114 protein-coding genes (1 of these 114 cut by a window edge) are annotated in these 111487 nt (G+C 70.4%); 73 read left to right on the top strand and 41 right to left on the bottom strand.

Translation table 11 applies throughout. The annotated features are described in order from the left end of the window. Nucleotides 1–119, bottom strand: the 5' portion of a protein-coding gene (locus ACV530_RS17260) for a helix-turn-helix domain-containing protein (protein ID WP_494333374.1). It extends 730 nt beyond the left edge of the window; the window shows 119 of its 849 coding nt (coding positions 1–119); the start codon lies at nt 117–119; the stop codon falls past the left edge of the window. Between the two features lie 126 nt (nt 120–245). Here ACV530_RS17260 and ACV530_RS17255 point away from each other — a divergent pair, with 126 nt between their 5' ends. From ACV530_RS17255 to ACV530_RS17225, 7 genes are all read left to right on the top strand, one after another. Further along, nucleotides 246–578 (top strand): hypothetical protein, encoded by a 333-nt coding sequence (locus ACV530_RS17255; protein ID WP_494333373.1) that lies wholly within the window; start codon nt 246–248, stop codon nt 576–578. After that, nucleotides 578–844, top strand: coding sequence for a DUF6255 family natural product biosynthesis protein (locus ACV530_RS17250; protein WP_494333372.1), 267 nt, complete (start codon nt 578–580; stop codon nt 842–844). Before ACV530_RS17255 ends, ACV530_RS17250 begins: the two co-directional genes overlap by 1 nt. Nucleotides 845–971: 127 nt before the next feature. Next, complete coding sequence (locus tag ACV530_RS17245; protein WP_494333371.1) at nt 972–1274, top strand: hypothetical protein; 303 nt, start codon at nt 972–974, stop codon at nt 1272–1274. After that, nucleotides 1271–1648: a fic family toxin-antitoxin system, toxin component gene (locus ACV530_RS17240; protein ID WP_494333370.1), complete on the top strand. Its 378-nt coding sequence runs from the start codon at nt 1271–1273 to the stop codon at nt 1646–1648. The genes ACV530_RS17245 and ACV530_RS17240 overlap by 4 nt, the downstream gene beginning before the upstream one ends. Nucleotides 1649–1777: 129 nt before the next feature. Next, on the top strand, nt 1778–2521 hold the full coding sequence (locus tag ACV530_RS17235; RefSeq protein WP_494333369.1) for a hypothetical protein: 744 nt from the start codon (nt 1778–1780) through the stop codon (nt 2519–2521). Nucleotides 2522–2635: 114 nt separating this feature from the next. Further along, entirely contained in the window at nt 2636–4543 is a 1908-nt protein-coding gene (locus tag ACV530_RS17230) for a SpoIIE family protein phosphatase (protein WP_494333368.1), read from the top strand. A 5-nt stretch (nt 4544–4548) separates the two neighbouring features. Beyond that, nucleotides 4549–5604, top strand: a complete 1056-nt coding sequence (locus ACV530_RS17225) for a PP2C family protein-serine/threonine phosphatase (protein WP_494333474.1) — start codon at nt 4549–4551, stop codon at nt 5602–5604. Here ACV530_RS17225 and ACV530_RS17220 read toward each other — a convergent pair. The 3 genes from ACV530_RS17220 to ACV530_RS17210 are packed head-to-tail and all read right to left on the bottom strand — an operon-like array spanning nt 5592 to nt 7259. Continuing rightward, a complete protein-coding gene (locus ACV530_RS17220) occupies nt 5592–6320 on the bottom strand; it encodes an isocitrate lyase/PEP mutase family protein (protein WP_494333367.1) in 729 nt (242 codons plus the stop codon). The genes ACV530_RS17225 and ACV530_RS17220 overlap by 13 nt on opposite strands. Further along, the gene (locus ACV530_RS17215) at nt 6317–6757 is read right to left on the bottom strand and encodes a carboxymuconolactone decarboxylase family protein (protein WP_494333366.1); all 441 of its coding nucleotides are present in this window, start codon (nt 6755–6757) and stop codon (nt 6317–6319) included. The genes ACV530_RS17220 and ACV530_RS17215 overlap by 4 nt, the downstream gene beginning before the upstream one ends. Nucleotides 6758–6794: 37 nt before the next feature. Beyond that, on the bottom strand, nt 6795–7259 hold the full coding sequence (locus ACV530_RS17210; RefSeq protein ID WP_494333365.1) for a carboxymuconolactone decarboxylase family protein: 465 nt from the start codon (nt 7257–7259) through the stop codon (nt 6795–6797). Between the two features lie 47 nt (nt 7260–7306). Between ACV530_RS17210 and pdxR the strand changes: the two genes are divergently transcribed. The 3 genes from pdxR to ACV530_RS17195 all read left to right on the top strand — a co-directional run bounded on the left by pdxR (nt 7307) and on the right by ACV530_RS17195 (nt 11629). Then, nucleotides 7307–8758, top strand: coding sequence for a MocR-like pyridoxine biosynthesis transcription factor PdxR (gene pdxR / locus ACV530_RS17205; protein WP_494333364.1), 1452 nt, complete (start codon nt 7307–7309; stop codon nt 8756–8758). A 61-nt stretch (nt 8759–8819) separates the two neighbouring features. Further along, on the top strand, nt 8820–11120 hold the full coding sequence (locus ACV530_RS17200) for a molybdopterin cofactor-binding domain-containing protein (protein ID WP_494333473.1): 2301 nt from the start codon (nt 8820–8822) through the stop codon (nt 11118–11120). 32 nt (nt 11121–11152) lie between these two features. Continuing rightward, nucleotides 11153–11629: a (2Fe-2S)-binding protein gene (locus tag ACV530_RS17195; RefSeq protein WP_494333363.1), complete on the top strand. Its 477-nt coding sequence runs from the start codon at nt 11153–11155 to the stop codon at nt 11627–11629. On the opposite strand, the gene ACV530_RS17190 is transcribed toward ACV530_RS17195, so the two are convergent. Both ACV530_RS17190 and ACV530_RS17185 read right to left on the bottom strand, forming a co-directional pair. Continuing rightward, on the bottom strand, nt 11626–12459 hold the full coding sequence (locus tag ACV530_RS17190) for a hypothetical protein (RefSeq protein WP_494333472.1): 834 nt from the start codon (nt 12457–12459) through the stop codon (nt 11626–11628). The two genes, ACV530_RS17195 and ACV530_RS17190, sit on opposite strands and share 4 nt — an antisense overlap. Before the next feature lie 52 nt (nt 12460–12511). Further along, nucleotides 12512–13294, bottom strand: coding sequence for an SAM-dependent methyltransferase (locus ACV530_RS17185; protein ID WP_494333362.1), 783 nt, complete (start codon nt 13292–13294; stop codon nt 12512–12514). Nucleotides 13295–13411: 117 nt separating this feature from the next. Between ACV530_RS17185 and ACV530_RS17180 the strand changes: the two genes are divergently transcribed. After that, nucleotides 13412–14395: an Lrp/AsnC family transcriptional regulator gene (locus ACV530_RS17180; protein WP_494333361.1), complete on the top strand. Its 984-nt coding sequence runs from the start codon at nt 13412–13414 to the stop codon at nt 14393–14395. Here ACV530_RS17180 and rocD read toward each other — a convergent pair. Continuing rightward, nucleotides 14392–15606 (bottom strand): ornithine--oxo-acid transaminase, encoded by a 1215-nt coding sequence (rocD, locus tag ACV530_RS17175; protein WP_494333360.1) that lies wholly within the window; start codon nt 15604–15606, stop codon nt 14392–14394. The two genes, ACV530_RS17180 and rocD, sit on opposite strands and share 4 nt — an antisense overlap. 102 nt (nt 15607–15708) lie before the next feature. Between rocD and trpS the strand changes: the two genes are divergently transcribed. The 3 genes from trpS (at nt 15709) to ACV530_RS17160 (ending at nt 18360) form a co-directional block, all read left to right on the top strand. Next, a complete protein-coding gene (gene trpS, locus ACV530_RS17170) occupies nt 15709–16722 on the top strand; it encodes a tryptophan--tRNA ligase (protein ID WP_494333359.1) in 1014 nt (337 codons plus the stop codon). A gap of 109 nt (nt 16723–16831) precedes the next feature. Then, nucleotides 16832–17419: a 2'-5' RNA ligase family protein gene (locus ACV530_RS17165; RefSeq protein ID WP_494333358.1), complete on the top strand. Its 588-nt coding sequence runs from the start codon at nt 16832–16834 to the stop codon at nt 17417–17419. After that, nucleotides 17407–18360, top strand: coding sequence for a YihY/virulence factor BrkB family protein (locus ACV530_RS17160; RefSeq protein ID WP_494333357.1), 954 nt, complete (start codon nt 17407–17409; stop codon nt 18358–18360). The genes ACV530_RS17165 and ACV530_RS17160 overlap by 13 nt, the downstream gene beginning before the upstream one ends. Here ACV530_RS17160 and ACV530_RS17155 read toward each other — a convergent pair. Beyond that, nucleotides 18263–19567: a D-alanyl-D-alanine carboxypeptidase family protein gene (locus ACV530_RS17155; protein ID WP_494333356.1), complete on the bottom strand. Its 1305-nt coding sequence runs from the start codon at nt 19565–19567 to the stop codon at nt 18263–18265. The two genes, ACV530_RS17160 and ACV530_RS17155, sit on opposite strands and share 98 nt — an antisense overlap. Nucleotides 19568–19577: 10 nt before the next feature. On the opposite strand from ACV530_RS17155, the gene ACV530_RS17150 reads away from it, so the two are divergent. Beyond that, complete coding sequence (locus tag ACV530_RS17150; protein ID WP_494333355.1) at nt 19578–19859, top strand: SCO4848 family membrane protein; 282 nt, start codon at nt 19578–19580, stop codon at nt 19857–19859. Between the two features lie 126 nt (nt 19860–19985). Next, nucleotides 19986–21557 carry an ABC transporter substrate-binding protein gene (locus ACV530_RS17145; RefSeq protein WP_494333354.1) on the top strand — a complete coding sequence of 524 codons (1572 nt, stop codon included), beginning with the start codon at nt 19986–19988 and terminating at the stop codon, nt 21555–21557. A gap of 25 nt (nt 21558–21582) precedes the next feature. Here ACV530_RS17145 and ACV530_RS17140 read toward each other — a convergent pair whose 3' ends face one another. After that, nucleotides 21583–22167: a dihydrofolate reductase family protein gene (locus tag ACV530_RS17140; protein ID WP_494333353.1), complete on the bottom strand. Its 585-nt coding sequence runs from the start codon at nt 22165–22167 to the stop codon at nt 21583–21585. 91 nt (nt 22168–22258) lie between these two features. Here ACV530_RS17140 and ACV530_RS17135 point away from each other — a divergent pair, with 91 nt between their 5' ends. Beyond that, entirely contained in the window at nt 22259–22834 is a 576-nt protein-coding gene (locus ACV530_RS17135; protein WP_494333352.1) for a TetR/AcrR family transcriptional regulator, read from the top strand. A 30-nt stretch (nt 22835–22864) separates the two neighbouring features. Here the strand turns inward: ACV530_RS17135 and ACV530_RS17130 are convergent, their stop codons facing one another. Beyond that, nucleotides 22865–23851, bottom strand: a complete 987-nt coding sequence (locus ACV530_RS17130) for a helix-turn-helix transcriptional regulator (protein ID WP_494333351.1) — start codon at nt 23849–23851, stop codon at nt 22865–22867. A gap of 268 nt (nt 23852–24119) precedes the next feature. On the opposite strand from ACV530_RS17130, the gene ACV530_RS17125 reads away from it, so the two are divergent. The 10 genes from ACV530_RS17125 (at nt 24120) to ACV530_RS17080 (ending at nt 29555) form a co-directional block, all read left to right on the top strand. Continuing rightward, on the top strand, nt 24120–24281 hold the full coding sequence (locus ACV530_RS17125; protein ID WP_494333350.1) for a hypothetical protein: 162 nt from the start codon (nt 24120–24122) through the stop codon (nt 24279–24281). Nucleotides 24282–24295: 14 nt separating this feature from the next. Further along, nucleotides 24296–24574 carry a hypothetical protein gene (locus ACV530_RS17120; RefSeq protein WP_494333349.1) on the top strand — a complete coding sequence of 93 codons (279 nt, stop codon included), beginning with the start codon at nt 24296–24298 and terminating at the stop codon, nt 24572–24574. A gap of 33 nt (nt 24575–24607) precedes the next feature. Further along, complete coding sequence (locus tag ACV530_RS17115; protein WP_494333348.1) at nt 24608–24877, top strand: response regulator transcription factor; 270 nt, start codon at nt 24608–24610, stop codon at nt 24875–24877. A gap of 140 nt (nt 24878–25017) precedes the next feature. Continuing rightward, the gene (locus ACV530_RS17110) at nt 25018–25140 is read left to right on the top strand and encodes a hypothetical protein (RefSeq protein WP_494333347.1); all 123 of its coding nucleotides are present in this window, start codon (nt 25018–25020) and stop codon (nt 25138–25140) included. A 62-nt stretch (nt 25141–25202) separates the two neighbouring features. Further along, nucleotides 25203–25325, top strand: coding sequence for a hypothetical protein (locus tag ACV530_RS17105; protein WP_494333346.1), 123 nt, complete (start codon nt 25203–25205; stop codon nt 25323–25325). Nucleotides 25326–25395: 70 nt separating this feature from the next. Continuing rightward, a complete protein-coding gene (locus ACV530_RS17100; RefSeq protein WP_494333345.1) occupies nt 25396–25518 on the top strand; it encodes a hypothetical protein in 123 nt (40 codons plus the stop codon). 88 nt (nt 25519–25606) lie between these two features. Continuing rightward, nucleotides 25607–26911 carry a cytochrome P450 gene (locus ACV530_RS17095; protein ID WP_494333344.1) on the top strand — a complete coding sequence of 435 codons (1305 nt, stop codon included), beginning with the start codon at nt 25607–25609 and terminating at the stop codon, nt 26909–26911. Nucleotides 26912–26929: 18 nt separating this feature from the next. Next, nucleotides 26930–27721: a class I SAM-dependent methyltransferase gene (locus tag ACV530_RS17090; protein ID WP_494333343.1), complete on the top strand. Its 792-nt coding sequence runs from the start codon at nt 26930–26932 to the stop codon at nt 27719–27721. Beyond that, nucleotides 27721–28986, top strand: coding sequence for an MFS transporter (locus ACV530_RS17085; protein ID WP_494333342.1), 1266 nt, complete (start codon nt 27721–27723; stop codon nt 28984–28986). The genes ACV530_RS17090 and ACV530_RS17085 overlap by 1 nt, the downstream gene beginning before the upstream one ends. An 8-nt stretch (nt 28987–28994) precedes the next feature. Continuing rightward, nucleotides 28995–29555 (top strand): NUDIX hydrolase, encoded by a 561-nt coding sequence (locus tag ACV530_RS17080; RefSeq protein WP_494333341.1) that lies wholly within the window; start codon nt 28995–28997, stop codon nt 29553–29555. On the opposite strand, the gene ACV530_RS17075 is transcribed toward ACV530_RS17080, so the two are convergent. Beyond that, nucleotides 29545–30429, bottom strand: a complete 885-nt coding sequence (locus ACV530_RS17075; protein WP_494333340.1) for a sigma-70 family RNA polymerase sigma factor — start codon at nt 30427–30429, stop codon at nt 29545–29547. The genes ACV530_RS17080 and ACV530_RS17075 overlap by 11 nt on opposite strands. A 58-nt stretch (nt 30430–30487) precedes the next feature. Here ACV530_RS17075 and ACV530_RS17070 point away from each other — a divergent pair, with 58 nt between their 5' ends. The 5 genes from ACV530_RS17070 (at nt 30488) to ACV530_RS17050 (ending at nt 34847) form a co-directional block, all read left to right on the top strand. Then, complete coding sequence (locus ACV530_RS17070) at nt 30488–31600, top strand: alkene reductase (protein WP_494333339.1); 1113 nt, start codon at nt 30488–30490, stop codon at nt 31598–31600. Between the two features lie 68 nt (nt 31601–31668). Further along, nucleotides 31669–32019, top strand: a complete 351-nt coding sequence (locus tag ACV530_RS17065) for a hypothetical protein (RefSeq protein WP_494333338.1) — start codon at nt 31669–31671, stop codon at nt 32017–32019. A gap of 25 nt (nt 32020–32044) precedes the next feature. Beyond that, a complete protein-coding gene (locus ACV530_RS17060) occupies nt 32045–32404 on the top strand; it encodes a hypothetical protein (RefSeq protein WP_494333337.1) in 360 nt (119 codons plus the stop codon). Between the two features lie 656 nt (nt 32405–33060). Then, nucleotides 33061–33537 (top strand): nuclear transport factor 2 family protein, encoded by a 477-nt coding sequence (locus tag ACV530_RS17055; protein ID WP_494333336.1) that lies wholly within the window; start codon nt 33061–33063, stop codon nt 33535–33537. 359 nt (nt 33538–33896) lie between these two features. Then, nucleotides 33897–34847: a hypothetical protein gene (locus tag ACV530_RS17050; RefSeq protein WP_494333335.1), complete on the top strand. Its 951-nt coding sequence runs from the start codon at nt 33897–33899 to the stop codon at nt 34845–34847. Nucleotides 34848–34869: 22 nt separating this feature from the next. Here the strand turns inward: ACV530_RS17050 and ACV530_RS17045 are convergent, their stop codons facing one another. From ACV530_RS17045 to ACV530_RS17005, 9 genes are all read right to left on the bottom strand, one after another. Continuing rightward, nucleotides 34870–35442: a BLIP family protein gene (locus tag ACV530_RS17045; RefSeq protein WP_494333334.1), complete on the bottom strand. Its 573-nt coding sequence runs from the start codon at nt 35440–35442 to the stop codon at nt 34870–34872. Between the two features lie 84 nt (nt 35443–35526). Then, nucleotides 35527–36216 carry a hypothetical protein gene (locus ACV530_RS17040; protein WP_494333333.1) on the bottom strand — a complete coding sequence of 230 codons (690 nt, stop codon included), beginning with the start codon at nt 36214–36216 and terminating at the stop codon, nt 35527–35529. Further along, nucleotides 36200–36637 (bottom strand): hypothetical protein, encoded by a 438-nt coding sequence (locus ACV530_RS17035; RefSeq protein ID WP_494333332.1) that lies wholly within the window; start codon nt 36635–36637, stop codon nt 36200–36202. Before ACV530_RS17035 ends, ACV530_RS17040 begins: the two co-directional genes overlap by 17 nt. Nucleotides 36638–36689: 52 nt before the next feature. Next, nucleotides 36690–39098, bottom strand: a complete 2409-nt coding sequence (locus ACV530_RS17030) for a glycoside hydrolase domain-containing protein (RefSeq protein WP_494333331.1) — start codon at nt 39096–39098, stop codon at nt 36690–36692. A 204-nt stretch (nt 39099–39302) separates the two neighbouring features. Continuing rightward, nucleotides 39303–40280, bottom strand: coding sequence for a clavaminate synthase Cs1 (gene cs1 / locus ACV530_RS17025; protein WP_494333330.1), 978 nt, complete (start codon nt 40278–40280; stop codon nt 39303–39305). After that, complete coding sequence (speB, locus tag ACV530_RS17020) at nt 40281–41174, bottom strand: agmatinase (protein WP_494333471.1); 894 nt, start codon at nt 41172–41174, stop codon at nt 40281–40283. 53 nt (nt 41175–41227) lie between these two features. Next, a complete protein-coding gene (locus ACV530_RS17015; RefSeq protein ID WP_494333329.1) occupies nt 41228–42544 on the bottom strand; it encodes an ATP-grasp domain-containing protein in 1317 nt (438 codons plus the stop codon). Then, the gene (locus tag ACV530_RS17010; RefSeq protein ID WP_494333328.1) at nt 42541–44097 is read right to left on the bottom strand and encodes an asparagine synthase-related protein; all 1557 of its coding nucleotides are present in this window, start codon (nt 44095–44097) and stop codon (nt 42541–42543) included. The genes ACV530_RS17015 and ACV530_RS17010 overlap by 4 nt, the downstream gene beginning before the upstream one ends. A gap of 1 nt (nt 44098) precedes the next feature. Continuing rightward, the gene (locus ACV530_RS17005) at nt 44099–45841 is read right to left on the bottom strand and encodes a thiamine pyrophosphate-binding protein (protein WP_494333327.1); all 1743 of its coding nucleotides are present in this window, start codon (nt 45839–45841) and stop codon (nt 44099–44101) included. 138 nt (nt 45842–45979) lie between these two features. Here ACV530_RS17005 and ACV530_RS17000 point away from each other — a divergent pair, with 138 nt between their 5' ends. Genes ACV530_RS17000 through ACV530_RS16985 form a run of 4 tightly spaced genes read left to right on the top strand, consistent with a single transcriptional unit; the run spans nt 45980 to nt 50968 of the window. Continuing rightward, nucleotides 45980–47092: a GNAT family N-acetyltransferase gene (locus ACV530_RS17000; protein ID WP_494333326.1), complete on the top strand. Its 1113-nt coding sequence runs from the start codon at nt 45980–45982 to the stop codon at nt 47090–47092. Next, nucleotides 47092–48720 (top strand): ABC transporter substrate-binding protein, encoded by a 1629-nt coding sequence (locus tag ACV530_RS16995; protein WP_494333325.1) that lies wholly within the window; start codon nt 47092–47094, stop codon nt 48718–48720. Before ACV530_RS17000 ends, ACV530_RS16995 begins: the two co-directional genes overlap by 1 nt. Then, nucleotides 48717–49715, top strand: a complete 999-nt coding sequence (locus ACV530_RS16990) for a GNAT family N-acetyltransferase (RefSeq protein WP_494333324.1) — start codon at nt 48717–48719, stop codon at nt 49713–49715. The genes ACV530_RS16995 and ACV530_RS16990 overlap by 4 nt, the downstream gene beginning before the upstream one ends. Beyond that, nucleotides 49712–50968 carry an MFS transporter gene (locus ACV530_RS16985; protein ID WP_494333323.1) on the top strand — a complete coding sequence of 419 codons (1257 nt, stop codon included), beginning with the start codon at nt 49712–49714 and terminating at the stop codon, nt 50966–50968. The genes ACV530_RS16990 and ACV530_RS16985 overlap by 4 nt, the downstream gene beginning before the upstream one ends. Nucleotides 50969–50975: 7 nt before the next feature. Here the strand turns inward: ACV530_RS16985 and ACV530_RS16980 are convergent, their stop codons facing one another. Next, entirely contained in the window at nt 50976–52784 is a 1809-nt protein-coding gene (locus ACV530_RS16980) for a CocE/NonD family hydrolase (RefSeq protein ID WP_494333322.1), read from the bottom strand. A 67-nt stretch (nt 52785–52851) separates the two neighbouring features. Between ACV530_RS16980 and ACV530_RS16975 the strand changes: the two genes are divergently transcribed. The 4 genes from ACV530_RS16975 (at nt 52852) to ACV530_RS16960 (ending at nt 58585) form a co-directional block, all read left to right on the top strand. Next, a complete protein-coding gene (locus ACV530_RS16975; RefSeq protein ID WP_494333321.1) occupies nt 52852–54498 on the top strand; it encodes a penicillin-binding transpeptidase domain-containing protein in 1647 nt (548 codons plus the stop codon). Between the two features lie 9 nt (nt 54499–54507). Continuing rightward, nucleotides 54508–56130 carry an ABC transporter substrate-binding protein gene (locus ACV530_RS16970; RefSeq protein WP_494333320.1) on the top strand — a complete coding sequence of 541 codons (1623 nt, stop codon included), beginning with the start codon at nt 54508–54510 and terminating at the stop codon, nt 56128–56130. Between the two features lie 110 nt (nt 56131–56240). After that, nucleotides 56241–57011, top strand: coding sequence for an AfsR/SARP family transcriptional regulator (locus tag ACV530_RS16965; RefSeq protein WP_494333319.1), 771 nt, complete (start codon nt 56241–56243; stop codon nt 57009–57011). Nucleotides 57012–57109: 98 nt separating this feature from the next. After that, nucleotides 57110–58585 carry a peptidoglycan D,D-transpeptidase FtsI family protein gene (locus ACV530_RS16960; protein ID WP_494333318.1) on the top strand — a complete coding sequence of 492 codons (1476 nt, stop codon included), beginning with the start codon at nt 57110–57112 and terminating at the stop codon, nt 58583–58585. A gap of 6 nt (nt 58586–58591) precedes the next feature. Here ACV530_RS16960 and ACV530_RS16955 read toward each other — a convergent pair whose 3' ends face one another. Further along, nucleotides 58592–59218: a histidine phosphatase family protein gene (locus ACV530_RS16955; protein WP_494333317.1), complete on the bottom strand. Its 627-nt coding sequence runs from the start codon at nt 59216–59218 to the stop codon at nt 58592–58594. A gap of 50 nt (nt 59219–59268) precedes the next feature. On the opposite strand from ACV530_RS16955, the gene ACV530_RS16950 reads away from it, so the two are divergent. Continuing rightward, on the top strand, nt 59269–59850 hold the full coding sequence (locus ACV530_RS16950; protein WP_494333316.1) for a Uma2 family endonuclease: 582 nt from the start codon (nt 59269–59271) through the stop codon (nt 59848–59850). A 4-nt stretch (nt 59851–59854) separates the two neighbouring features. Here ACV530_RS16950 and ACV530_RS16945 read toward each other — a convergent pair whose 3' ends face one another. Then, entirely contained in the window at nt 59855–60505 is a 651-nt protein-coding gene (locus ACV530_RS16945) for a TetR family transcriptional regulator (RefSeq protein WP_494333315.1), read from the bottom strand. Between the two features lie 109 nt (nt 60506–60614). On the opposite strand from ACV530_RS16945, the gene ACV530_RS16940 reads away from it, so the two are divergent. Together ACV530_RS16940 and ACV530_RS16935 are read left to right on the top strand one after the other, a co-directional pair. After that, nucleotides 60615–61004 (top strand): VOC family protein, encoded by a 390-nt coding sequence (locus ACV530_RS16940; RefSeq protein WP_494333314.1) that lies wholly within the window; start codon nt 60615–60617, stop codon nt 61002–61004. Nucleotides 61005–61093: 89 nt separating this feature from the next. Then, nucleotides 61094–61858, top strand: coding sequence for a MerR family transcriptional regulator (locus ACV530_RS16935; protein WP_494333313.1), 765 nt, complete (start codon nt 61094–61096; stop codon nt 61856–61858). 63 nt (nt 61859–61921) lie between these two features. On the opposite strand, the gene ACV530_RS16930 is transcribed toward ACV530_RS16935, so the two are convergent. Then, nucleotides 61922–62821, bottom strand: a complete 900-nt coding sequence (locus ACV530_RS16930; RefSeq protein ID WP_494333312.1) for a YwqG family protein — start codon at nt 62819–62821, stop codon at nt 61922–61924. Nucleotides 62822–63282: 461 nt separating this feature from the next. On the opposite strand from ACV530_RS16930, the gene ACV530_RS16925 reads away from it, so the two are divergent. After that, nucleotides 63283–63414 (top strand): hypothetical protein, encoded by a 132-nt coding sequence (locus ACV530_RS16925; RefSeq protein WP_494333311.1) that lies wholly within the window; start codon nt 63283–63285, stop codon nt 63412–63414. A 24-nt stretch (nt 63415–63438) separates the two neighbouring features. Here the strand turns inward: ACV530_RS16925 and ACV530_RS16920 are convergent, their stop codons facing one another. Continuing rightward, entirely contained in the window at nt 63439–63645 is a 207-nt protein-coding gene (locus ACV530_RS16920; RefSeq protein ID WP_494333310.1) for a DUF397 domain-containing protein, read from the bottom strand. After that, nucleotides 63594–64409: a helix-turn-helix domain-containing protein gene (locus tag ACV530_RS16915; protein WP_494333309.1), complete on the bottom strand. Its 816-nt coding sequence runs from the start codon at nt 64407–64409 to the stop codon at nt 63594–63596. Before ACV530_RS16915 ends, ACV530_RS16920 begins: the two co-directional genes overlap by 52 nt. An 81-nt stretch (nt 64410–64490) precedes the next feature. Here ACV530_RS16915 and ACV530_RS16910 point away from each other — a divergent pair, with 81 nt between their 5' ends. Then, a complete protein-coding gene (locus ACV530_RS16910; protein ID WP_494333308.1) occupies nt 64491–64649 on the top strand; it encodes a hypothetical protein in 159 nt (52 codons plus the stop codon). Between the two features lie 155 nt (nt 64650–64804). Continuing rightward, nucleotides 64805–65725, top strand: a complete 921-nt coding sequence (locus tag ACV530_RS16905) for a hypothetical protein (protein ID WP_494333307.1) — start codon at nt 64805–64807, stop codon at nt 65723–65725. Here the strand turns inward: ACV530_RS16905 and ACV530_RS16900 are convergent. Beyond that, entirely contained in the window at nt 65673–66356 is a 684-nt protein-coding gene (locus ACV530_RS16900; RefSeq protein ID WP_494333306.1) for a YoaK family protein, read from the bottom strand. The two genes, ACV530_RS16905 and ACV530_RS16900, sit on opposite strands and share 53 nt — an antisense overlap. Before the next feature lie 432 nt (nt 66357–66788). Between ACV530_RS16900 and ACV530_RS16895 the strand changes: the two genes are divergently transcribed. The 3 genes from ACV530_RS16895 to ACV530_RS16885 are packed head-to-tail and all read left to right on the top strand — an operon-like array spanning nt 66789 to nt 69512. Then, complete coding sequence (locus ACV530_RS16895; protein WP_494333305.1) at nt 66789–67706, top strand: C1 family peptidase; 918 nt, start codon at nt 66789–66791, stop codon at nt 67704–67706. 60 nt (nt 67707–67766) lie between these two features. Then, a complete protein-coding gene (locus tag ACV530_RS16890) occupies nt 67767–68603 on the top strand; it encodes an alpha/beta fold hydrolase (RefSeq protein WP_494333304.1) in 837 nt (278 codons plus the stop codon). Nucleotides 68604–68618: 15 nt separating this feature from the next. Further along, nucleotides 68619–69512, top strand: coding sequence for a LysR family transcriptional regulator (locus ACV530_RS16885; protein WP_494333303.1), 894 nt, complete (start codon nt 68619–68621; stop codon nt 69510–69512). Here ACV530_RS16885 and ACV530_RS16880 read toward each other — a convergent pair. Continuing rightward, nucleotides 69478–70251, bottom strand: a complete 774-nt coding sequence (locus ACV530_RS16880) for an alpha/beta fold hydrolase (protein WP_494333302.1) — start codon at nt 70249–70251, stop codon at nt 69478–69480. The two genes, ACV530_RS16885 and ACV530_RS16880, sit on opposite strands and share 35 nt — an antisense overlap. Before the next feature lie 168 nt (nt 70252–70419). Here ACV530_RS16880 and ACV530_RS16875 point away from each other — a divergent pair, with 168 nt between their 5' ends. Then, nucleotides 70420–70815, top strand: coding sequence for a hypothetical protein (locus tag ACV530_RS16875; RefSeq protein WP_494333301.1), 396 nt, complete (start codon nt 70420–70422; stop codon nt 70813–70815). A gap of 86 nt (nt 70816–70901) precedes the next feature. Here the strand turns inward: ACV530_RS16875 and ACV530_RS16870 are convergent, their stop codons facing one another. From ACV530_RS16870 to sdhC, 4 genes are read right to left on the bottom strand one after another with little or no spacing between them, the layout of a single operon-like run. Beyond that, nucleotides 70902–71660, bottom strand: a complete 759-nt coding sequence (locus ACV530_RS16870) for a succinate dehydrogenase iron-sulfur subunit (protein ID WP_494333300.1) — start codon at nt 71658–71660, stop codon at nt 70902–70904. Then, the gene (gene sdhA / locus ACV530_RS16865) at nt 71660–73414 is read right to left on the bottom strand and encodes a succinate dehydrogenase flavoprotein subunit (RefSeq protein WP_494333299.1); all 1755 of its coding nucleotides are present in this window, start codon (nt 73412–73414) and stop codon (nt 71660–71662) included. Before sdhA ends, ACV530_RS16870 begins: the two co-directional genes overlap by 1 nt. Before the next feature lie 19 nt (nt 73415–73433). Next, nucleotides 73434–73904 carry a succinate dehydrogenase hydrophobic membrane anchor subunit gene (locus ACV530_RS16860; RefSeq protein ID WP_494333298.1) on the bottom strand — a complete coding sequence of 157 codons (471 nt, stop codon included), beginning with the start codon at nt 73902–73904 and terminating at the stop codon, nt 73434–73436. Nucleotides 73905–73910: 6 nt separating this feature from the next. Beyond that, on the bottom strand, nt 73911–74291 hold the full coding sequence (sdhC, locus tag ACV530_RS16855) for a succinate dehydrogenase, cytochrome b556 subunit (protein WP_494333297.1): 381 nt from the start codon (nt 74289–74291) through the stop codon (nt 73911–73913). A gap of 302 nt (nt 74292–74593) precedes the next feature. Between sdhC and ACV530_RS16850 the strand changes: the two genes are divergently transcribed. The 7 genes from ACV530_RS16850 (at nt 74594) to ACV530_RS16820 (ending at nt 83198) form a co-directional block, all read left to right on the top strand. Then, entirely contained in the window at nt 74594–76195 is a 1602-nt protein-coding gene (locus ACV530_RS16850; protein ID WP_494333296.1) for a beta-N-acetylhexosaminidase, read from the top strand. A 94-nt stretch (nt 76196–76289) separates the two neighbouring features. After that, complete coding sequence (locus tag ACV530_RS16845) at nt 76290–78350, top strand: glycosyltransferase (protein ID WP_494333295.1); 2061 nt, start codon at nt 76290–76292, stop codon at nt 78348–78350. A 193-nt stretch (nt 78351–78543) separates the two neighbouring features. After that, complete coding sequence (locus tag ACV530_RS16840; RefSeq protein WP_494333294.1) at nt 78544–79395, top strand: DUF4328 domain-containing protein; 852 nt, start codon at nt 78544–78546, stop codon at nt 79393–79395. 34 nt (nt 79396–79429) lie between these two features. Next, nucleotides 79430–80167, top strand: coding sequence for an RNA polymerase sigma factor (locus ACV530_RS16835; protein ID WP_494333293.1), 738 nt, complete (start codon nt 79430–79432; stop codon nt 80165–80167). After that, entirely contained in the window at nt 80167–81126 is a 960-nt protein-coding gene (locus ACV530_RS16830) for a hypothetical protein (protein ID WP_494333292.1), read from the top strand. The genes ACV530_RS16835 and ACV530_RS16830 overlap by 1 nt, the downstream gene beginning before the upstream one ends. A gap of 178 nt (nt 81127–81304) precedes the next feature. Further along, complete coding sequence (locus tag ACV530_RS16825) at nt 81305–82918, top strand: acyl-CoA mutase large subunit family protein (protein WP_494333291.1); 1614 nt, start codon at nt 81305–81307, stop codon at nt 82916–82918. Between the two features lie 61 nt (nt 82919–82979). Then, entirely contained in the window at nt 82980–83198 is a 219-nt protein-coding gene (locus tag ACV530_RS16820) for a hypothetical protein (protein ID WP_494333290.1), read from the top strand. 1 nt (nt 83199) lies between these two features. Here ACV530_RS16820 and ACV530_RS16815 read toward each other — a convergent pair whose 3' ends face one another. Together ACV530_RS16815 and ACV530_RS16810 are read right to left on the bottom strand one after the other, a co-directional pair. After that, the gene (locus ACV530_RS16815; RefSeq protein WP_494333289.1) at nt 83200–84675 is read right to left on the bottom strand and encodes an alpha/beta hydrolase; all 1476 of its coding nucleotides are present in this window, start codon (nt 84673–84675) and stop codon (nt 83200–83202) included. Between the two features lie 91 nt (nt 84676–84766). Continuing rightward, the gene (locus tag ACV530_RS16810) at nt 84767–85726 is read right to left on the bottom strand and encodes an isoaspartyl peptidase/L-asparaginase family protein (RefSeq protein ID WP_494333288.1); all 960 of its coding nucleotides are present in this window, start codon (nt 85724–85726) and stop codon (nt 84767–84769) included. A 139-nt stretch (nt 85727–85865) separates the two neighbouring features. Between ACV530_RS16810 and ACV530_RS16805 the strand changes: the two genes are divergently transcribed. Further along, on the top strand, nt 85866–87281 hold the full coding sequence (locus tag ACV530_RS16805) for an amidase (protein ID WP_494333470.1): 1416 nt from the start codon (nt 85866–85868) through the stop codon (nt 87279–87281). A 6-nt stretch (nt 87282–87287) separates the two neighbouring features. Here ACV530_RS16805 and ACV530_RS16800 read toward each other — a convergent pair whose 3' ends face one another. Then, nucleotides 87288–87989 carry a FadR/GntR family transcriptional regulator gene (locus ACV530_RS16800; RefSeq protein WP_494333287.1) on the bottom strand — a complete coding sequence of 234 codons (702 nt, stop codon included), beginning with the start codon at nt 87987–87989 and terminating at the stop codon, nt 87288–87290. 146 nt (nt 87990–88135) lie between these two features. Here ACV530_RS16800 and ACV530_RS16795 point away from each other — a divergent pair, with 146 nt between their 5' ends. Further along, the gene (locus ACV530_RS16795; protein WP_494333286.1) at nt 88136–88642 is read left to right on the top strand and encodes a gluconokinase; all 507 of its coding nucleotides are present in this window, start codon (nt 88136–88138) and stop codon (nt 88640–88642) included. 28 nt (nt 88643–88670) lie between these two features. Further along, nucleotides 88671–90068, top strand: a complete 1398-nt coding sequence (locus ACV530_RS16790) for a GntP family permease (protein ID WP_494333285.1) — start codon at nt 88671–88673, stop codon at nt 90066–90068. Between the two features lie 83 nt (nt 90069–90151). Here the strand turns inward: ACV530_RS16790 and ACV530_RS16785 are convergent, their stop codons facing one another. Continuing rightward, on the bottom strand, nt 90152–90589 hold the full coding sequence (locus ACV530_RS16785; protein ID WP_494333284.1) for a VOC family protein: 438 nt from the start codon (nt 90587–90589) through the stop codon (nt 90152–90154). Between the two features lie 164 nt (nt 90590–90753). Then, nucleotides 90754–91104: a hypothetical protein gene (locus ACV530_RS16780; RefSeq protein WP_494333283.1), complete on the bottom strand. Its 351-nt coding sequence runs from the start codon at nt 91102–91104 to the stop codon at nt 90754–90756. Nucleotides 91105–91385: 281 nt separating this feature from the next. Here ACV530_RS16780 and ACV530_RS16775 point away from each other — a divergent pair, with 281 nt between their 5' ends. After that, nucleotides 91386–92276 carry a DUF8189 domain-containing protein gene (locus ACV530_RS16775; RefSeq protein WP_494333282.1) on the top strand — a complete coding sequence of 297 codons (891 nt, stop codon included), beginning with the start codon at nt 91386–91388 and terminating at the stop codon, nt 92274–92276. A gap of 125 nt (nt 92277–92401) precedes the next feature. On the opposite strand, the gene ACV530_RS16770 is transcribed toward ACV530_RS16775, so the two are convergent. Then, nucleotides 92402–93850 carry an FAD-dependent monooxygenase gene (locus ACV530_RS16770; RefSeq protein WP_494333281.1) on the bottom strand — a complete coding sequence of 483 codons (1449 nt, stop codon included), beginning with the start codon at nt 93848–93850 and terminating at the stop codon, nt 92402–92404. 75 nt (nt 93851–93925) lie between these two features. Here ACV530_RS16770 and ACV530_RS16765 point away from each other — a divergent pair, with 75 nt between their 5' ends. Continuing rightward, nucleotides 93926–94570, top strand: a complete 645-nt coding sequence (locus tag ACV530_RS16765; RefSeq protein ID WP_494333280.1) for a TetR/AcrR family transcriptional regulator C-terminal domain-containing protein — start codon at nt 93926–93928, stop codon at nt 94568–94570. Here ACV530_RS16765 and ACV530_RS16760 read toward each other — a convergent pair. From ACV530_RS16760 to ACV530_RS16750, 3 genes are read right to left on the bottom strand one after another with little or no spacing between them, the layout of a single operon-like run. Further along, entirely contained in the window at nt 94556–95665 is a 1110-nt protein-coding gene (locus tag ACV530_RS16760) for an acyltransferase family protein (protein WP_494333279.1), read from the bottom strand. The two genes, ACV530_RS16765 and ACV530_RS16760, sit on opposite strands and share 15 nt — an antisense overlap. Before the next feature lie 4 nt (nt 95666–95669). After that, on the bottom strand, nt 95670–96998 hold the full coding sequence (locus tag ACV530_RS16755; protein ID WP_494333278.1) for a polysialyltransferase family glycosyltransferase: 1329 nt from the start codon (nt 96996–96998) through the stop codon (nt 95670–95672). Then, nucleotides 96995–97972, bottom strand: a complete 978-nt coding sequence (locus ACV530_RS16750; RefSeq protein WP_494333277.1) for a glycosyltransferase family 2 protein — start codon at nt 97970–97972, stop codon at nt 96995–96997. Before ACV530_RS16750 ends, ACV530_RS16755 begins: the two co-directional genes overlap by 4 nt. 181 nt (nt 97973–98153) lie before the next feature. Between ACV530_RS16750 and ACV530_RS16745 the strand changes: the two genes are divergently transcribed. The 11 genes from ACV530_RS16745 (at nt 98154) to ACV530_RS16695 (ending at nt 111220) form a co-directional block, all read left to right on the top strand. Continuing rightward, entirely contained in the window at nt 98154–99506 is a 1353-nt protein-coding gene (locus ACV530_RS16745) for a DUF6716 putative glycosyltransferase (protein WP_494333276.1), read from the top strand. Then, nucleotides 99503–100726, top strand: coding sequence for a cytidylyltransferase domain-containing protein (locus tag ACV530_RS16740; protein ID WP_494333275.1), 1224 nt, complete (start codon nt 99503–99505; stop codon nt 100724–100726). The genes ACV530_RS16745 and ACV530_RS16740 overlap by 4 nt, the downstream gene beginning before the upstream one ends. A gap of 41 nt (nt 100727–100767) precedes the next feature. After that, nucleotides 100768–101706 (top strand): N-acetylneuraminate synthase family protein, encoded by a 939-nt coding sequence (locus ACV530_RS16735; RefSeq protein WP_494333274.1) that lies wholly within the window; start codon nt 100768–100770, stop codon nt 101704–101706. Further along, complete coding sequence (locus tag ACV530_RS16730; RefSeq protein WP_494333273.1) at nt 101706–102893, top strand: hypothetical protein; 1188 nt, start codon at nt 101706–101708, stop codon at nt 102891–102893. The genes ACV530_RS16735 and ACV530_RS16730 overlap by 1 nt, the downstream gene beginning before the upstream one ends. Nucleotides 102894–103025: 132 nt before the next feature. Continuing rightward, nucleotides 103026–104285 (top strand): amidohydrolase, encoded by a 1260-nt coding sequence (locus ACV530_RS16725; protein WP_494333469.1) that lies wholly within the window; start codon nt 103026–103028, stop codon nt 104283–104285. A 121-nt stretch (nt 104286–104406) separates the two neighbouring features. After that, complete coding sequence (locus tag ACV530_RS16720; RefSeq protein WP_494333272.1) at nt 104407–105447, top strand: BMP family lipoprotein; 1041 nt, start codon at nt 104407–104409, stop codon at nt 105445–105447. Between the two features lie 89 nt (nt 105448–105536). After that, nucleotides 105537–107150, top strand: coding sequence for an ABC transporter ATP-binding protein (locus tag ACV530_RS16715; protein ID WP_494333271.1), 1614 nt, complete (start codon nt 105537–105539; stop codon nt 107148–107150). Beyond that, nucleotides 107147–108250, top strand: coding sequence for an ABC transporter permease (locus tag ACV530_RS16710; RefSeq protein WP_494333270.1), 1104 nt, complete (start codon nt 107147–107149; stop codon nt 108248–108250). Before ACV530_RS16715 ends, ACV530_RS16710 begins: the two co-directional genes overlap by 4 nt. Further along, complete coding sequence (locus tag ACV530_RS16705) at nt 108247–109533, top strand: ABC transporter permease (RefSeq protein ID WP_494333269.1); 1287 nt, start codon at nt 108247–108249, stop codon at nt 109531–109533. Before ACV530_RS16710 ends, ACV530_RS16705 begins: the two co-directional genes overlap by 4 nt. Beyond that, nucleotides 109530–109928 carry a cytidine deaminase gene (locus tag ACV530_RS16700; protein ID WP_494333268.1) on the top strand — a complete coding sequence of 133 codons (399 nt, stop codon included), beginning with the start codon at nt 109530–109532 and terminating at the stop codon, nt 109926–109928. Before ACV530_RS16705 ends, ACV530_RS16700 begins: the two co-directional genes overlap by 4 nt. 14 nt (nt 109929–109942) lie before the next feature. Continuing rightward, nucleotides 109943–111220, top strand: coding sequence for a thymidine phosphorylase (locus ACV530_RS16695; protein WP_494333267.1), 1278 nt, complete (start codon nt 109943–109945; stop codon nt 111218–111220). Nucleotides 111221–111487: the final 267 nt, after the last annotated feature.

Below are 111487 nucleotides of genomic sequence, written 5' to 3'. Positions count from 1 at the left end.
TTCGAGCCGCTCCAGTCGAGTGCTTCTCCGACAGCGTTGCACGTGAGTTTGTTGCCCTCGCGAAGCTTCCTGAGCTCGATGGCAAGGCGGCGCCTGCGGGCAGTTGGGGAACCTGACACCTCTGTCTCCTCCGTAACGACGGGCGTTCAGTTCACCGGACGGGCCGCATGAGTCCAATCACCCGATGGAGGGAATCGCGACGTGCACATTGCATCGCGGGACGCATGCGGTGCCATGCTCGCACCGTGACGTACCGAGCAGGCACCTACGTTGTGGACGTGCGCGAGAACCGCCTCGCGCAGGTCATAGGAAGCAGTGGCGACCGCGTCCAGGTGCGCAGGCCGGATGGGGGCCTGCAATGGGAAGTCCCGCCATCCGTACTGCGGTTGGCGACGCGTGAGGAGCGCGAGGCGGCCGGGTTGCGCCCCTATCAGACGGGGTGCGCCGAGTGTGCGGAACTTGACGCTGTGCGGCGTGTCGCGGTGGCGGGTGGTGACAGGGTGGAGGCGGGCAACGCGCGGGCTGCCGCGCACATGCACTGGATCGTGACGCACTCCGTGACGTCGAGGGGAAGTTGATGAATTCCGCGGGCCGAATCAAGGACAACTGTCAGCACCTGGACGGCTGGACGTCCGCCGATGGTGAGGAGCGCTGCAACACCTGCGGCACTCGGCGCTTCACGGGATACGGTGCGCTGCGCCCGCCGGAGCGGTCGGAGCCGTGGCGGCCGTCGAAGGAGGACGCCGAACGGGCGGACCGCGCGGCGGCGATCGTGATCACGCGGACGCTGCGTGGCGTCAGCCACTGGGGGCTGAGCGAGAAGGCGTTGTGGCTGGCGGTGTGAGCAACGCTGCGGCGAGTTACGGGCTTTAGCAGGTCCGTTCCTGTTGTCGGGAGGATTTCTGCCGCACGGCATCCGCAAGGGTGAATGTCCCCTGCTGATGAGCGGTACCGCTGGTACCGTCCGGCTCATGGCTGAGGCGAAACGTGGTTTGAATGTCCGCTTCGATGAGGACGAGCTTGAACGCTTGGCCGCCGCCGCGCATCGGAACGGCACAAGCATGCAAGCGCTGGCTCACGATGCGATCATGGCTAAGGTCGACGGGACCTTCGAGCATGCGCTGATGAACGCGCGGGCTTCGATCGAGCGACTGCTGCCGGTGATGGCTGAACGCGAGGCTGCTCAGCGACAGGACGTGATCGAGCAGGCAGACGAGAAGCCAATGGGCAGTCGTGAGCTGCGTCGGCTGCAGAGGCGGTCCGCAATCGCATGACCCAGCACATGGACGCTGCTCATCTCCTGAGGCTGGCCGAGCAGTTGCCTGGTGACCCGGAATGCCAGGATCTGGGAGTGCTTGATGCGGCTGTGTACCGGTCGCGCTCTGCCTACATGGGGCGTGAGGTATACGGCTCGGACTGGCTGAAGGCTGCTGCCCTCCTGGAGACGCTTGTACGGCTCAAGCCGCTCACCGATCACAATGCGCTGTTCGCATGGACTGCTGCCGAGGCGTTCCTCAGCGCCAATGGTCATCGTCTGGAGTGGAAACCGGACGACGCCGCGACTCTCGTTGCCGAATCCGAGTGCGGCATCGTCGACGTCGTGCGGGTCGCAGGGCGTCTCCGTGGGTGGACTGTCACGACCTCGTAGGGGTTCTCTTCAGGCAATGAGAAATTCCCTATACGTTACCCCCTTTACCTTTTCTTGGTTCGGGTTGCCTTGTCCTGCCCGCAGGCTGCTGTGTGCAACCAGAATTCCTGGAAGGGTTTGGTGACGCTCATGTCGAAACTCCTCATTGTCGGGCTGACCGCTGCCGCCGCTCTCGGGGCAGGCGCGCTGCCCGCATTCGCCGCCGACGATCCCACGGTCGATCAGCTGATGGCTGACTGCAAGAGTGGCGTCGGCAAGTGCACCTTCAACAATCCCCAAGTGGAAAAGGCCTACCTCGGTAATTTCCGCCAGGTGTCCGACACGCTCTACAACTGCAGCTCTTCGGATGCCACCCAGGGGAGAAGCTGGTCCGACCTCGTCGGATCGTCCACCAGCACGGAGGTCTCCATCACGGCCGGCGGGAAGCTCGAGGGGATCATCGACCTCAGCATGACCGTGAAGTACGGGCAGACCTTCAAGGCCGAGCACAGCGAGGGCGGCAACATGCAGATGACCGTCAAGCCGGGCGAGGTCGGCTGGATATCGCGGGCGCAGGTCATGCACGACATCAGCGGCCGCTGGCAGACGCACTACGACAACCCGCACTGGGGTCACTACTACTGGTACTGGGACGACACGATCACCGCTCCGGCGCCCAACGACACCGACGGCGTGAAGAACGCCGTGGTCGTCAAGACCCGCCCCATGACCGACGACGAGAAGAAGTCCTGCGGGACGCAGAACCAGAAGGTGTTCACCTCGCCCAAGAAGGTCGAGAACACGCCGCCGCAGGCGCCGAAGAACGGGAAGCATTCCGCGCCCCAGCCCGGTGACAACGGCACCCCCGGGGTGACCGACGACCGGAAGAAGTAGGGAAAGCAAGGGCGGTCCACCGGTCGGGGGAAAGGGGAATCCCCCTGGTCATCCTCCGGCCGGTGGCGCTTCACGGCACTGAGGGATTGGTAAGCCCGATATGGGGTGAGAGACATGGATGCCAATCCCGAAATCGAGAAGCTCGCATTCGACCAGCTGCCCATGGGAATCGCCGTCTACGACCGCGACATCCGCCTGGTGCGGGCCAATGCGGAGATATGCCGCCTCGGCGGCCTCGCCGAGGACGAGATGGTGGGACGCCGCCTCGACGAGGTCCAACCCGAGCCGGCGTTCAAGAAGTTCGCGGCCCTTGCCGAGGAGGTGCTGCGCACTGGCAGGCCGGCGCGCAGCGACGACTGCCTCGCCGCCCCCGGCACGGGCGAGAAGCGCGCCTGGGCGACGTTGATCTCGCCGTTGAAGGACGCCGCGGGGGCCGTACAGGGCGTGTCCGTCACCGTGCTGGACGTGACGGCGGAGTACCGGGCGCAGCGGGGACTCGCCCTGGTCAACGAGGTCAGTGCGCGGATCGGGGCCACGCTGGCGGTCCCGTGCATCGCGAAGGGCCTGGCGGACGTGGCCGCCGACGGATTCGCGGATTTCGCCGGTGTCGACCTGCTCGAGGACCGGTTCACGCTGCGCCGCGTCGCACAGTGCGGCGCGCCTGCCGATGGCGCGCCCGCGCCGGGCGAGGCGTACGCCTGTGAGGCGGCGTCACCGACGGCCCTGGCCCTGGACTCCGGCAGGCCGGTGCTGTGCGGGCAGGGTGACCGGTCGGTCATTGTGGTCCCGCTGCACACCGGGGGAGCGGTACTGGGCGCGGGTGTGTTCGTACGCGGCGCGGACACTGAGCCCTTCGACGAACAAGACCTGCTGCTGGCCGAGGAGTTGGCCGCGCGTACGGCCGTGTGCCTGGACAACGCCCGGCACTACGAGCACGAGCGCACCGTCGCGCTCACGCTCCAGCGGAGCCTGCTGCCCGGACATCTCCCGGGCCTGGTCGCGGTGGAGGTCGCCTCCCGTTATCTGCCGGCCAGCGCTCAGGCGGGGATCGGGGGCGCGTGGTACGACGTCGTACCCCTCTCCGGTGCTCGGGTGGCGCTGGTGATCGGCGACGTACGGGGCCATGGACTCCACGCGAGCGCCACCATGGGCCGCCTGCGGACCGTGGTGCGTACGCTCGCCGAGGTCGACCTGTCGCCCGACGAGCTCCTGACCCATCTCGACGACCTCGTCCTCAACCTCAACGAGGACCAGGACGACGAGATCAACGCGGGCTGCCTGTACGCCGTGTACGACCCGGTCACCCGGCGCGGTGTGTTCGCCCGCGCAGGCCACCCCGATGCCGTGATCGTCGCCCCCGACGGCACCGCCGAGTTCCTCGGGATCCCGGCCGGGCCGCCCCTGGGGATGGGCGCGGGACTGCCCTTCGAGAACAAGGAAGTCCGGCTCCCCGAAGGCAGCACCCTCGCCTTCTCGACCGAAGGCCTCGACGCCGAACGGCACTTGTTCCCTCCCCTTGCGGATTCCCGCCGTCCGCTGGAGGGGATCTGCGACGGCATCGTCGGCCGCCTCGCCCCGGACCAGCGCGCCGACGACATCGCGCTGCTCCTCGCCCGTCCCCGCACGCTCGCTGCCGAATGCGTCGCCGACTGGGAGGTGTCCCCCGACCCTGCCGGTGTCGCCGACACCCGCAAGGAGGCCATCCGGAAGCTCGGCGACTGGGGGCTCGAAGAGCTCACCTTCACCACGGAGTTGATCGTCAGCGAGCTCGTCACCAACGCGATCCGGCACGCGTGCCCGCCTATACGGCTGCGCCTGATCAAGGGGGACGTCCTGACCTGCGAGGTCTGTGACGGCAGCAGTACGTCACCCCGGATGCGCAAGGCCCGCGTCATCGATGAAGGAGGCCGTGGCCTGCTGCTGGTCGCGCAGCTCAGCGCACGCTGGGGCACGCGCTTCTCGTCGTCGTACGGCAAGACCATCTGGGCCGAACAGCCGCTTGGTACGGGGTGTTCGCGGTGACGGCCATGTACGCGATCCCGAACGTCGTCCGTCGGCCGGCCCTGCCCTGGCTGCTGTTGGTCACGATCGTTGTCGTCGACATCCTGCTGCCGGTCTGGGTCATCATCTCGCCCGCGCTGAGTGCCGTACCGGCACTCGCGGCGGCCGTCGGGCGCAGGGCCCGCTACCCCTTGCAGATGGGCGCGGTGACGCTGGCCGCCAGCTTCATCAACGCGTACCGCAACCACGACATCCTCGCCGGCACCCATCTGGCCACCCTGACCGCCACCGTGCTGACGACGGCGATCGGCTGGACCATGGTGCGGGCGCGTGAACGGCAGGAGGAGGAGCTGAACCAGGTCCGTACCACGGCCGACGTCGCCCAGCGGGTCCTCCTGCGCCCCGTTCCGCCCCGGGTGGGCCCGCTGCGGGCCGCCGTCGACTACACGGCGGCGACCGCGCACGCCCGTATCGGCGGGGACCTCTACGACGTGGCCCCGACCCGCTGGGGCGTCCGCGCGCTCATCGGCGACGTGCGGGGGAAGGGCCTCCCGGCGGTCACCACGGCGGCGGTGGTGCTGGGCGCGTTCCGCGAGGCGGCCCATGACGAGCGCTCCCTCGTCACCGTCGTCCGCCGCATCGCCGTCGCCCTCGGCCGCAACCCCACGGAGGATGACGAGGAGTTCGTCACCGTCGTGGTGGTATCGGTCTCGGGTCCGGTTGCCGAGATCGTCAACTGCGGGCATCCCGCGCCGCTCCTGCTGCGCCCCGGCCGTGGTCCGCTTCCCCTCGCGCCGCCGTATCCGGTTCCGCCGCTGGGCATCCTGGCACCGCGGCATGTCGACCCGCCGGTCCGGCAGTACCCGTTGCGACGAGGCGACGCGATGCTGCTCCACACCGACGGCATCACCGAAGCACGCGATGAGAAGGGGGAGTTCTACCCCCTCGCGGAGCGGCTTCCCGCCCTGGACGCCGACGACCCGGCGCTTCTGCTGCACCGGCTGCGCGTCGACGTCCGGGCCTACGCCGGGGGTTCGCTCGACGACGACGCCGCGGCGCTGCTCCTGCGCTACGAGCCCTGAGCCAGCTCTTCGGCGATCCGGGCGACCTCGGCCATCGCCCGCTTGTGCAGGCCGCCGCCGAAGGTGATCCGGGAGGCGCCGAGCGTGCCGAGTTCGCGGGGCGAGGGCCCGTCGGGCTTGGCGATGGCGTTCACCGGCAGGCCCGTCCCGGCGGCGACCTCCGCGAGGAGCTCCGGCGGGGCGAAGATCGGGTAGAGGCAGTCGGCGCCGGCCTCGGCGTAGAGGCGTCCGCGCCCGAGGGCCGCCTCGAGGCCCGTCTCGCCGTGCAGGAACGTGTCGATGCGGGCGTTGATGACGAGCGCGTCGCCCGCCGCGGCGCGTACGGCCGCGAGCCAATCGGCTTGCTCGCGCGGGTCCTTGAGCCGGTGCGTGACGCGGTCCGTGTCCTCGAGGTTGCAGCCGGCCGCGCCCGTCTCCAGGAGCCGCTCCACGAGTTCGCGGGGTGCGAGGCCGTAACCGTCCTCGATGTCGGCGGATACGGGGATGTCCACGGCTCCGGCGATGCGGGCGACGGCCGCGAACATCTCCTCCGGCGGCGCGGTGCCGTCCGCGTGGCCCAGTGACAGGGAGATGCCCATGCTGGGCGTGGCCAGGGCGGGGAAGCCGGCGTCGGCGAAGGCGCGGGCGCTGGCCGCGTCCCAGGGGCCGGGCAGGATGAGGGGGTCGCCGGGCTCACGGCCCTGGTGCAGGGACCGGAGGGTCGCCGCCGCGCTCATCGCTGGTAGCTCGGAGGCTGGCGGAACGCGACGTTGAAGCGGTTCCAGAAGTTGATGACGCCGATGAGGGAGACGAGTTGCGAGATCTCCCGCTCGGTGAAGTGCTTCGCGGCGCGGGCGTAGACCTCGTCGGGGACGAAGCCGTCGGTGAGGACGGTGACGGCCTCGGTGAGGGCGAGGGCGGCCTGTTCCTTCTCGGTGTAGTAGCCCTCGGCCTCCTCCCAGGCGTTGAGGAGGTTGATACGGGCCTCGGTCTCACCGTTCGCCCGGGCGTCCTTGATGTGCATGTCGATGCAGAACGCGCAGTGGTTGACCTGTGAGGCGCGGATGAGGACCAGTTCGACGAGGGTCGGGTCGAGGTCCTTCTTGGCGGCGCCGGTGGCCGCGTAGACGGCCTTGTAGACCTCGGGGTCTAGCTTGCCGGGGCGGGACGACATGTCGGTGGTTCTCCTTGTGCGAGGGGGCGCGGGGCGGTCAGACGCCGGGGGTCATGCGGGTGGTCACGCCGAACCGGTTCCAGGCGTTGATCGTCGTGATCACGGAGATCAGGTGGGCGAGTTCCTTCTCCTCGAAGACCGCCGCGGCGCGGGCGTAGACCTTGTCGGGGACGAAGCCGTCGGTGAGGACGGTGACGGCCTCGGTGAGGGCGAGGGCGGCCTGTTCCTTCTCGGTGTAGTAGCCCTCGGCCTCCTCCCAGGCGTTGAGGAGGTAGATGCGCTCCTCGGACTCACCGGCCTTGCGGGCGTCCTTGATGTGCATGTCGATGCAGAACGCGCAGTGGTTGATCTGCGAGGCGCGGATCTTGACGAGCTCGTAGATCGTGGGGTCGAGTCCCTGGCGGGCGGCCCGCTCCAGGGCGAACATCGCCTTGTAGACCTCGGGGGCGAGCTCGCTCATCTTGATCCGGGGGCTGTGCGCGTGGGGTGTGTTCGTCGTCATGCTTCCGACCCTACGGCGGGAGTGGTCCACGGGTATGGTCCACTTCCATGGAAGAAACGTGGGCCACTTCGCAGCCGGGTCAGGGGCTGGGTCAGGGCCAGGTCTCCGGTGCGGATCTGCATCTCGACCTGACCGGCCCGGGCGGGGTGCGGGCGGCGCTCATCCGGGCGCTGCGCGACGCCGTGCGGTCCGGGCGGCTGGCGCCGGGGGTGCGGCTGCCGTCGTCGCGGTCGCTCGCCGTCGACCTCGGGCTGGCCCGCAACACGGTCGCCGAGGCGTACGGGGAACTGGTCGCCGAGGGATGGCTCACCGCCCGGCAGGGCTCCGGGACGCGGGTGGCGCCCCGGCCGTCGCCCCGGCCGGGGGCGCGGCGGCCCCGGCACGTGCCGGCTGTCGCGGGGCCCGCGTACGACCTGCGCGCCGGTACGCCGGACGTGTCCGCCTTCCCGCGCGCCGCCTGGCTGTCCGCCGCGCGGCGCGCGCTGAGCGTCGCCCCGCATGCCGCCTTCGGGTACGGCGCCGGGCCCGGGCGCCCGGAGCTGCGGGCCGCGCTCGCGGACTACCTCGCGCGGGCGCGCGGGGTGCGGGCGAACCCGGAGCAGATCGTGCTCTGCGCGGGCTTCATGCAGGGTCTCGCCCTGCTGGGGCGTGTGCTGCGGAAGCGCGGCGTGAGTGCGATGGGGATCGAGCGGTACGGGCTGTGGTTCCACCACGACACGCTGGAGAGGGAGGGGCTGCGGCCGGTGCCGGTGGCCGTGGACGAACGCGGGGCGTGTGTGGAGGAGTTGGAGGGACACGAGGGGCTGCGGACTGCCCTGCTCACACCTGCCCACCAGTTCCCGACCGGGGTGCCGCTGCATCCGGACCGGCGTGCGGCCGTCGTGGACTGGGCGTCGCGCAGGGACGGGCTGATCCTCGAGGACGACTACGACGGCGAGTTCCGTTACGACCGGCAGCCGGTCGGCGCGTTGCAGGGGCTGTCACCGGAGCACGTCGTCTATTGCGGGACGGCGAGCAAGTCGCTTGTGCCGGGATTGCGGATGGGGTGGCTGGTACTGCCGGAGCACCTTGTGGATGAGGTGCTTGCGGTCAAGCGCACGGGGGAGTGGGGCAGCAGCGCGCTGGATCAGCTGACGCTCGCCGAGTTCATCACGTCCGGGGCATATGACCGGCATGTGCGGTCGATGCGGTTGCGGTACCGGCGCCGCCGCGATGCGCTGGTCGCGGCGCTGGCGGAGCGGGCGCCGCATATCGAGGTGACGGGGATCGCCGCCGGTCTGCACGTGGTGCTGCAACTGCCGCCGGGGAGCGAGCAGTCGACGGTGCAGGCCGCGGCATGGCAGGGGCTGGCGCTGGAGGGGCTGAGCCGGTTCCGGTACGGGGGCGGCGGGACGGAAGGCCCGGACGGTTTGATGGTGGCGTACGGGACGCCGACGGACAGTGGGTTCACGGGGGCGCTGGAGGCGTTGCTGCGGGTGCTTCCGCCGCCCGCCGCGTAGGTGCACGCGCGCTTTCGCTACCATCCGGTAAGTCGATCAACCGTGTGCCGTGAAAGGACAGATGATGGACGGGATCGGCCGCCGGAGGTTCCTCGGCTACATCCTGGCGGCGCCGACCCTGGCCGTCGCCGCTCAACTGGGCGAAGCCGCGGCCGGTACCACTCCGGCGGAGGCCGCGCCCGCCTCGCCGCTCCCCGAGCTGACCAAGTTATTCGACTTCAACGACCTGCTCACGGACGCGACGCTGCCCACAGCCGGCCTCATCACCATCCACGTACACGCCGACGGCACGGCCTCGTTCGCTCTGCCGCGCGCCGAGGTGGGCCAGGGCATCACCACCTCCACCGCGATGCTGATCGCCGAGGAACTGGACCTGCCGCTGGAGAAGATCCGCGTCACCCTCGCCGACGCACGCCCCGAACTGCTCTTCAACCAGCTCACCGGCGGCTCCAACACCACCATCTCCACGTACACCCCGGTCCGCGTCGCCGCCGCGATCGCCAGGAACCGCCTCCTGGAGGCCGCGGCCGCAGTGCTGGGCGCCGAGATGTCGACGCTGACCACCAAGGCGGGTGTGGTCACCGCCCCGAACGGCCGGACCGCGTCCTACGGTTCGCTCGCGGAGAAGGCCGCGAGCCTGAAGACCGTACGGGTCACCACCGAGCTCAAGCCGCGCTCCGCCTTCTCGGTCATCGGCACCGCGCGCAACCGGGTCGACGCGCTGGCGAGCGTGACGGGCCGCAAGCAGTTCGCCATGGACCTCCAGGTGCCGGGCGCGTACCCGGCCATGGTGTGCCGGCCGCCCACGATCAACGGCACGGTACGGTCCGTACGGAACCTCGCCGAGGTACGGGCGATGCCCGGCGTCACCGATGTCGTGGCCATCCGGACGGGCGTGGCCGTACGCGCACGGACCTTCGGCCAGTGCATCGACGCGGTACGCGCGCTCAAGGTGACCTGGGGCCCCGGGACGGAGGAGGGGGCGTCCGACGACACGGTCCTGCGTGAGCTGAAGGCGGCGGAAATCCCCCTGGCGGTACCGCGATTGGACCGCCTGGCCAAGACCGTCGAGGGCACCTTCACCTTCCACTTCGCCAGCAACAGCGCGCTGGAGCCCAACTGCGCGGTGGCCGACGTACGGCCGGACCGGGCCGAGATCTGGGCGTCCCTGAAGTCACCGATCGTCGCCAAGGAGACGATCGCGGCGAAGCTGGGCCTGTCGCCGGGCGCGGTCACGGTGCATGTCACCGAGGGCGGCGGCTCGTTCGGCCGCAAGCTGTTCTCCGACGCTGCGATCGAGGCCGCCGAGATCTCCCGGGCGATGGGCAAGCCGGTCAAGCTCATGTGGCACCGCACCGACGAGTTCCGCCAGGGCCGTACGCACCCGATGGCCACCTCGCGCGTACGGGCCACGTACGCGCTCGGCAGGGTGCTCACCTACGAACAGCGGCACACCTCCGTGTCCACCGACTTCGGCCACGGCCTCGGGGAGATCATCACCGCGGCGGCCGCCAAGCTGCCGGTCGGCGACCGTGCCTTCTCCGAGACCATCTTCACGCTCACCCAGGAGACGCCCTACGACCTCGGTCTCCACACCCAGTTCCTCAACGAGGTGGACAAGGGCTTCAACACCGGCAGCATGCGCAACATCTACTCGCCCAACGTCCGGTGCGCGCAGGAGCTCGTCCTCGACCGGCTCGCGGACGAGATGGGCAAGGACCGCCTCGCCTTCCGCCGGCAGATCATCAAGGACGACCGGGCCAGGGCCGTCCTGGACAAGGTCGCGGAAGTCGGCGAGTGGGGGCGGGAGTTGCCCGCCGGTGTGGCGCAGGGCATCGCCGTGCACCCCGAATACCACGGAGTCGTCGCCGTGCTCGCCGAGATCGACTGCCGCCCGCAGACCACCGGACGGCACATTCCCGACGCCTGTACCGGACCACGCGTCACCAGGGCCGTCTGCGCCGTCGACGTCGGCCTCGCCGTCAACCCGAAGGGCCTCGAGGCCCAGATGATGGGCGGCATCATGGACGGCATCGCCATCACGCTCACCTCGGGCCTGCACCTCAAGGACGGTGCGTTCCTGGAGGGCAGCTGGGACAACTACTTCTACACCCGCCAGTGGAACACCCCGCCCGAACTGAAGATCGTGGTCATGCCGCCGACCAGTGGAAAGCCGGGCGGCGCGGGGGAGTTGGCGGTCGGCGCCGCCTCGGCCGCGGTCGCCTGCGCCTACGGCGCGGCCACCGGCACCATGCCGACGACGTTTCCCGTCAACCACTCCGGCCCGCTCGGCTTCGAGCCGCTGCCGACCGTCCCCCCGATCCCGCAGTCGCCGACCGACGGCCTGGACCGCGCGTACTAGCGCCTACTGGAAGCGGAGCGTAAGGAGCGACCGTGCCCCAACACACCTTCATCCTCAACGGCAAGCCCGTCACCGCGGATGTCGAGGACGATGTGCGCCTGCTGTGGGTGCTGCGCGACGTCCTCGGCGTCACCGGGCCGAAGTACGGCTGCGGACTCGGCGTCTGCCAGGCATGCACCAGCCACATCAACGGCAAGGCGTTCAACCCCTGTTCCGTACCGGTCAAGAGCATCCGGCCGGACGACGAGATCACCACCATCGAGGGGCTGCCCGCCACCGTCGGCAAGGACCTGCACCCCATGCAGGAGGCCTGGCTGGAGTACGACGTCGCCCAGTGCGGCTACTGCCAGCCCGGCCAGATCATGGCCGCGGTCGCCAAGGTCAAGCAGGCCCGTGCCACCGGCCGCGAGATCACCGAGGCCGACCTGGACGAGATCCGCAACGTCTGCCGCTGCGGCACCTACCACCGCATCCGCGAGGCCATCATGGAGGGGGCACGGCACTTCTAGGGGGTCTCCGAACCTTCCGGTTCCCCGAAGCGCGCCAGCGCGAGCGCCCCCACCACCGCGAGCGCGAACCCCGCGATCGCCAGGGGCTCCAGCCCGCTCCGCGTACGGTCGCCGAGCCAGGCCACCCCCACCACCGCCGGGCCGACCGTCTCGCCGATCACCATGCCGGCCGTCGCGGCGGTCACCGAGCCGCGCTGCAGCGCGGACGTGAGCAGCATGAACGCCGAACCGCCGCCGAGCAGAAGCGCGTACGCCGCGGGGTTGGCCAGCACCGCCCCCGGCGCGAGGTCGTCGACGAGACGCACCGCGACCTCGACGACCCCGAAGCCGATGCCCGCCCCCAGCCCCAGCGCCGCCGCCCGGGCGCGCCCCCGCAGACGGCCGGCCAGCGCGCCCGCGGCGAGGACCGAGCCCGCCACGCACAGCACCCCGAACCGCAGGGCCGTGGAGCCCGTACCGCTCCCCTCCGCGCCGGAGGACAGGCCCAGCAGCGCCAGCCCGCCGCACACCACCCCGACCGCCGCCCACTCCACCCCGCTCAGCCGGACGCGCAGCACGGGCGCCGCCACCACCGCCGTCACGGCGAGGCTCGCGGCGAGGGCCGCGCCCACGGCGTAGATGGGCAGGGAGCGCAGGGCCACCAACTCCAGCAGGAAGCCCAGCCCGTCGAGGGCGAGGCCCGCCAGGTACCGCCACTGCCGGGCCGCCCGGACGAGCAGCAGCGGGTCCACCCCCGAAGAGCCGCTGCCGGGCGTCGCGGCCCGGGCGGCCACGGCCTGGAGGACGGACGCGGTGCCGAAGCAGACCGCCGAGCCGAGGGCGCAGAGCATGCCGAGGATCACGGTCAGACTCTAGGCGCATCGCCCCGTACGGTCAGCACGGTCAGCGCTTCGCGTGCACGAGGTACCCGCCGCCGGGGGCACCGTCCGGCCAGCGGTTCAGCTCGCGTCCGACGACGGCGAAGTCGACGACCTCCGCCTGCCAGCCCCGGGCCGCGAGCAGGGCGCCGGGGTCGTCGTTCCCGTAGTGCCACGCCGCGCCGCTCGCGGAGAGGCGGTCCAGCATCGGGCGCGCCGTGGGGTCGGTGAGCAGGGAGGCGGCGACGAAGTCGGTGAGCAGATGGCTGCCCGGGGCGGAGAGTTCGGTGATCCGGTCGAACAGCCGCAGGACATCGGGCTCGTGGAGGTACTGGTTGAGCCCCTCGACCAGCCAGCACGCGGGCTCCTGTGCGCGGAATCCCGCGGCGCGGAGCGCGGGCCGCCAGTCGCCGGCGAGGTCGGCGCCGACGGTCACCCGGTGGCAGCCGGGGGCGGGGGCGTCGGCGAGCAGGTCGTCCTTCACCCGCAGGAGTTCGGGCCGGTCGACTTCGTAGAGCGTGGTGCCGGGCAGGGGCAGCCGGTAGGCGCGGGTGTCCATGCCTGCGGCGAGCAGGACGAGCTGCCGTGGGGCGATGCCGCGCAGGGCGGCGTCGAACCAGTGCGTACGGACGGGGATCGCGGGCGCGTCGCCGAACCCCTCGAGCTGCGCCATGCCCGCCTCACCGGCAAGGGCCGCGGCGAGAGGGTCGTCGAAGAGCCGGTCGGAACGTTCGCATTCGCGAGCGCGCAGGGCGGCGGTCAGCCGGGCGGTCTGGGCCACGGGGTCGAGGCGTGTTGATTCGTGCATGGCAGCTGTTGCTCCGTTGTTCGTGAGGTGTCGCGAGGAAGCCTGGCCGAACCGGCAACAGGCAGACGCCCGTTCCCCCGGGCGTGTGCATTTCCGACACGGAGTTACGGTGATCCGGTGGAAACCGTCGTACTGGACGCATTCGACCGGCAGTTGGTGCACGCCCTGCAACTCGACGGCCGCGCGTCGTTCAGCCGCCTCGGCGCCGTCCTGGGCGTCTCGGACCGTACGGCCGCCCGCCGCTATCAACGGCTTCGCGAGGCCGGGGCGTTGCGGGTGGTCGGGCTGCCGGACGCGCGCAGGCTCGGGCTGGTCGACTGGTTCGTACGGATCCAGTGCGCGCCCGAGGCGGCGATGCCGGTGGCCCTGGCGCTCGCGGAGCGGGAGGACACCTCGTGGGTCGGCCTGTCCTCCGGTGGCACGGAGATCACATGCATCACCCGGGCCCGCGAGGGCTCGTTCAAGGGCAGCCTGCTGCTGCCGAAGCTGCCGCGGACGTCCCGGATCACCTCCGTCAGCGCCCAGTGCAGGCTGCGGGTCATGGCCGGGGACGCGGGCTGGCGGGGACGCACCCGCGCGCTGGACGAGGAGCAGATCGCGCTCCTCGCCCGTCCTGTCGACCGCTCCCGCCCCGCGCGGACCGCCGAGGGCGACGAGGCGCTGATGCGGGTGCTGGCCAAGGACGGGAGGGCGGCGGTGCCCGAACTGGCCGCCGCCACGGGGTGGTCGGAGTCCCGGGTGCGGCGCCGCATGGAGGAGCTGCGGCGCTCGGGGGTGCTGTACTACGACGTCGAGATCGACCCGGCGCTGTACGGGTGCGCCTTCGAGGCGATGCTGTGGCTGACCGTCCTGCCCGCCGAGCTGGGCACCGTGGCCCGGCAGTTGTCCGGCCACGCCGAGGTCGCGTACGCGGCGGCGACGACGGGCGCGAGCAATGTGGCGGCGGTGCTGCTGTGCCGCGACGCCGACGCGCTCTACGACTACCTCGCCACCCGCGTCGGCGCCCTGCCCGGTGTGCTCGGCGCGGAGACCACACCGGTGACCCGGCATGTGAAGCGGGCGGGCACGCTGCTCGTACCCGCCCGCCAGAAGCAGCCCTAGTCCGCCAGTACGGCCCGGAGCTGGTCGAGGCCCCAGTCGAGGTCCTCCTTGCTGATGACCAGCGGCGGGGCGATACGGATCGTCGAGCCGTGCGTGTCCTTGACGAGCACGCCGCGCTCCATCAGCTGCTCGGAGATCTCCCGGCCCGTGCCGTGGGACGGGTTGATGTCGACGCCCGCCCACAGGCCGCGCCCGCGGACCGCGTCGACCGCGCCGCCGGTGGCGAGGAGGCCCAGTTCGTGGTGGAGGTGCTCGCCGAGCTCGGTGGCGCGCTGCTGGAACTCGCCGGTCCTGAGGATGGCGATGACCTCGAGGGCCACCGCGCACGCCAGCGGGTTGCCGCCGAAGGTCGAGCCGTGCTCGCCGGGCTTGAAGACGCCGAGCACCTCGTGGGACGCGACCACCGCGGACACCGGCACCACGCCGCCGCCGAGGGCCTTGCCCAGCACGTACATGTCCGGGACGACGCCCTCGTGCTCGCAGGCGAACGTCTTTCCCGTGCGCCCCAGCCCGGACTGGATCTCGTCCGCGATGAAGAGCACGTTCCGCTCGGCGGTCAGCCTGCGGACCCCCGGCAGATAGCCGGGCGGCGGTACGAGCACGCCCGCCTCTCCCTGGATCGGCTCGAGCAGCACGGCGACCGTGTGCTCGTCGACGGCGGCCTCGAGGGCGGCGAGGTCGCCGTAGGGGACGATCTCGAAGCCCGGGGTGTAGGGGCCGTAGTCGGCGCGGGCTTCGGGGTCGGTGGAGAAGCTGATGATGGTCGTGGTGCGGCCGTGGAAGTTGTTGTCGGCGACGACGATCTTCGCCTTGCCGTCGGGGACACCCTTGACCCGGTAGCCCCACTTGCGGGCGGTCTTGACCGCCGTCTCGACGGCCTCCGCCCCGGTGTTCATGGGCAGCACCATCTCCTTGCCGCACAGTTCGGCGAGCTCGGTGCAGAACTGTGCGAACCGGTCGTGGTGGAAGGCGCGCGAGGTGAGGGTGACCCGGCCCAACTGGGCCTTGGCGGCCTCGATCAGACGGGCGTTGCTGTGGCCGAAGTTGAGTGCCGAGTATCCGGCCAGCATGTCGAGGTAGCGGCGCCCCTCGACATCGGTCATCCACGCGCCCTCGGCACTGGCGACCACAACCGGCAGCGGATGGTAGTTGTGCGCGCTGTGTGCTTCGGCGGCTGCGATGCTGCGTAGCGTGCCGTGCGTAGGGGTCAACGTGCTCTCCGTTCAAGGTCGGGCGCATGCTGTTGACGTCTTTCTAACACCACCGCAGGGCCGTCGGGCCGAGTCCGCCGTATCACCTGAGAGAATGTGTGCATGGCCCTTGATCGTCCGCGTGCACTGTCCGGTATCCAGCCCACCGCAGGCTCCTTCCACCTGGGGAACTACCTGGGGGCCGTCCGGCGATGGGTGGGGCTGCAGGAGAGCCACGACGCGTTCTACATGGTGGTGGACCTGCACGCGATCACCGTGCCGCAGGACCCCGCGGAGCTCCGGGCCAACACCCGCTTCGCCGTTGCCCAGCTGCTGGCCGCCGGCCTCGACCCGGAGCGCTGCACGCTCTTCGTCCAGAGCCATGTGCCCGAGCACGCGCAGCTGGCGTGGGTGATGAACTGCATCACCGGCTTCGGCGAGGCGTCGCGCATGACCCAGTTCAAGGACAAGTCGGCCAAGCAGGGCGCCGACCGGACCACGGTGGGCCTGTTCACGTACCCGATCCTCCAGGTCGCCGACATCCTGCTCTACCAGGCGGACGCCGTCCCGGTGGGCGAGGACCAGCGCCAGCACATCGAGCTGACCCGCGACATCGCCGAGCGCTTCAACACCCGCTTCGGCCAGACCTTCACGCTGCCCGCCGCGCACATCGTGCGCGAGACCGCGAAGATCTACGACCTCCAGGACCCGAGCTCCAAGATGAGCAAGTCGGCGTCGAGCACGAAGGGTCTGATCAACCTGCTTGACGAGCCCAAGGTCTCCGCGAAGAAGATCAAGAGCGCGGTCACCGACACGGACACCGTGATCCGCTTCGACCCGGAGAAGAAGCCGGGCGTCAGCAACCTGCTCACCATCTACTCCACGCTCACGGGCACCGGAATCGCGGAACTGGAGCAGAAATACGAGGGCAAGGGCTACGGTGCGCTCAAGACCGACCTCGCCGACGTGATGGTGGAGTGGGTGACCCCCTACCGCGCCCGCACGCTGGAGTACCTGGACGACCCCGGGTCGCTGGACTCGATCCTGGCGAAGGGGGCCGAGAAGGCCCGGACCGTCGCGGCCGAAACTCTCGCACAGGCGTACGAAAAGGTGGGCTTCCTGCCCACCAAGCACTGACCTGTCCCCGAGCGCCGGCCTGCGCCGCAGGTCGGAAGATCTGGCAGGGCCACGGCGCAGCCGCCACACTGACCACGGGTACGTACAGGCGCACAGGAGGGAGAACTCGATGGGGACCGTAACGCTCGGCGTTTCGATCGCGGTCCCGGAGCCGTACGGCAGCTTCCTCCAGAAGCGCCGCGAGGGCTTCGGGGATCCGCACGCCCACGGCATCCCCACGCACGTCACCCTGCTGCCGCCGACCGAGGTCGACGCGGCGGCCCTGCCCGCGGTCGAGGCCCACCTCGCCGGGGTCGCCGCCGAGGGCCGGCCGTTCGGGATGCGCCTGTCCGGCACGGGCACCTTCCGCCCCCTGTCGCCCGTGGTCTTCGTCAACGTGGTCGAGGGCTCCTCGGCCTGCGCCTGGCTCCAGAAGCGGGTGCGCGACGCCTCCGGGCCGCTGGCCCGCGAGCTGCAGTTCCCGTACCACCCGCACGTCACCGTCGCGCACGGCATCGCCGAGGAGGCGATGGACCGGGCGTACGAGGACCTCGCGGACTACGAGGCGTCCTGGACCATCGACGGCTTCGCGCTGTACGAGCAGGGAGAGGACGGTATCTGGCGCCTCGAGCGCGACTTTCCCTTTGGGGCGGACCTGACGGCCGAGGCGGTGCCCCGCCAGGCCGGACGGGGTACACGTGGGGCGTGGACTGGCTGACCCGGCTGCCGGTGATCGGGCCCCCGATCGCCGCGCTGACGCGCACGCATGGATGGCGCTCCTACGAGACCCTCGTCCGGGTGAAGTGGACCCGGCTCGCCGCCGCGATCACCTTCACCAGCTTCATAGCCCTCTTCCCCCTGCTCACCCTGGGCGCCGCGATCACCGCGGCGGTGCTCGGCACCCAGCGGGTACGGGACCTCGAGAAGCGGATCACCGAACAGGTGCCCGGCATCTCCGGGAGCATCGACCTGAGCACGCTCGTCGACAACGCGGCCACGATCGGCACCGTCGCCGGTGCCCTGCTGCTGTTCACCGGCATCGGCTGGGTCGGGACGCTCCGTGAATGCCTGCGCGCGGTGTGGGAGCTGGAGGAGAGCCCCGGCAACCCCGTGCTGCTGCGCCTGAAGGACACGGCGGTCCTGGTCGGCCTGGGCTGTGTGGCGCTGCTGTCCCTGGGCTGCTCGGCCTTCGCCTCGGCGGTGGTCGGCTGGGCCGCGGGGAAGGTGGGCCTGCCGTCCGAGGGGGCCGGGGGAGCGCTGCTGTCGGCCGCCGGGTTCTGTGTGGCCGTCCTCGCGGACTTCGTGCTGATGCTCTACGTCCTGTCACGGCTCCCGGGCGTCCACCCCGACACCCGTGGTCTGCTCGGCGCCGCGCTGCTGGGCGCCACCGGCCTCGAGGTGCTCAAGCTGGTGATGAGCGGCTATCTCAGCGGGGTGGCGGCCAAGAGCATGTACGGCGCGTTCGGGACGCCCGTCGCCCTGATGCTGTGGATCAACTTCATGGCGAAGCTGATCCTCGGCTGTGCCGCGTGGACGGCCACGCGGCACAGCGGCGGTGCCGTTACGAGCGGGGGCGGCGGCGCACCAGGTCCGGAAGCGGCCAGCGGCGGTGCACCACCAGAGCCGCCACCGCCAGGACCACCAGAGAACCGGCCGTGATCCCGACGGCCGTCCACATCCCGCCGCCGCCCGAGCCGGTGGCGGAGGCCTGGGCGGTGTCCCCGCCCTTGTCCCCGGACGTGCCGCCCTTGTCGGCGTCGTTCAGCGGTGCGACGAGTGTGCCCACCGGCTTGACGTGGCCCGCGGCCTCGAAGCCCCAGTCGAACAGCCGGGCGGTCTCCTTGTAGACCTCGTTGGGCTCCTTGGTCTCCGGGTTCATCACCGTCACCAGGAGCTTCTTGCCGTCGTGCTGGGCGACGCCGGTGAAGGTGTTCCCGGCGTTGGTGGTGGAGCCGTTCTTCACCCCCGCGATGCCCTTGTAGACGGGCACGCCGGTGCCGGTCAGCAGCCGGTTGGTGTTCTGGATGCCGAAGGTCTCGCGCTTCTTGCCGGGCTTCTCCTCGCCCGGGAACTGCGCGCTGGCCGTCGAGCAGTACTCGCGGAAGTCCGCCTTCTGCAGCCCCGAACGGGCGAACAGCGTCAGGTCGTACGCGCTGGACACCTGCCCTTCCGCGTCATAGCCGTCCGGCGTGATGACGTGCGTGTCGTTCGCCTGGAGCTGCTCGGCGTGCGCCTGCATGTCCTTGACGGTCTGTGCGACACCGCCGTTCATCGCGGCCAGCACATGCACCGCGTCGTTGCCCGAGCGAAGGAAGACGCCGAGCCACAGGTCGTGCACCGAGTAGGTGGACTCCTCCTTGATGCCCACCTGGCTGCTGCCCTCGCCCATGCCCGCCAGATCGGCGGTCGCCACCTTGTGCTGCTGCGTCTTGGGGAACTTCGGCAGCACCGTGTCCGCGAAGAGCATCTTCAGCGTGGACGCCGGCGGCAGCTTCCAGTGCGCGTTCTTGGCCGCCAGGACCTCGCCCGACTCGGCGTCGGCGACGACCCAGGAATCCCCGCTCAGCTCCTTCGGCAACGCGGGCGCCCCGGGCCCCAGCTGCACCTGCACCCCCGGCTTGCCGAGCAGCTCCCCGCCCACCGTGGACATCTGCGCGGGCGGCCGCTTGCCGGGCAGTTTGGTCTTGCCGTCGTCGGCGCCGTGGGGAGGGGACGGCTTCGGGTGCGGGGACGCGACGGCGGGGGCGGCCGCGGCCACCGGCAGCAGCAGCACACCGGCGGCGGCCAGCAGCGCGGCCCCGCGTGTCTTCGCCGAGGCCCCGGCAGTCGAGGCCCCGGCAGGAGCGGTGCGGGATGCGGAACGCATACTGAAACCCATGGTGAATTCTTCCGAGGACGCGGCCCCCCGAACCCCCGCGACTCTCTCGCGCCCCGTGTCCTGGTTCCTGCTCGCCTTCGGCGTCTGGAGCTGGTTCATTTGGATCACTTTCGCAAAGAATTTGTGGAAGGACGGCAGCGGACTGGCCTTTGACGACGCCGGTGAGCCGACCGCGTACTTCTGGGTGCACCTGACGCTCGCGATCACCTCGTTTCTACTGGGGACGGCTGTCGGCCTCATCGGGTTGCGTGGTGTCAGGGCGTTGCGGCGCACTTCATAGCGGTTCCCCGGCGCGCCGCTTCGATAGCCACCTCGCCGCAGAAGCCGATCACTTGGCCGATTCCCAGGACGTACGGGCGATCGTGTGTTTAGGTGAGGCGCATCACTGTCCGGAGGGGGAACGGGGATGCGTGGGGTGCGGATCGGCAGTTGGGTACGAAGGGCCGCGGCGGTGGCCGCGGTGCTGCTCATGGCGGGGACGGCGGGCTGTTCGCCGTTCTCGTCCGACGACGGGAACGACAAACCGATCGACGTCGGCACGACCGACCAGGTCACCCACCTCGACCCCGCAGGGGCCTACGACTCCGGTTCGTGGGCCCTTTACAGCAACCTCTTCCAGTCACTGATGACTTTCTCCCCGGGCCTCGTCGCGCCCGTCCCGGACGCCGCCGCCAACTGCGGCTTCGAGGGCACCGGCACGCGGACGTACGTATGCCGGCTGCGCCCCGGCCTGACGTTCGGCAACGGGCACCCGCTCACGGCGAAGGACGTCAAGTTCTCCTTCGACCGCGTCAAGCGCATCAACTCGCCTCAGGGGCCAGCGACTTTGCTGTCCACCCTGCAGTCGGTCGAGACGAGCGGCGACGACCGGGTCGTCTTCCGGCTGCGCAGGGAGGACGCCACCTTCCCGTTCAAGATCGCATCCGGGGTGGGCTCCATCGTCGACAGCTCCGTCTACCCGCCGGACAGGCTGCGCACGGACGACGCGGTGGACGGCTCCGGGCCGTACGCCCTCGCGCGCTACCGGCAGGGCTCGGTCGCCGAGCTCCGCCCCAACGGGCGCTACCACGGGGCGGTCAAGAGCGTCGGCGGGCCGGTGACGGTCAGGTACTACGGGGACGCGGAGAAGCTGAGCGCGGCCTGGAAGCGGAAGGAGGTGGACGTGGTCGGCAGGGACATGCCGCCCGCCGATGTCGCCAAGCTGTCGCAGGCGAACGGCGACGAGCGGGTGAGCGAGAGCGCCTCCCCGTCCATCCGCACGATGGTCTTCAACCTCCGCAAGAACTCGCCGCTCAGCCAGACCGCGGTCCGTCAGGCCGTCGCCTCCCTGATCGACCGTCCGGGCCTCGCCCGCGACGTCCACCACCGCACCGTCGAGTCCCTCTACTCCCTCATCCCGCAGGGCGTCGCCGGGCACACGACCCCCTTCTTCGACCTCTACCCGAAGCCCGACCCGGACCGAGCCCGCCAGTTGCTCCAGCGCGCGGGAGTGAGCACCCCGGTTCGCTTCACCCTCGCGTACTCCAAGGGCGCCGCGACGCACGAGGAAGCGGCGCTGCTGAAGAAGCAGTTGGAGGCGACGGGCCTGTTCACGGTGGACACGCGGTACGTGGAGTGGAAGGAGTTCCAGGAGGGGTACGCCAAGGGCGCCTACGACGCCTACTGCCTGAGCTGGATCGGCGACTACCCCGACCCGGACACCTTCACCAGCATCCTGGTCGGCACGGAGAACGCCGTCCACTCCGGCTACTCCAGCAGCCGTGTGGACAAGCTCATCCGCGTGACGCAGCAGAGCGCCAACAGGGCCGGGAACGTCGAGGACTTCCGCGCCATCCAGAAGATCGTCGCGGAGGACGTGCCGATGGTGCCGCTGTGGCAGAAGAAGGAATTCGTGTTCACCACGTCGTCCATCTCGGGCGGCCAGTACCTCACGGACGGCACGGGCCTGTGGCGCCTGTGGCGGCTGAAGCGGATCTGACGGAGTCGGGCGGAGTTGGACGGAGCTACCGGACGCGGCGGTACTTCCGCACCAGTACGCCGTTGTCGAAGGTCCGCACCCAGTCCAGCGCGAACTCGGTGACCGCGAAGTCCGAGCCGAACATCGGCATGCCCGATCCGTACACCTGCGGGTAGGTCTTGATCACCAACTCGTCGATCTCGTCGAGCAGTTCCCCCGCGACGGCGGAGCCGCCGCAGAGCCAGATACCGCGCCCGCCGTCCTCCGCCTTCAGCTCGCGGACCGCGCCGACGAGGTCGTCGGCGATGAGCGTGACGTTCGGGTCGGGTGACTCGGCGAGGGTGCGCGTGGCGACGTACTCGCGCAGGTGGCCGTACGGGCTGGTGATGCCGAGGTCCAGGGCGATCTGGTAGCTCGTCCGGCCCTGGACCACCGTGTCGAAGTACCGGTTCTCCGCGTCGTGGAAGCCGAGGATCGTACGGCCCTCGGCCGAAATGGTCTCCGGGTACTCGGACTTGAGGAAGCCGAGGAATTCCTCGTCGACGAACTTCATCATCGAGGACGCGTCGCCCTGCGGGTCGCCGATGAAGCCGTCGATGGTGCAGGCGATGAAGTAGGTGAGCTTGCGCATGTGGTTCCCCTCCGTGGTCACGCCCCCTGCGCAACCACTCCGGATATAGTGCTCCAGGTGTAGTGGTTGTGCAAGGGGAAAGGGAGAAGTCATGGGCAGGAACCCGGAACGCAGGACGGCCCTCATCGACGCCGCCATCGAGGTACTGGCGCGGGAAGGGGCGCGCGGACTCACCTTCCGCGCCGTCGACGCCCAGGCCGGCGTACCGGCCGGCACGGCGTCCAACTACTTCGCCAGCAGGGACGACTTGTTCACCCAGGCGGGCAGCCGCATCCACCTGCGCATGATCCCCGACCCGGAGCTGGTCGAGGAGGCGATGCGCCCCGAACCCTCCCGCGAGCTCGTCACCGAGCTGATGCGGTGGCTCATCCGCCGCATGAGGGCCGAACGGACCGGCTACCTCGCCATGCTGGAGCTGCGCCTGGAGGCCACCCGCCGCCCGGCGCTCCAGGCCGAGCTCCACCGCTCCGTCCGCGGCGAGCTCGAGGAGGGCATCCGCTTCCACTTGGACGGCGGGCTGCCCGGCGACGCGGACACCGTGGTCGTCCTCTACCTCGCCATGACGGGCCTGCTGCTGGAGCTCTTCACGCTGCCCGACGTGCTCGCCGACCGCGAACTGGACGCGCTCGTCGAGACCCTCGTCACGCGGATCGTCCCGCCGAAGTGACCCGCAGGGGCGATCCGTTCAGTGCTTCGTTCAGAGCCAGCCCTGCTGGGCGGCCTTGAGGCCGGCCTCGAAGCGGCTGCGGGCCCCCAGCCGCTCCATGATCGCTGCCATCGTGCGGCGCGCGGTGCGCGGCGAGATGTGCAGCTTGCTCGCGGCCGCCTCATCGGTGTGCCCCTGGCCGATGAGGTTGAGCAGATCGCGCTCCGCATCGCTCAGCCCCGGCTCCGGCGCCGGAGCGTCGGCGCCGAGCGGGGTGGAGTGGTTCCAGACCTGCTCGAACAGGGCGGTCAGCGACGCGATGACCCCGGGCCCCGTCAGATAGAGCACGCCCACGCGGGTGTTGCCGGGGTCCAGCGGCACCAGGGCCGCCCGGCGGTCGGCCAGGATCATGCGCGGCGGCAGCGACGGCGCCGTACGGAACTCCCCGCCCAGGCTGGTGAGCCAGCGGGCGTGCTCCAGCGTCGGCGGATGATCGCGGATGCAGTCCAGGCCGACGGTGCGGGTCGTCACACCGCGCCCCAGGAGACGGGCGTCGTTGCGCCGCGCCGCCTCGAGCGAGTCGGCCGCCTGCGCACCGCCCGACATGAACGTGCAGATCTCCTCGGTGGCCTCTTCCGCCAGCCGCTCCAGCCGCTGCTGGATCGCGTCCATGCCCAGGATCTGCTCGCCGTCCCCGAACTCCGCGGCCGTCGCGGGCTGTGCCGCGATATGGCTGATCATGCGGGAGATGGCCGCCTGCCGGTCCGCCATCTGCTGCTGCTGACGGAGGAGTTCGTCGTGCTGCCGCGCCAGCAGGGTGCGCAGGCCCGTCTCCGGGGCGACCGCGAGGAGCCGGTCCGGGTGGTCGAAGGACGGGCGGACCAGCCGGAACTCGAAGAGGTCGTCCAGCGCCGACCGCACCTCGGCCTCGGTCAGGTCCAGGTGGGCGACCAGCTGCTCCACGCCCCACGACGAGTGCTCGAGCATGGCCTCGTAGACCGTCTCGTGTAATTCCTTCAAGCCCATCGCGGCAAGCACTGAGGTCCCCTCTCCTCGATGGCCGGAGCCCCACCGGGTCCCCCTGACCCGACGGTATGTGCATTCTGCACCGGGGCCACCGGCGAAGGAACATATGTCGGGAAATTCGTTGGCCCAAACCGTCCTGGACGGTTCCGCCGGGCCGTATCCCCTTCCTCGCCGCCGACGCCCGGCGGAACATATTCATCACCGGGCCGACGCAGGAAGCCGAAGCGGAAGCCGAGGCCGGACCCGGAGAATCCACCAACTCACTTACGGGGGTATTCCCATGTCTGTCATCGCCCGCATACTCACCGCAGCCGCCTCCCTCGCCCTCGCCGGCGCCGCGTTCACCACCGCGGCCGCCGCCGACAGCACCCCGGCGCAGCAGACGCACAAGGTGGCCGCGGCCGATGTCCCGCCCGCCCCCGGCAGCCTCATCTGGGGCTGAGAGGAGAAGTCGGCATGCGTCTGACCCTGTTCACCCTGACCTCCGCCGGTCGCCCGCACTGCCGACTCGAAGCCCCCGTGCTCGTCGACCTGTTGTGGGCCTCCGCCGCACCGGCCGACCTGATCGAGCACATCAGCGCCCGCTCCGCACCCGACCGTATCGACATCGGTATCTACACCCGCCGGACGGCGCAGCAGGACACCTACCCCGCTGCCGCCGAGGAACTCGTCCGCCGGGCCTTGGTATCGGCCCCGCCGCTCCGGGGCTGGACTCTCTCCCCCAGCCAGGAATAACAAGCAACAACCCCAGAAAGGCGGGAAGCCGTCGTGATCGACAGCATCCAGGGAAGTCCTTCCGTTCTCTCCACTCTCTCCGACCGTGAACGCGAAGTGCTCAGCCGGCTCGCCGAAGGGCACACCTACGGGACCATCGCGCGGTCCCTGGGTCTGAGCGCACACACCGTGGACACCTACGTACGGCGCATCCGCGCCAAGACCGGCGTGCACAACCGCATGCAGCTCGCGCTCCTCGCGGCCGCCGCCGAAGGCCGTGTCCCGGCCACCCGGTCCATGGCGGTCGGTACCGGAAACCCGTGACTTTTGCCCCTCCCTCCGCTCCGGCAAAGTTATTCCCGTGAACGAGGGAACGGCCCGAAAGAAGGGCCAACTCCCCGGACACACCACAGACTTCGGGAATCCCGGCAGGGGATGCCCGACAACCGGAAAGAGGGATTGAGATGGCGAAGGTTCTGCGTGCCCTGGGTGCCACCGCGAAGGTCGGCGGCCGTTACATCCACATCGCCACCGCCGCTGCCCCGCAGTCCCGCATGGGCGGTCGCTACATCCACTTCGACGCCTGAGTTCGAAGCAGTACACCGCACAGCACATCGCACAACACACCAACACGAGAAGAGGGATTGACATGACGAAGGTTCTGCGCGCTCTCGGTGCGAAGTCCAAGGTCGGCGGCCGGTACGTGCACGTCGGGTCGACGTTCGCCCCGCAGTCGCGGATGGGCGGCCGTTACATCCACTTCGACGCCTGATCGAAGCGCAAGCAAATCAGCTGAGCTCCACACAACACACCAAAACATAGACACAGAAAGAGGGATTGAAATGGCGAAGGTTCTGCGTGCCCTGGGTGCCACCGCGAAGGTCGGCGGCCGTTACATCCACATCACCACCGCGGCTGCTCCGCAGTCCCGCATGGGCGGTCGCTACATCCACTTCGACGCCTGATCCAACCGGTCAACAGGTGGGCCCGGAACAGCCCTTGTTCTCAAGGGACTGTTCCGGCCCCCCGGGCACCGCACCACAGCAAAGGGTGATGACAGTGACGATGGCCGAGGCGCTCACGACACCGGCCGATACGGAAATCCCCGGCCCCCGCGGCCGGCCGCTGGTGGGCAACGTGCCCGACTACGAGAAGAACCGCATCCGCTTCCTCGAGGAAAACCACGCGCGGTACGGCGACTTCTTCCGCTTCGACGCGGCATCCGTGGTCGTCCGTGACCCGGACGCCATCCACGACTGTCACGTCCGCACCAACACCGACTTCCTCTCCGAAGAGGCGATCATCTCCGACGCCCCGCTGTCCGACGCCCGGACGGGCCCCTGGATGCAGGCGCGCCGGCCGGCCTGGAAGGCCATGCGGCCGAAGTCCTGTCTGCCCTACGGCGGACAGATCGCCGACGCGTTCGCCGCCACGGTCCGCGGCACCGACGGAGAGGCCTTCGACCCCCTGCGGGTCTTCACCGACTACACGAGCGCCGTGCTCACCCACATCTGCCTCGGCGAGGAGAGCCCCCGTGTCGTCGACGCCGTCGAGCAGCGCTTCCAGGCCTTCATGGTGCTGATGAACCGCTCCTGGCAGCGCCCCCGTTGGCTCCCCGACGCCGCCCTGCGCCGCGCCCAGGAGGCGGACCGTACGCTCAACGTCCTGCTGCGCGAGCGGCTGGAGCGCGCCACCGAACCGGGGCCCGACCTGGCCTCGATGCTCATGGACGCCGACCTCGGCATGAAGACCGCCGCCGGCTTCCTGAAGGGCACGCTCCTCGCGGGCTACGGCGTCCCGGCCGTCTCGCTCGCCTGGATCGCACACGCCCTGGCCGTCGACCCGGAGCTCGCCGAGCGCGTGTCCGCCGAGGCCCGGGCGCAGTCCGACCTCACCGAGGCGTACGGCGCGGGGCGCCTGCCGCTCGCCGAGGCGGTGGTCAAGGAGCTGCTGCGGCTGTACCCGCCGACCTGGCTGATGGGCCGCCGCGTCTACCGCGACACCGAACTGGGCGGCCGGCGGCTGAAGTCGGGCGAGACCGTCCTGTTCAGCCCGTACCTGGTCCAGCGCGACCCGCGCTGGTGGGGCGAGCGGGCCGGCGTCCTCGACCCGGACCGGTGGCTCGCCGACAACAACGGCGGCGCACAGCACCGCCACGCGTACATTCCCTACAGCGGCGGCACCCGGGTGTGCATCGGCAGCGCCCTGGGCAACGCCCTGCTCGTCCTGTGCACCGCGCACCTGGCCGCCGAATACCACGTCGAGCCGGACCCGTCGGCGGACGTACGCCCGCACTTCGGCACCATGCTGACCCCGCGCGGCCTGCGCCTGCGCTGCCGCCCCCGCCGTACCGTCTGAGCACGAAAAGAGCTTCCGGTGATCGACAACGAAGAGACCTACGGCACGCGTTGGGCCCATACCTACGACTCGATGATCGCCGAGACCATCGGTGACGCCGCGGCGAACGAGGCCGCCGACGCCCTGGCCGCCATCGCCCGCGCCACGGGCGCCGCCGAGCCGACCGCGCTCGAACTCGGCGCCGGTACGGGCCGGGTGGCCGTCCCCCTCGCCGAGCGCGGCATCCGCGTCCACGGCGTCGACCTCGAGCCCGCCATGCTCCACATCCTCGCGGAGAAGGCGCAGCACCTCGACGGCCGTCTCACCCACGCCGCCGGTGACATGACCGTGGCCTCCGACCTCGTCGCCCCGGACGGCACCGCCTCCTACGACCTGGTGTACTGCGTCTTCAACACGCTCGGCTCCCTGGCGGACGGCGCCGCCCAGCGCGCCTGCCTGGCGGCGGCCGCCTCCGTCCTGTCCGAGAACGGCCGCTTCGTCATCGAGGCCCCCGTGCCGATGCTCAACTCGTTCTCGCAGTCCGGCAGGCGCACCGCCCACCTCGGCCGCCGCGGCGACGGGGTCTGGCTCGAGACCGCCCGGCACGACCCCGTCAGCCAGGTGATCTCCCTCGAGTCGATCGTGCTCTCCGAGGAGAAGGGCGTGCAGATCCAGCCCGTCCACTACCGCTACACCTGGCCCTCCGAGCTCGACCTGATGGCCGAACTCGGCGGCCTGCGCCGGGTGTCCCGCGCCGGCGGCTGGGCGGGGCAGAAGTTCACCCCCGGCACCGTCTTCTACGTCGCCCAGTACGAACGGATCCGCGGCTGATGGGCCGCACCTACCGCCTGCTCACGGCCGCCGCCGTGATCACCTCCCTGGGGAACTCCGGGGCCGTGGTCGCGGCGGCGTTCGCCGTTCTGCACGGCGGAGGAGACGGCACCGACGTGGGGCTCGTCGCGGCGGCCCGTACGATTCCGCTCGTCGCCTTCCTGCTCATCGGCGGCGCCGTGGCCGACCGGCTGCCGCGCCACCGCGTCATGGTCGCGGCCAACTGCCTCAACTGCTGCTCCCAGGCCGTCTTCGCGGCCCTCGTGCTCACCGGCTCGCCGCCGGTCTGGCAGATGGCCCTGCTCTCCGCGCTCGGCGGCACCGGGCAGGCCTTCTTCGCCCCCGCCTCCGAGGGCATGCTGCTGTCCTGCGTACCGGGCGAACAGGCGGGCCGCGCCTTCGCGTTCTTCCGCATCGGCGTCAACGGCGCCGGCATCGGCGGCGCCGCGCTCGGCGGTGCGCTCACCGCCTTCGCGGGGCCGGGCTGGGTCCTGGCCGCCGACGCGGCGGCCTTCGCACTCGCCGCCGCCCTGCGCTGCGCCCTCGACACCGGCGACGTCCCGCCGCGCAAGCGGCACGACGGGCTGCTCCAGGACCTGCGCGAGGGCTGGTACGAAGTCGCCGGGCGGCGCTGGCTGTGGGTCGTCGTCGCCCAATTCGCCGTCGTCAACGCGGCGTTCGCGGCCACCCAGTCCGTCTACGGCCCTCTCGTCGCCCGCGAACGCCTCGGCGGCGCCGGACCCTGGGGCGTCGCCCTCGCCGCGTTCGGCGCGGGCACGCTCCTCGGCGCGCTGGTGATGACGCGCTGGAAACCGCGCCGCATGCTGCTCGCCGGCGGCTGGGGCTCCCTGATGTTCGCCCTGCCCCCGGCGGCCCTCGCCGCCGCCCTGCCCCCGCCCGTGCTCGCGGCGGCAATGGCCGTGTGCGGCATCGGCGTCGAGGTCTTCGCGGTCGCCTGGATGACCGCCCTCCACCAAGAGATCCCCGCCGACAAGCTTTCCCGGGTGTCCTCCTACGACTGGCTCGGCTCGGTCGGCATGGTCCCGGTCGCGACCGCCCTCGCGGGCCCGGTGGCCGAACTGGTCGGCTGCCAGGCTGCGTTGTGGGCCAGCGCGGCGCTGATCGCCCTGCTCACGCTGGCGGCGCTGGCCGTGCCGGACGTACGGCGGCTCGAGCGCATGGATGGCCGGTTCGCGCTGTCGCGGAGCCGCGAGGGGGCACGCGAGAGTGATACCGCATGTGAACCGTCGCCGATCGGAGAGTGACGCCAGTCATGGGAAAGTACGTGTACACCTGCCTGTACAACGCCGCCAACGGGGACTTCTTCCTGCCCTACAAGAACGTGAGGGGCTACTTCTTCGCCCCCAGCACCATCGTGCCCGACGGGCAGCCGCTCAATGGCGGAGGGAAGGAGGCCCTTCCCGGTGGCGGACTCAAAACGGGTGAGTCCGTAAGGGACGGTGCCGTCAGGGAGTTCAGGGAGGAGACGGCCCAGAACATCGCCGCCTTCTATGCGGCAGAGCACACGTGGCAGCAAGGCCAGAACCAGTACAGTGCCGGGTACTTCAGCGTGAGCGGCCAGCAACTGACCCAGATGCGCGACACCGTGGCGCAGGTGCTCACCGCCGGACACAGCGCGGCGAACGACATTGTCCACAAGAAGATCACCAGGTACCAGCAGGTCCATCAGTTCTATCCGCTGGCCGCCCCCGACCACGAGCTCAACATCGTTGAGATCTGGAATGTCAACAGCAAGTGGGCGGAGATCGAGAAGTGGAGGCAGGACAACGACCGGAGCTGGTTCGTGGACATCCTCCAGCGCATCAAGAGGTAGGCCTGAGCACGCCCAACTCGAGCCCCCGTAGCCGCACCGGGTCGGCGATCACCTCGTAGCCCGCAACCCGCCCGTCGTCCGCAATCGCGAACGTCAACACGGCCGCCAGCCGCCCCCGCGGGGCCACGACCGCACCCACCGACCCGTTCACCAGCGCCGCTTCCGCGAACCGCGCCCTGCGTCCGAAGGCCGCGACGCCCTCCGCCACGGCCCGTACGCCACGGGCCACCGTCGCCGCACCGGGCGGTACGGCGGCGCGGTCCGCGCGGCGTACGACGTCGGGGGCCAGCACCGCGAGGATCGCGGTCATGTCACCGCTGCGCGCGGCGGCGAGGAAGGCGTCCACCACCTCCCGCTGCCGCGCAAGCTCGGCACTGCCGACGGCAGTTGTGCCGCGCACCTTCCGGCGCGCACGGCTGGCGAGCTTCTTCGTGGTGACCGGTGTCCGGTCGACGATCGTGGCGACCTCGTCGAACGGCACCGCGAACATGTCGTGCAGCACGAACGCGACCCGCTCGGCGGGCGCGAGCGTGTCCAGCACCACCAGCAGCGCCCGGCCGACCGAGTCGGCGAGCAGCACGTCCTCCTCGGGACCGTCCGCTTCCGACACCGCATCGGGCAGCTGCTGCCCGACCAAGTCCTCCCGCCGTGACGTACGGGCACGCAGCATGTCGAGGCATACGCGCGAGACGACCGTCCGCAGCCAGGCGGCCAGATTCTCGATGCTGTCCGCATCGCTCCGGCTCAGCTTCAGCCAGGCTTCCTGAACCGCATCCTCCGCATCGCTGGCTGAGCCGAGCATCCGGTAGGCGACGCCATGGAGTTGGCGACGGTGCTCCTCGAATCGTTCCGCCAGCCCGTCCACCTCGGTCACCTTTCCTCGCCGTGCCCCGTCGATCTTATGAGGCACCCACGAAGAGGAGAACAGACCGATGGACGTATCACAGCCGCTCCTGCGCCCGGCCGGCTTCGGCGACTTCCGGCTGCCCAACCGGGTGGTGATGGCCCCGACCACCCGGGCTCGCGCGGCCAACACCGGCCTCGTGCCGACGGAGGCGCACGCCGCGTACTACGGCCAGCGGGCGAGCGCCGGGTTGATCATCACCGAGGGAACCTGGGTCAGCGAGCAGGCGATCGGCTTCGTCAACGTCCCGGGCATCTACAGCGAGGAACAGGTCACCGCGTGGCGACGGGTCACCGACCTCGTCCACGTCCTCGGCGGCCGCATCGTGATGCAGCTGTGGCACACCGGCGCCACCGCGCACCCCGACCTCCTCGGCGGCGAGCCGCCCGTCGGCCCCTCAGCCATCAACGTGGGGGAGAAGTCCTTCACCCAGCACGGCTTCCAGGACACCGTCACCCCACGGGAGATGACCCCCGCCGACATCCGCAAGACGGTCGCCGACTACGGCGCTGCCGCGCACAACGCCCGGCGCGCGGGGTTCGACGGCGTCGAGATCCATGCCATCGGCTCGTCGTCCCTGATCCCGCAGTTCCTCAACCCCCGCCTGAACCAGCGCACGGACGCCTACGGCGGCGACCGCGCGGGCCGTCGGCGCCTGCTGCTGGAGATCGTCGACGCCGTCGCCGACCCCTGGGACGGCCGGTGCGTGGGCGTCCGGCTGTCGCCGTACTGGACCTCCGGCACCCACTTCACCGCCGACCCGCAGGCCCTCGCCGACCACGACGACCTCGTGACCGCGCTGAACGACCACCCCGTCGCGTACCTGCACCTGCGCGGGCGGGACGTCACGCCGTCCGACGGCACCGTCGACCTCGCCGCGATCGGCCGCTACCGGCGCCTCTTCCACGGCCCGCTGATCGCGAACAACGGCTTCGACCGCGACTCGGGCAACGCGGCCGTCGAGGCGGGCGTCGCCGACGCCGTCTCGTACGCCCGGCACTTCATCGCCAACCCCGACCTCGTCGCCCGCTTCGCCGTGGGCCATGAACTGGCGGACGGCGACCCGGGCACGTACTACACGGGCGGGGCGGGCGGATACGTCGACTATCCGACGTGGTCCGGTGAGCGGAACACGGCTTAACCCCGGGCAGACGCCTGTGGCACGCTCCCACATGCCTTGAAATTCCCGGCAGTTACCATGGGGCCGTCGTGAACAAACGGCAATTCTCGCGCGCTGCTGTCCTCACCGCTTCATCGCTCCTCGCCCTCGCCGTGGGCGCATCCACCGCGTCCTCGGCACCCGCCGCGGGCTGCACGGTCAGCTGGTTCGCCGGCGGTATCACCTGGGTCGCCCCGGACATGACCGCCGACGCATGCCGCGCAACCTCGCACGACGGTGCCAACTGGGTCAGTTCGCAGCCCCTCAGCGCGGAGTGGAGTTTCTATCCCTCCCCTGACTGCACCGGAGACCCCGTGGCGCTCGGCAACGGCTTCAGGCGCTTCTCACCGCCGGGACAGCCACTGCACTTCCGCTCAGTGAAGATGGACACCTGCCCCTGAGGCACTCATGCCACTTGGAGGCCCCATGTCATCATCCCTGCCTCGGCAGATCACTCGTATCGGCACCGCAGTCGGGTCGCTGGGCGTGGCCCTCGTGCTCGGCGTCACGAGCGCGGCGGCTGCCCCGCAGGACACATGCGTCCTGCGGATCACATCCGGCGGTACCTCCAGCTTCCGGGACGGCCTCACCCCCGGCAGCTGCGTCAACCCTTCCCTGACGACCAACGTCGACAACATCGCCGCCGGGAACAGGGCGGGCAGAGCCACGTTCACTGTCTTCGACAGCTACGGCTGCACCGGCAGCGTCATCGCGCAGGGCGATGGGGAAGCGTTCTTCATCCCGCCCATCAACATCGGTTCGGTGCGGATCGACTCCTGCCCCTGACCTCAGCCGAACACCAACGTCGTCGGACCGCTGATCGCCTCAACGCCCTTCTCCGTGGCGCAGTCCAGCGGACTGAGAGTGACCTGCAACCCGGGGGAGGCCACCGGCCTCCCCTTCGCCCTTGATCACCGACTCGGCCGACTTCACGTCGGGGTCTGTGCCGGTGCAGGCGGGGTACTGCGCGCTGCCGCCGATGTGTGAGTGCTGCGTCCGGAACGTCAGGCCGGGTGAGAAGCGGACGGTGGCGCTGCCCAGGCAGTCGACCAGGTGGCGGGACGTATCCCCTTCACGCGCCGACGCGGAGGAAGTTGAGAGTCCCGCCACCAGGGCCGCGCACCCCAGAACCTTGCGCCAAGAACGCTTCACAGACACCTGTGACGGGAACGGCAGGCCGGTCCGCATCATTCCGCTTCCAGTGGTGCCGTCGGCGGTGGTCGCTGTGAATAGGCGCGCTGACCGGTAGCGCGGACTGGAGTGCGGCGCGCGGGTGGCCAAGTGCGCTGCGCTGGCCGTCGCGTAGGATGTGATCACCCAAGAGCGTCCCGAAGTCGGCTTTCACGACTGAGCCTTGGCTGATCCCGCCGCGTACGCATGTCCTGAGCCGCGGCCCATCACTTGAACGAGCCTTTCCGCACCGCAACGGAATGGAGTCCGCCATGCCCGATATAGCCTCACCCGTCTTCGATCAGAATCATGAGGTGCTCGCCCGCTACCAGCAGGCGATGCTCGCCAAGTCCGCCGACGACTTGGCGGACCTCTACGCGGCCGACGGTGTCCACGAATTCCCCTTCTTCTTCCCGGGCGTGCCCGCGCGCTTCGAGGGCCGCGAAGAGATCCGCGAAGGCTACCGGGCGATCTGGGGCGCGAGCCTTGCGCAGCCGCAGGAGATCCACGACGTCGTCGTGCACCAGAGCACGGACCCCGAGGTCATCACCGTCGAGCAGGTCGTCACAGGAACCGTTCCCGCGACCGGCCAGACCTTCGACTTCCCCGGCCTCCTGGTGATCCGCGTACGAAACGGCCGGATCGTGCACGTCCGCGACTACATGGACGGCCTCGGCGTGGCCCATGCCATGGGCCGCCTGGAGGCCGTGGCCGCCCGTCTGGCGGTTGGCCGGATGGGGCACAACTGACACTATTTCAGCGGTGAGTTGGCTACGTATGATGTCTGGATGTATCCCATTTGTAACGTCACCAATCCACCGCTGATGAAGGGTCAGGTCGCACTGCGGAAGACGTAGCGCCGTGACTGCTTCCGTCGTCGAGTCGGTTGCGATTGGTTGCATGACCATCGTCTCTGGTCGGTCACGCCGTCAAGAGGGCGTCCGACGTGCAAGAACTCATCTTGCTTCACTCGTACGGGTGTTGCGATGCGATGGAGGGTCGTGGGGCAGGTTGTGCGGGTTACGTTGCAGGCAAGCAGCGACCCCCAGGCGGTGCTAAGGACACCGGCCCGGGGGTCTTCATCACCAGGAGAGAAGAGCTCCCCGCGATGCTCGTGCACTTTATCGCGCCCGAAAGCCGTTTCACGCAGGTTCCGAACGAGATCATCCGGCATCCGCGTCTCGGTTCGGACGCCGTCCGGCTGCTGGTGTGGCTGCTGTCGTTGCCGCCCGGGGCGGACATGGCGTTGTCAGATGCGGCGCGCCGCGCCGGGATCAAGAAGGCTGCGTTTCAGCGTGCGAAGGGGCAGTTGAGGGATGAGCGGTATTTCCATGAGTGGCGGCTCCAGGGGCGGGACGGGCGTTGGACGACCACTCAGCTGGTCTCCAACGCGCCCCTCGACCCTGCCGAGGCGCGGGCGATCCGCGATGGGTTCGTGCCGCCGACGGATGTGAAACCGGCCGCCGGTGAACCGACTGCCCGGTCCGTCGGCCGTTCCCAACAAAAGACTGGGGAGAAGACTTACCTCCCGCCCTCCCAGCCCTCCCGCTCCGTCGAGCCGCCTGCTCATCCTCTCGCCGAGCGTGCGGGGCAGGTCCTCGCCTCCGTCTCGCACTCCGAGCGGCGGCTCCGGCTCAACGGCCGGGACATTCAGGCCCTCGCCCCGTTCGCCGCCGACTGGCTGTTGCGCGGCAGCACCGCTGTCGAGCTGCGCGAGGCGTTGACCCAGGGGCTCCCGGAAGACATCCACAGCCCCGCCGCTCTCCTCCGCGACCGGCTCGTGCGCAAGATGCCCGACGTCCCTGCGCTGCCTGCCGTTGTCCGCCAACGGACCTCGCCCTGTGTCCCGTTGGTGCCCCGGGTTGCCGGTCGGATCGAGTGTCGTGGCGACCACATCCAGCCGCTCCTCTTCCTCCCCGAAGGCGATGAGGTCCTGTGTCGCGACTGTCGTCGGCAGGACGTGCAGGCCGCCCACGCCGAGGTCACCGCGCGCGGCGCAGCCGCCGTACGCGCACAGTTGCGAGGGGCGCCGAATCCCTCACCGAGGACGTTCGGTTGAAGGCCTGGAGATCAGGATCAGCTCAGCGAAGCCCGCGCTGGAATCGGTAGGTGAGCTTGCCGTCCGTGAAGGTGAAGTGGGCGCTGGGCGGGAACAGGCCGGACTCCTGGGTGCAGTAGTAGCTCACCTCGTGGCCGTTCTTTGCAGGCCAGTTGGGGTACGACTCTTTGGACACCACGCAGGAGTTCTTGTCGACAGCGGAGAATGCCTCGGCCTCGGTCTGGCCGGCCTTCGTCTTGTTGTACTGGGCGAGGCGGATGTTCGGCGACGCGGGCTTGAACAGGAGCTCGTGACGCTTGTTGTACAGCTTGCCGTCAGCGGTGAACGCAAAGCTGCCGTACGGCACGTAGTCGCCCGACGCCGACCAGCAGAGGAAGTCCTTGCCGATGAGCCCGCCCGTCTCGCACGCCGTGGCTCCACCGGCGATCTCCCAGACCTGCTCCTTCGTCATGCCGAACTGGATCCGGTCGTACTTCTCGGCGGTGAAGCCGGAGTACGCCTGCGCGCTCCCCGCGGTGCCGGCCATCGCGAGTGCGGCCGCCCCGAGGGCGACGGCGGTCCTGACTGCGTTCTTGCCGCTGTTCGTGCGTGCCACGATGTCAACGTCCTTACGTTGGATTGTAGATGGGTGTACGCCCATCGTGGTGACCGTGCCTCTTTCGGCGCTCTTCAGGTGCTCCTACGCGGCGCGGCGCGCGAACTTCCGGGCGTGGGCCCGGCGTTCGGGAACGAACGCGTCGACCGAGCCCGCTCCTTCGTCGCCCGGGCCCTCCTGCCAGGCGCGGATCTTGCGGGCGACGCCCTTCACCTTCGGGTGGCCCGGCTTGTACGCGATCTCGAAGTGGGACTCCTTCGGGGTGGTGAAGTCGCCGCCCCACGCGACCACGCCGTCCAGTTCGGCGAGGACGTCCCGCACCACGACGAGCTCCTTCGGGTACAGGCCGCCCTTGACGCCGGCCGGATAGGCGTGCGGCCGGATCGCCAGTGCGGTGCCGGAGAGGTAGTTGGACTCGTACCTCTCGCCGATGTTCCGGTCGATCGCGTGGCCCTTGACGTCGCCGGGGCGGAGCGTGTCGATCTCGTAGTGGAACCGACGGGCGACGTGCAGCAGGATCACGGCCGCGTCACCGTCGGCGAGGCTCACCGACTGGTTGGACCCTTCGATGCGGAACAGCTTGGCCTGCTCCAGGACGGGCCAGCCGTTCGACGAGTTCTTCTCCGACCAGCGGGTGTCCGCGGCGGATGCGGCGTTGGTGGCGTCGGCGGCGTACGCGCCGCGGATGCCGCCGGGGAGAGCCGTCAGGGCCGCTGCGGCTCCGAGGACCGCGCCTCCCGTGAGGACACGGCGCCGGTCAATGGTGTACGTCACGTTTCTTCCTCATGGTGATCGCCGCTGTCGTGGCGCCCGCGGCACAGCCGGGGAGCAGGACTGCGACGGTGACGAGAGTGGGGTTGACGAAGGCAGGCACCAAGTCGTGTTCGGCGTCGCACTTGTTGTGCAGCGGGAACCAGCGCGCCGACTCGCGCCAGTGCGTCGCCCGGTAGTCCTCGTCGTAGCGGAGGTTGCGCTGCGTGCACGCTTCCTTGCTGTCGAGGCCGCCCGAGAACACGCCGACGAACCACGTCGCACAACCGATGCCGACCAGGACGACGGCGGGGAAGGCCCACCACCCGGGGCGCTGCCACCGGCGGGCCGGCATGCCGCGCGCCGTCTTCCAGACGCTCACGACGAACGCGGCGAGCAGCAGGGGCGGGAGGGCGATCATCGCGAGGACCGAGAGGGCTTTCACTGCGCGCTGTTCCTTCGCTTGCCTGAGGTTTCTGAGGTGCCTGCGTGAGGGGCTACCTTCGGGCCTCCGCGGCCTTCAGGTACTTCTTGTGGTTCGCCGCGAGCGAGGAACGCAAGTTGCGCTCGGTTCCGGTCCGGGCCAGCAGGACGTCCACGAAGCCCTGCTCGAACTTGTCCAGCTCGTCGCTGTCGAGCATCGCAGGGAGCGTCTTGATGCCGCCGCGGATCGTGATCAGGCCCACCTGGGCGGCCACGACCTCCTTGTCGTCGAAGGCGGTCAGCATGTTGTGCGCGAGGAACTTGGCGTCGGTGGCATTGCCGTTGAAACGGCCGGCCCAGTAGTCCTTGAAGCGGTGCAGACCGCCGCCGCCGTTGTAGTGGTCCTTGACGGCCTGGACGATGTTCTTGCCTCCCCGGACCGCGTTGGCGAGCAGCCATGCGTCGGCGTCCTCGATGAGGTCGTTGTAGCCGAAGCTGGAGGCGACCCCGATCTTGGCCATCTTCAGTGCGACGAACTTGCCGCCGTCGGGGTACTGGTCCTTGGCGTTGCGCCAGTCGACGTAGAGGGTGAGCAGGTCGCCACCCCAGCCCGCGACGTCGCCCTCGTTCACCGAGCGGGGGTTGGACGGCTTCCAGGAGACGAGGTGGCCGTTGGCGGAGGCCATGAGGTGCTCGCAGCCCACTTCGTAGCCGCTGAAGGGATCGGTGAAGCCGGTCATCACCGACATGCCCTTGCCGTTGGCGTACTCGACGAATCCGCCGTCGTAGCCGCCGATCAGGAATTCCCAGTCGCCGCCGCCGTACCTGCTGTGCCGGATGTACTCCATCACCAGCTGGTCCGGGGAGCGGCCCTTGTTGCCGTAGCTGACGGCGAGGCCGTAGAGACGCTCGATGTAGGCGATGAAGTCGTCGGCGGGGCCCGATGCCTTGTTGACGCTGTTCTGGCCGGAGTCGGCGCCGGAGGTGACGTCACGGTCGAGATCGAACGTGTCGGACCCGTTGGTGACCTTGAACTCCTTGATCTGGTTGAAGGACCAGTTGGCCGGTATCGGGATGCCGAGGTTGCCGGAGAATCCCCACGACATGCCCGACACGAACGAGAAGCGGGCCTGGGTCTGGCGGCTGACGACCGTGCACACGTTCCGGGAGCCGTAGACGCCGTGCACGTAGCGCTTTCCGTTGTAGGCGAGGCCTGCCGCCACGCCGTGGAAATACTCCACGATCTTCCCGTCGATCTCCTCGCGCGTGGCGTCGTAGTCCACGGCGAAGTAGATGACGGTGCCGCGGTTGAAGCCGTAGTCCTCGGCCAGCTTGTGGGCCTTCAACGCGTGCTGGAAGCCGTTGGTGTAGGTGAAGTCGGCGAGCCTGCGGGCGTTGTCCTGATAGATCGGGAACACCTTCAGGCCGCTGTCGAAGATCGTCTTCAGCTCTCCCGGCTTGATCTGCTTGTCCAGCGTGGAGCCCGGCGGATCGTACAGGTAACGGCCCACGACCTCGAAGCCGTTGGAGCGCAGCCACTGTGCCCGGGACGAGGTGATCTCGAAGCGGGTGTCGCAGCCGGTCGCGGGACGGTCGGGGTCGCCCATCGACACCAGGAGCTGTGCCCAGGTCGGGTAGTCGGCCCGGCCGTTGGCATCCAGGCGGCAGAACCGCTGGAAGACCTGGACCCACTCCTTGAGCTTGCCGTCGAAGGTGCTGCGCCATGTGGTGGGAGTGCCTGTGTCACTGGTCCCGGTCGGGACCGGCGAGTTGAAGACACAGGCGGCGGAGAACAGTTCGACCCAGATGCCGGAGTCGCCCTCACCGAGAGTCTTGGACTTCAGGCCGGTCTGGGTGCCGGGGCCGAAGTTGCCGTTCGGGGAGGCGATGCCCAGCTCGTACTGAATGGCGATCACCAGGGCCTTCTGCACGTCGCGGGAGTAGATCCCGTCGCAGGGGCCGATGCTGTACTCGCCCCTCGTCCAGTACCGGCTGTTCAACCACCGCTGGATCTTGCGCACTTCGTCCGTGCCGCCGGTGACCCGGGCGTAGGAGTCCATGTTGAGGATGCACTTGAAGATCTTCGGCGTGGTCACGCCGCCGGTGGTGCCCGTGCCGCCGTCGGGCAGGCCCATGTCGACGCGGAGCTTCTTGACCGCTTCGGTGGTGACGGCGCCGTACCCGCCGTAGCCGTTGGCCCCCCAATACCCCTTGCAGAACAGGCCGTGCTGGAGGATACGGACGATGTTCTCGTTCTTGTTCCAGCCGAAGCCGATGTCGCCGAGGGCCTCCAGCTTGGACATCGTGCCCGGGCCGAAGCTGGCCACGACCGGGCTGATGCCCAGTTCCTTCTGCAGGCCCATGGTCAGGGCGAGCATCGTGGACCAGCCGGTACGCCCGTCCTCGGGGCACCGCGCATAGCCGGGGACATTGCCGTAGGTGGCGTTGACCCACTTCTGGGCGTCGAGGACCTTCTCGTCCAACTGTCCATTCCTTTTCTGGGAAAGCGGCGCCGACGGCGCGGCCTCGGAGACGGCACGGCACCAGGCCGGGGCGGTCCGGGGGCGGGGGGTGCCGTCGGACCGCGGGCGTCCTGGTGCCGTGCGAAGCGACCGTAGGTCTCGGAGTTCTTCGTCCGCTCTTCGTCCGATATCGGGTGCGTGGTCGCCGGGGATGTGCCGTGCGGGCTAACGGCGCGGGGAGAACGTCACGACGTCGCCGGCCCGCTCCTCGCCGGTCGGCAGCTGGCCGTGGGCCTCGGTGCGGATGTAGACGCGGTGCAGCCACCGGTCCTTGCCGTCCCAGCGGGGCGTGAAGGGCGTCCGGGCGTGCGTGGTACGGAAGTTGTCGATGATCAGGACGTCGCCGGGCTCGAGGGTCACGCCCTCGGTGACATCGTCCAGGGCCTTCGACAGCTTCTCGACGGCCTCCGCGTCCGCGCCCGGGTGCGGCTTGAGCAGTTCGCGGTCGTAACCGAGCAGCAGGTCCTCCCTCGACCCGTACAGCGGCTTCACCTCCGCGATGGCGCCCGGGTCGTCGACCCCGCCGCGGAAGGCCACGTCGACCTCGCACGGCTGCTTGTTGTCGAAGAGGCGGTCCACGGTCTCCTCGTCCAGGAGCTCGAGCGCCTTGCGGACCGAGCCGACCAGCGTCCGCGCCCGGCCCTCGTGGTCCTTGCGCGAGCACGCCAACATCACGTAGTGGGGCTGGAGTTCGTGGTAGGCCATCTCGGTGTGGAACTCGAGCAGGGTCTCGCTGGTCTCGCTGGAGAGGTGGTGCGCGCCCGGCGACGGGTACACGTCGTGGTAGACCGTGCCCGCTCGCAGTTCCGCGTAGCCGGTGTGCAGGCCGAGGCGGCGGCCGACGATCGCGAGGAACGCCTCCATGAGCAGGGTTTCGCGCTCGACCGGGGCCGGGGTGCTGGTCGGGGTGGCCGGGAGGTCGTCGTCCGCCTCCACCGGGAGCCCCTTGATGAGCAGATAGCCGTCCTTGTCGGCGCTGCGGCGGAAGTCGTCGAGGGCGTCGGCGATCTCGTGCGGCAGCTCCTCGGCCAGCTTGTGGCCGATCTCCAGGGAGCGGTACAGGTCCTCGCGCAGGACCTCGGGCATCAGCGAGGCAAGGTACCGCAGGTGCTCGCGGTGCTTGCTCACGTCGAGTGTCGCCACTTACTTCTCCTCCTTGTTTCGGTGCGCGCGGGCGTACTGGAACAGCAGCTCCGCGCCGATCTCCGCGGCCAGAACCGAGGTGATTCCGGCGTGGTCGTACGTGGGCGAGACCTCCATGACGTCGAACCCGATCGGGGCCAGGTCGCCGACGTGGCGCAGCAGGGCCAGCACCTCGCGGCTGCTCGGCCCGCCGGGCGCCGGGGTGCCGGTGCCCGGCGCGAAGGCGGGATCGACGACGTCGACATCCACGGAGACGTAGAGGGGACGGCGGCCGACCTTCTCGCGGATCAGGCGAGCGGCCGCCTGCACGCCGAGGTCGGCGAACTCGTCGGCGGTGACGACCCGTACGCCGTGGTCGCGCGGCCAGTCGAGCGAGTCGGGCCGGGGGTTGTGCCCGCGGATGCCGAGCTGGACCATGTGCTCGGCGTCGATCAGCCCCTCTTCGATGCCGTGCCGGAACGGGGTGCCGTGGTGGAACTCGCCGCCGATCATGGCCGGGTTGGTGTCGGAGTGCGCGTCGAGGTGGAGGACGGCGACCGGCCCGTGCTGCTGCGCCACGGCGCGCAGGCCCGCGAGGGTGAGCGAGTGGTCACCGCCGAGCATGAGGAATGCCGCGTTGCGGGCGAGCAGGCCGGACAGGTGCCGCTGGGCCGTCTCGACGGCGGCACGCTGGCTGAACGGGGTGAGGTCCATGTCGCCGCCGTCCACCACCCGGATCAGGTCGAAGACACCGGGGCCGCGGTCGATGCCGACGCCGTGGATGAGCCCTGACTCGCAGCGGATCTGCTGCGGGCCGAACCGGGCGCCGGGCCGGTAGCTGGTGCCGCCGTCGTAGGGGGCGCCGATGACGACGACGTCGTTCCCTTCCGGCTCCCGGTCCAGCGGGAGCCGCATGAACGTGGGGACTTGGGCGTACCGGGGGGAGAAGTGGGAGTTGATCTGTCCGCTCACGCGGCCCCCTTTTCGTTGGCGTCACCGGTGGTGCGTACGGTGTCGGCGGGTTCGGTGGTGTCGATACGGATGCACGAGGCCGCCGTGCGGGCCTTGCTCAGCGCCTCCTCGGCCGTCGCGGCGTGTGCGTACACGAAGCCGACCGACGCCGAGTTGTCCAGACGCGACGCCACGGTGTCGCCGAGCTCGGCGTGCAGGGTGACCTCGACGCCGTGCGCCCCCGCCTCGAGCAGCCCGCCGATCCCGGTGAACCGGCCCGGCGCGTCGGGGAAGAGCACGTGCACGGCGGCGCCGCCCGCCATCCCCCGGCCCGGTCGCCCCGGGGCGACGGGCTGCCCGAGGGCGAGGAGCTTGGCGTCCAGATGCGGATCGGTCCCGCACACGTCCGCGACCATGTGAGAGATCCGGTGGGCGGGCAGACGGGGGTTCACCTCCACGATCCGCGGCCCCTCCTCGGTGATCATCACCTCGGTGTGGGCAGGACCCTGTCGGTAGCCGATGGTCTTCAGGGTCCGGTCGACGCAGTCCCGGACGGCGTCCCACACGTCCGCCTCCAGGGCGAGCGGGAAGGAGTGGGCCTCTTCCAGCGCCGTGTCCCCGTGCAGTCGCTTCGACGTCGCGCCGAAGAAGTGGGTGCGCCCGTCCGCGGTCAGGGACTCGACGCTGACCTCGACGCCGCGCAGACATTCCTCGAACAGCACATGGCCGTCCCGGGGCTGGCCGCGCAGCGACCGGCGGACCGCCGACAGTTCCCGCCACGCCGCCTCGGCCTCCGCGCGGGTGTCGCACCTGCGGACGCCGTAGGAGATGGCCTCCGACGGTGGCTTGGCGATGCACGGGAGACCGACGTGGTCGACGGCCTCGTCCAGCTCCCGCTCCGAAGTGACCAGCCGCCAGCGGACGTTCGCCGGGTCGGCGCCGAGCGCCGCCCGCAGCAGGTGTTTGTGGTTGGCCGCTCGGACCGCGGCAAGCCCTTGGGAAGGCAGGCCCAGATGCTCGGCGGCCTGAGCGGTGACCTCGGTGTGGTAGTCGGAGAAGGAGAGCACGCCGTCCACCAGCGGCTTGCCCTCGTCGTCGGTGACGGCTTCGACGACGGCACGCCAGTCGTGGGTGTCGACGTGCAGCACCTTGTCGACCTGGGCCAGCGGGTGCTCTTCGAAGGGCCGCCCGGAGGTGTACCAGTCAGTGTCCCGGAGGAGCAGCCATACCTCGCAGCCGAAGTCACGGGCGGCCTGGACGCCGTCGTAGAAGGCGTCGTGCAGCATGGACTCGACGAGCGCCAGCCGCTTGCCCGCGAACAGCGCGTATGTCATGAGCCGCCGCCGATGCGTCCGGCGATCCGGGTGACCACGTTCGCCACGGACACCTCGTCGGGGTCCGTGCCGCCCGCGACGACCTGGTCGAACAGGTCCTCCACCACCAGCGCCCTCGCCCGTGCGATGTCGCCCTGCGCGATCCCGGCGTCCGCGAGGAGGCGCGAGAACGCGGACGTGGTGCCGGACCCCTCGTGGACGCCGAGCTTGGGCCGGTTCACGGTCTCGGCGGGGAGCAGCTCGGCCATCGCCGCGCGCAGCACCCACTTGTCGCGGCCGTAGCGCCTCTTGAGGCCGGCCTCGAGGCCCGTGAGCAGGTCCAGGACGTCACGGTCCCAGTACGGATGGGTGGACCAGTGGCCGGCGACCGTGGACAGGACGGGGCTCATCTCGTTCAGCCCGTCGTACGTGTCCATGTCGTGGACGACGGCCGAGTCCAGCCGGGGCAGCCGGTCCTCGCGGTGCATGCCGCCGAGCGGGATGTCCGCGCCGTAGCCGGTGAGCACGTGTCGTGGCGGCCCGTCGAGGCGCCGGTACAGCGCGGTCAGCGGCAGCAGGTATTCGATCACGTCGGGGTCGAGGGACTCCGCCGCGTGGACGGCGTGCGGCAGTCGCGCGAGGAGGTCCCGGGTGGGGATGGTGATCTCGCGGTGGCCGGAGCCGAGATGCTCGGCGACGACGCGGGCCTGCGGGAACTCGTCGGACATGTCGGTGCCCATGGACAGGGTGTCGATGCCGCCGGGCACGACCGAGTGCGCCAGGGCCGCGACGCCGGACGAGTCGATGCCGCCCGAGAGGACCACCAACGGGCGTCCCCGCGACGGGAGTCGGCGGATGACGGCCCTCTCCAGGGCCTCGCGGACCTGCTCGACCGCTGTGTCCTCGTCGACGATGCGCCGGGAGACGGGCGGCTGCCAGGTGCGGTGGGCCCGGGTCGCGCCGGAGGCGAGGTCGATCTCCAGGACGCTGCCCGCCCGCACCTGGTGCAGCCCCGGCAGGCTCCGCACCGGCCGGGTGCCGGCGACGGGCGAGGCGGTGGCGACGGGCGAGGCGGGGGCGTCGGTGCCGGACGCGGCCAGCGTCTTCGCCTCCGTCGCGGCGACCACCCGGCCCGCGGTGATCCGCGCGTACAGGGGGACGGTCCCGGCGTGGTCGGTGGCGAGGAGCACCCGCTCCCGCTCGCTGATCCACGCCGTGTACCGGCCGTTGATCAGCCGGAAGGCGTGCACCCCGTACTTCTCGAAGAGGCCGGCGACCAGTTCGGCGTCGGACGCGTGGGCGTCCACCATCGAGCCGAGGACGCCGTGGATCTCGTCCCGGTTGTAGAGCTCGCCGGCGAGGGCGACGAACGTGTCGGCGCCGCACGCGTACGCGCCGGAGGCATCGGCACCGGAGTGCACCAGGACAGCGCCGACCGTCTGGCAGCGCAGCCGCTCGCGAACCTCCGTGCGGTGGCCGTGCGTTGCGAAGGCCGCCTCGATGGGGCCCTGGTCCCCGCCCGAGCGGGCGGAGACCAGGAACCCGAAGGCGGCAGGAAAGGCCTGCTCGCTCATGTCAGACCTTCAGCGCCCCGAAGCCGCCGGAGGTGAACTCGTAGTTCACCGGGACCTCGATGAGGTACGGGCGACCCAGCTCGGCGCCCTTGCGGAGGGCGGCCAGCAGGGCCTCTCGGGTCGTCACGCGCTCCGCGTCGACACCGTTGGCCTGGGCGAGCTGGACGAAGTCCACCGCGCCGCGGCCCGAGTTGTCCGGGCCGAACTTGACGGCGGGGTCGAACGAGCGCTTGTGCCCGATGTTCTGGTACAGCTCGATCAGGCCGTTGGTGTCGTTGTTGACCACCACCGTGACGATCGGCAGGTTGAGGCGCGCGATCGTCTCCAGGTCGGAGCTGTTGGAGTGGAAGCCGCCGTCGCCCGCGATGAGGAACGTCGGCTCGTCCGGGCGGGCCATCTGGGCGCCGATCGCGGCGGGGATGCCGTAACCGAAGCTGGAGCAGCCCGCCGAAGTGAGGAAGCCGAAGGGCTGGTCGGCGCGGGCGAAGAGCACGCCGTAGTGGCGGAAGAAGCCGATGTCGGACACGATCGTGCCACGGCCCGGTCCCGCGGCCTCGGACATGACCGTGTTCATCGAGTCCATGACCTGGTGGACCCGCATGCCGTCGTCATAGCTCTTGGGGTCGGCGAGGAACTCGGCGATGCGCTCGCGCAGCGCCGTGATGTCGTGCCGCTCCTTGGGCTGTACGTCGGCGGTGGCCGCGTCCAGGTGGTCGACGAAGGCGAGGACGTCGGTGACGACGTCGACGGTCGGCCGGTAGATCCGCGGCACCGGGTTGAACGTCGGGGAGACGCGGACGGTCTTCTTCTCGGCGCCGCGCTGCCACATGGAAGGACGCAGGTCCTCGGCGTAGTCGTAGCCGAGGGTGAGGACGACGTCGGCCGGGCCGAACAGGGTCTCCAGGGCCGGGAAGGACAGGATGCCGTCCATGTAGCCCGTGACTGCGCCGTAGTTGAGCTCGTGGTCCTGCGGCAGGACGCCCTTGGCGATGTACGTGGTGATGACCGGGACGTTCAGCCGCTCGGCCAGCTCGCGGATGCGGTCCACGGCGCCCGCGCGGATGGCGGCGGCACCCACGACGAAGACCGGGTGCTCGGCCGCCTTGACCAGTTCGACGGCCTCGTCGGCGATTGCCTCCCAGCCCGGCTGGACCGTGCCGAGCGGCTTTTCGGGGGTGCGCGCCGGGCCGTGGTCGTGGTCGATGTCGATGCCGTCGGAGGAGCCGAGCAGGTCGACCGGGAGCGAGATGAACGACGGGCCGACCGGCTCCGTCATGGCGTTGAGGACCGCGGAGTCGACGAGGTCGGTGATCTCGTGCGGCCGCTCCAGCTCGACGGCGTACTTCGTCATCGGCTCGGCGATCTTCACCAGGTCGAGGCACTGGTGGGTGTCGTTCGGGAAGATGTCGTGCGACTCGGACTGGGCGGCGAGGGCGATGACCGGGGAGCGGTCGAGCACCGACGTGGCCATGCCGGTGGACAGGTTGGTCATGCCGGGGCCGAGGGTGGCCCAGCAGGCGGCGGGGCGGCCGGTGATGCGGGCCAGGACGTCGGCGGCGACGCCCGCGGTGAACTCGTGGCGGGTCAGCACGAAGTCGAGGCCGTCCTGCTCGTCGAACAGGATGGACGCGGCCTCGCGCCCGACGACGCCGAACACCGTGTCGACACCGTGCTCCTTCAGCCGCTTGAGCAGGGCGTGGGCTGCGGTCGGTCGCTCGCTGGGGCCGGTGGATACACGGGACAAGACAGGTCTCCTTCTCAATGACGCGGAACGCCACGCATCCTGGCCAGGCGCGCTCTTGCGTCTCTCTCAGCCCGCTATCCGGTGCGCGGGGGACGCGGCGGAGAGCGGGCCGAGAGCAGGACGCTCCAACATCCCCGTGTGAGCAGTGGAGTTGGAGTTGCAGTTGAACAGTGGGAGACCCCGGAGCAGGCCGCCGAGGCGGGCTGGGACGGACTCCTCGGTCCGCAGGACTTCTTCCTGACCCCGCCGTGGCTGCGGGTCCTGCACGACTCCGCCGGTGCGTGGATGCGGTACCTCACCGCCCACGACCGGCACCGTCGCGTCCGGGGCGCGCTGCCGCTGGTGCGGGCGACCCTTGACGCGCCGTGGGCGCTGGGCCGCACGGACCTGTTGATGCGGCACTGCGCCGAGGAGGACATGCCGGGCGCCCGGGAGGTGCTCGCGTCCTTCGGGGACGTGTCGCGGCTGATGCCCTCGCTGATGTGCGGTGGCCGGCACCTGGGCCGCACCCGGCTCCTGCTCCCGCCGGACGCCCGCGACGCGGCGGCCTCCGACGCCGTGGACGTCGCCCGCGCGCTCGTCCGTCACGCCGAGCGGACCGCGCGGCTCGCCGACTGCGCGTCCGTCTGCTTCCCGTACGTGGACGAGACCGACACCGTCGTGCGGGCCGTACTCGACGAACTCGGGTACACCGCGCACGAGTCCGGCCGCTTCGCCTCCCTGACGCTGCCCGGCGAGGGGTTCCCCGACTACGCGATGGGGCTGCCGTCCCGCCGGTCCCGGCGGGTGCGCGCGGAACGGCGCCGGATGGAGGCATCCGACGTGGCGATCACCCTCGCCCCGCTCGACGTCGCGGACGTCCCCCGGCTCGCCGCCCTCGAGACCGAACTCTTCGCCAAGTACGGCATGACCGGCTGGGACCCGCGCCGCAGCGAGGCCGTGCTGTACGCGGCCGCCGAGCAACTGGGCGACGGGGCACTGGTGTCGAAGGCCGTGCTCGACGGCACGATCATCGGCTTCGGCCTGGTCCTCGCCCACGGCGGGGACTGGTTCGCCCACCGTGCCGGGTTCGACTACGCGGGCCAGGGCGGGCTGCCCCTCTACTACGAGCTCCTCTACTACACGCTCGCCGACCACGCGCCCGCCCACGGCGTGCGGACGGTCCACTACGGCATCGGGTCCACCGAGGCGAAGGTCTCCCGCGGCTGTGCCCTGTCCACCCAGTACCTGTACGTGAAGGAAGTCAACTGATGCCCGGCTGGAACGCGGCCGTCGGTGCCGTCGTCAACCCCTCCACCCGGCGCGGCGGCCGCCTGACCACGGTGGCCTCCGCCGACGTGGACTCCCTCGACCCCGCCCGCACCTACTACGTGTGGTCCTGGCTCCTCCAACGGTGCATGCAGCGCACCCTGATGGCGTTCGGCACCGACCCGGCCACGCCCTCGGTCGTCCCCGACCTCGCGGCCGGTCCGGCCGAGGTGTCGGACGACGGCCTGACGTGGACGTACCGGATCCGCCCCGGTGTGCGCTTCGAGACCGGCGAGGAGGTCACGGCCCAGGACGTCGCCCACGGGATCGAGCGGGTCTTCGCCCAGGACGTCCTGCCCGGCGGCCCCACCTATCTCGTCGAACTGCTCGACCACGACGGATACCCGGGCCCCTACCGGGGCGGGCGCTGCTCCGCGATCGAGTGCCCGGACGACCGCACGATCCGCTTCCGCCTGCGGCGCCCGTTCCCCGACTTCGACTACCTGATGGCCCAGCCCAACACCGCACCCGTGCCCCGACGGCACGACACCCGCGAGCGGTACGGGCAGGGCCCGCTGTGCTCCGGCCCCTACCGCGTCCGCCGCTACGACCCCGGTGCGTTCCTCCACCTGGAGCGCAACCCCCAGTGGGACCGTGCCACCGACCCCGTCCGTCCGGCGCTCCCCGACGAGCTGACCGTCCGATTCGGCGTCGACGTGGACGACATGGACGCCCGGCTGCTCGCGGGCGAGTTCCACCTCGACATCGAGGGCCGGGGCATCCAGCACGCCGCCCGGGACGTCATCCTCGCCGACCCGGTGCTGCGCGCGCGGGCGGACAACCCGGCCACCGGGTTCCTCCAGTACGTCACGGTGCAGACCGCCGTGCCGCCCTTCGACAACGTCCACGCCCGCCGTGCCGTGTTCCGCGCCGCGGACAAGGCGGCGCTCCTGCGGGCCCGGGGCGGCGACGGGGTCGGCGGGTCCCTGGCGACCAGTCTGTTCCCGCCGACGCTGGCCGCCCACACGGGGTACGACCGCTACCCGTCGGGACCGGACCTGACCGGCGATCTGGACGGCGCGCGCGCCGAGTTGGCGGCCGCGGGCCTGCCCGACGGCTTCGACACCGTGATCGGCACCCAGCCCGGCAAGTTCGAACTGGTCGCCCGCGCCCTCGCGGAGTCGATCGCCCGCGTCGGCATCCGTGCCCGGATCGAGGTCCTCGACACCGCGTCGTACTACCGGACGGGCCTCGGCCACCCCGGCACCGTCCGCGAACGCGGCCTGGGACTCGGCGTCACGGACTGGGGGGCGGACTACCCGACCGAGTACGGCTTCCTCGCGCCGCTGGTCGACGGCCGTCACATCAAGCGCACCGGCGGCAATTTCAACTTCGCCGAACTGGACGACCCGACGGTACGGACGCTCATCGACGAGGCCCAGGCCCACACCACCGCGGGCGCGCGGGTCCGGGCGTGGCGACGCGTCGAGAAGACCGTGATGGACCGGGCGGTGATCCTGCCCATGGCGCACGACCGCACCCTGCACTACCGCCACCCGGACGTCACGAACGTCTACGTCCACCCGGCCTTCGGCCTCTACGACATCCAAGCGATGGGACTCACGCAGTGAACCTCCTCTTCACCGCCGTCGACCCCGAGGACCGCGGCACGGTCGACGACATCCACGCCCTCCGGACGGCGGCACACCGATCCGACACCCCGCACCTGCCGCCCCCGTGCTTCGACGACTTCGCGGGCTCGCTGCGCGTGCCGCCCCCGGCCACCGACGTGGAGGAGTGGGCCGTGTACGACGAGCGGCAGCGCTGCGTCGCCTCGATCCGCCTCGAGTTCCCGCGCGAGGAGAACACCGACGCCGTCACCGCCGCGGTGCTCGTCGTCCACCCCGCGTTCCGGAACCGGGGGGCAGGAGCCCGCTGCGTGGACTTCGTACGCGACCGGGCCGGGGCGGCCCTGCGTTCCCGGATCATCCTGAGCGCCGACTCCGGGCCCGGCCAGGACCGGCCCTCTCCCGCGCACCACCTGGCGAGCACGCTTCGCGCCCGGCCGATACTGACCCTGGAGCACCTGCGCCTCGACGTCGGCGACGCCCCCGCGCCGGATCCCGTCCCGACGGGGTCACGCGTGCGCTTCTGGGGCTCCGAGGTCCCCGAGGACCTGGTGCGCGAGGCGGCCCGGCTCGAAGCCTCCCTGTCGGCCGACGCCCCCACCGGCGACCTGGGCTGGGAGCCGCAGCCGGCCGCCGTGTCCCGCATCCGCGATTTCGAGCGCATGCGGATCGCCCGCGGCCGCCGCGCCCACCAGTGCGGCATCGTCGACGAGGCGACCGGGCGCATGCTGGCGTGGACCGCGCTGTCGATGACCCGGGCCAACCCGGACCACGCCCTGCAGGCCGTCACCGTCGTCGACCCCGCCCACCGGGGCCAGGGCCTCGGCCGCCTCGTGAAGGCGCACAACCTCGCCAACTGCCGCGCTGCCGAAGCGGAATTGCGCCGCGTCGACACGTGGAACGCCGAGGGCAACGCCCACATGATCGGTGTCAACGCCGCCTTCGGGTTCCGGGCCGCGGGCTCCCGGTGGCTGTGGGAGCTGGCAGCCGCCCGATGACGCCACCGTTCTCCCGCCTGGTCGCGGCGCACCTGTCCGCGCACCTGGGTTTCAGGATCGGGCAGACCACGTTCCCGCTGGCGGCCCTGTCCGCGACGGGCGCCACCGCGGCACAGGCCGCGCTCCTCGTCGCCTTCCAGACCGCCGGATTCCTCGTGGTCGGCCTGCCCGCGGGGGCCTGGGTGGACCGCTGGCCGAAGGTCCGCACGATGGCCCTCGCGGACGGGGCGCGCTGCCTCGCGGTGCTGGTCCTCGTGCTGCTGTGGACCTGCGGCGGCCTGGCGCTGTGGCATCTGTACGCGGCGGCACTCGCCGTCGGGGTCGCGTCCGTGTTCTTCGACGTCGCCGCCCAGTCCGCGCTGCCACGCCTCCTCGGTCCCCAGGCGGACCTGGTCCCGGCCAACGCACGGCTCCTCGCCGTGGAGTCGGTGGCCTCGGTCACCGGTCCCGCCACCGCCGGTGCCCTCGCCTGGATGTCGGCGCCGCTCGGCTTCTGGTGCGCCGCGCTCGCCTACGGCGTCTCCGCCACGGCCCTGTCGTTCCTGCGCACCCCGGACGACCGCCCGGCAACCCCCCGGCGTCGCGGCGTGCTCGCGGAGGTCGGGGAGGGGCTGCGGTTCGTGACCGGTACGCCCGCGCTGCGCCGGCTCGGGATCGCGACGGGGCTGTACAACCTGGCCTGGTCCGGCGTCATGGCCCTGCTGATCGCGCTGCTGATCGGCCGGGGCCTGACGGAGACGCAAGCCGGTGTCCTCGTGACGGCCTACGGCCTGGGCGGTGTCACCGGCGCGCTCGTCGTCCGCCGCCTCTCGCGGCGGCTCGGACACACCCGGTCGATCGTGATCGGCCTGCTGCTGCCCGCGCCGTTCGCGGTGCTGACCGGGTGCGCGGGCCACGTCCCGGCGTGGGCGGTCGCCGTGGGCCTGTTCGGCGCCGGAGCCGGTGCCGCGGTCTACAACGTGACCCAGCTCAGCCTGCGTCAGCGGATCACGCCCGCCTCGCTGCACGGCAGGGTGAACGCGACCATGCGGTTCCTGGTGTGGGGCACGATCCCCCTCGGTTCGGTGCTCGCGTCGGCGTCGAGCCACGCCTTCGGGGCCGCCGACACCGTGCTGGTCGCCGGCGGCTGCTGTGCCTTCGTCTGGCTGCTCCTGTTGCGCTTGCCGGACCCCCTTCCGGACCCTCTTCCGGACCCGCCCGCCGAGCACGGGAGCCGGCGGGCGGGACCGGAGAACGAGGAGGCGCGCGCCTGACGCCACGTCACTGTCCGTTGCCCGAGGGGACGGTCAGCACGCTCTCGGAGGGATCGATCCGCACCCGCGTTCCGGCCGGGTAGCGCAGGGTGTGGTCGCGGTCGGTCGAGGTGAGGACCAGGCCGACGCGGTGCCCGGCGGGAACCACGTGGTCGGTGGGTTCGAGGCGCCACCGGAACGTGTAGGAGGTGTCCGGGTCGACGGCCGTCTGACGGCTCGTGCTCTCGCGGTTGCGGATGTCCGTCCAGCCACGAGTGATGATCTTGAAGGGTTTGGTCTCCCGCACGTACTCCTTCAACGGGCGACAGCCGGAGTTGCCGGGCGCGGAGTCGCCGAAGCACCAACTCCCCTCGCCCGCGCCGAGCTTGACCGGGTACTCGGCGGGCCCGTAGTCCACGAGGAATGCCGACAGGTACGGGGACGGCCCGCTGACCTTCGCGCGCAGGGTGATCCTGGGGGTGCCGGAGATCCGCCGGTCGGCGGGCAGCGGTCCGGTGAGGAACGCGAGGCGCGCGGGGTCGACGCCGTCGGGGTCCGCGGCGAGCTGGTCGCCGGTGCGGGACGGGTCGTCGGTCCAGCCGGATCCGCCGCCGCGCAGGGAGCCGAGGCGGACGGTCCGGTCGGACGCCGTGCGCGAGGGCCACTCGGAATAGGTGTCCCACCGGCCGGAGGGCCGCTGGATCTGGACGCGCGGCTCGGCGTCGGCGGCCGACGGCAGACCCATCAACTCCTGGTCGAACCAACGGTGCACGGAGTCCAGCCACTCCTGGCGCCGTACGTCGATCGGGTCGTCGTGCTGCGCCTGGGTCAGCCACAGCCGCGACTTGACGCCCGAGGCCTGCAACCGGGTCCAGAGGTCGAGGGACTGCTTGGGCCGCACGTTCCAGTCGTTGAGCCCGGCGACGAGAAACACGGAGGCGCGGACGCGGTCGGTACGGGCGGCGAAGTCCCGTTCCCGCCAGAAGGAGTTGTCGTCGCCGGTGGTGTGGTCCATGCGCCGTTGCACCTCCTCCACGGCCGCCGCGCACTTCTCCGGCCGGTCGCGGGTGAGGACCAGCTTGACGTGCATGTCGGCGTCGTTGCCCGGGTACCCCTTGGGGCCGACGTTGCCGCCGTTGGCGCGGTAGTAGTCGTACCAGCGGGAGACCGGCAGGAGCGGCACCACGGTCCTGAGCCCCTTGACTCCGGTGGTCGCGGTGGCCAGGGCGAGGGTGCCCTTGTAGCTGGTGCCGGTCATCGCGGCGGTGCCGGTGGACCAAGTGGCCCGCACCGGGGAGCCGTTCGCGTCCTCGGCCCGGGCGCGTCCCGCGAGCCAGTCGACGACCTTGGTCATCGCCTTGACCTCGGCCGGGGAGACGGTTCCGGGGCAGCCGGTCGAACCGCCGGTGCCGAGCGTGGACACGGCGAGGGTGGCGTAGCCGCGCGTCACGAAGTAGTTGTCCCAGTAGGGCGGGTACTGGTCGATGTCCCGCGCGCCCGCGCCCGGGGCCCACGGGGCGAGGCGGGGTGTGTCGATGACGTCGGCCGGGTGGAAATCGGCCTGCGCGAAGCCGCCGTGGTACGGCGAGGCCTCGATGATGGACGGTACGGGCTTCTTGGTGTCCGGCCGGATCACCTGCACCCGGACCCTGTCCTCGATACCGTCCGCATCGGTATCCGTGCCGGTGGGGACGTAGACGGTCTCCCGTATGGCGGTGCTGAAGTCGTGGACGGGCATCGTCTGCCGCGGGGCGGCCGCGTGCGCGGGCGCCCCGGTCGCGGGGAAGAGGAGAGCGGCAGACACGAGCGCCACGACGAGACGTCGTGCTCTGTGCATCCGGCCACCTTTGCCTTCGCCACGGGGAAAGAGCAAGGCGAGACCGGCGCCTCCTAGGGTGCCGGTCATGGCTCGACGCACGGAGAAATCTCATGGCGGGCCCCGCCGGAGCCGGGGCAAGCAGGCACTGGGCGGTGCGGTGGCTCTCGCTGTCCTGTCCGGGATCGGCTACTGGGGCTACGACGCGCTCGTCGAGGACTCCGACGACCCGGACGTGGCCCAGGCCACGGCACACCTGCAGAAGTTCCTCGACGCCTGGGCCGCGGACCGGCCCCGGCAGGCCGGTGAGCTCACCGACTCGCCCAAGAACGCGGAGTCGTTGCTGAAGTCGGTCATGAAGAACCTCGCCCCGAGGAAGACGGCGATCGACGCCGACCGTGACGGCGCGTCCAAGAACGGGCCGGGCAATGTGACGGTGCCGTTCCGGGTACGCATGGACATCGAGTCGGCCGGCGGCCTGACGTACGGCTCGCACGCCAAGGTGCTGAAGAAGGACGGCACTTGGCAGGTCGAGTTCTCCACCCCCGTCATTCACCCGAAGATGGTGCCCGGCCAGACCCTCTCCCTCGAGACCGCCGGGGACCGGGGGCGGATCCTCGACAAGAACGGTGCGGAACTGCGTGCCACGTCCGTGACGGGCGCCGTCGACGAGCACGGCAAGGGCATATCCGGCCTCGAGGCCCGCTACGACAAGGAACTCTCCGGCGGGGGCAAGCACCAGCGCGACGTCGTCGTCGTGGACCGGACCACGGGCCGCGCCGCGGAGAAGCTCACCGACTCCGGCGCGGGCAAGGGCGAGGACATCCGCACCACGATCGACCCGAAGGTGCAGCAGGCGGCCGCGGACGCGCTGGAGGGCACGGAGAAGAACGCCTCCATCGTCGCCGTCGACCCCGCCAACGGGCACATCCTCGCCGCGGCCAACCGCCCGGGCGGCATGAACCGCGCCCTGGCGGGCCGCTACCCGCCCGGCTCGACCTTCAAGGTCGTCACGGCGGCCGCGCTCCTGAAGGCCGGACTGAGCCCGGAGCGGGTCGCCGAGTGCCCCAAGTTCGCACACGTAAACGGCCAACGGTTCGAGAACCAGAACCAGTTCGTGCTGCCGGACGGCTCGACGTTCGAGGACTCCTTCGCCAAGTCGTGCAACACCTTCTTCGTCGGCGCCCGCGCCAAGGTCGCCGGGAACGCACTGCCCGAGGCGGCGAGGTTATTCGGCATCGGCGGTGCCTGGGACGTGGGCGCGGTGACCTACGACGGGTCCGTGCCCGCGCCGCGGAGTGACAACGAGCTGGCCGCCGCCACCATCGGGCAGGCCCGCGTGCAGGCGTCGCCCATGGTGATGGCGTCCGTGGCGGCGACGGTGAAGGCCGGCGGGTTCACCCAGCCGGTGCTGGTCCCGGACAAGGTGAAGAACCGGCACACCGCACCCCGCCTCGACGCGTCCGTGGGCGACGGCCTGCGCAGGATGATGCGCGCCACCGTCACCAAGGGCGCCGGGGCGATGCTGCGGGACATCCCGGGCGAGCCGCACGCCAAGACCGGTACCGCCGAGTTCGGCGAGGCCAAACCCCCGCAGACACATGCCTGGATGATCGGTTACCAGGGGGCGGAAAGCCTCGCCTGGGCCGTGCTCATCGAGGACGGCGGCTCCGGCGGAAAGGACGCCGGACCGGTCGCCGCCCGCTTCCTGAACAACATGCACAAGGCAAGCTGAGGAACACCCGTGGCTTTCAACGCCGTGACCCGCGGAACCGTCAACCCCTCTGCCCGGAAGGGCGGAGTGCTGCGTTTCGTACGCACCGACGACTTCGACTCGCTCGATCCTGCCGACACCTACTACGCGTACACCTGGAACTTCATCCGCCTGCTCGGCCGCCCCCTGGTCGGCTACGTCGACGGCCCCGACGGACAGCCCCGCCTCGGTCCGGACCTCGCCGAAGGCCTGGGCGAGGCGACCGACGGGGGCCGTACCTGGACGTACCGGCTGCGTGCGGACGTCAGGTTCGCGGACGGCGCGCCGGTGACCTCGGCCGACGTCAAGTACGCGGTGCTGCGCGCGAATTTCCCCGAGGAGGTCTACGGCGAGTCCGTCGCCCGGGGCGGCCCGCAGTACTTCCGCCAGTACCTGACCGGCCCCGACGGGATCGAGACCCCGGACGAGCGCACGGTCGTGTTCCGGCTCCGGGAGCCGTTCGCCGGCTTCGACCACCTCGCGGCGCTGCCCACGACCATCCCCGTCCCCGCCGCCCACGACGACTTCCCCCGCTATCGCCGGCATCCGGCGTCGTCGGGCCCCTACCGGATCTCCTCGTACGACCCGGGTGCGACGCTGCGGCTGACCCGGAACCCGTACTGGTCCGGTGATTCCGACCCGATCCGCACCGCTCTGCCCGACGAGATCACCGTCAAGCTGGGTGTGTCCGGCCCGGAGGTCGACCGGATGCTGCTCGCGGGCGAAGCCGACATCGACCTGGCCGGGGTCGGGGTGCAACCCGAGACGCAGGAACGGCTGCTTGCCGAACCCGAGTTGAGGGCACGCGTCGACAATCCGCACACCGGCTTCGTATGGCTCTACTGCATCAACCAGAACATCGGCCCCCTGGCAGACGTGCACGCCCGCCGCGCGGTGCAGTACGCCACGGACAAGCAGGCGATGCTCGACGCCTACGGCGGCGCCCCGGCCGGTGACCTCGCCACCACGCTCCTGCCGCCCGGCCTCTCCGGCCATGCCCCCTATGACCGCTACCCCGTGGGCGAGCACGGAACGGGCGATCCGGCCGCGGCCCGCCGCGAGTTGGCGCTCGCCGGCCTGCCGGACGGCTTCCGTACGCGTATCGCCGCGCGGGAGGACCGGCGCAAGGAGTGGCACGCCGCCCTGGCCCTGTCACGGGGGCTCGCGCGGGTGGGGATCGACGCCGAAGTGGTCCCCTTCCGGTCCGGCGACTACTTCACCAAGGCCGCGGGAGTGCCCGCGTACCTGCGGGAACACGGCATCGGCATCGTGATGTTCGGGTGGGCCGCCGACTTTCCCGACGGGTTCGGGTTCCTGCAGCAGATCGCCGACTCTCGCGCGATCAAGGACGCCGGGAACCAGAACCTCGGGGAGCTCTCCTCGCCGCGGATCGACGGACTCCTGGACACCGGCGCGCGCACCGCCGACACCGAGGCACGGGCCGGGATCTGGACCACGGTGGACCGGGAGGCGATGGACGCCGCGGTGATGTGTCCTTATATGTACGTGAAGTCGGTTCTGTATCGGGGTGACCGGGTCGCCAACGTGAGGCTGTCGCAGGTGTACGGCATGTACGACTACGCTGTGATGTCTGTCATGGGCAACACGCGTTAAAGGCCTTACATTTACTGTATATTTACCATTCGTTGCCCTCTCCGTTGATGGTTTCTGTCGGACCAACAGGTCAGGGCACGAAGGCAGTTACGACAGACATGGGGGGAACCATGGTTGTGGCCACACGCCTGACGGTTCAGCTTCTGGGCCCGGTCACGGTCCGGCACATCGACACGACAGTGCAGATCAAGGGGCAGCGGCAGCTCAAGTTCATCGCCACGCTCGCCCTGGCCGGCGGCCGGACTGTCAGCAAAGAGACGATCATCGCGGAGTCCTGGGACACCGAGCCGCCGCGCACGGTCGAGGGCCAGCTGCAGAACAGCGCGTGGATGATCCGCAGCGCGCTGGAACAGGCGGGAGCGGACCGGGACGTGCTGCTGTCGCACGACGCCGGTTACCAGCTCTGCGTCCCGGCCACGTCCGTCGACCTGTTCGAGTTCCGTGACATGGTCCAACGGGCCAGGTCGCGCGTGGCCGAGGGCGACTGGGCCGCTGCCTGGATGCTGATCGACGCCGCGCTCGGCCTCTGGCAGGGACCGCCTCTGGGCGGCCTCGCGTCGGAGCGCCTGCGGGCTCGGGCAGAGGCCATCGGCCGGGAACGCGTGGTGGCGCTCGAACTGCGGGCCCGCGTCGACCTGCAGCTCGGCAGCCACGACGCGGCCATCAGCACGCTCGAGGAGCTGCTCGTGGGCGATCCCCTGCGGGAGGACCTGTACGAGTTGCTCATGCGCGCCTTCTACGCGGCCGGTCGGCAGGCCGACGCGATCGCCGTGTTCCATCGGGCCCGGAAGATCCTCATGGTCGAGATCGGCATCATGCCCGGCCACCGGCTCCAGTCGGCGATGCAGGGGGTCCTCGAGCAGCATCTGCAGGCCGCCTGAGGCGGGAGCGGGAACCGCGGGCCACCTGAAGCGAGGCGACGGACGGGCCGGACGAGGGGTCACGACCTCGTCCGGCCTCCGGCGCAGAGGAGAAGTGCATGAACAAGCCGGTACGGCACATAGCCGTTTTCTGCGGGGTGCTGACATTCGCTCTGCTGGCCCGCGCGACGTGGGTCCAGTTAGTCCAAGCCGACACCTTGGCCAACGACCCCCACAACAGCCGGGTCAAGATCGAGGCGTTCGCGAATCCCCGCGGCGACATCATCGTCGGCGGCCGGGCCATCACCGGCTCCCGCAAGACCTCCGGGGACTTCCGGTACCAGCGGACGGTCAAGGACGGCCTCATGTACGCCCCGATCACCGGATACGCCTCGCAGCTCATCGGGACCTCCCTGCTCGAGCACACCTATGACAAGGTCCTCAGCGGCCAGGACGACCGGCTCGCGTTCAACCGCGCCCTACGGGTCCTCACCGGCGACAAGCCGCGCGGCGGTGACGTGATCACCAGCATCAACCCCAAGGCGCAGAAAGCCGCCTACGAGGGGCTGAGCAAACTCCACGCGAAGGGGGCGGCGGTCGCCATCGAGCCCGGCACCGGCCGGATCCTCGCGATGGCCTCCACGCCCTCCTACGATCCGTCCGCCTTCGCCGGGATCACCGATGGCGGCACGTTCGCCAAGCTCGACAAGCGCAAGGACAAACCGCTGAGCAACCGGGCACTGCGTGAGACCTATCCGCCCGGCTCCACCTTCAAGATCGTCACGGCGGCCGCCGCCCTGGAGAGCGGCGTGGTCACCGACGTCGACGCCCCCTCCGGCATCGGATCGCCCTACGCGCTGCCGCTCACTCGCACGACGATCGGCAGCGAGGCGGGCGACGCGGCCTGCGCCAAGGTCTCCCTGAAGAGGGCCATGCAGCTGTCCTGCAACAACGTCTTCGCCGACGCGGCCGACAAGGTGGGCCTGGACAAGATGCGCCGGACCGCGGAGAAGTTCGGCCTCAACTCCACCCTCTACAACGCCGACTTCGGGGACCTTGCCGCCGCCAAGAGCCTGTACCCGGACAAGCTCGACCGGCCGCAGACGGCCCTGACCGGCATCGGACAAGGCAGCCTCACCAGCACACCACTGCAGATGGCCGCGGTCACTGCCGCTCTCGCCAACGACGGCAAGCTGATGCAGCCTCATCTCGTCGACGAAGTACGCGGCCCGGACCTGTCCTCGATCGAGAAGAACCGGCCCAAGGAGGTCTCCCGGGCCGTCTCCGCCACCACCGCGAAGAAGGTGCAGGAGATGATGGAGGCCACTGCTACCGGAGGCAGCGCCCGCGGGGCACAGATCAGCGGAGTCACCGTCGGCGGCAAGACCGGAACCGCCCAGCACGGCGCCGATGTCCGCGACGAGCGCCCGTACGCCTGGTTCGTCTCCTACGCCAAGAAGGCCGACGGCACGTCCCCCGTCGCGGTGGCGGTCTTCGTCGACCCCAAGGACATGGACATCCCCCGCGCCGACATCGCCGGCGGCAGGCTCGGCGCCCCCATCGCCAAGGCCGTCATGCAAGCCGTCCTCAACTGACGCCCGTCAGATGCGCAGCTCCGTCGGGAAGCCGGTCCAGCGGAGCTCTTCGGGCAGATGGCTCATGTCGTTGAAGAAGAGGACGGAGGCAGGCCTGCCGGGCGCGTACCGGATCACCGTCAGGGCCGCATTGCAGTGATTGAGGCCCAACCAGCGCCACTCCGGGGCGTCCTGGGCGGCACGTACGAGCCAGCCGATGAGGAAGTTGTGGGTCACCACGAGCTCGTGGCGGGGCTCGTCGCTCCCCTCCACGGGGCCGGTGAACAGCCCCAGCGCCTCCCGGGCCAGCGCGGGCCCGAGCTCACGCTCCTCCGCCGGGAAGCGGTTGAGGTAGTCGAGGAAGAAGTCCGCCGAACCCGGCGGCAGTTCCTCGCGCTTCGGCACGTACGGGATGCCGTCATCGGCTGCTGCCGACTGTTGCAGCGGCACGCCTGCGAGCTGTTCGCCGATGAGCCGGGCGGTCTCCGCGGCGCGGGGCAACGGGCTGTGGTGGATCACCGACAGGGGTGCGTTGCGGAGCCGCTCGCCGAGGAGTACGGCCTGCCGCCGGCCGTTCTCGGTCAGCGCGCTCTCGTCGGGCGTGGCCTCGCCGTGCCGGGCGAGGTAGAGGTACCGGGGTGCTGTGGCGGTCATGCCCGCAGGGACGCCGCGGAGCGCGGTCCGGTTTCGGGTACGTTGAGAGCGTGGCCGAGCAAGGCACTTACCGGCACCTGCGTGAGTACCGCGACACATTTGGCAAGCCTGCTCCCCTCGCATGGCCAGAAATCAGTCACGGTCAACTGCTGTTGATGCTGAGCCCGGCGTTGCACCACCAGCGAGTCGCTCATCGCGTACGCGTACAGTTCGACGCGCAGCTGTCGGGAACGGGCTTGGTCGCGATGACCGAAACCGACGTCGAGGACGTCGCACTCGGCATCCTGCGTATCCCCGACATCGTCGTCATCGACGAGGACATGGCCGACGCGGACGCCGAGGCGATCGACCCGCGTCGCGCCCACCTCGTCATCGAGATCGTCTCCCGCTCCAACCCGGAGAACGACTACGAGGGAAAGCTGCGCGATTACCCTGCGATGGGCATCCCGCACTACCTGATCATTGATCCCCGCGACGGAACCGCCCTCGACTACTGGGGCCTTGCAGCAGGCAACGGCGCACCCGTCTACGACAACCGGCAGCGTTACGCCTTCGGTGAGACGGTCACCGTCGGCGACTGGAAGGTCGAGACCGCCGGTCTGCCGCTCTATACGCAGAGCACCACCCGGTGACTTCTCAAGCCGGTTCGTCGGCGCGAGTCGCGTAGTCCGCCAGGGACGGTTCCAGTAGGTCGAAGGCGCGGGCGGCGTCGTCGGCGACGACGGTGGCGATCCGGTCGTTGTCGTGCCCGGCGAGGGTGAGTTCCTGGATGCGCTGGAAGAGGATCCGGTGCACGGCGCCGAGTTGGGCTGCCACGGTCCTGGGGGCGATGTCGTCGGGGGCGGCGCCGGTGGCCGTTGCCAGGGCCTCGGCGAGGGCCTCCTCGCGCTGGTCGTGGAGGTCACGGAGACGCGTGGTGAGGGTCGGACTGTCGGCGACCATGCGGGAGAACTCCGGCCCGGAGAAGCCCGCGACGGGGTCGCGGTCCTGTACGGCGGCCAGGAAGGCGCGCCGCAGCGCGGCCAGGGCCGATTCGTCGGGTGCGCGGTCGGCGACGGCCCGGGCCAGGCCGGTCACGAACTCCTCCTGGCGGTCGAGGGCCAGGTCTTCCTTGCGCGCGAAGTAGTTGGTGACGGTCTTCTTCGCCACCCGGGCCGCCGCGGCGATGTCCGCGATGGTCGTGGACTCGAAGCCCTGCTCCATGAAGAGCCTGGTCGCGTGCCCGGAGATGGCCTGCCTGGTCTCGTGCTTCTTGGACTCGCGGAGCCCCATGCGGTCGGCACTCATGGGCGAATCTTACATCCGACGTAACTTTCCCCTTGACGTACGAAGTGCGCCGGGCGTAACTTTACGTCGGTAGTAAGAATGGGATTGGCTTGGGGAGTTGAGGAGTCCGATGAACGTCACCACCAGCACCGTGGCCCTGACCGTCGACGATGTGGCCGCCTCGCGCGATTTCTTCATCGAGCACTTCGGCTACGCGAAGGCCATGGAGGCGGACGGCTTCTGCTCGCTGTCCCGCGAGGACGGGGCCGTCGACATCGCCCTGCACCGGCGTGGCCTCGAGGTGCTGCCTGCCGAACTGCGCGACCAGACCGCCTCCGGCGTGATGGTGGCGTTCACCGTCACCGATCTCGAGGCGGAGGAGCGGCGACTGCGCGAAGCCGGGGTCAACATCACGATGCCGCTGCGGGAGGAGCCGTGGGGTGAGCGGCTCTTCCTGGTCACCGACCCCAACGGCGTCGTGGTCGAGCTCCTCGACTGGATAACCCCGGCTGGTGAGTGAATCCGGCTTGCGGCTTCCGTAGCGTCAACTTCTACGGTCTTCCGTGTGGCCGGAGAAACCGGCCCGGCGATGAGAGGCAGAGCGAGGCAATGGCCTGGTCGATCGCGGACGTGGCCCGGATGTCCGGGGTGACCTCCCGGACGCTGCGGCACTACGACGAGATCGGCCTGCTGCCGCCGGCATGGATCGGGAGCAACGGGCACCGCTACTACGAGGAGGCCGATCTGCTGCGGCTGCAGCAGATCCTGCTGATGCGTGAACTGGACGTGGGCCTGCGCGAGATTCAGGCGGTCCTGGACAGCCAGGCCGACCAGGTGGCCGTGCTCCGCGAGCACCAGCAACGCCTGTTGGGGGAGCGGGACCGCCTGGAGACGCTCGCCCGCACGGTCGGCCGCACCATCGCCGAACTGGAGGAAGCGAAGGGCAACAAGAACATGACGAAGATCAACAGGCCGGAGAACCTGTTCGAGGGCTTCACCCACGACGCCGAGGCCGAGGCCGAGGTGCGCGAGCGCTGGCCGGAGGCGTGGGAGCAGTCCCGGCAGGCCGTCGAGGGCATGACCCCCGAGACCACGGAGCAGTGGCAGCGTGAGGCGACGGCGCAGATGATCCGCATGGCGGAGTTCATGGTGGCCGGCACACCGGTCGACGACCCCGCGGTCCAGGCCGAGGTGGACGCCCACTACCAGGGCGTGTGCCGCTTCTGGATCCCGAACGCGGCCGCCTACAAGGGACTTGGGCGGCACTACGCCGACGACCCGGCTTTCCGCGCCAACTTCGACAAGATCGCCGAGGGGCTGGCCGTCTACCAGCGCGACGCGATGGTCGTCTACGCGGACGCCCGGCTGAGCTGAGCGACGGACCGCACTGCCGGGGGCTGCAGACTCCGGCAGCGGGTCTCGTCCCTTGTGGTCCCCTCAGCAGCACTGCCATGTGAACATCGCCCGGTCGAACCGCCGTTCAGCCAGATCCTCCGGGCGTATCAGCCAGTACAGGGCTCCGCAGTCGCCCCACATCATGTCCGCGTCGCCGTCCGAGTCGAACTGGGCGAGCAGGGTCCAGCCGCGAGCCTCATCGTCGACGCGGGGGTCGTCCCAAGGGGTGTCTTTACCGAGGACGCCATGGGCGACCTCGCACTCGACCGCACCCTGGACGGGGCCCGCATGGCCGCCGATCCGGTGACCGATGTGCTCGTCGTCGTGCTCGTACAGCGCGTCGATGAACGCCTCGGCGTACACGGGGTGTTCGGGACGTGCCGAGTCGTCGGAGTCGGGGATGAACGCTTTGCGGACAACCGGATGCCAGATGTCGGGTGCGGTCACGCGGGCTTGTGCCGTCAGGGGAACCGCGGGGTAGGCCTCCAAGTCGCCTGGCATGGCACGTTCGGTGACGGCGGTCCCGGCCGCCACATAGAGCACCCGTGCCCCGGCCCAGCTCTGCGGGTCGTCCGGGTCCACGAATGCGTCCCCGTCGTCGAGTTGTCCGTCGAAGAAGAAAAAGACGAGCGTGCCGTCCGTGGGCAGCGCGATGTCCAGGGCGCCGGAGGGCAGCGCGGCGCAGTCCACGGAGGCGATGAAGGTGAGCGGGCCGTGGCCCTCCCACATCGGCCACTCCTCGCTCTCCGGCAGCTCCGGCAGCCCACCGAGCCGGCCGACCACCGCCTCCGAGCCGGTGTCCGACTCCGCCCCCGGGTGCTTCACCAAGCGCACTCCGGGCCGCAGCATGCCGATCCAGCGCTCCGCCACATCCGCGGGCAGGTGCCGGTGCGCGACGGTGTGCAGCGGGTCCGGGTGGGAAGGGGACGTCGTCTGTGTCATGCCGTCGATGATGCACGGCACCACTGACAATCGATCGGGCCCCTGTGGGTCGGCTGACGTTATGCCAGCGGTGAGTTGGGTACGTTCAATTTTCTGTTACATCCCATTTGTAACGTCACCAATTCACCGCTGACGTCACGTCAGGTACCCGGGAACGGATTACGCCCAGCCGGGCGTTGAGCGGGCATGGTGGCAACTCTGGCTGATGTTTCAGGCGAGTCGCGTGGGTGATTTCCTGCCGTACTTGGTATTGGTCGGCTGCCTCGCCGCGGTGATGGGCTTCCTCACCTGGCTTGCAGTTTTGGCCCGCCGCTGCGGCACCGCGGGCTCAGCTGTCAGTGCGGCTCTGGCCTCCCTCGAGGAGGCCATGCGCATCACTTCGCACGACGCCCACCACGAGGTGCGTGCGCAGGCCGATCGTCGGGCGCCGATCGCCTCGCCCGGCGACCCGCAGTGGGTCAGTGGCCGCTCTGCCGGTCTGGGCGAGAGACGTCGCCCAGATCCTCGGCCGACTGCCGGACGTCTTCGCCGTCGGCTCCGTCGTAGGTGGCGTGGCCGCTGAGTTGGCCGGGAGCGGCAGCATCGTGTTGTAGAGGGGACTGTCGCGGTTGTGGAGCCTATGGCTGGAGGCGGTCCTCGGTCAGAGCCGCGATGAACGCATTCCATGCGGAGGTGGGGAGCGTCAGCGAGTATCTGTGTGCGCGTTTGCTGTCCCGTATGGGGACGGTGTCGACCATGTCGCTGGATATCTCTAGACAGTCGGCATCACCACCTATGTCGCTGTAGGTGGACTTTCGCCATCGAATGTTGTTCGTGGTTTGCATGCGTCGAATTCCTCTATTGCCTGTTCGAGCACTCTGATTGATGCATCTGGAGGTAGGGCTGAGGCGTGCAAGAGATCGTAGCGATGAGAGTGGCGGGCTACTGCCGCCGGTTCTCTCACGAGCTTCGCGAACGCGCCTCCTTCCAAGTAGGCGACATCCGGGCTGTTTTTGAAGGACAGCAGTGTCAACGAACCGCCCATGGAGGCGTGGGCACCGACTGAGAACGGCAAGAGTTGGACTTCGATGTTCGGCGCCTTGGCCGACTCGACAACATGCGCCAATTGCTCGCGCATCACTGCAGGCCCACCGACGGTGCGACGCACCACTGCCTCGTCCAGTACGGCCCAGAGGAGTGGCGGCGCATCCCGAGAGAGGATCAGCTGTCGGCCGAGCCGGGTTCTCACCTGCTCTTCGATCTCGTCGGCAGTGCACCAGGGCTGCCCGACACGCATGATCTCGCGTGCATATGCCTCGGTTTGCAGGAGTCCAGGGATGCTGTGCGCCACGTATTTGTGCATGGCGGTTGCCTTGTCCTCATAGGTGAAGAACTTCTTGGACCAGTCCTGAAACGGCCCCTTCCCGATGTGATCCCACAGATCTGACAGGTCGCCGTCGGCGTTCAACACCTTGTCGAGCAGGTTGGAGACGTCCTCGGTGGGTACCTCTTGGCCGAGCTCGAACTGGGCGATTCTGCTGTGGGTCACCTGGACCTTGCTGCCGAGCTCTCGCTGCGTCCAGCCTGCTCGGTTGCGCAGCTTGCGCACCTTCTTGCCGTACAGGGCACGTGAGGTGCTGAGCGCGGATGTGGCGCAGGTGAATGCGCAGAGTCGGCGGGGTGGGCTCGCATGATCGAGGAACAGGGCAAGTCCGTGGCGGAGAAGGAAGGTTGTGTCGAGTGTCGGCGGATCAAGGTGTGCTACTACGTGGCGTTCCGGGCGGGGGAGCGGGAGTCTGCTGAAGCTTGGTGCGTGGTGATGGGGATCCATCTGCGCGAAACGCACTGAAACTCATCTTGCTTCACTCGTACGGGTGTTGTGATGCGGTGGCGGGTCGTGGGGCGGCCTGTGCGGGTTACGTTGCGGGCAAAGCAGCGACCCCCGGTGGTGCTCAGAACACCGGTCCGGGGGTCTTCATCACCAGGAGAAAGAGGCTCCCCGCGATGCTCGTGCACTTTATCGCGCCCGACGGTGGCTACACCCGCGTTTCGAACGAGATCATCCGGCATCCGCGCCTCGGTTCGGATGCCGTTCGGCTGCTGGTGTGGCTGCTGTCGCTGCCGCCCGGGGCGGACATGGCGCTGTCGGACGCGGCACGCCGCGCCGGGGTCAAGAAGGCCGCGTTCCAGCGGGCGAAGGGGCAGTTGAGGGACGAGCGGTACTTTCACGAGTGGCGGCTCCAGGGGCGGGACGGGCGTTGGACGACCACTCAGCTGATCTCCAACACACCCCTCGACCCTGCCGAGGCCCGGGCGATCCGTGATGGGTTCGTGCCGCCGACGGATGTGAAACCGGCCGCCGGTGAACCGACCCCTCGGGTCGTCGGCCGTTCCCAACAAAAGACTGGGGAGAAGACTTACCTCCCGCCCTCCCAGCCCTCCCGCATCGTGGAGCCTCATCCTCTCGCCGAGCGTGCGGGGCAGGTCCTCGCCTCCGTCTCGCACTCCGAGCGGCGGCTCCGCCTCAACGGCAGGGATATCCAGGCCCTTGCCCCGCTCGCCGCCGACTGGCTCCTGCGCGGCACCACCGCCGCCGACCTCCGCGAAGCGCTCACCCAGGGGCTCCCGGAAGCCGTCCACAGCCCGGCCGCTCTCCTGCGCGACCGGCTCGTGCGCAAGATGCCCGACATCCCTGCCCTGCCTGCCGTCGTCCGTCAACGGACCTCGCCGAGCGTCCCGTTGGTGCCTCGGGTTGCCGGTCGGATCGAGTGTCGTGGCGACCACATCCAGCCGTTGCTCTTCCTCCCTCAAGGTGACGAGGTCCTGTGTCGCGACTGTCGTCTGCAGGACGTGCAGGCCGCCCACGCCGAGGTCACCGCGCGCGGCGCAGCCGCCGTACGCGCGCAGTTGCGGGGGCGTGGCTGAGGGCGTAGCCCAGCAGTACGGCCGCGACGGCCACCGAACCCACTACCAGGCAGGTCGTGAGGCCGTGGAAGCGGAGCAGCAGCGCTCCGGCGAAGGCGCCGGCGAGCATGAGCAAGGGGGCGGAGAGGCGGCGGGGGAGGCGGGGGTTGGTGCCGCCCGCGAGGGTGGAGTCGGCGGCGAGGCCGGTGAGGGTGAGGGTGAGGACGGTGGTGGTCATGTCCGGGAGGCCCAGGCGTCTCACGGTCGCGTTGCGGCAGCCCATGGCGAGGGCGAGGGCGGCGATCACGGGGTAGAGGGAGGCCGTGGAGCCCACGAGGACGGTCGCCAGCACCGTGCCCGCCGTTTCGGCGGCGAGGGCGGCGGTGACCCAGGTCCGGCGGGAGCGGAGGTGGACGGCGAGGCGTCCGCCGAGCACCGCGCCGGTGAGGAAGGCCGCGAGCGAGACGGCGGAGGCGGTCATGGAGAAGCCGGGGGTGCTCGCGGCGGCGAAGCCGAGGATCACCACGTTGCCGGTCATGTTGGCGGTGAAGACGTGGCCGAGGCCGATGTAGCTGACGGCGTCGAGGAAGCCGCTCACCACGGTCAGGCACGCCAGGGTGGGGATCAGTCCGGATTCGTCGTCGGTGTTCATGCTCTCAGCGTCCTGCGGGGCGATTGATCGGTCCAACGGATCTTTTCGATGATCGTGATCGCTGTCATCGAACAATATCGTCACGGCGGGTAACGGCCCAACAGCTCCGTGGCTGCGTTCACTTGGACTTGATCAGGGCGCGCGGCTCGGCTAGATTCCACTCGCTATCGGACATGTCTTCGACAAAATCCGGTCGGCGGGAGCCTTGGTGCGCCCGAGTTCATGGGGTTTCGCACCCCTGCTCCTTACGTTAGGCAAGTGGTTGTCGATGTCGCCTGGTCTGCCCTGATCCCGCGCTCTGCGTCGCGGAATCCGCGCCAGGCAGCCGTCTCCGACGGCTGACCGACAGTCACTGAAAATGTCAGGTTCCTGACACTCTGTTCACTTCAAGGGGGAACAACAATGAGTCGTGCCCGCAAACTGAATGCCCTCGTGGCGGTTTCCGTTGCCGCGGCGACCGTCGCCGTGTCCGCCGGCGTCTCCAACGCGAGCGCCGCCGAGCAGGGCCGCGCCCAGGCCGCCGCCGCTCAGTCGGTCAAGGCCGACAACGGCAAGGGCCACCCGTTCGGCCTGGGCGCCGCGCCGTCCCAGTCGCCGTGGCGGCAGTCCGAGCTGAACACGCCCGTCGAGGACAGGCTGAACGCCCTGGCCCCGCAGCAGGCGGCCGGCATCGCCGCCGGGTCGAAGCTCCCCTCCCACGTCGACCTCACCAAGTTCGCGCCCACCCCTGGTAACCAGGGCCAGGTGAACTCCTGTGTCGCGTGGGCCATCGACTACACGGCCATGAGCGTCCTCGAGCGCGAGCAGAAGATCTCCGGTGGGCCCCAGGCGCCCATGTACACCTACTCCCAGATAGACCGGGGCCACAACGGCCCCACCCCGTCGTACCCCCACTTCAAGATCGCCGTGCAGCAGGGTGTCGACTCCAAGAAGGACTACTGGCAGGGCGACTACAACTACTCCACCCAGCCGACCGCGCACGAGCGTCGCAACGCCGCGCACTGGAAGCTGAGCGGGGCCACCCCGCTGCGCACCGGCGGCGCGATCGTCAACGGTGTGAAGTCCTCGCTGGCCAAGGGCATGCCCGTGGTCATCATGATCCCGATCCACAACGACTTCGAGTACCTCAACTCGAGGCAGGCTTCGTCGTTCGGGTACTACCCGAGCCGTAACTCGCCGCAGGTGGGCTACCACATGATCACGATCGTGGGTTACAACAACAAGGGCGTCCGGGTCGAGAACTCCTGGGGCACCCAGTGGGGCGACCACGGCTTCGTCAACTTCTCCTGGAAGTACCTGGCCAACCAGGTCGTCGAGGCTGACGCGGTCGGCAAGCTCAAGCGCCGGTAACACCAGGGCTGTCGGCGGCCTATCGGCGCGATGTCGGTGGGCCGGTGCATCCTGACGTGCATGGCAGAGATTCATGCACGCTCTCACGACGGTTCCCTCGTCACCGCTCTCGACGAGGGAACCGGGCCAGCGTTGCTGGTGGTTCACCCGGGTTCCAGTGATGTGGCGACCTGGGACGGTGTCAGCCGGTCGCTGATCGGCGACTTCCGCGTGGTCAGGATCCGCCGCCGGATCTACGCACCCGGGACGGCTTCCGCTTCCACGTCCGCACGGCCTCATTCGATGGCGGTCGAGGTGGCCGACATTCTCGCCATCGCCGGGCTCCTCGAGCCCCCGGTGCTTCTCGTGGGGCATTCCTCGGGCGCGGTCGCCGCGCTGGAAGCCGCGTTGTCTGCGCCGTCGTCCTTCGCCGGAGTGTTCCTCTACGAACCTCCGATGCCGACCTCCATGCCGATCGCGGGGGAAGCGGGGCGGCGTGCCCGCGCGAAGCTCGACGCGGGCGACCCGGTGGAGGCCATGCGCATCCACATGCGTGACATCGTCCGCATGCCCGCACCGGTGGTCGAGGCAATGTTCGAAGACCCGGAATCGCGTGCCGTGTTCGCCGCGAACGCGGCCGCACAGATCGCCGACACTGAAGCGATCGAAGCACTTGGCGTCGGCGTCGAGCGTTTCGCGAGGCTCGGGATTCCGACGACTCTGGTCGAGGGCGACCAGAGTCCGGCCCACTTGCGGGACCGGGTAAGGGACTTGGCGAGGACCCTGCCGGACGCGCGGACCGTCACGCTCGCCGGCCAGGGGCACGTCGCCCACCTCACCGCTCCCGATGTACTCGCCGGCACGATCCGGGAGATGGCCGACCGGGTCCTGGCACGGCACATCAGTGGCATCGAGTGAGGTGATCCACCGGTAATGGAGTTGCGGCAGATCGAGCACTTCCTGGTGCTCGCCCAGGAACGGCACTTCACGCGCGCCGCGCAGCGGCTGCACGTGGCGCAGTCGACGCTGTCCGCGTCGATCCGGGCGCTCGAGCGGGAGATGGGGCAGCCGCTGCTCGTCCGTACGACCCGGAGGGTGGAGCTCACGGCGGCCGGGGAGGCGCTGCTGCCCGCCGCGCGCAGGATGCGGGCGGCGGCGGTGGAAGCGCGGGCGGCCGTGGCGGAGGTGGGGGCGTTGCTGCGGGGGCGGGTCGCCATCGGGCTGATCCAGACGCTGGACGCGCTGGACGTCCCGGCACTGCTGGCGGAGTTCTCCGCCGCTCATCCAGGCGTCGAACTCCGGCTCGTCCAGGGGGACTCGGCACGCCTGGTCGAGGGCGTACGGGCCCATGAGTACGACCTGGCGCTCGTCACCGGTGGGGACCGTCCCGTCAACGGCGTGACGCTGACGGCGATCGCCGAGGAACCGCTCGTGCTCGTGACGGCGCCCACGCACCCCTTGGCGGGTAGCGAAGGGGTGCTTCTGCGGGATTTGGCCGGGCTTCCCTTCGTCGACTTCCGTGAGCGGTCCAGCCTGCGATCGCTCATCGATGCCGCGTGTGCGGGGGCCGGGGTGGAGCGGCGGGTGACGTGTCAGGTCGAGCACATGCCGGCGCTGATCGACCTGGTCGCGCACGGCCTGGGCGTCGCGCTCGTGCCGCGCAGTACGGCGGAGGCGTACGCGCCGCGGGTGGCGCCGGTCGCGGTGCGGCCGGTGATCGAGCGTACGGTCGCGGTGGCCACGGCGGCCGACGGGCCCGTCGAGCCCGCGGCACGGGTGGTGCTGGAGCTCATCACAGACCGTGCCGGTCGAGGAAGTCGAGGATGAGCTTGCGCCACTCCTCGCCGCGTTCGGTCATGACGAGATGGCCGGTCTCGATCTCGGCGTACTCGGCACCGGGGATTCCCCTCGCCAGCGCACGGGAGTTGGCGGGGGAGACGAGCGTGTCGCGGGTGGCGGCGACGACGAGCGTGGGGACGGAGATGCCCGCGAGGTCGCCCGTGGTGTCTCCGTGGCGGACGAAGTGCGCTTGGTCGAGGGCGCCGTCGGGGACCCCCTTGGCGGTCAGCTCGTAGAAGGGGGCGATCAGGTCGGGGGAGAGGTTGTTGAAGAAGTCGGCACTGAGACCGCTGAGGGCGACGAACCGGGCGAAGCCCTCCAAGTCCCTTTCGGACAGCAGCTTGTGCCAGAGGTCGAGGGAGGCGATCAGGCGGTTGTCGGGCTTGGCGAGGCCCGCGGTGAGCACGAGGCCGCGGACGCGCTCCGGGTGGCGGGCCGCGGCCCGTACGGACACGAGGGTGCCCGCGGAGAAGCCGATCAGGGTGAAGGTCTCCACGCCCGCGCGGGTCGCGGAGTCGACGACGGCGTCGGCGAGTTCGTCGAGGTCCAGCGGCCCGGTGCGGGGAGTGGCGCCGGAACCGGGGTAGTCGGGCGCGACGACGGTGCGGCCGCGGGAGAACTCCGGTATGCAACTGGCGAAGTTGGCCGTGATGGTGGCGCCCGCGCCGTGCGCGAGCAGGAGACCGGGGCCGGTGCCCTTGACGGTGGTGGCGAGCTTCATGTCCATGATCGCCAGCCTGGCACGGGACTCGGGTGCGGTGGGGTGTGACATCGGCCGCGTTTGAGCCGGTGTGCCATCCATCCGACAGGTCGTTGCCATGCGGCTGACGATCCTGTGGGGCAGGCTTTCTTGCGTGCAAGCGCAACTGCTCACCCACCAGAAGGGTTTATGACCATGCGAGTTGTTCGAACCGGAATTGTTGCTGCTGCGATCGTCGGCGCTGTCGCAGCCTCCGCTCTCCCCGCCGTCGCGGCCACTGACTCGGCGCACGGCACGTCCGTCGCGCACGTGGCGGCGAACCCGAAGAGGGTCAAGGACGCCGATTACAACTCGGCACGCGCCACCCTGATCGCGGCCGGAAGCCACACGGCCGCGGCATCGCACGTCAAGCACAACAAGAGCGGGGACTCGCCCGTGGACCACGGCATCAGCCTGCTGACCGAGGCGCGGGACGAGTTCCGGAACACGGACGCGCACCTGCCGGACGTCGACAAGAAGTCCCGCATGTCGATCGCCCACCGCAACGCGATCCAGAGCGCGGCCAAGACCATGGGCATCACCTCCTGGTAGCCGACCGCCATGTAGTCGGCAAAGCGAAGGGCCCCTCTTCCGGCGTACCGGAAGAGGGGCCCAACGCCCTTGCTGCGTGCGGGGGATCAGAAGCGGCGCGTGATCAGCGCGCGCTTGACCTCCTGGATCGCCTTGGTGACCTCGATGCCACGCGGGCAGGCGTCCGTGCAGTTGAAGGTGGTGCGGCAGCGCCAGACACCGTCCTTGTCGTTGAGGATCTCCAGGCGCTGCTCACCCGCCTCGTCACGCGAGTCGAAGATGAAGCGGTGCGCGTTGACGATCGCCGCCGGGCCGAAGTACTGGCCGTCGTTCCAGAACACCGGGCACGAGCTCGTGCACGCGGCGCACAGGATGCACTTGGTGGTGTCGTCGAAGCGCTCGCGGTCCTCGGCGGTCTGCAGGCGCTCGCGCGTCGGCTCGTTGCCCTTGGTGATCAGGAAGGGCATCACATCGCGGTAGGCCTGGAAGAACGGCTCCATGTCGACCACGAGGTCCTTGAGGACCGTGAGGCCCTTGATGGGTTCGACCGTGATCGGCTTGGCCGGGTTGATGTCCTTGATCAGGGTCTTGCACGCGAGGCGGTTCTTGCCGTTGATGCGCATCGCGTCGGAGCCGCAGATGCCGTGCGCACAGGAACGGCGGAAGGTCAGCGAACCGTCCAGGTCCCACTTGATCTTGTGCAGGCCGTCGAGCACGCGCTCCTTCGGGTCGATGTCGACCTCGAAGTCCTGCCAGGTCGCCTCGTCCGAGATCTCCGGGTTGAACCGGCGGACACGGAAGGTGACCTTGATGTCGTGCGAGGTGCGGGCCTCGTCCTCGAGCTTCTCGAGAGTCGCGGTGCTCATCAGTACTTACGCTCCATGGGCTGGTAGCGGGTCTGCACGACCGGCTTGTAGTCGAGGCGGATCGAGTCCTTGCCGTCCGTGTCGACCTCGCGGTACGCCATGGTGTGGCGCATGAAGTTGACGTCGTCGCGGTTGGGGAAGTCCTCGCGGTAGTGACCGCCGCGCGACTCCTTGCGCGCCAGCGCGGACACGGCCATCACCTCGGCCAGGTCGAGCAGGTTGCCCAGCTCGATGGCCTCCAGCAGGTCGGTGTTGAAGCGCTTGCCCTTGTCCTGGACGGACACGTTCTTGTAGCGCGCGCGCAGCTCGGCGATCTTCTCGACGGCCGTCTTGATGGTCTGCTCGGTGCGGAAGACCATGACGTTGGCGTCCATGGTCTCCTGCAGCTCCTTGCGGAGCTCGGCGACCCGCTCCTTGCCGGTGGAGTTGCGCAGGTTCTCGACCTGGTCGATGACGAGCTGGGCCGGGTTCTCCGGCAGCTCGACGTAGTCGGCCTTCTGCGCGTAGTCCGCGGCGGCGATGCCCGCGCGGCGGCCGAAGACGTTGATGTCGAGCAGCGAGTTGGTGCCCAGACGGTTGGCGCCGTGCACGGAGACGCAGGCGACCTCGCCGGCGGCGTACAGGCCCGGCACGACGGTGTCGTTGTCGGCCAGCACCTCGCCCTCGACGTTGGTCGGGATGCCGCCCATGGCGTAGTGCGCGGTGGGCTGGATCGGGATCGGGTCCGTGTAGGGCTCGATGCCGAGGTAGGTGCGCGCGAACTCGGTGATGTCCGGCAGCTTGGCGTCCAGCTGCTCCGGCGGCAGGTGGGTGAGGTCCAGGTAGACGTGGTCGCCCTCGGGACCGCAGCCGCGGCCCTCGCGGATCTCCGTGTAGATGGAGCGGGAGACGACGTCGCGGGAGGCGAGGTCCTTCATGACGGGCGCGTACTTCTCCATGAAGCGCTCGCCGTCCTTGTTGCGGAGGATGCCGCCTTCACCGCGGGCGCCCTCGGTCAGGAGGATGCCCATGCGCCAGATGCCCGTCGGGTGGAACTGGAAGAACTCCATGTCCTCCAGCGGCAGGCCGCGGCGGTAGCAGGCGGCCTGGCCGTCACCGGTCAGGGTGTGCGCGTTGGAGGTCACCTTGAAGAACTTGCCGGTGCCGCCGGAGGCGTAGACGACCGACTTGGCCTGGAAGATGTGGATCTCGCCGGTGGCCAGCTCGTACGCCACCACACCGGCCGACTTCCTGACGCCGTCGACTTCGGTGATCAGCTGGTCCAGGACGTAGAACTCGTTGAAGAACTCCACGCCCTCCTTGACGCAGTTCTGGTACAGCGTCTGGAGGATCATGTGGCCGGTGCGGTCGGCCGCGTAGCAGGCACGGCGGACCGGGGCCTCGCCGTGGTTGCGGGAGTGACCGCCGAAGCGGCGCTGGTCGATGGTGCCGTCCGGGGTGCGGTTGAACGGCAGGCCCATCTTCTCGAGGTCGAGGACCGCGTCGATGGCCTCCTTCGCCAGGATCTCGGCGGCGTCCTGGTCGACCAGGTAGTCACCGCCCTTGATCGTGTCGAAGGTGTGCCACTCCCAGTTGTCCTCCTCGACGTTCGCGAGGGCGGCGGCCATGCCGCCCTGGGCGGCGCCGGTGTGGGAGCGGGTGGGGTACAGCTTGGTGAGAACCGCCGTGCGGCTGCGCTTGGTCGACTCGATGGCCGCGCGCATGCCGGCGCCGCCGGCGCCGACGATGACGGTGTCGTACTTGTGGATCTTCATGTCGCGTCAGCCCCGGGCGCTAGCGGATGTTCGGGTCGAAGGTGAAGATCACCAGCGAGCCCAGCAGGACGGTGAACACCGTGGCGGTGTACAGCAGCATCTTCAGCCAGAAGCGGGTGTTGTCCCGCTCCGCGTAGTCGTTGATGACGGTACGCAGGCCGTTCGCGCCGTGCAGCATGGCGAGCCACAGCATGATCAGGTCCCAGGCCTGCCAGAACGGCGAGGCCCAGCGGCCGGCCACGAACGCGAAGCCGATCTTGCTGACGCCGCCGTCCAGGACGAGCTGGATCAGCAGGTGGCCGAGGACCAGGACGACCAGCACGATGCCGGACAGCCGCATGAACAGCCAGCCGTACAGCTCGAAGTTGGTGCGGGTCGACTTCGGGGTCTTCTTGGTCCGCTTGCGGGGCGCCTCGATGAGCGGGGCCGGGTGGTCGACGTCGTACAGGGACACGTCGCTCACAGCGGGGTTCTGGGCTTCAGTGGACATCTCGCGTCAGCTCCCGAACAGCGTGCGCAGGGTGTGGCTGAGCACGGGGTAGAAGGCGCCGGCCATCAGCACGACCCAGATACCGACAACGGACCACAGCATCTGCTTCTGGTACCGCGGGCCCTTGGACCAGAAGTCCACGGCGATGACGCGGAGACCGTTGAGCGCGTGGAAAAGGATGGCGGCGACGAGGCCGTACTCCATCACGTTGACGACGGGTGTCTTGTACGTCGCGACGACAGTGTCATAGGCCTCGGGTGAGACCCGGACAAGAGCGGTGTCGAGGACGTGCACGAACAGGAAGAAGAAAATGAGGACGCCGGTGACTCGATGAGCCACCCAGGACCACATGCCTTCCCGGCCGCGGTACAGCGTTCCAGCCGGCACGGAAAACCCTCCGGGAGCGGGGATTGGGGCCTGCCGGCTTCGCCGTCGGTCGGGCCCGGCCGGGTATGGTCCACCGGCCCCGGCCATCGTAGCGACGCCTTGTCGGTTCGGTCTCGCGGGGTATGGCAGGTGTGATCAAACAGGCACGTACGGGTCCGTGCGGCGAGGCCGTTCGGCCGTTCGGCGACGGATTCGGGGGGACTCGCCCGTATGAGTTACGGCTCGGGCGGGCATTCGGTGAAGAGTGATGTGAAAGTAATACCTTGCCCAGAAATGGGAGGTATTGCTCCATGGGTCTGCCTATGCGAAACACTCGTGCCTCGGTCGTCCGGGGAACCGTCAGCGCCGCCGCTCTCGTCGCGACCCTGTCCGTCATGGGCTGCCCGCGCAGCACCCCCGCCCCGCACGGCAGCGACGACGCGCGTTCCGGCCAGGCGTCGCTCGGCTCGCCCTCCGCCGCCCAGTTCGCGCCCGTGCCGGAGGGGGCGCCGCGCACCATTCCGTCCGTACGCTCCTTCACCGCGGGCAGCGGACCCGGCTGGCGGCCCTCGCCCGGCGCCCGGGTGATCGCCGACCCGGCGGGGCCCGTCGCGGGCGAGGCCCGGATGCTGGCCGACGACCTCGGGCTCACCACCGCCCCGCCGCCCGCCCGCTCCGGCGACGTCGAGCTCGCGATCCGCTCCGGGCACGGGCGCGGCCCGGAGGCGTACGAACTGGCCACCCGGGACCGCAAGGTGCTGATCACCGGCTCGGACCCGGCCGGCGTCTTCCACGGCACCCGCACCGTGGTGCAGGCGGTGCGTTCCGGAGGTGGCCTTCCCGAGGGCACGGTGCGCGACGCGCCCGACCGGCCCCAGCGCGGGCTCAACCTGGACACGGCCCGCAAGCACTTCAGTGCCGGGTGGATCGAGGCCCGGCTGCGGGAGATGGCCGACCTCAAGCTCAACCAGTTCGCCCTGCACTTCTCGGACGACCAGGGGTTCCGGATCGAGAGCGAGACCCACCCCGAGGTCGTCTCCCCGGAGCACCTCACCAAGGCCGAGGTCCGCAGGATCGTTTCGCTGGCGTCCCGGCTGCACATCACGGTGATCCCCGAGATCGACTCGCCCGGGCACCTCGGCGCGGTCATCAAGGCGCACCCGGCGCTTCAGCTGAGGGACGTGAACGGGACCGTGGTGCGGGGGGCCGTCGACATCGCCGATCCCTCGGCGGCGCGGATCGTCGACGACCTCATGCGCGAGTTCGCGCCGCTCTTCCCCGGCCCGTACTGGCACCTGGGCGGTGACGAGTACCGGGCGCTCGCGGCCAGGGACCCGCAGAGCTCGTACCCCCGCCTCGCGGAGGCGGCCCGCCTGCGGTACGGGCCGCAGGCGCTCGTCCAGGACCTCGCCACCGGCTGGCTGTCCGACCGGGCGGCCGTGGCGCGGGCGCTCGGCAAGCGGCCCAAGGCGTGGAACGACGGCTTCTTCAAGGGCGGTGTCGCCGACAGCGACAAGGGGATCGAGGTCGAGTACTGGACCGGGAAGGAGCTGGGGGCGCGGGACCCGCAGGAATACCTGAACGAGGGACGCACGGTCGTCAACCTCAACGACGCCTTCCTCTATTACGTGGTCGGCGAGCCGAACGGGTTCCACTATCCGACGGGGGAGCGGATCTACCGGGAGTGGTCGCCGGCGGTGCTGCGGGGGACGGTCGCCGTGTCGTCGCAGCTCGCCGGGGCGGACCGGGTGCCGGGCGGGCGGCTGGCGATCTGGTGCGACGGCGCTGCCGCGCAGACGCCGGAGCAGGTGGCGGTGGGGGTGCGGATGCCGTTGGCCGCGGTGGCGCAGCGGTTGTGGGATCCGGCTCCGCCGCGGTTGAGCTGGACGGATTTCGGTGCGCTTGCGGGGAGGGTGCGGAAGTAGGGGTACCCCCCGGGCCGGCCCCTGGCCGGAAAATGCCGTTCGCGTCAGGACTCCGCTAGCCTCCGGGGAAACCCGTCCCGCGAACGAGGTCCCGATGAAGATCGAATTCCTGCTGCACAACGCATACGGGATCGGCGGCACCATCCGCTCGACCGTCAACCTCGCCACCGCCCTCGCCGAACGGCACGAGGTGCGGATCATCAGCGTGAACCGCCCGGTGGACGAGCCCGAGCTCGACATCGACCCGCGGGTGCGCCTGACCCCGCTCGTCGACATGCGCGAGGGCACCGACGGGGACGAGCACGGCACCCCGCTCAACCAGCGGCCCAGCGAGATCTTCCGGGACGAGCGCATCGACAACGGGCGGATGGCCGCCACCGCCCTCACCGACCAGCGGGTGGCCGCCCACCTCGCCGCCACCGACGCCGACGTCGTCATCGCGACCCGGCCCAAGCTCATCGGCTACCTCACCGCCTACGGCAGCGACCGCTACCTGCGCCTCGGGCAGGAGCACCTCACGCACGAGGCCCACGTCCCCGAGCTACACGAGGTCATGGACCCGGCGATCGCGGCCCTCGACGCCTTCGCCACCGTCTCCGAGGCCGACGCGGGCCACTACCGCGACGCCCTCCCCGACGCCCGGGCGCGGATCCTCTCCATCCCCAACGCCGTCCCGGCCCCCGTGGCCGAGCCCTCCGACGGCGGCTCGAAGACGATCGTCTCCGCCGGCCGGCTCGTCGGCGTCAAGCGCTACGACCGGCTCATCGACGCCTTCGCCAAGGTCGCCGCGGAACGCCCCGACTGGTCGCTGCGGATCTACGGACGCGGGCCCGCCAAGGCCAAGCTCCGCAAGCAGATCGAGGAGCTCGGCCTCTACGAGCGCGTCACGCTCATGGGCGCCCGCTCGCCCATCGAGACCGAGTGGTCCAAGGGCGCCGTCGCCGCCGTCGCCTCCGACGCCGAGTCCTTCGGCATGACGATCGTCGAGGCCATGCACGCCGGGCTCCCGGTCATCGCCACCGACTGCCCGTACGGTCCCCGCGAGATCCTCACCGACGGCACCGACGGCATCCTGGTGCCGCTCGACGGCGCCGGCACCGTCGACGCCTACGCCCAGGCGCTCCTCGAGGTCACCGGCGACGCCGGGCTGCGCGCCCGCCTCGGCGCCGCGGCCCGTACGGCCGCGCGGCGCTACGAGCCCGACGCCATCGCCCGGCGCTACGAGCAGCTCTTCGAGGAGCTGCGCCCCGGATCGACCGCGGCGGCGAAGAAGGGCGGCCTGCTGCGCGGGCTGTTCGGCGGCGGGCGCAAGCAGCCGGTGCCGGCCCCGCGCAAGGCCGACGAGGTGACCAACCCCGAGGCCCGGTGCGCCGTGGGCGCCGACGGTTCGTTCACCGTGCGGCTGCGCGCCGACCAGCTCACCGCGGCCGACACGCATCTGCTGCTGCGCCACCGCGGCAGCAAGGGCAAGGAAGCCGTGCGGGTGCCGCTGCCCGGGCAGCGGACGGCGGGCGGCTGGGTCGAGGCCCGCGTCGAACGCGCCGCGCACACCCTGTCCGAGGGGCGCTGGGACAGCTACGCCGAGCGCTCCGGCGACAAGTCCCGCCGCCGCCTCGCCGCTTCGCTCGTCGAGCAGAAGGCGCTGCTGACCTTGCCGCTCGCCGACGCCGCGGTCACTGCCTGGGTGCCGTACGAGACCAGCGACGGCTTCCTCGCCGTCCGTACCTGGCAGCGTGCCCGGCACATCGAGGCCGCCGACGTCCGGGTCGGCGCCGACGGCATCACGGTCACCGTCACCGCGCACGGCGCGGCGCTGGGCGAGGGCGCCGAGCTGATCGCCCGGCTGCGCGACGGCGACGGCTCCGCCGGGGACGTCCGCGCGGCCCTCGAGGACGGCACGGGGACGCTGCCGTACGAGCCGATGCTGCGGCGGCACAACCCGGAGCAGGACCTGTGGGACCTGCACGTACGCCCCGCGGCCGGTGCCGCGCTGGTCCGGGTCGGCCGGCTCGCCGGCGACTTCGCCGACCGCAAGGGCGTCGACACCTTCCCCGCCGCGACGCGCGGCGAGGCGCGGCTGCGCCCGTACTTCACGGTGACCAACGACCTGACGGTCACGGTCAAGGACGTGGCGAAGGCGGAGCAGGAGGACTGAGGAAGGACGGACGACGGCCGCGACCGCCACCCCCCACAGGAGAGGTCACGGCCGCCATCCGCTGCGGGACCCTGGTGAGGCCCGCACTTCTTACAGCGCCGCGCCCCGGGAATTCGTCACACCGGCGCGGCTGGACGCCGCGGGCCGATGCCCGTACCCTGCGGCATCCGCGGTGTGTGGGGGGCCAAATACGATGTATTCGCAGCATCCGCAGTATCCGCAACAGCCGTTGCCCATGGCGGGCGTGGACCTGCGCCGTGGTGTGCGCGTCGCGCTGAACGCGCTGCTGACGCTGTGCCTGCTCGCGCTGCTGCTGGCCGCCGTCGCGCGCTTCCAGCAGCGCGGCGCGATCGCGGACGTCCTGGGCGGCGGTGGTCACGAGGCGGCGGAGCGGGCGTCCGACGCGGACAGGTTCTACGGCGTCGCGAACGTCGCCTTCCTCGTGCTCCAACTGGCCACCGCCGTGCTGTGGGTGACCTGGTTCCGTGATGTCCGGCTCAACGCCGAGGTGTTCGCGCCGGGCCGGCACCGCTTCGGCAGCGGCTGGGCGGTGGGTGCCTGGTTCACGCCCGTCGTCGCCTGCTGGTTCCCCAAGCAGATCGCGAACGACATCTACCGGGCCAGCGCTCCCGCGGGGCCGCAGAGCGCGCCCAGGGGGCTGCTCAACTCCTGGTGGGCGCTGTACGTGGCGGGGTGCACGGCGGGCGGAGTGCTGAACCTCCTCTACGCCGGGTTCGACGGGCTCAGGCGCCGGGACGCCGGAAACGGCGACTACGAGAACTGGCGCCACGACGTCGAGTTGATGAGGACGATGGCGGGGCTGAGCGCACTCGGGCTGCTGCTCTACGCGGTTGCCGGGGTGCTCGCGCTGCTCGTCATACGTCAGTTGACCGCACTCCAGGAGCAGCGTGCGGTGTCCGGGCCCCCGGCTCCGCCACCGGTGGCGATGCCGTACAGTGGCCCGCCGGTGTATCCGCCCGGGGTCTGGGGGCCGCCCTACGGGCAGGAGCCGAACCCTTACCGCAATGGCCCCGCGGGCTACTGAGTCAAGAGTTTTGTGAGTGGTGCAGGATGTTGGTGTGCAGGGGGATGACGCTGAGCTGACCGTCGCGGTGCACGCGGCGCAGGGCGGGGACGAGACGGCCTTCCGCACGGTCTACCGTTCCGTGCATCCCCGCCTGCTCGGGTACGTGCGCACCCTGGTCGGCGATACGGACGCGGAGGACGTGGCCTCCGAGGCCTGGCTCCAGATAGCCCGCGACATCGACCGGTTCACCGGCGACGCGGACCGGTTCCGCGGCTGGGCCGCGAGGATCGCGCGCAACCGGGCGCTCGACCACATACGCATGCGCGGACGGCGCCCGGCCATCGGCGGCGACGACAGTGAACTCGCCCTGCGGCCCGGCGACGCGGACACCGCGGGCGAGGCGCTGGAATCCATAGGCACCGGGAACGCCCTCGCCGCCATCTCCCAACTCCCGCAGGACCAGGCCGAAGCCGTGGTCCTGCGCGTGGTCGTCGGCCTCGACGCCACGACCGCGGCCACCGTACTGGGCAAGCGCCCCGGCGCCGTGCGCACCGCCGCGCACCGGGGGCTGCGCAAGCTGGCCGAGCTCATGACGGGAACGACGACGGCGGTGACGGCAGTGACGGTGGTGAGGGGAGCGCAGCAGACGAAGGACACCATCCCCGCGCAGCGACGGTCATCCACGTCATCCACGTCGACCACGTCACCAACGTCGCCGACGTCACCGACCGACGTGGCGACTTCCCAGGGTGTGACGCGATGGCGTGCGCGGACGCAGAAGGACATGTGATGGCGGACGATCACGAGCACAGCTGGCCGGTCGAGATTCCGGATGGTGAACCACAGCCCGACGCACGACAGTTGGAGGCCGTGCGGACGGCGCTGATGGAGCTTGCGTCCCCCGCGGCGGACGGCCCCTTGCCGGGCGAGGAAGCCGCCGTGGCCGCTTTCCGTGCCGCACGTTCCGAACGGTCGGTACGGGACGGCCGCGGTGACTCCGGTCAGGCCGCGGAGATACGCGCGCCCCGCTTCTCGGCGCGCCGCTTCTCGGTACGGCGCCCCGCCGGGGCGGCGGTGGCGCTGGCCGTCGCGGGCTGCGCGCTGAGCGGGGTGGCGGTCGCCGCCGGTGTGGTCGGGCTGCCCCGGTCGCTCGGCGGGGGCGACCGGGAGCCGTCGGCCGTCTCGAGCGTGCCCGCGGCCGGCAACGACGACCCGGACACCACCGCGCCCGAGCCGGTCGGACCCACCGGCGCCACCCCGTCGGCCGACGGCCACGACCGCCCGCGCCCGCGGCCGTCCGTAACCGCCTCCCCGCGGCCGGACACCACGCCCGGCACCGGGAACGGCGAGCAGCGGCCCGGTCCCACCGCGAGTTCCCCGGCCGCCCCCGCGCGCGACGGCGACCACGAGGGCCGCGGGGACCGCGACCGGGGCGACCAGGGGTCCCCGAGCACCCCGGTCCCGCACGCCTGGGTCGTCCGGATGTGCCGTGCCTACCTCGACACGAACCCCCGGCACGAGCGGGACGAGGACGCGGTGCGCACCCTCGAGCGCACCGCCGGCGGTCCCGCCGAGGCCCGCTCGCTCTGCGAGCAGGTCCTGCGCGGGAAGGGCGACGGGCAAGGCGGCGACGAAGGCGACCAGGGGGGCGACAGCGACTCTCCCGGCCGCGGCAGCAACTGGCTGCCCCGCCTTCCGCAGCACGCTCCGATGACAGGTGTGACGTTTTCCGGCGCCCCGGCGCTGTAGGAAATGAGCCGACTGGTCATCGGCCGCGCAGGGCCGCCGTTCCCCCCATACCGCGGCTCCGCGCCACCGCGCGGGCAGGGCCCATCCCCCGGCCCTGCCCGCGACGGGCCCGTTCTGCGCGTCCCCTGACAGTCCCGGCCCGCCGCCGCTACAGTCCGATGGCGGGAGGCGCGAGGCCATGACACACGAGCCCACGACACACGGGGCGGACACCACGCGGACCACCGAATCCGGGCTCCCCGTCAGGCCCGTCTACGGCCCCGAGGCGCTCGAGGGCTGGGACGCGCACGACAGGCTCGGCGAACCCGGTGCGTACCCCTTCACCCGCGGCATCCATCCCACGATGTACACCGGCCGCCCCTGGACCATGCGCCAGTACGCGGGCTTCGGCACCGCCGCCGAGTCCAACGCCCGCTACCGCGAGCTCATCGCGCATGGCACCCACGGCCTGTCCGTCGCCTTCGACCTGCCGACCCAGATGGGCCACGACTCCGACGCACCGCTCGCCCACGGCGAGGTCGGCAAGGTCGGCGTCGCGATCGACTCCCTCGACGACATGCGGGAGCTCTTCGACGGCATCCCCCTCGGCCAGGTCTCCACCTCCATGACCATCAACGCCCCCGCCGCACTCCTGCTGCTCCTCTACCAGCTCGTCGGCGAGGAACAGGGCGTCCCGGCCGCGGAGTTGACCGGCACTGTCCAGAACGACGTGCTCAAGGAATACATCGCACGTGGCACCTATATCTTCCCGCCCGGGCCCACGCTGCGCCTGACCGCCGACATCTTCCGCTACTGCCGGACCGAGATCCCCCGGTGGAACACCATCTCCGTCTCCGGCTACCACATGGCCGAGGCCGGTGCCTCGCCCGCGCAGGAGATCGCCTTCACGCTGTCGAACGCCGTCGCCTATGTCCGGGCGGCCCTGGCGGCCGGCATGGCCGTCGACGACATCGCCCCCCGGCTGTCGTTCTTCTTCGTCTCCCGCACCACCTTCCTCGAAGAGATCGCCAAGTTCCGTGCCGCGCGCCGGATCTGGGCCCGGGTGATGCGCGACGACTTCGGCGCCCGCAACCCCAGATCGCAGATGCTGCGCTTCCACACCCAGACCGCGGGCGTCCAGCTCACCGCGCAGCAGCCCGAGGTGAACCTGGTGCGCGTCGCGGTGCAGGGCCTCGCCGCCGTGCTCGGCGGCACCCAGTCCCTGCACACCAACTCCTACGACGAGGCCATCGCCCTCCCCACCGCCAAGGCCGCCCGCCTCGCGCTGCGCACCCAGCAGGTCCTCGCGCACGAGACCGATGTGACGGCCACCGTCGACCCGTTCGCCGGTTCCTATGTGATGGAGTCCCTCACCGACGACCTCGAGGCCGCCGCCCTCGAGCTGATGGCCCGTGTCGAGGACCGCGGCGGGGCCGTCGCCGCCATCGAACAGGGCTTCCAGAAGGGCGAGATCGAACGCAACGCCTACCGCATCGCCCAGGAGACCGACAGCGGCGAGCGCGTCGTCGTCGGCCTCAACCGCTACCGGCTGGACGAGGAGGAGGCGTACGAACCCCTGCGCGTGGACCCCGCCATCGAGTCCCGCCAGTGCGAACGCCTCGCCGCACTGCGCGCCGCCCGCGACCGCCGCGCCGTCGACGCCGCGCTGGCCGCGCTGCGCAAAGCGGCCTCCGGCACCGACAACGTCCTGCCCCCGATGAAGGACGCGCTGCGCGCCCGGGCCACCGTGGGCGAGGTGTGCGGCGCCCTGCGGGAAGTATGGGGTTCGTACGTCCCCACGGAGACCTTCTGACGAGGACCTATGACGAGGACCTTCTGACACGTCTCGGCGTGGTTTGCGAGACACTGTACGGATGTCCTCCTCGCCGCGCCGTGCCTGTCCCGTCTGCTCCCGTGAGATCGCTGTCGTCGGCGGCCGCTACGCCCGCCACGACCCGCCCGGCCGCCGCACCGTCTCCTACGAGCTCGTCTCCTGCCCCGGTTCGCGCCGCTTCGCCCCGCTGCTCGATACCGCCCCCCGGCTCTTCGACCCGGAGGAGCCGTCGATGCCGGGACAGTGCCAGCTCTTCTGAGCTACTTCGCGCAGAAGGTGTCTCCGGCCGGGCGCTTGCCGGTGGTGAGGAACCCGGTGACCGTCCGGTCGCCGCAGGCGTTGCCGTTGCCGAGGTAGGAACCGTGGCCGCCCGCGTCGACCGTCACCAGGCGGGCGCGGTCGCCGAACGCCTTCCGCATCTTGAGCGCGCCGAAGTAGGGGGTCGCGGGGTCGCGCAGGTTCTGGATCATCAGGACGTTGGACGGACCGTCGGAGGTTATTCGCGCGGGCTTGTCGGCGGGCGCCTGCCAGAAGGCGCACGGCGTGATGTTCTGCGGCATGCCTGCCGTCAGCGGGTGCCGGGCCCGGTCGGCGGCGACGGCCTTCTTGTACCCCGGTATGGAGCGCGGCCACTGCACATCGTTGCAGACCACCGAGACGTAGGTCGCCACATCGGCCGGGGCCAGGACGGGAGCCTTCCCGGGGATCTTCCCGGTGCCGGTACGGGCCGCCTTGATCAGCTGCGCGGCATGGTGGAAGCGGCCGTCGGATTCGAGGCTCGCCTGCAGGGTCTGGCGCAGCAGATTGCCGTCGAGGTGTCCGCCGCCCTCGAACTCCCTCGGCTTGCGGTCGAGTTCGCCGGCCAGCTTGAGGAACATCGGCCGTACGTCCCCGGGCTTGTCGGCGAGCTTGTCGTCCTTGTGCTCCGGATCCGGGTGGGCGGCCCACTCGGCGAAGTCCGGGAAGCGTTCGTCCGCCGCGGGCGCCATGTTCGCCAGCCAGCCGCGCGCCACGCGCTTCGGATCCGGGTCTCCGTCGCTGTCGAGCACCCAACGGTCCGTGTGCTGCGGGTACTTCTGCGCGTACGTCGCGGCCACATAGGTGCCGTACGACTCCGCCCACGCCGACAGCTTCTCCTCGCCGAGCGCCTGGCGGAGGCGGTCGATGTCCCGGACCTCGTTCGCGGTGGAGAACGACCGCAGGACCTCGCCGCCGTTGCGCCGGCACTGGTCGGCAACGCGGCGGGCGCGGGCGATGTTCTCCGAGATGTCCCCGTCCTTGCCGGGCCAGGGCTGGAGATGCGTCACCAGGCGGTCGTCCTCGGAGAGTCCGCAGTCCGCCGTCGTGCTGCCGCCCACGCCGCGCGGGTCGAAGCTGACGATGTCGTACGCGCCCCCGGTCGCCTTGCGCACCGCCTCGCCCTTGTCCTCGAGCCGGGCCAGCCCGGAACCGCCCGGACCGCCGGGGACGAGCAGCAACGTGCCGCGTCTGGCCTCCGGATGGTCGCTGCGCAGCCGGGAGACGGCGAGGGTGAGCTTGCGGCCGTCGGGCTTGCGGTAGTCGAGGGGCACGGTCAGGTCGGCACACTCCCGGTCGGGGCCGCACTGCTTCCAGGCGAGGGTGGGTCTCGTCGCGTCGGCGCGAGCCGTGACGGCCTGTGCGGGCGCCGCGACGGTGGCGGCGACGGACGCCGTGGCGAGGGCGAGGAGGATCGGGCGGCGGTTCCAAGTGGTCATGAATCAAGGGTGATTGATGGGGAACCGCCGCACTATCGGGGCTTTCCCGAGTCTTCGGGGTGGGGCTAGCCCCAGGAATGTGTAAGGGCCGTCAACGCGGCGCCTGGTCTGCCTCGTCCGGGAACAGCCGGGTGATGATCCGCCCGTCCGCCGTGACATAGCCGTACCGCATGCCCTCGGTGTTGTACGGGGCCGCGAGCGTGCCCCGGCAGTCCAGTGCGATCACCCCGCCCCTGCCGCCGACGAGCCGCTTCCCCACGACCTCGTGGGCCGCCGAGGCGACGTCCATGCCGCCGAACTCGATCAGGTGGCTGACCGTCGCCGCCGCGGCGCAGCGGATGAACGCCTCGCCCTTGCCGGTTGCGCTCACGGCGACGGTGCCGTCCTGCGCGTACGTCCCCGCGCCCACGAGAGGACAGTCGCCGACTCGGCCGAGCCGCTTGTTCGTCGTACCTCCGGTGGACGTGGCGGCGGCGAGACCGCCGTGGCGGTCGAGGGCGACCGCACCCACGGTGCCCGTGTCCGACGGGAGGGTGCAAGCGGCCGTGGTGCCGGGGTGTTTGGCCTCCAAGAGCTCGTCCCAACGCCGCTGCGTCCAGTAGTGGTCCTGGGTGACGGGGACGAGGCCGTTGCGGGCGGCGAAGTCGTCGGCGCCCTGGCCCACGAGCAGTACGTGCCCCGACTTCTCCATGACGAGGCGCGCGGCGGTGACGGGATGGCGTACGTGGCGCACCGCGGCGACGGCCCCGGCCGCCTGGTCCGACCCGCGCATGATCGCGGCGTCCAGTTCATGGCCCGCGTCCTCGTGGAACACCGCGCCCCGGCCCGCGTTGAACAGCCCGCTGTCCTCCAGCACGCGCACCGTGGCCTCCACGGCGGCGACGCCGTCACCGCCGCGTTGCAGCACCCGCTGCCCGGCGCGCAGCGCTTCCGCCATCGCGTCGCGGTAGGCCCGCTCGGTCCGGGCGTCGATGTCCTCGCGCCGCATGGCCCCGCCCGCGCCCACGTGCAACGCGAGGACGACGTCACGGGCTTCGGGGTGCGCACGCATGGAATCCACCCTGGGCATCAGGCGGACCGTTGTCCACAGCACAATTGCGCCATCGGAGAGCGGGCTGATGCGCACACAACGGACGTACGGTTAACGTGTGTTCGTAACGTGACGTGCGAAGGGGGATCGCATGCATCGCATGACAGGGATCGTGACGGACGCGTTCGAGGGGCTCGCCGCGCAGGCGGACGCGCTCGCCGACGGGCGGGTGTCGTCCCGCGAGCTGGTGGAACGCTCGCTGCGGCGCATCGAGGAGACGCAGCCCACGCTGAACGCCTTCCGGGTCGTACGGGCCGAGGCCGCCCTCGCCGAGGCGGCGGACGCCGACCGGCGGCTCGCGGCGGGCGAGCGCGGTGCGCTGCTCGGGGTGCCGGTGGCGGTCAAGGACGACATGGACGTGGCGGGGCATCCCACCGGGTTCGGGTGCCCGGGGAACTTCCCGCCGAGGCAGGACGATTGCGAAGCCGTCCGCAGATTACGCGCCGCCGGTGCGGTGATCGTCGGCAAGACGAACACCCCGGAGCTGGGGCAGTGGCCGGTCACGGAGGGGCCCGCGTTCGGGGTGACGCGCAACCCGTGGAACACGGCGCACACGCCCGGCGGTTCGTCGGGCGGCGCCGGAGCCGCGGTCGCCGCGGGCCTGGTGCCGGTGGCGCTGGGATCGGACGGTGCCGGGTCCGTACGCATCCCGTCGGCGTGGACGCACCTGGTGGGCATCAAGCCGCAGCGCGGCCGGGTCCCGTCGTGGCCCGAGCGGGAGATGTGGCGCGGACTGACCTGCTACGGCCCGCTGGCCCGTACGGTCGAGGACGCGGTACGGCTGCTGGACGCGGTGAGCGGCTCGCACCCCGGCGACCTCCACCGGCCGCCCGCCGTCGACCTGTTGGGGGCGCTCCGGCGCGAGCCGCGGCGGCTGCGCGTCGCGCTGTCCTTCAAGCCCGCGTTCGCCGCGGTGCGCCACCGGCTGGACCCACAGGCGCGGGCGGCGACGGTGCGGATGGCCGAGCGGCTCGAGGCGCTGGGGCACGAGGTGGCCGAGGAGGACCCGCGCTACGGCCAGGTCGGGCTGACCTTCGCGCCGCGCTCGATGTCCGGGGTGCGGCAGTGGGCCGCCCGGGTGCCGGACCGGCCGGCGCTCGACAGGCGTACGCGCGCCAACGCGCTCGGCGGGCTGCTGCTGGGCGGCGACATCCTGAGGGCCGCGCGGGCCGCGGAGGGCCCGCTGCGGCGCAAGGTGGGGGAGATGTTCGGGCGGTACGACGTCGTCCTCACACCGACCACGGCGAGCCCGCCGCTGCCGGTCGGTGCACTGGATGGGCTGTCCGGCCGGGCGACCAACTCCCGCATGATCACGGCCTGTCCGTACGCCTGGCCGTGGAACGTGCTGGGCTGGCCCGGCGTGAGCGTGCCCGCCGGGTTCACGGACGGCGGTCTGCCGCTGGGCGCGCAGCTGCTCGGCCCGGCGAACAGCGAGCCGCTGCTGATCTCGCTCGCCGCCCAACTGGAGGCCGACCAGCGCTGGTTCGAGCGCCGGCCGGAGGGCATACCGGCCTAGGAGTGCCTATGGTGCGAGGATGTCCAGCTCCGCCATCGCCCCCGTGGCGATCTCGCGGGTGAGCTCCTCGGCGCGGGCGGCGTCCCGTGCGCGTACGGCCTCGGCGACCCGGACGTGCAGGGTGACGGCGGCCGGGTCGGGGTCGGTGAACATGACCTGGTGCCGGGTGCGGCCGGTGAGGACCTCGGCCACCACGTCCCCGAGGCGGGCGAACATCTCGTTGCCGGAGGAACGCAGGACGACGCGGTGGAAGGCGATGTCGTGCAGCAGATAGGCGTCCAGCTGCTGGCCGCGTGAGGTGGCGACCATGCCCAGGGCGTGCTCGGTGAGTTCCGCGCACTGCTCGGGCGTCGCGTGCAGGGCGGTGAGGCCGGCCGCGACGGGCTCCACGGCCAGCCGCAGCACGGTCAGCGAGCGCAGCTGACGGGGCCGGTCGCTGCCCGCGAGGCGCCAGCGGATGACGCGGGGGTCGTAGACGTTCCACTCCTCGGTGGGCAGCACCGTCACCCCCACGCGCCGCCGCGACGCGACCAGGTGCATCGACTCCAGGACCCGTATCACCTCGCGGACGACCGTGCGCGAGACCTCGAAGCGCTGCTCCAGCTCGTCCGTGCGCAGCACGCTGCCCGGCGGGTACTCCCCGGACGTGATCGCGGGCCCCAGGGACTCCAGCACATGGGCGTGCAGTCCCTGCCCTTTGTTGCTCATGAGCTCAGCCTAAGGGGCGGGTGTCGGGGCGATTAAGTATGACGTTTAAGTCACAGGGGCTTGAATATGTCGTACCTCTTGGGTTTCAGTGTGGCGGCGGGTCGGCGTCGACGGTGACGCCGCGGCCGGAGACAGCGAGGTACCTCATGAGCACCCCCCACCCCGTCGTCGTGGTGATGGGCGTCGCGGGCACGGGCAAGACCACGGTCGGCCCGCTGGTGGCCGCGGCGCTCGGCGTCCCCTACGCCGAGGGCGACGACTTCCATCCGCCCGCCAACATCGCGAAGATGTCGGCCGGCATCCCGCTGGACGACGCCGACCGGGCACCCTGGCTCGACGCCGTCGGCGAGTGGGCGCGCGGACGCGCCGGGTTCGGCGGGGTGGTCAGCTGCTCCGCGCTCAAGCGCGCGTACCGCGACCGGCTGCGGGCCGCCGCGCCCGGCCTTGTCTTCCTCCACCTCACCGGCGACCGTGAGCTGATCGCCGACCGGATGGCGGCCCGCAAGGGCCACTTCATGACCGCCAGGCTCCTGGACTCCCAGTTCGCCACCCTGGAGCCGCTCGAGGCCGACGAGGCGGGCATCCGCGTGGATGTCACGCCCGAGGCGGCCGTCATCGCCGAACAGGCGACCGCCGCCCTGCGGCAGCTGTAGCCCCCAACCTTCCCGTTAGGAAGCCCAAGTGAGCACTCTCAGCGTCGAGATGCTGGCCGCGGCCCCCGCCGGACCGATCACGTCGGCCGGTCATACGCAGCTGGGCATCGCCGTACTCGTCGGCATCGCCGTCATCGTCCTCCTCATCACCCGCTTCAAGCTCCATGCCTTCCTGTCGTTGACCGTCGGGTCACTGGCGCTCGGCGCGACCGCCGCGGCGCCGATAGACAAGGTCATCGCCAGCTTTACGACGGGACTCGGCTCGACCGTCGCCGGTGTCGGCGTGCTCATCGCGCTCGGCTCGATACTCGGCAAGCTCCTGGCCGATTCGGGCGGCGCCGACCAGATCGTGGACACGATCCTGGCGAAGTCCTCCGCCCGCTCGATGCCCTGGGCGATCGTGCTGATCGCCGGCGTCATCGGCCTGCCGCTGTTCTTCGAGGTCGGGATCGTCCTGCTGATCCCCGTCGTGCTGCTGGTCGCCAAGCGCGGCAACCACTCGCTGATGCGGATCGGCATCCCGGCGCTGGCCGGGCTGTCCGTGATGCACGGCCTGGTGCCCCCGCACCCCGGACCGCTGGCCGCGATCGACGCCATCGGCGCGAACCTCGGCGTGACGCTCGCGCTCGGCGTGCTCATCGCCGTGCCGACCGCTGTTGTCGCCGGGCCGCTGTTCTCGCGCGTCGCCGCGCGCTGGGTCGACGTCGCTCCGCCGGAGAAGCTCATCCCGCAGCGGCCGTCGGAGGAACTGGAGCGGCGTCCGGGCTTCGCGGCCACGGTGGGGACCGTGCTGCTGCCGGTGGTGCTGATGCTGGTGAAGGCGCTCGTCGATGTCGTCGTGGACGATCCGAAGGATCACGTCCAGCGGATCGCCGACGTGGTGGGCTCCCCGCTCATCGCGCTGCTCGCCGCCGTGCTGGTCGGGCTGTTCACGCTGGGCCGGGCCGCCGGTTTCGGGCGCGAGCGGCTCGCCTCGACCGTCGAGAAGTCGCTCACGCCGATTGCCGGGATCCTGCTGATCGTCGGCGCCGGCGGCGGCTTCAAGCAGACCCTGATCGACGTGGGCGTCGGGCAGATGATCCTCGACTTCTCGAAGGACTGGTCCGTCTCCGCCCTGCTGCTGGGCTGGCTGATCGCCGTCGGCATCCGGCTGGCCACGGGGTCGGCGACCGTCGCCACGATCTCCGCGGCCGGGCTGGTTGCCCCGCTGGCTGCCGACATGAGCACCACGCATGCGGCGCTGCTCGTACTCGCCGTGGGCGCCGGGTCGTTGTTCTTCAGCCACGTCAACGACGCGGGGTTCTGGATGGTGAAGGAGTACTTCGGGATGGACGTCGGTCAGACGATCAAGACGTGGTCGCTGATGGAGACGATCATCTCGGTGGTGGGGCTGGGGTTTGTGATGCTGCTGTCGGTGGTGGTGTAGGGGGAATTGGGCCTGTCCAGGACGTGCCCGGTGGGGCGGCTCCGACCCACCGGGCACACCGTCGAGGGCGGGCGGGCCGGTCGTCAGCTGATCTGCTCCGCCAGCTCGACGATGATTCCCTCCGGACCCCGGACGTAGCAGAGCCGGTAGCTGTCCTTGTAGCGCTCCAGTTCGCCGACGAGCTCCGTGCCGCGAGCTCGCAGACCGGCGACGACGGCATCAATGTCTTCGACGGCGAATGCGACATGGCGCATGCCCGGCATGTTCGCCGGGGTGCCTCGGTCGCCGCTCTGACTTGTCGGCGTGTGGTACTTCGTCAGCTCGAGTCGTCCGTGGCCGTCCGGGGTCTGCACGACCGCGAACTCCGCCCTGACACCCTCGAGCCCCACGACGCGGTCCACCCAGCCGCCCTCGACCGACCCCTCGCGCTGCAGCTCCAGTCCGAGCTCGATGAAGAACGCCGTCGCGGCCGCGAGGTCCTCGACGACGATGCCCACGTGGTCCATCCTCCGGATTGTCATTTCCGCGATGGTAGGACCCAGCCGGCCGGCTCTGAATGGTGACTGACGAGTAGGGTACGGGTTTCCTTACGCGAACTGTCCTCAGACGCAAGGAAACCCGTACCCGGTTCCCCGTTCAACACCCGGGCTGTGCCGCGCCGGCGGGTCCGGGCCGATCGGCAGGCTCAGAGCCGGCGCTGCGCTGCCTCGACGCTGTCCCCACCGCTGGTGTTGAACGCGATGGCGGCCTGCGGCGCGTGGTGGCGGACCAGGTTCACGATCTGCTCGAAGAGTGGGAGCAACTGCTCCGTCTTGCGGATCCCGCCGCCGATGACGACCACGTCCCACGGGCGTTCGGCCAATGACGTGATGAGGGTGGGCTCCGCCGATTCGTCGAACACCACCAGAGTCATGGAGGCGTCGATGCCGTGCTCGCCGAACCGGGCCAGCTCCGCATCGAGCGCCGCACGAAGGGCCTCCCCGTCGACGCCGGGTATCGCTTGCGGGTCGTAACCAACGACAAGTACCGAGGGCATGCGGTCAACTTACCGGCATCTGCCTGAGCGCGATCCACCGGACAGGCCAGAGGCGGCCGTCCTCGTCGATCGGAACGACGACAGGACTCATGGGGCATGCTGCTCTTTCGTCCCGTTACGCCGGGGACATGCTCTGTCAAGAAGTGCGCATCAGCCGAAATATGCAACTTGGGCGTAACATCGATCCATCCTGCGCGCAAAGGGTCCATCCTCAGTACGCTCCCGGTGTGTGACTGCCCGGCAACGACGCCGGGCAGCGACAAGTGAACTGGGGGGATTCCATGGGCACTTGGAGCGAGTGGAACGACCTGGGCGGCAACCTCTTGTCCGCCCCGGCCGTCGCGTCACGCGAGGCAGGCAACATCACCCTCGTCGCCATCGGCAACAAGAACCAGATCATCCGTCGCGAGTGGACGCAGGCGACCGGCTGGGACAACTGGTCGGACATCGGCGGCCGGGGGACCTACACCCCGGCCATCCTCTCCGGGGCGCCCGGCGCACTGACGGTGTATCACATCGGCGGCAAGCAGAACGTCTTCCGCCGCACCTGGTCCAGTACGAACGGCTGGGATGCCAACTGGAGTCTCACGCAGGACAACCGGCCGGCCTTCAACGGCCTCGCTGCGGCTTCCGCGCGGGACAAGCGGTACGCCATGTTCGCGCTCAGCGACACCAACGAGCTGCTGTTCTCCGACGCCGACGACAACGCCGGCAGGGGCTGGGGGCCGTTCACTTCGCTCGGCGGGAACTTCCAGGACTCGCCCGCCGCAGCCGCCTGGGCGCCGGGCGGCCGTGTCGACGTCTTCGTGCGGGGCGCCGAGAGCAACAACCTGCTCCACCGCACCTACGACGGGAAGGGCAACTGGGGCGGCTGGCGCAACCGTGGCGGCTTGCTGGCCTCCGGCCCGGCCGCCGCATCGTGGGGCGTGGAGCGCCTGGACGTCTTCGCCAAGGACAGGAACAACCATGTGATCCACCTGACCTACGACGGCAACGGCTGGCAGTCGTGGAAGGACCTCGGCCTCATTCAGTCGGTCGGCAGCCTCGCAGCCATCTCGCACAAGAAGGGAGTCATCGACCTCTTCGCCCGAGGGGCGGACAACAGGCTCTGGGGACGGACCTACGTGGCCGATTCCACGGAACTCGGCGATGCCGACGCCGACCCGCGCTGACCCCATTGTCGCGGTTCGCTGAGTGAGGCTTCCCATCGACAGGGGGCAGGTGGGCGGCACAGTGAACGTGAACGGAGCGCGGTCCCGACACCACTGTGTCGGAACTGCGCTCCGTTTCAGGACCCTCAGGCGCCGTCGAGGGCGGAGAGGTACGGCTCCACGTCCGCCGGGTCGGTCGTCGCCAAGGCGACGTAGCCGTCCGGGCGGATGAGGAACGTGCCCGTGCCGTAGGCCCGTTGGGCGTGGCCGTCCGGGTCGTGGAGGGTGGTGTGCGGCTCGTGGATGTGTACCGCGGTGGCGTCGACGGTCAGCAGCGTGAAGTGCGGGCCGCGGAAGATGTCGAAGAGGCGGACCGCCTCCCCCGCACCGGACTTCAGCGGGGCGTCCGGGGCGCGGTCGCCGGCGCGCAGGGCGCCCTCCGCCAGGCCCGTGCGCAGCTCGCGGGTCAGCGGGCTGTCGGGGTAGGCGAGGTGCAACTGGTGTGCTTCTCGGGGGCGTTGGATGGTCAGCTTCAGCCCCTGGCTGTCGTCGACGCCCTTGTGCAGCCGCGTGCTCAGGCCCAGCACCCCCGCCGCCACCGGCAGGCGTTCTGCCTCGTAGGAGTCCAGCAGGGCGTCCGGGGCGCCGTTCCGCAGCACGCGGCCCAGCTTCCAGCCGAGGTTGTACGCGTCCTGGATGCCCGTGTTGAGGCCCTGCGCGCCCGCGGGGGAGTGGATGTGGGCGGCGTCCCCGGCCAGGAAGACCCGGCCCTCCCGGAAGCGCTCGGCCATCACCGCCCGGGCGCGGAAGATCGACGCCCAGTGCACCTCGCCCGCACGGAACCCCGTCCAGGAGGCGACCAGTTCGCGCACCGACTCCGGGTCGGTGTCCGGCTCGGCGCCTCCGAGGTCGGCGTACAGCTGGAAGGGCGTACCCGGCAGCGGGCACAGGGCCAGTGAGCTCCGCTCGCGGCGCCAGACGTGCCAGTTGTCCCGGTCCAGGCCCTCCACCTCGAGGTCGGCGACCATCATGGGGGTCGGGTCGACGGTCTCGCCGGTGAACGGAGTGCCGAGGACGGTCCGTACCGTGCTGCGTCCGCCATCGGTGCCGGCCAGGTACGCGGCGCGTACCGTCTCGGCGGTGCCGTCCGGGCGGAGGAGGGTGGCCGTCACGCCGTCCTCGTCCTGGGTGAAGCCGGACAGGCGGGTGCCGAACTCCACGCTGCCGCCCAGCTCGTGGAGCCGCTCGTGGAGGATCTCCTGGGTGCGCCACTGGGGGAGCAGCCGCCCCTCGCCGTAGGGCACGTCGGGCGTGGGCTCGCGGCGCGTGATCATGTCCCACTCGGTGACCTTCCGGCCGTCCTCCCAGGAGGCCATGAGCGGCATCCGCTTCCCCGCCTCGTACACCGCCTCGACGACCCCCAGGTCGTCGAAGACCTCCAGGGTGCGCGGCTGGATGCCCTTGCCGCGCGACCCGGGGAACAGCCGCTCGCCCGCCTCTATCAGGCGGAAATCCACGCCCCGTCGGGCCAGTTCACAGCCCAGCACCAGCCCGGTCGGGCCCGCGCCGACGATCAGTACCTCGTGTGCGGACACGATGCACCCCCTCCTTAACGCCGTTCAATTTAACCTTGTTAAGGAGGGTGCACTGAACGCCGTTAAACTGTCAAGGTGGGAAATCGACTGGACCGTGATCAGGTGGTGCGCACCGCGCTGCAGGTGCTGAACGAGGTGGGCCTGGAGGGGCTGACGCTGCGGCGTATCGCGAAGGAGCTCAACGTCCAGGCGCCCGCGCTCTACTGGCACTTCAAGCACAAGCGGGACCTGCTGGACGAGATGGCGACGGAGATGATGCGCCGCATGAGCGCGCAGCTCGCGCCCGACACGCAGGACTGGCGGGTCGTGCTGGCCGAGGCCCAGCGCACGTTCCGCCGCGCACTGCTCGCCTACCGCGACGGGGCCAAGGTCTTCAGCGGCACCCGGTACACCGACCTCAGCTACGCGCCGCCCATGGAGGCGCACCTGCGCAGGCTGGTCGACCTGGGCTTTACGCCCCGCGCGGCGGCCCGCGCCTCCTTCACCGCCAACTGCTACACCGTGGCGTACGCCATCGAGGAGCAGGCCATGGGCCCCGACCCGGGCCGGGGCGAGGAGGGCGAGGGCTACGACCTCGAGGCCCGCGCCCAGCGGCTGGCCGACTACCCGCTGACCGCGGAGGCCGGTTTCGAGCTCTTCGGCGACCCCGACGCCGGGTACGAGGCCGGGCTGCGCGCGATCATCGCGGGGGTCGAGGCCACGCTGCTAGCCGTCAAGTGAGCGGCGGAGCAGGGGAGTCAGGCGGCGTTCGACGAGCACGTGGATCGTCCACGCCAACAGCAGCATCAGGCCGATCGTCAGCACGAACGTGCCGTACGACGGGATGCCCAGCTTCCGGTGCAGCACCCCGATCGTCACCCACCCCAGATGCTCGTGCACCAGGTAGAAGGGGTACGTCAGCGCGCCCGCCAGCGGCAGCCAACGCCACGTCGCCCAGCGGGCCTTGCCGAGCGCGATGGCGGCGACGGCCGCGTAGCCGACGGCGAGGATCGCGATGATGACGTACGGGGAGCGGTACGAGAAGTAGTGCGGGTTCGGCGGGTGCCACAGCCCCGCCACCGCGTAGTGCTGCCCCATCAGGAAGCTCGTCGCCACGATGCCCCAGCTCAGCGCGTCGTGGCCGAAGCGGTGGATCAGGTACAGGCCGATGCCGCCGATGAAGAACGCCGAGTACTCCGGCATCACGATCACCCGCAGCACTTCCAGGTGCGAGGCCGTGGTGATCGCGGTCGCCAGTGTCCACCCCGCGCAGAAGAACATCACGCGCGAACGCGTCGCGCCCGGCAGGACCACGAAGAGCGCGAACAGGGCGTAGAAGCGCAGCTCCGCCCAGAGAGTCCAGCACACTCCGAGCACCCGCTGGGCGCCGACGGGCTGTTGGAGCATGGTCAGGTTGACCAGGGTGTCGCTCGGGGAGACGGTCTTGTACGCGACCCAGGGCAGGGCGAAGGCGAGCGTGACGAGTGCGATCGCCACCCAGTACGCGGGGTAGAGGCGCGAGACGCGTGAGGCGAAGAACGAGCGCAGGGAGCGCCCCCAGCCGCTCATGCAGATGACGAAGCCGCTGATGACGAAGAAGATCTCGACGCCCAGGCAGCCGTAGGCGAATCCGGTCGACAGGTGCGGGAATTCGTGGCGCGGCGTCGTCCCCCACGCGCGGCTGACCTCGCCGTCCCGGCCGCCGTAGTGGTAGAGGGCCACCATCAGCGCGGCGATGAGACGGAGCCCGTCCAGGGCGTACAGGCGGCCGGTTCGCGGCGGTTTCGCCTTCTGTACGGGGGAGGCAGTGCTGCGGGGGAGTGTCGGGGCTGTCAACGGGTCACCGAGTCTTCCTGGCCAGCCTCCGCTGCACGGCACGTGCCCGGCGGGCCATCCTGCGGACGGCCGGATTGCGCGGCAGGAAGGCGAGTTGGGAGGGGAGGGCGCCGGGGAGCGCCAGGGCGGTCAGGCGGCGGCGCTTGAAGTAGCGCCGGGTACGGGAGTTCAGGTGCGCGGCCAGATAGCGTTCGGCCGCCGGGCGAAGCCCGGGGTTGACCTGCGGCTGCATGGCGTAACCCACGGCAGGCAGGAGGCTGTTGAGCTCTCCGGGGCCGTCGCCGGTGCACAGCTCCGTGGCCTCCAGGGCGGGCAGCAGGGCGTCGACGATCGTGACGGGCACGCGGTTGCTGTTCTGGTACGGGGTGAGCCGCTCCAGCAGCAGTTCGGTGCCGGTACGGGCGGCCGGCAGGCCATGGAAGGTGCCCGCGGTGATGAGCGCGGTGGAGAAGCAGCCGACGACGAGGGCCGGGCGCAGCCGCTGGTACACCACCTCCGCCAGTGCGGAGGTGTCCAGCAACGTGAGCCGTACGCCCAGTCGTTCGGCCTCTTCCTCCAGCATCCGCGACCAGCGGGCCGGGGCGGTGGGGTGGGGCTTGAAGACGAGGTCGCGGTGGCCGTGGCGGACCGCGCCGCGCAGCATGCGGACGTGCAGCTGCTCCTCTTCCTCCGGGGTGAGGATGTCGAGCGCCGAGAGGTACTGGCCGAGGAGCAGCGCCGCCCCCTCGGGGGCCGGGGGCAGCTCGACGGCGTCGGCGAGTTCGGCGAGGACCTTGGTGAAGGCGCCGCCCGGGATGATCTCGGGCTCGACGCCGAACTCGGCGAGCAGCAGCGGGCGCAGGCCCGGCACGAGGTCGAGGTGGAGCAGCCGGCGGATGCGGGTGCCGACGAGCGGGTCGAGCTTGTTGCGGGTGGGGCCGTAGCTCATCAGCCCGTCCGCGTAGACCTCGAGCGGTGCGTCGGGGAAGACCTGGGCGAGGGCGAGCGCCGGGCTGACCTGGATCGACTCGACGACGATCTCGAGTTCGTCGTCGCCCAGGTCCCACAGCAGGCGCAAGTACCGCTCCCACAGCGGTGCGTCGTCCGGGCGCGGGGACCAGCCGCCGGGGTGGAAGGGGCTGATCGTCTCGTTCCAGGACAGCACGCCGTCGAAGCGGGTGCGCAGCCGGTCGAAGCCGGGGGCCTGGTCGAGGGCGGGTGTGGTCTCGGGGACGGCCGCGTTGTTGGCGACGAGGAGCAGGCGGCGTCCGGAGGGTGGGAAGAGTCCGGCGTCGAGGGCGGCGGAGAGGGTGGCGGCTCCGTAGAGGGTGGAGGCCAGGAAGATCTGGGTCATGCGACTGCCTCCGCCGGGACCGGGCGGCGGCGCAGTCGGCGGAGCCTTGCAGCGCGGTCGTCGTCCATGGAATTCAGGGCGTCTTTGAGCAACTCCTGGGGCATCCGTTTCATGGCGGCCGCGCTCATCGAACGCAGTGTTCGGGCCACGGCGGGTTCGAATCGCTCGATCGAGCCGAGGTGATGGGAAATGATCGCGCAATAGGTGCGTACGGCCTTGGGCAGCAGGGCGTGTGCGTCGGTGTCCCGCGAGGTCTCGTCGATGACCTGATCGAAAGCGCGGATGAAATCGAGTTGGCGTACGTCGCCGATCTGGGTCAGCGAGGAGGCGACGCCGCGCCGGTAGAAGACGCCGAGCAGTCCGGCCACGGCGAAACTGCGTGTCTCGCGGTGGAGCCGCCAGATCCACGGCCGGTCCTCCGCGGTGCGCAGGCCGTGCCGGAAATGCAGCAGACCGTCGTCGAGCAGACGGCGGTGGTAGATGCCCGCCCAGGCGTAGGGGTAGTCGACGGACGTGGAGCGGTCCGCGGGCAGTATCGCGCCGCGCGGGTCGAGCACCACGCCCCTGCGGCCTTGCGGAACGCGGTGGATCGTGCGGGTGCGGCCCGTGCACTGCACGTGGTCGGTGCGGACGAAGTCCACGCCCAAGCCCTCGATGGCGGCGAGGAGTTGGCGGTAGTAGCCGGGGGCGAGCCAGTCGTCGCCGTCGAGGAAGGCGATGTACTGCCCGCGGGCCGCGTCCAGCCCGGTGTTGCGGGCGGTCGCCAGGCCCCCGTTCCGCTCGTGCCGCACGAGCACCGCGCCCGGCAGTTCGCGCTCGGCGCGCTCCAGAATCCCTGGTGTCCCGTCGGTCGAACAATCGTCGACGAGAATGAATTCGAAGTCCTCATTGCTGTTCGCATTCAGGCTTCGCAGGGTGTCCGGCGCATAGGTCTGCACATTGAAGAACGGCACGATGACGGAGAGCTTGACCACCCGGGTGACGGTAGGTGAACCTCCGGCATTCGTCCTGACCTCCGCCGTAAGTGCGGGTGAACGACGCGCGGCGAAATGATGAACCGGACCTGCGCGTCAACCACTTCGCCGACCGTCGATGTGCTGTTTACCGGCTGTTGAACTCGCGTTGGGCGGTGAAACGGAATCAATTCCTATCGTCATGGCTGTGTCGTCACGCACCGAATCCTCACCGTCCGAATCCCCGCCGCGTGTCGCCGTGCTCGCCGACTCCGACACCCGGTGGAAGTGGGGAGCGCTCACCGCGCACCGGCTCGCACCCGGTGCCCGGCTCGACGGCTTCCTGCTGAGGGGGCGCGCGACCCCGACCCCGCGCCAGCTCGGTGAAGTGGGCGTGCGTGCCGACGCGTTGCACGAAGTGACCGGCCCCGGATTCGTCCGCACCGTGGGCTCGGTCGGGCGTGAACGGTACGACCTCGTCGTCCTCGCCTGCGTCGGCGGCGCCGTACAGGCGATGCTGCACGGACTCGCCCGCGCCTGGGCAACGGCCCCTTCCCGTCCGGTCGTTGTCACGGGCTACGTCGGCGTCGTCTACGAGAAGCTCGCCGACGGACTGCTGCTGCGTCATGGCGCGGACGTCGTCCTCGCCAACTCCCGCCATGACGCGGAGCGGTTCCGGGATGTGTACGCCGGAGTGGGCGCCCCGGCGGGCAGCGTCGTCGAGTGCGCCCTGCCCTTCCTCGGCGGCGCCCCGTACGAGCCGTGCCACGACGGCCCGTTCACGGTGGTGTTCGCCACCCAGCCCTCCGTGCCGGAGAGCCGCACCGACCGGCTCTACCTGCTCGAGCGCGCCGCCCGGCACGCCCGTACGCACCCCGGGCGGGAGGTGCTCGTCAAGCTCCGCAGCAAGCCCGGCGAGCACACCACGCACATCGAGGAACTTCCGTACCAGAAGCTCGCGGCCAAGGTGCCGGGAGGCCTTCCGGCCAACTGCCGCCTTGTGTACGGGCACATGGGCGAGGTGCTCGACCGTACCGACCTGCTCGTCACGGTCAGCTCCACCGCCGCCCTCGAGGCGCTGCACCGCTCGGTCCCCACCGCGGTCCTCACCGACCTCGGCATCCGCGAGCAGCTCGGCAACCACCACTTCCTCGGCTCCGGCTGCCTCGCCTCCTGGGACCAGCTCGACGCCGGCCACCTGCCGAAGGCCGAACCGGCCTGGACCGCGCGCCAGGGCGTCGCCGCCGGCGATGTGCCGTACGAGCAGGCCTTCGACGCAGCGCGAGCGCGGGTGTCCGCCCTCGTGGCGCTTCCCCGGCTCCCGCCGCTCGCGCCGTACTACACCGCCGGGACCGCGCCCGGCCACCTGCCCGCGCTCCTCGCCCGGTACGGCCTCGACCCGCAGGGGGACCCGCTGCCCGGCCGCGAGGCGCCGCGCGAGGAGAGCGCCCTGCGGCGCGCCGCGCGTGGTGCGCTGCGGGACGCGGTGCGCGGCGCGTACCGCCACGGCGTCCAGCGAGTGGCGCCCGTCATGCGAAGGATGGGGGAGCTGTGACCGCTCAACTCGGCGTGGCACCACGACAGTCCGTGATCGCCGTCATCCCCGCCCGCGGCGGGTCCAAGGGGGTGCCCGCCAAGAACCTCGCGCCTGTCGGCGGGGTGCCGCTCGTCGCCCGCGCGGTGCGCGCGTGCCGTGCGGCACGCCTGGTGACCGAGGTGATCGTGTCGACGGATGACCCCGCGATCGCCGAGGCCGCACGTCGCGCGGGGGCCGTCGTGGTCCACCGGCCGGCCGGCCTCGCCGGTGACACGGCGACCAGCGAGGCCGCGGTGCTGCACGCCATGGACGCGTACGAGGCGATGCGCGGCCACGCGCCCGCCGTCGTGCTGCTCGTCCAGTGCACCAGCCCCTTCCTCACCCGCGAGGACGTCGACGGCGTCGCCGCGGCCGTCGTCGAGCAGGGCGCGGACAGCGCGCTGACCGTGGCGCCCTTCCACGGCTTCGTCTGGCGGGACGGCACCCCGCCCGTCCCGGCGCAGGGCGCCGGCCGGCGGGGCGCGCACGGCGTCAACCACGACAAGGCCCACCGCCCCCGCCGCCAGGACCGGCCCGAGGACCTGCTGGAGACCGGCGCCGCCTACGCCATGCGCGCGGACGGTTTCCGGGCCGCCCGGCACCGGTTCTTCGGGCGCACCGAGCTGGTGCGCACCGACCCCGCGCGCGTGCTCGAGATCGACGACCCGCACGACCTCGCGCGCGCCCGCGCCCTCGCCCCGCTGCTCGACACCCCGCCCGTCCTCCCGGCCCGCGAGGACGTCGACGCCGTCGTCCTCGACTTCGACGGCACCCAGACCGACGACCGCGTGCTCATCGACGCCGACGGCCGCGAACTCGTGGCCGTGCACCGCGGCGACGGGCTGGGCGTCGCCGCCCTGCGCCGGGCCGGACTGTCCGTGCTGATCCTCTCCACGGAGGTGAACCCCGTCGTCGCCGCACGCGCCCGCAAGCTCAAGGTGCCGGTGATCCACGGCACCGACCGCAAGGACGTCGCCCTCAAGCAGTGGTGCGACGAGACGGGCATCTCCGCCGAGCGGGTGCTCTACGTCGGCAACGACGTCAACGACCTGCCGTGCCTCGGTCTCGTCGGCTGGCCCGTGGCCGTCGCGGACGCGCACGGCCCCGTACGCGACGCCGCCCGCGCGGTGACCTGTACACCGGGCGGCGCGGGAGCCGTCCGGGAGATCGCCGGCTGGCTCCTCGGCCCCGGCCTGTAGAACCCGTCAGCCCCACACCGAACCGAAGGAACTTTTCGCACATGAACCTCGCCGTGAACACTGCCGCTGCCCGACGCACCCGCACTTTCGGCGACCGGCCCGTGGGACCCGGCCACCCCGTGTACGTCACCGGGGAGATCGGCATCAACCACAACGGCGACCTGGACAAGGCCCTCGCCCTGATCGACGCCGCCGCCGACGCCGGGTGCGACGCGGTCAAGTTCCAGAAGCGCACCCCCGAGATCTGCACACCGCGCGACCAGTGGGACATCGAACGGGACACTCCCTGGGGACGGATGACGTACATCGACTACCGCCACCGGGTGGAGTTCGGCGAGGACGAATACCGCACGATCGACGAGCACTGCCAGGAGCGCGGCATCGCCTGGTTCGCCTCGCCGTGGGACGTGGAATCCGTCGCCTTCCTGGAGAAGTTCGACCTCCCCGCCCACAAGGTCGCCTCCGCCTCGCTCACCGACGACGAGCTCCTGCGCACCCTGCGCGCCACCGGCCGCACGATCGTGCTGTCGACGGGGATGTCCACGCCGAAGCAGATCCGGCACGCGGTCGAGGTGCTCGGCAGCGAGAACATCCTGCTCTGCCACGCCACTTCCACCTACCCGGCCAAGGCCGCCGAGCTCAACCTCCGGGTCATCCACACCCTCCAGGCCGAGTACCCCAACGTGCCCATCGGTTACTCGGGCCACGAGACGGGCCTCCAGACCACGCTGGCCGCCGTGGCCCTCGGCGCCTCCTTCGTCGAGCGGCACATCACCCTCGACCGCGCCATGTGGGGCTCCGACCAGGCCGCGTCCGTCGAACCCGGCGGTCTGCAGCGGCTCGTGCGCGACATCCGCGTGGTCGAGGAGTCGCTCGGGGACGGAGTGAAGCGGGTGTACGAGAGCGAGCTCGCCCCGATGCGGAAACTGCGCCGCGTCGCGGGCGTCGTGGCCGGGGAACCGGAAGCCGTCGCGGTCTGATGTCCGGCACCGGCCCGGCCCGCACCCTGGCCTTCGTCGAGAGCCCCGTCCAGCTCCTCAACGTCCTGGAGTGGGCCCACGCCCGCGCCGCCCCGCGGCCCGGACCGCTCCCGCTGCAGGGCGGCGTACCGCGCCAGCCCGACCGCCGGGCCGAGGGCGACGATGACGACGCCGCCGACACCGCCGTCGACGACGCCGCGAGCGACGACGGCACCGACGACGCGAGCGACCTGCTCGTCGTCGTGCTCGCCCCGCACGACCCCATGACCCGCGGGCAGCTGCGGCGCATGGCCGAACTCGCCCGCGACCAGGGGCACCGGCTGCGCTGGGAGGAGGCGCGCGGCGGGCCGGGAGCGCCGGTGAACACCATCGGGAGCCTCGCCGCACCCCTGCGCGCGGCACGGTGCATCGTCATCGGCGACCCGTTCTCGCGGTACGTGCAGTTGCTGCTCACCATCACCCGCGCCCGCGAGCTCGTCGTCGTCGACGACGGCACCGCGACCATGGAGTTCGCGGCCCAACTCGCGCGCGGGGAACGGCTGGTGCGATGGCACCGCAACGGACGAGGGGCGCGCGACATAGTCTTCGCGCCGGTGTCCGCATCGGCGCGCCGGATGCTCACCCCGGGCGGCCGCCGCAGCGTGTGCCTGTTCACCTCGATGCCGGTCGAGGCACCGCCCGGGGTGACCGTCACGGCCAACGACTTCGCCTGGACCCGCGCCGCCTTCGGCCCGCCCCGCCTCACCCGGGGCACGGACCTCGTCGGCACCTCGCTGGTCGAGACGGGCGTCGTGGACCCCGAGCGCTACCTCGAGGCCGTCGGCGAGCTCACCGCCGCCCACGGCGCCACCCGCTACTTCGCGCACCGCCGCGAGAACACCGACAAGCTGCGCCGCATAGCGACCCTCTACGACCTGGAGATCGTGCGCCCCGAGCTGCCCCTCGAACTGATCGCGCGCCGCGGTCCGATAGGGCGCACGGTGCTGAGCTTCCCGTCGACGGTCGTGCACACGCTGCCGCTGGCGCTCGCGGGCACGGGCGTGACGGTCGCCGTACGCGACATCGATCCCGCCTGGCTCACCGACCACGCCTCGCCCCGCGCGGGGGACTTCCTCTCCGGCGTCACCGGGAGCGCACGCGATGTGCGCCGCCTGCCCTACGCAACCGCCCCGGCGCGCAGTACGTGACGAAGTCTCGTGCGGGTACGCCGTAAATACGTGTCATACCCCCCGGCCGACCCATCCATGCGGCTGAACTTTTCTTGATCGGGAGGCAGTTGCCCCGTGCAGGGCTCTACTCTTCGCAGGGTGAATCATCTGATGCCCTGCGAAGCCGCGCCCGATGTCGCCCCGGGCGAACCCGAAGGTGAACCGACCCGCGAGCTTCCCGGGACGCTCCCGCCCGGGCTGCGCGCCGAACTGATCACCTTCCGGCGGGACTTGCACATGCACCCCGAACTGGGGAACCGCGAGTTCCGTACGACCGCGGCGGTCAGGGCGAGACTCGAGAAGGCGGGCCTGAAGCCGCGTACGCTCTCCTCGGGCACCGGGCTGATCTGTGACGTCGGGCGTTCACGCCCCAGTGCCGCGCGCCGCCCCGTGCTCGCGATCCGCGCGGACCTCGACGCGCTGCCCATCCCGGACACCAAGTCCGTCCCGTACCGCTCGACGGTGCCGAAGACGGCGCACGCCTGCGGGCACGACGTGCACACTACCGTCGTCCTGGGCACCGGGCTCGTGCTGGCCGCCCTGGCGGAGCAGGGGCTGCTGCCCCGGCCCGTCCGGCTGATCTTCCAGCCCGCCGAGGAGGTCATGCCCGGCGGCGCGCTCACCGTGATCGAGGACGGGGCGCTGGAGGGCGTGGACCGGATCATCGCGGTGCACTGCGACCCGAGGGTCGAGGTCGGCCGGATCGGGCTGCGGACGGGGCCGATCACCTCCGCCTGCGACAAGCTCGAGGTGATGCTGGACGGCCCCGGCGGCCACACCGCGCGCCCCCACCTCAGTACGGACCTGGTCACCGCCGTGGCCAAGGTCGCCACGGAGGTGCCGGCGCTGCTGGCCCGGCGGATCGACACCCGCTCGGGGCTGGCCGTCACCTGGGGCCGGGTGGAGGCGGGGCACGCCCCGAACGTCATCCCGCAGCACGCGGAGCTCGCGGGCACGGTCCGCTGCCTGGACCTGAACGCCTGGCGCAGCGCCCCCGACCTGGTGCACGCCGCGGTCGACGAGATCGCCTCGCTGCACCGCGCCAAGTCGCAGATCAACTACATCCGCGGGGTGCCGCCGGTCGTCAACCACCCGGAGATCGCCGGGCTGCTGGACCGTGCCATGACCGCGCGGCGGGGTGCGCAGTCGGTCGAGGACACCGAGCAGAGCCTGGGCGGCGAGGACTTCTCCTGGTACCTCGAGCACGTCCCGGGCGCGATGGCCAGGCTCGGTGTGGCCCCGGTGGGCGAGGCGGGCCGGCTTGATCTGCACTGCGGAGACTTCGACGTGGACGAGGGGGCGATCCAGGTCGGAATCGAGTTGTTCACCGCCGCGGCTTTGCTTGATCGCAACCAAATCCAGGTTTCGTGATTCAAGGCTCGTTCGAATCGATCCGATAACGGCTTGGGAGCTCCCCTTTTCATCCCATCTACGCGCGTTACGATTCCGGCGAACCAGCGCCAATGGAGGCGCTTCGAGTGAAGGGGCCCTCGTGCGCCGGGTATCCACGATCACTGTCGCGGGCATTGCCACCGCGGCTCTCGCATTCACCCTCACCGCCTGTGGCGAGTCCTCGACCGAGTCGAGCGGCGGCAAGGACAAGGGCGTTGGCCTTGCTTTCGACGTCGGCGGCGCCGACGACCACTCGTTCAACGAGTCCGCCGCCCGCGGTGTGACCAAGGCGAAGAGCGAGCTGGGCATCAACAACATGATGATGACGGCGAAGAACGGCGAGACCGAGGCCGAGCGCGACCAGCGCCTCCGCTCGCTGGCCGAGAAGGGCTACAACCCGGTCATCGGCGTCGGCTTCAACTACCAGAAGTCGGTGGAGGCCGTCGCCAAGGACTTCCCGAAGACCACGTTCGGGGTCGTCGACTCGGTTGCCCAGGGCAGCAACGTGGACAGCATCACCTTCGGTGAGCACGAGGGCTCCTACCTCGCGGGTGTCGCCGCGGCGCTGAAGTCCAAGTCCCACAAGGTCGGCTTCATCGGCGGCGTCAACAACGCCCTCATCCAGAAGTTCGAGGCGGGCTTCGTCCAGGGCGTCATGGACACCGACCCGAAGGCGCAGGTCACCCCGCAGTACCTGTACCCGAACAACGACAAGGGCTTCAACGACCCGGCGGCCGCCAAGGACAAGGCCAAGGGCATGCTCGACTCGGGCATCGACGTGATCTACACGGCCGCGGGCCTCTCCGGCAACGGCTCCATCGAGGCCGTCTCCGGCCAGAAGGACGCCTGGGCCATCGGGGTCGACTCCGACCAGTACCAGCAGCCGGGCCTCGAGAAGTACAAGGACCACATCCTCACCTCCGTGGTGAAGAACGTGGACGTGGCGGTCTTCGACCTCATCAAGAGCGTCAAGGACGGCAAGCCGCTCACCGGCCAGCACCAGTACCTGCTCAAGGACAAGGGTGTCTCGCTGGCCACCTCCGGTGGCTTCATCGACGACATCAAGGACAAGATCGACGCCGCGACGAAGAAGATCGTGGACGGTCAGGTCAAGGTCCGCACCAACCCCAAGCAGAGCTGATACACCGGTAGGACAATGCCCGGGCCCGGCGGGGGGACACTCCCGCCGGGCCCGAGTGCAGGTGCCAACGCTACGCGCGTAGCGTCCAGTTGACCCCCCGCTCCCTTCCCCGAGGAGTGTGCGCCATCAAAGCGTCCAGCAGCAGTACCGCCCCCGCCGTAGAACTGCAAGGAATCACCAAGCGGTTCCCCGGCGTCGTGGCCAACCACGACATCCACCTCACGGTCCGCCGTGGCACCGTGCACGCCCTCTGCGGCGAGAACGGGGCCGGCAAGTCGACCCTGATGAAGATCCTTTACGGGATGCAGAAGCCGGACGAGGGAACGATCACCCTCGACGGCGAGCAGGTCACCCTCAGCACCCCCGCCGACGCCATCTCGCGCGGCATCGGCATGGTGCACCAGCACTTCATGCTCGCCGACAACCTCACGGTGCTCGAGAACGTCGTCCTCGGCGCCGAGAAGATGCACGGCATCGGCAACAAGGCCCGCGCGCGGATCAAGGAGATCTCCGACGCGTACGGCCTCGGGGTGCGCCCCGACGTCCTCGTCGAGGACCTCGGCGTCGCCGACCGTCAGCGCGTGGAGATCCTCAAGGTCCTCTACCGCGGCGCCCGTACGCTCATCCTCGACGAGCCGACCGCCGTGCTCGTCCCGCAGGAGGTCGACGCGCTCTTCGCCAACCTGCGCGAGCTCAAGGCCGAGGGCCTGACCGTCATCTTCATCTCGCACAAGCTCGGCGAGGTGCTCTCCGTCGCCGACGACATCACGGTCATCCGGCGCGGCACCACCGTGGGCACGGCCGTCCCCAGCGAGACCACGCCCAAGCAGCTCGCCGAGCTGATGGTCGGCGAGGAACTGCCCTCGCCGGAGACCCGGGAGTCGACGGTCACCGACGTGCCGATGCTCACCGTGGACGGGCTGCACCTGTCGGCCACCGACTCCGACGGCGTCGTGCGCACCGTGCTCGACGGCATCGAGTTCACCATCCACAAGGGTGAGGTCCTCGGCCTCGCGGGCGTGGAGGGCAACGGGCAGGCCGAGCTCGTCGAGGCGGTCATGGGCATGCGCGACCCCGACACCGGCACGGTCACCCTCGACGGCGCCGACATCACCCACGCCGCGACGCGCAAGCGGCGCGAGGGCGGCATCGGCTACATCCCCGAGGACCGGCACCGACACGGCCTGCTGCTCGAGGCCCCGTTGTGGGAGAACCGCATCCTCGGCCATGTCACCGAGGAGCCCAACAGCAAGCGCGGGCTGCTGGACAACAAGGCCGCGCGCGCCGACACCGAGCGCATCGTGCGCGAGTACGACGTGCGCACGCCCGGCATCGAGGTCACCGCGGCCTCGCTCTCCGGCGGCAACCAGCAGAAGCTGATCGTCGGCCGCGAGATGAGCCACAAGCCCAAGCTCCTGATCGCCGCGCACCCCACCCGGGGCGTGGACGTCGGTGCGCAGGCGCAGATCTGGGACCAGATCCGCGAGGCGCGCCGCGAGGGGCTGGCGGTGCTGCTGATCTCCGCCGACCTGGACGAGCTCATCGGGCTCTCGGACACCCTGCGGGTCATGTTCCGCGGCCGCCTGGTGGCGGACGCCGACCCCGCCACCATCACCCCGGAGGAGTTGGGCTCGGCCATGACCGGCGCCGCTACCGGCCACCTTGAGCACACGGACGAGAACGAGGGGGGCGAAGAGGCATGAAGAAGCTCGACAAGAACAAGCTGATCCTCGGCTTCGCCGCGCCCGCTCTCGCGATCGTCGCCGCCCTGGTCATCACCTCGGTGATCATCGCCGCCACCGGCAAGGACCCGTTCCACGCCTACGCGGTCATGGTCGACTTCGGCTCGAAGAGCGACAGCCAGGTGTGGATCATCAACAAGGCCACGCCGTACTACCTTTCCGCGCTGGCGGTCGCCGTCGGTTTCCGGATGAACCTGTTCAACATCGGTGTGGACGGCCAGTACCGCATCGCGGCGTTCTTCGCCGCCGTGGTCGGCGGGTACCTGACGCTGGGCCCGCTCGCCATCCCGGTGATGATCATCGTGGCGATGGCGGTCGGTGCCGTCTGGGCGGGCATCGCCGGCCTGCTGAAGACCACCCGGGGCGTCAGCGAGGTGATCAGCACCATCATGCTGAACTCCATCGGCGCCTCGCTGATCGGTTACTTCCTCCAGGACGGCCGGCTGGCCAAGAAGGAGGGCAACCTGATCCACACGCCCTACCTGCCGGACTCCGCGCACTTCTTCGAGTTCCCGACCACGCCCAAGCCGGTCTACGGCTTCGTGGTGATCGCGGCCGTCGCGGGCGTCGCCTACTGGTTCCTGCTCAGCCGCACCCGCTTCGGCTTCGACCTGCGCACCGTCGGCCAGTCCGAGTCGGCCGCGCAGGCCAGCGGTGTGAGCGTCAAGCGCATGGTGATCACCTCGATGCTGATCTCGGGTGCCGTCGCCGGCCTCGTCGGCATGACCACCCTGCTCAACGTCTCGTACAACTACGGCACCGACTTCCCCACGGGCATCGGCTTCACCGGTATCGCCATCGCGCTGCTGGGCCGCAACAACCCCATCGGCATGGCGTTCGCCGCCCTGCTCTGGGGCTTCCTCGACCGCACCGGCACCCAGCTCGAATTCGAGGGCTACGCCCAGGAGATCGTCGGGGTGATCCAGGGCGTGATCATCCTCTGTGTCGTGATCGCGTACGAGCTCGTGCGCCGCTACGGCCTCAAGATCCAGCAGCGTCAGGTCGGCGAGGAGCTCGCCGCCCAGGCCCGCAAGAGCGACCAGGCGGAGGCAGCCGCATGAGTACGACCTTCACCTCCGCACTCGCCGACAAGCTGCGCGGCGGGAACTCGACGGAGCGGCGGCGGATCTCCTGGCCCGTCGTGATGATCGCGCTGGCGGGCGCGCTGATCCTGCTGTCCGCACTGCGCGAGCTGACCAGCGCCAACGACCTGACCTCCTCGGGCCAGTTCGGCTCCGCCCTCGCGGCGGCCGTGCCGATCGGGCTCGCGGGCCTCGGCGGCCTGTGGGCCGAGCGCGCGGGCGTCGTCAACATCGGCCTCGAGGGCATGATGATGCTCGGCGCGTTCGGCGCCGGCTGGATGGGCTGGCAGCACGGCCCCTGGGTCGCGGCGGCCGCCGGCATGATCGGCGGCGCGCTCGGCGGTCTGGTCCATGCCATTGCCACGGTCACCTTCAACGTGGACCACATCGTCTCCGGTGTGGCCATGAACATCCTGGCCCTGGGCGTCTCGCAGTACGCCGCCAAGACGCTGTTCGGCGCGGACGGCAGCGCGGCGCAGCAGGCGGGCGGCAACGACAAGCAGTCGCCCCCCATGTCCGACATGCAGAACTTCTCGATCCCGGGTCTGGCCGACTGGCTGCAGTCGCTCGAGAAGCACCACTGGTTCTTCGTGTCCGACGTCGCGGGCATCCTGCGGGGCTTCGTCTCCCAGGTGTCCTGGCTGACGGTCATTACCGCGCTGCTGTTCGTCGTCACGTTCTACGTGCTGTGGCGCACGTCGTTCGGTCTGCGGCTGCGGTCCTGCGGTGAGAGCCCGGTCGCCGCCGAGTCCCTCGGCGTCAACGTCTACACGTACAAGTACGCGGCCGTCGTGGTCTCCGGCGCCCTCGCCGGTCTGGGCGGCGCGTTCCTCGCCATCGGCACGCACATGTACTCCGACGGCCAGACCGGCGGCCGCGGCTACATCGGTCTCGCGACGATGATCTCCGGCAACTGGCGGCCGGGCGGCGTGGCCATGAGCGCCGGCCTGTTCGGCTTCATGGACAGCCTCCAGCTGCGCTCCGGCGGCCCGACCGTGCACGCGCTGCTGCTGCTCATCGCGGTGCTGCTGCTGGGCCTCGCGGTCTGGCGGTTCAAGGGCGGCAAGACCAGGCCGGCGATCGTCAGCGCGGTCGTGGCGGTGCTGCTGGTCGTCTGGTACGTGGCGAGCAAGTCCGTGCCGATGGAACTGGTGGAGGCCACGCCGTACCTGGTGACGCTGCTGGTGCTGGCGCTGTTCTCGCAACGGCTGCGGATGCCCAAGGCCGACGGCAAGCCCTACCGGAAGGGACAGGGCAAGTGACCTTCTCTCCTGACGACTGGGAGAACCTGCGCGCGCAGGCCCGGGACGCCATGTCCCGGGCCTACGCCCCGTACTCCCGCTTCCCCGTCGGCGCCGCGGCTCTCGTGGATGATGGTCGTATCGTTACAGGGTGCAATGTGGAGAACGCCGCCTATGGCGTGGCACTCTGCGCCGAGTGCGGCCTGATCTCTGCCTTGTTCGCCTCCGGTGGCGGTCGGCTCACGGCCTTCACCTGTTGCGACCGCAACGGCAACATCCTGATGCCGTGCGGCCGCTGCCGTCAGCTGCTGTGGGAACACGGCGGTCCGGAACTGGCCGTGGACACGACGTCGGGCATCCGCCCGCTCGCCGAGCTGCTGCCGGACGCCTTCGGCCCCGCCGACCTCGAACGATAAGAAAGGCTCGTCTCTTGGACGCCATCTCCGTCATCCGGACCAAGCGTGACCGCGGTCGCCTGACCGATGCCCAGATCGACTGGATCATCGACGCCTATACGCGCGGTGAGGTCGCCGACGAGCAGATGTCCTCCCTCGCGATGGCGATCCTGCTCAACGGCATGGACCGGGCGGAGATCGCCCGCTGGACGGCCGCGATGATCGCGAGCGGCGAGCGGATGGACTTCTCCTCGCTGCCCATGCCGACCTCCGACAAGCACTCCACCGGCGGCGTCGGCGACAAGATCACCCTGCCGCTGGCGCCCCTCGTGGCGGCCTGCGGCGCGGCCGTCCCGCAGCTGTCCGGCCGCGGCCTCGGCCACACCGGCGGCACGCTCGACAAGCTGGAGTCCATCCCCGGCTGGCGGGCGCTGCTCTCCAACGACGAGATGATGGACGTCCTGCGCGAGGTCGGCTCCGTCATCTGCGCGGCGGGCGACGGCCTGGCCCCGGCGGACAAGAAGCTCTACGCGCTGCGCGATGTCACCGGCACGGTCGAGGCCATCCCGCTGATCGCCTCCTCGATCATGTCCAAGAAGATCGCCGAGGGCACGGGCTCGCTGGTCCTCGACGTCAAGGTCGGCTCCGGCGCGTTCATGAAGAACCTCGCCGACGCGCGGGAGCTGGCGAGCACGATGGTCGGCCTCGGCACCGACCACGGCGTCAAGACCGTCGCGCTGCTCACCGACATGTCCACCCCGCTCGGCCTGACCGCCGGCAACGCGCTCGAGGTCCGCGAGTCCGTCGAGGTCCTCGCGGGCGGCGGCCCGGCGGACGTCGTCGAGCTGACGCTGGCCCTGGCCCGCGAGATGCTCGCCGCGGCGGGCCTGCCGGACGCCGACCCGGCCAAGGCGCTCGCGGACGGCTCCGCCATGGACCACTGGCGGCGCATGATCATCGCGCAGGGCGGCGACCCGGACGCGGAGCTGCCGGTGGCCCGCGAACAGCACGTGGTGAAGGCCGAGTCGACCGGTGTCCTCACCAAGCTCGACGCCTACGCCGTCGGCGTCTCCGCCTGGCGCCTCGGCGCCGGCCGGGCCCGCAAGGAGGACCCGGTGCAGGCCGGTGCGGGCATCGAGATGCACGCCAAGCCGGGCGACTCCGTCGTGGCCGGGCAGCCGCTGCTGACCCTGCACACGGACACGCCGGAGAAGTTCGACTACGCGCTCGCCGCGCTGCGGGACGAGATCGAGATCTCGGCGCCGGGCACGGAGTTCACGCCGAACCCGATCGTGCTCGACCGCATCGCGTGAGCTGATCTCCCGCGCGAGGGCCGGTGGTTTTCCACCGGCCCTTTCGCATGCGCCGGGTGGGGTGTTTGTGCCCCGGTCCCGCCCTCTCGCCGTCTCCTGGGGCTGCGCCCCAGACCCCGCTTGTCGCGGCTTCGCCGCTCGTCCTCAATCGCCGGACGGGCTGGAATTGCGCGCCTGCGCCGGATTTCAGCGCAAGCGCGAAATCCGGCGCGGCCGGCACCCTCCAGCCCGTCCGGCGTTTGAGGACCAACGCGGCGGAGCCGCGTT

Source organism: Streptomyces sp. SX-6 (genome assembly GCF_059089585.1).
This window is presented reverse-complemented; position numbering and strand designations above follow the sequence as displayed.

What these genes read in the sequence shown, in the direction of transcription:
- ACV530_RS16775 (WP_494333282.1), top strand. Translation starts at nt 91,386, where the DNA reads ATGGGCACTTGGAGCGAGTGGAACGACCTGGGCGGCAACCTCTTGTCC.
- ACV530_RS17165 (WP_494333358.1), top strand. Translation starts at nt 16,832, where the DNA reads ATGGGGACCGTAACGCTCGGCGTTTCGATCGCGGTCCCGGAGCCGTAC.
- ACV530_RS17220 (WP_494333367.1), bottom strand. Translation starts at nt 6,320, where the DNA reads ATGAGCGCGGCGGCGACCCTCCGGTCCCTGCACCAGGGCCGTGAGCCC.
- ACV530_RS16920 (WP_494333310.1), bottom strand. Translation starts at nt 63,645, where the DNA reads ATGCAAACCACGAACAACATTCGATGGCGAAAGTCCACCTACAGCGAC.
- ACV530_RS17150 (WP_494333355.1), top strand. Translation starts at nt 19,578, where the DNA reads ATGGTGAATTCTTCCGAGGACGCGGCCCCCCGAACCCCCGCGACTCTC.
- ACV530_RS17145 (WP_494333354.1), top strand. Translation starts at nt 19,986, where the DNA reads ATGCGTGGGGTGCGGATCGGCAGTTGGGTACGAAGGGCCGCGGCGGTG.
- ACV530_RS17250 (WP_494333372.1), top strand. Translation starts at nt 578, where the DNA reads ATGAATTCCGCGGGCCGAATCAAGGACAACTGTCAGCACCTGGACGGC.
- ACV530_RS16860 (WP_494333298.1), bottom strand. Translation starts at nt 73,904, where the DNA reads ATGTCCACTGAAGCCCAGAACCCCGCTGTGAGCGACGTGTCCCTGTAC.
- ACV530_RS16910 (WP_494333308.1), top strand. Translation starts at nt 64,491, where the DNA reads ATGATCGAGGAACAGGGCAAGTCCGTGGCGGAGAAGGAAGGTTGTGTC.
- ACV530_RS17235 (WP_494333369.1), top strand. Translation starts at nt 1,778, where the DNA reads ATGTCGAAACTCCTCATTGTCGGGCTGACCGCTGCCGCCGCTCTCGGG.
- ACV530_RS16780 (WP_494333283.1), bottom strand. Translation starts at nt 91,104, where the DNA reads ATGCCCTCGGTACTTGTCGTTGGTTACGACCCGCAAGCGATACCCGGC.
- ACV530_RS16955 (WP_494333317.1), bottom strand. Translation starts at nt 59,218, where the DNA reads ATGACCGCCACAGCACCCCGGTACCTCTACCTCGCCCGGCACGGCGAG.
- ACV530_RS16785 (WP_494333284.1), bottom strand. Translation starts at nt 90,589, where the DNA reads ATGACAATCCGGAGGATGGACCACGTGGGCATCGTCGTCGAGGACCTC.
- ACV530_RS17155 (WP_494333356.1), bottom strand. Translation starts at nt 19,567, where the DNA reads ATGCGTTCCGCATCCCGCACCGCTCCTGCCGGGGCCTCGACTGCCGGG.
- ACV530_RS17215 (WP_494333366.1), bottom strand. Translation starts at nt 6,757, where the DNA reads ATGTCGTCCCGCCCCGGCAAGCTAGACCCCGAGGTCTACAAGGCCGTC.
- ACV530_RS16830 (WP_494333292.1), top strand. Translation starts at nt 80,167, where the DNA reads ATGGCGGACGATCACGAGCACAGCTGGCCGGTCGAGATTCCGGATGGT.
- ACV530_RS17125 (WP_494333350.1), top strand. Translation starts at nt 24,120, where the DNA reads ATGTCTGTCATCGCCCGCATACTCACCGCAGCCGCCTCCCTCGCCCTC.
- ACV530_RS17060 (WP_494333337.1), top strand. Translation starts at nt 32,045, where the DNA reads ATGTCATCATCCCTGCCTCGGCAGATCACTCGTATCGGCACCGCAGTC.
- ACV530_RS16945 (WP_494333315.1), bottom strand. Translation starts at nt 60,505, where the DNA reads ATGAGTGCCGACCGCATGGGGCTCCGCGAGTCCAAGAAGCACGAGACC.
- ACV530_RS16825 (WP_494333291.1), top strand. Translation starts at nt 81,305, where the DNA reads ATGACACACGAGCCCACGACACACGGGGCGGACACCACGCGGACCACC.
- ACV530_RS16845 (WP_494333295.1), top strand. Translation starts at nt 76,290, where the DNA reads ATGAAGATCGAATTCCTGCTGCACAACGCATACGGGATCGGCGGCACC.
- ACV530_RS16820 (WP_494333290.1), top strand. Translation starts at nt 82,980, where the DNA reads ATGTCCTCCTCGCCGCGCCGTGCCTGTCCCGTCTGCTCCCGTGAGATC.
- ACV530_RS16745 (WP_494333276.1), top strand. Translation starts at nt 98,154, where the DNA reads ATGGCTGTGTCGTCACGCACCGAATCCTCACCGTCCGAATCCCCGCCG.
- ACV530_RS16755 (WP_494333278.1), bottom strand. Translation starts at nt 96,998, where the DNA reads ATGACCCAGATCTTCCTGGCCTCCACCCTCTACGGAGCCGCCACCCTC.
- ACV530_RS16805 (WP_494333470.1), top strand. Translation starts at nt 85,866, where the DNA reads ATGACAGGGATCGTGACGGACGCGTTCGAGGGGCTCGCCGCGCAGGCG.
- ACV530_RS16985 (WP_494333323.1), top strand. Translation starts at nt 49,712, where the DNA reads ATGACGCCACCGTTCTCCCGCCTGGTCGCGGCGCACCTGTCCGCGCAC.
- ACV530_RS17080 (WP_494333341.1), top strand. Translation starts at nt 28,995, where the DNA reads ATGGGAAAGTACGTGTACACCTGCCTGTACAACGCCGCCAACGGGGAC.
- ACV530_RS17105 (WP_494333346.1), top strand. Translation starts at nt 25,203, where the DNA reads ATGACGAAGGTTCTGCGCGCTCTCGGTGCGAAGTCCAAGGTCGGCGGC.
- ACV530_RS16795 (WP_494333286.1), top strand. Translation starts at nt 88,136, where the DNA reads ATGAGCACCCCCCACCCCGTCGTCGTGGTGATGGGCGTCGCGGGCACG.
- ACV530_RS17070 (WP_494333339.1), top strand. Translation starts at nt 30,488, where the DNA reads ATGGACGTATCACAGCCGCTCCTGCGCCCGGCCGGCTTCGGCGACTTC.
- trpS (WP_494333359.1), top strand. Translation starts at nt 15,709, where the DNA reads ATGGCCCTTGATCGTCCGCGTGCACTGTCCGGTATCCAGCCCACCGCA.
- speB (WP_494333471.1), bottom strand. Translation starts at nt 41,174, where the DNA reads ATGCGGCTCCCGCTGGACCGGGAGCCGGAAGGGAACGACGTCGTCGTC.
- ACV530_RS17010 (WP_494333328.1), bottom strand. Translation starts at nt 44,097, where the DNA reads ATGAGCGAGCAGGCCTTTCCTGCCGCCTTCGGGTTCCTGGTCTCCGCC.
- ACV530_RS17245 (WP_494333371.1), top strand. Translation starts at nt 972, where the DNA reads ATGGCTGAGGCGAAACGTGGTTTGAATGTCCGCTTCGATGAGGACGAG.
- sdhA (WP_494333299.1), bottom strand. Translation starts at nt 73,414, where the DNA reads ATGAAGATCCACAAGTACGACACCGTCATCGTCGGCGCCGGCGGCGCC.
- ACV530_RS17055 (WP_494333336.1), top strand. Translation starts at nt 33,061, where the DNA reads ATGCCCGATATAGCCTCACCCGTCTTCGATCAGAATCATGAGGTGCTC.
- ACV530_RS16710 (WP_494333270.1), top strand. Translation starts at nt 107,147, where the DNA reads ATGAAGAAGCTCGACAAGAACAAGCTGATCCTCGGCTTCGCCGCGCCC.
- ACV530_RS17120 (WP_494333349.1), top strand. Translation starts at nt 24,296, where the DNA reads ATGCGTCTGACCCTGTTCACCCTGACCTCCGCCGGTCGCCCGCACTGC.
- ACV530_RS17230 (WP_494333368.1), top strand. Translation starts at nt 2,636, where the DNA reads ATGGATGCCAATCCCGAAATCGAGAAGCTCGCATTCGACCAGCTGCCC.
- ACV530_RS16705 (WP_494333269.1), top strand. Translation starts at nt 108,247, where the DNA reads ATGAGTACGACCTTCACCTCCGCACTCGCCGACAAGCTGCGCGGCGGG.
- ACV530_RS16930 (WP_494333312.1), bottom strand. Translation starts at nt 62,821, where the DNA reads ATGACACAGACGACGTCCCCTTCCCACCCGGACCCGCTGCACACCGTC.
- ACV530_RS16935 (WP_494333313.1), top strand. Translation starts at nt 61,094, where the DNA reads ATGGCCTGGTCGATCGCGGACGTGGCCCGGATGTCCGGGGTGACCTCC.
- ACV530_RS16890 (WP_494333304.1), top strand. Translation starts at nt 67,767, where the DNA reads ATGGCAGAGATTCATGCACGCTCTCACGACGGTTCCCTCGTCACCGCT.
- ACV530_RS16800 (WP_494333287.1), bottom strand. Translation starts at nt 87,989, where the DNA reads ATGAGCAACAAAGGGCAGGGACTGCACGCCCATGTGCTGGAGTCCCTG.
- ACV530_RS17190 (WP_494333472.1), bottom strand. Translation starts at nt 12,459, where the DNA reads ATGCTCTGCGCCCTCGGCTCGGCGGTCTGCTTCGGCACCGCGTCCGTC.
- ACV530_RS17225 (WP_494333474.1), top strand. Translation starts at nt 4,549, where the DNA reads ATGTACGCGATCCCGAACGTCGTCCGTCGGCCGGCCCTGCCCTGGCTG.
- ACV530_RS16725 (WP_494333469.1), top strand. Translation starts at nt 103,026, where the DNA reads ATGCCCTGCGAAGCCGCGCCCGATGTCGCCCCGGGCGAACCCGAAGGT.
- ACV530_RS16965 (WP_494333319.1), top strand. Translation starts at nt 56,241, where the DNA reads ATGGTTGTGGCCACACGCCTGACGGTTCAGCTTCTGGGCCCGGTCACG.
- ACV530_RS17210 (WP_494333365.1), bottom strand. Translation starts at nt 7,259, where the DNA reads ATGACGACGAACACACCCCACGCGCACAGCCCCCGGATCAAGATGAGC.
- ACV530_RS16975 (WP_494333321.1), top strand. Translation starts at nt 52,852, where the DNA reads ATGGCTCGACGCACGGAGAAATCTCATGGCGGGCCCCGCCGGAGCCGG.
- ACV530_RS16815 (WP_494333289.1), bottom strand. Translation starts at nt 84,675, where the DNA reads ATGACCACTTGGAACCGCCGCCCGATCCTCCTCGCCCTCGCCACGGCG.
- ACV530_RS16810 (WP_494333288.1), bottom strand. Translation starts at nt 85,726, where the DNA reads ATGCGTGCGCACCCCGAAGCCCGTGACGTCGTCCTCGCGTTGCACGTG.
- ACV530_RS16940 (WP_494333314.1), top strand. Translation starts at nt 60,615, where the DNA reads ATGAACGTCACCACCAGCACCGTGGCCCTGACCGTCGACGATGTGGCC.
- ACV530_RS17085 (WP_494333342.1), top strand. Translation starts at nt 27,721, where the DNA reads ATGGGCCGCACCTACCGCCTGCTCACGGCCGCCGCCGTGATCACCTCC.
- ACV530_RS16980 (WP_494333322.1), bottom strand. Translation starts at nt 52,784, where the DNA reads ATGCACAGAGCACGACGTCTCGTCGTGGCGCTCGTGTCTGCCGCTCTC.
- ACV530_RS16960 (WP_494333318.1), top strand. Translation starts at nt 57,110, where the DNA reads ATGAACAAGCCGGTACGGCACATAGCCGTTTTCTGCGGGGTGCTGACA.
- ACV530_RS17140 (WP_494333353.1), bottom strand. Translation starts at nt 22,167, where the DNA reads ATGCGCAAGCTCACCTACTTCATCGCCTGCACCATCGACGGCTTCATC.
- ACV530_RS16880 (WP_494333302.1), bottom strand. Translation starts at nt 70,251, where the DNA reads ATGGACATGAAGCTCGCCACCACCGTCAAGGGCACCGGCCCCGGTCTC.
- ACV530_RS17110 (WP_494333347.1), top strand. Translation starts at nt 25,018, where the DNA reads ATGGCGAAGGTTCTGCGTGCCCTGGGTGCCACCGCGAAGGTCGGCGGC.
- ACV530_RS16870 (WP_494333300.1), bottom strand. Translation starts at nt 71,660, where the DNA reads ATGAGCACCGCGACTCTCGAGAAGCTCGAGGACGAGGCCCGCACCTCG.
- ACV530_RS16735 (WP_494333274.1), top strand. Translation starts at nt 100,768, where the DNA reads ATGAACCTCGCCGTGAACACTGCCGCTGCCCGACGCACCCGCACTTTC.
- ACV530_RS16840 (WP_494333294.1), top strand. Translation starts at nt 78,544, where the DNA reads ATGTATTCGCAGCATCCGCAGTATCCGCAACAGCCGTTGCCCATGGCG.
- ACV530_RS16995 (WP_494333325.1), top strand. Translation starts at nt 47,092, where the DNA reads ATGCCCGGCTGGAACGCGGCCGTCGGTGCCGTCGTCAACCCCTCCACC.
- ACV530_RS17135 (WP_494333352.1), top strand. Translation starts at nt 22,259, where the DNA reads ATGGGCAGGAACCCGGAACGCAGGACGGCCCTCATCGACGCCGCCATC.
- ACV530_RS16730 (WP_494333273.1), top strand. Translation starts at nt 101,706, where the DNA reads ATGTCCGGCACCGGCCCGGCCCGCACCCTGGCCTTCGTCGAGAGCCCC.
- ACV530_RS16885 (WP_494333303.1), top strand. Translation starts at nt 68,619, where the DNA reads ATGGAGTTGCGGCAGATCGAGCACTTCCTGGTGCTCGCCCAGGAACGG.
- ACV530_RS17200 (WP_494333473.1), top strand. Translation starts at nt 8,820, where the DNA reads ATGATGGACGGGATCGGCCGCCGGAGGTTCCTCGGCTACATCCTGGCG.
- ACV530_RS17050 (WP_494333335.1), top strand. Translation starts at nt 33,897, where the DNA reads ATGCTCGTGCACTTTATCGCGCCCGAAAGCCGTTTCACGCAGGTTCCG.
- ACV530_RS16850 (WP_494333296.1), top strand. Translation starts at nt 74,594, where the DNA reads ATGCGAAACACTCGTGCCTCGGTCGTCCGGGGAACCGTCAGCGCCGCC.
- ACV530_RS17095 (WP_494333344.1), top strand. Translation starts at nt 25,607, where the DNA reads ATGACAGTGACGATGGCCGAGGCGCTCACGACACCGGCCGATACGGAA.
- ACV530_RS17185 (WP_494333362.1), bottom strand. Translation starts at nt 13,294, where the DNA reads ATGCACGAATCAACACGCCTCGACCCCGTGGCCCAGACCGCCCGGCTG.
- ACV530_RS17015 (WP_494333329.1), bottom strand. Translation starts at nt 42,544, where the DNA reads ATGACATACGCGCTGTTCGCGGGCAAGCGGCTGGCGCTCGTCGAGTCC.
- ACV530_RS17100 (WP_494333345.1), top strand. Translation starts at nt 25,396, where the DNA reads ATGGCGAAGGTTCTGCGTGCCCTGGGTGCCACCGCGAAGGTCGGCGGC.
- ACV530_RS17240 (WP_494333370.1), top strand. Translation starts at nt 1,271, where the DNA reads ATGACCCAGCACATGGACGCTGCTCATCTCCTGAGGCTGGCCGAGCAG.
- pdxR (WP_494333364.1), top strand. Translation starts at nt 7,307, where the DNA reads ATGGAAGAAACGTGGGCCACTTCGCAGCCGGGTCAGGGGCTGGGTCAG.
- ACV530_RS16905 (WP_494333307.1), top strand. Translation starts at nt 64,805, where the DNA reads ATGCTCGTGCACTTTATCGCGCCCGACGGTGGCTACACCCGCGTTTCG.
- ACV530_RS16875 (WP_494333301.1), top strand. Translation starts at nt 70,420, where the DNA reads ATGCGAGTTGTTCGAACCGGAATTGTTGCTGCTGCGATCGTCGGCGCT.
- ACV530_RS16900 (WP_494333306.1), bottom strand. Translation starts at nt 66,356, where the DNA reads ATGAACACCGACGACGAATCCGGACTGATCCCCACCCTGGCGTGCCTG.